Source organism: Streptosporangium sp. NPDC020072, from assembly GCF_040631445.1.
GTDB lineage: Bacteria > Actinomycetota > Actinomycetes > Streptosporangiales > Streptosporangiaceae > Streptosporangium.
The window spans coordinates 1-112,912 of the sequence record NZ_JBEYAB010000014.1; the positions used below are offsets into that span (position 1 = coordinate 1).

Below are 112,912 nucleotides of genomic sequence, written 5' to 3' on the forward strand. Positions count from 1 at the left end.
TTTCGTGTCAAACCGATCCGACCGGATCGCATTTTCTTCGATAAAGCCTGTCCGAGGAATTTCAGACCGCCCCGTCTCCGGAGCAACCCTTCCAATTTACTCTGACATCCGGAACGTGTCGAACCGAAGCGACCGGGACACACGTGTCTCGGTCGAGAGTGAGTCAGAAGGGGTTCCCGGGGTCTCACCGACATCGTCGGCGCCCTCGGGCCTGGTGACTCTATGTCCCCCGAGGGACGTCGTCAAATCAGGGCCGGTCACGCAGCCGGGACGACGCTGAACTCCGATAATCTGCCCGTCGTCAGGAGGTGGCAGATGGCTGAAGCGGGCGCCTTTTCAGTACCCGGCTACGACATATCCGGCGTACTCGGCCAAGGCGGTTTCGGGATCGTCTACCGGGCCCGGCAGCTGGCGGTCGACCGGGAGGTCGCGCTCAAGGTCGACAACCGCGTTCTGCTCTCCGAGCGTGACCGGCGGCGCTTCATGCGGGAGGTCACCTCGGCGGGAGCCCTGTCGGGGCATCCGCACGTGGCCCATGTCTATGACGCCGGAGTGCTGGCCGACGGCAGGCCGTACATGGTGCTGGAGCTGTGTCCTGGAGGGTCACTGCTCGACCGGTTGCGTGCGGAGGGGCCGCTGGCTCCCGCCGAGGTCGCCGACATCGGCGTCCGGATCGCCGACGCGCTGGCCGCCGCCCACTCCGCGGGGGTGCTGCACCGGGACATCAAGCCGGCCAACATCCTGATCAACCGGTACGGCAACGTGGTGCTGTCCGACTTCGGGCTGGCGACCATGCCCTCCGCGGGGGGCGAGGCCTCGGTGACCAGAGAGTCGCTCACCCCCGCCTACGCGCCGCCCGAGGCGTTCGACCTGACGGAGCCCTCCGCGGCGGGAGACGTCTACTCCCTCTCCGCCACTCTCTACGCGTTGCTGTCCGGGCGTCCTCCCCGGTTTCCGGAGAGCGGGGTGGCCAACATCGCGGTCATCATGGCCCTGCACCGGCTGCCGATCCCGGAGATCCCCGGTGTGCCGCCGGAGCTGACCGCCGTGCTCCGTCAGGCCATGGACAGCGATCCCGCGCGACGCACCCCCTCGGTCGCGGCCCTGCGGGACGCCCTCACCGATCTGCACCTGGAACGGGGAGCCCGGGACGGCAGGCCGATGCCGCCGCGTCCCGCTCCCGTTCCACCGCCGTCCGTCCCGGTACCGCCTCCGTACGCCTCCGGGCCCCGTCCCACTCCTCAGACCGGGGGGCACGCGTCGTACGGCGTGCCGGGGGCGCGGCCGGGGCCGGGGAGAGAGGTGATGCGCGCGCACCTGACCTCACCCGGTCTTCAGGAGCTCGGCGTGACCCAGTCACCGGCCAAGGACGCGGCGGCGCCCACCGCCGGCGCCTCGAACACCCGGGTGTTCGTCGCGGTCGCGGCCGCCTTCGTGATCCTGCTGTTGGCCGGGGTCGGACTGATGATCATGGAGAACTTCGGTCAGGGCGCCTCCGTCGGCGGCCTCGCGGACACCTCCGAGGCCGGGGGCGCCGGTACGGGGGCTCAGGGGACGAACGCCGAGGTCGCCACGTTCACCCTGGACTGTCCCGCGGCGGCCGTGCCCGGTGGCCATGCCTCGTGCGTGCAGAAGGCCGAGTGCTGGGGCGGACTCGTCGTGATCGCGGGGGACGCGTCGGCGCGGCCCGTCAAGTGTGAGGAGCCGCACGCGTGGGAGACGTTCGCGATCGCCACGCTGCCGGGCGGCCTCACCTACGACGCGGGGGCCGCCGAGCGCGATCCGATGGTGCGCAAGGTGTGCGCGTCGTCGGTCATGCTCAGTTCCCGGCGCGGCGCCGCCGTCAAGGTCATTCCCTCGGACTGGCAGATCGCGGTGTTGCCGCCCTCGAAGGAGCGGTTCGCCTCGGGGGTGCGGACCTACCGCTGTCTCGGGAGCGTTGTCGGCGGCGACCGGGCGGGGTCGTCCTTCGGCCCTGAGGCCCGGCCCTGAGACCCGGCCCTGAGCCGGCTCCGGGCGTCGGCGCGGCTCGGCGCGCGCTGTGGGGAGCGATCGGTGCAGACTGGGCATCCTTGAACGTAATAGGGGGTGTCACAACATGACTCAGGCGCAGATAGGTGTGACCGGCCTGGCGGTGATGGGGGCGAATCTGGCCCGCAACCTCGCCAGGCACGGGCATGTGGTCGCGGTGCACAACAGGTCTCTGTCACGGACCACGAAGCTGGTCGAGGAGCACGGGGACGAGGGAACCTTCGTCGCCTGTGAGACTCCGGAGGAGTTCGTCGCGGCGCTCGAACGTCCCCGCCGTGTCCTCATCATGGTCAAGGCCGGGGCGCCGACGGACGCGGTGATCGAGGAGTTCGCCCCGTTGCTCGAACCGGGCGACATGCTCGTCGACGGCGGCAACGCGCACTTCCTCGACACCCGCAGGCGTGAGGCGGCGCTTCGGGAACGGGGCATCCACTTCGTCGGCGCCGGGGTCTCGGGCGGCGAGGAGGGCGCGTTGCTCGGGCCGAGCATCATGCCCGGCGGTTCGAAGGAGTCGTACGCGGCGCTCGGGCCGTTGTTCGAGGACATCGCGGCGAAGGTGGACGGGGTGCCGTGCTGTACGCACATCGGTCCCGACGGGGCCGGTCACTTCGTCAAGATGGTGCACAACGGCATCGAGTACGCCGACATGCAGCTCATCGCCGAGGCCTACGACCTGCTCAGGCAGGGGGCCGGGCTGGAGCCCTCGCGGCTCGCCGACGTCTTCGACGAGTGGAACCGGGGTGAGCTGTCCTCCTACCTGATCGAGATCACCGCCGAGGTGCTCAGGCAGGTGGACGCCTCGACCGCCGGGCCGCTGGTCGACGTGATCGCCGACCGGGCCGAGCAGAAGGGCACCGGGCGCTGGACGGTGCAGATCGCACTCGACCTGGGTGTGCCGGTGAGCGGTATCGCCGAGGCCGTCTTCGCCCGTTCGGTCTCCGGTCACGCCGACCTGCGGGAGGCCGCCCGCGGGCTCCCCGGCCCCACGCCCGTGCCCGATCGGACGCTCGGTGACGACTTCGTCGAGGACGTACGGCGGGCGCTGTACGCGTCGAAGATCATCGCCTACGCGCAGGGGTTCGACCAGATCAGGGCGGGGAGCGCCGAGTACGGCTGGGACGTCGATCCGGGCGCGCTGGCCACGATCTGGCGGGGTGGCTGCATCATCAGGGCGGTCTTCCTGGACCGGATCCGCGAGGCCTACGAGGAGAGCACGCCGCCGGTGACGCTGCTGACCGCGCCGATCTTCGTCGAGGCGCTCGGTCTGGCGCAGGACTCGTGGCGGCGGGTGGTGGCGAAGGCGGCCGAGCTGGGCATTCCGGTGCCCGGTTTCTCCACGGCGCTCGCCTACTACGACTCGCTGCGCGCCGAGCGGCTGCCCGCCGCCCTGATCCAGGGGCAGCGCGACTTCTTCGGCGCGCACACCTACCAGCGGACGGACCGGGAGGGCGCCTTCCACACCCTGTGGTCCGGTGACCGCTCCGAGGTGGGCGCCTGAGCCCGGCCTCCGGTGTCGCGGGGTGTCGTCCCTTCGGGGGCGGCACCCCGTTCCTGTGCGCGGCCGTTCCGGTCAGCCCGGCTGGGGCAACAGACCGAACGCGTGGTCGGCGGCGGCGACCGCCGACGGGTAGACCTCGTCGGCGGTCTCCCCCCGGGTGAGCCTGGCCCAGTTCTCCCTGGCCAGCACCCGCTGTACGGCCAGCGTCTGCGCGGCCACGAGCCGGGCGGTGAGCTCGTCCGTGACCTCCCTGAGCGCTTCGGCCAGGGCCTCCTCGTCCTTGGTCGTGTGGTGCACGAGTCTGGCGGCCAGGCCGGGGGTCGAGAAGATCATCCGGTGGTAGGCGAGCACCGTCGGGTGGTCGTTGAGCCCCGTCACGGGGTCGCGCCTGCGGAGTCCTTCGAGGAAGTGACGGTGGAGGGCGGCCAGGGGGCTCTCGCCCCGGCCGCGGTGCCGTACGACTCGTGCCGACTCCTCGTGGTGGTCGGAGATGCGGTGGAGGACGAGGTCCTCCTTCGAGGCGAAGTACTTGAACAGCGTCGGTTTGGAGACCCCCGCGGCGGCGGCGACCTCGGCGACGGACACCTCGTCGAAGCCCCGGTCGAGGAACAGGGTGATGGCCGCCGTGGAGATCGCGTCGTGGACCTGCTGTTTCTTGAGCTGCCGGAGTCCTGTCACCCGTCCAACCTAACAGGTGGTTAACCGGGTTAATATATTGACTCGGTTAAGCTTTGAGGGGTGATGCTGGTGACCGGCACCGGACTCGACGAGGAGCGGTCCTACCTGGAGGAATGCAGGGCGGCGCTGCGGGGGATGCTCGACGGCGCACGGTTCAACGTCGTCGTCGGCGAGCACGTGGCGGGCGACCGCTACAGTGCCGAACGGCTGGGGCGCCATCTCAAGAGCCTCGCCAAGGAACTGGCCGAGGAGCCCGAGGGGCCCGTGTTCTTCGGCCGTCTCGACTTCGGCGCGGGGGCGGACGCGGGCGACCACCGGGGGCGGCGTTACTACATCGGGCGGCGGCACATCTCCGGCGGGACCGGCCGTCAGCCGCTGGTGCTCGACTGGCGGGCACCCGTCTCGACGGTGTTCTACCAGGCCGACGTCCGCGACTCCCGCGGTGTCACGACGCGCCGCCGGTTCGGATGGTCGGGGTGGCCTCCCGCCCTGACCGGCTTCGAGGACGAACGGCTCGGCGAGGGCGGCGCGCCGGGTACGGCGAGCCGGATCCTGGCCGAGGAGATCGAACGGCCCCGTGTCGGCCCGATGCGTGACATCGTCGCCACCATCCAGCCCGAGCAGGACGAGCTGGTGCGGACCGGGCTTGAGACGTCGATCTGCGTCCAGGGCGCGCCCGGCACGGGGAAGACCGCGGTCGGCCTGCACCGCGCCGCCTACCTGCTCTACACCTACCGGCGCAGGCTCGTCGGCAGCGGTGTGCTGATCCTCGGTCCCAACCAGGCCTTCCTCGGCTACATCTCGGCCGTGCTGCCCGCCCTCGGCGAGATGGACGTCGAGCAGACGACCCTGGGGCGGCTGCTGGCGCCGGAGCCGTCCAAGGGTCCGCCGAAGGGTTCCGACGACGAGGCCGCGGCGGTGGTCAAACACGACGCGCGGATGGCCGAGGTGCTGCGCAGGGCGCTGTACGGGCGGGTCAGACGGCCCGGCGGCCCGTTGACCGTGCCCGACGGGGCCTACCGCTGGCGGGTCTCCGAGGAGGAGCTGCGGCGCGTCGTCGACGACGTCCTGCGGGAGGCGCCGCCGTACGGGGTCGGGCGTGAGCGGGTGCTCTCGCGGCTGGTCTCCCTCCTGCGGGCGCGGGCCGAGGCTCGGGGACAGACGACCGGCACGGCGTGGACGAGGAGGACCGGCAGGGCCGTCAGGGAGTTCCTGGACACGGTGTGGCCCGTGGCGCGGCCCCGGGAGGTCGTGGCGGAGCTGCTCACCGATCCGAACGTGCTGGCCGGGGCCGCCGAGGGGATCCTCACCCCTGCCGAGCAGTCGGCGATCCTGTGGTCACGTCCGCCGCGCTCGTTCAAGAGCGCCAGGTGGTCGGAGGCCGACGCCGTGCTCCTCGACGAGGTGGCGGGCCTGATCGAGCGTCCCAGGGGATACGGTCACGTCATCGTGGACGAGGCCCAGGACCTGTCACCGATGCAGTGCCGGGCCGTCGCGCGCAGGAGTGAGCACGGTTCGATCACCGTGCTGGGCGACCTGGCGCAGGGCACCACGCCCTGGGCGGCGCGGAGCTGGCCGGAGCAGCTCGCCGCGCTGGGCAAGCCGGGAGCGGCACCGGTCACCCTGACGACCGGGTTCCGGGTTCCCGGGGCGGTCGTCAGGCTGGCCAACCGCCTGCTCGACGAGCTGGCGGTCGACGTGCCGAGGACGCGTTCGTTCCGCGGTGACGGGTTGCTGCGGTTCCACCGGACGTCCGATCTTCCCGGTACGGCGGCGCGGGTGGTGCGCGAGGCGCTGGGGCACGAGGGCTCGATCGCGCTCGTGGCCGCGGACGACGCGCTCGACGGCCTGGCCGAGGCGGTCCGGGCCGAGGGTGTCGCGATCGCCGCCCTCGGCGAGGGGTCCGACGGCGTCCGGGTCACCGCCGTGCCCGCCACGCTCGCCAAGGGACTGGAGTACGACCACGTGGTCGTGGCCGAGCCCGCGGCCGTCGTCGAGGCGGAGCCCAGGGGGGCGAACCGGCTCTACGTCGTACTGACCCGTGCCGTCTCGCGGCTGGAGGTGGTGCACACCCGCCCGCTGCCCGCCGGAATCACCCCAGCCGTTTAGCTATAAATATCCCTTTTATCCGCATATATCCACTCAATGAAACGCCACGAAATGCTGGAAATCGCTGGAATACACGGGAGGCTGGTGGAACTCCTGTTACGCTCCGTGCCGTGAGTGAATCACTGGACGCGCTGGAGCTGCGGATAACCGAGCTCCGCGCCCAGGTACGGCGCGCGGTCAAGGCGCGGGACAACACGCTGGCGCGGTCCCTGCGGGGAGACCTGCGCCGGGCCGAACAGGCCTGGGACCGCGCGGTCGGCACAGATGAGTCCACCGGGGAGTCCACCGGGGAGACCGAGCCGCCGCTGCTGCCGGTCAGGGAACAGGTCCACCAGGCGCTGGCGCTGCTGGGGGTGCCCTCCGCGGCCAGGATGATCGTCGCGGTGAACGAGGCGTTCTTCTCCGGCGCGCTGCGCGGCGCCCAGCTCACCAGCCTGCGCAGGGACGAGGAACGTTCCTTCCGCGGGGACCCCTACGCCCGCCCCTACTACCTGTGCGCCGCGCTCACCGACCGCCTCTCCCCCGCCAGGGGGCTGCTCGCCGACAGCACCTGGGAGCCGGAGCGGAGGGTGCTCGGGCCGCTGAGCCCACGTGTCGACTTCCTCGTCTCGGCCATGCGCGTCGCCGACAGGATCATCCGCATGACCGATCCGCCGCAGGGCGCCCGACGGTTGCTGCGGCGGATGGCGCAGAACGTCCCGGGAGCCGTCGAGGGCCTCGCCCCCGCGGACCCGGAGGTCACGATCCGCGCGGCACGCGCCGAACTCGACGTGCACCACGCCGGAGACGCGGCGCAGCGAGCCGAGGTCGCGGCGCGGGCGGGCAGGCAGCTTTCCGACATCGAGCGGCTGTTCGGCGCCGCCGCCCTGAGCACCCTGAGGGGAGCGAGTTGAACGGCAGGCTGGACAGGCTGCGCGGCCCCGTGCCGTCACACCCGCACGACGCCCGCGCCATCGCGGCGCTGGCCGCCAACCCCGGCTGCGCACGCCGTGCGCTGCTGGACGCCGCGGGAGTCGACAAGGACCGTACGGCAAGGCACCTGGGCTTTCCCGCGCCCTTCGGCCAGTCCCAGTTCGCGATCACCCGTGGGAACTCCTTCGAGATCGTGGTGAAGGAGAACGGCTGCGCCGAGTTGCTCCGGCTGCTGCGCGAACTGCTCGGACTGCCCGTCGCGGAGGTCGGCTACCAGGACGTGGAGAGCGTCGGCGCCCATCTGCGCCACTCCCACACCAGGGCCCTGGTCGACAGAGCCGCACGGCAGGAGGAGGCCGCTGTCTTCTACGACCACCCGCTGCTCAGCCTGGAGATCGCCGGGCACGTCTGTTACCTGGAGCCGGACGTGGTCGCCTTCCAGCTCGGCGGGCGCTTCCACATCGTGGAGATCAAGTCGTTCAGCGTGATCGACGGGCAGGCCGAGCCGCGGAAGGTCGCCGCCGCGGCCAGGCAGGCCGCGGTCTACGTGCTGGCGCTGCGCGCGCTGCTGGCCGACCTGGGACACGACCCGGAACGGGTCTCCCACGAGGTGGTCCTGGTCTGCCCGGAGAACTTCGCCAACCGGCCCGTGGCGTGCCTGGTCGACGTACGCAGGCAGCTGGCGGTGCTCAAGCGGCAGCTCACCCGGCTGACCCGGGTCGAGACCCTGCTCGACGAGCTTCCCGAGGAGCTCACCTTCGACCTGGCCCCCGGTCAGGACGGCGTGCCGACCCGGCCCGCGGGGGAGGTGGCCCAGGCCCTGTCCCGGGTGCCCGCCCGCTACGCGCCCGACTGCCTGTCCACCTGTGACATGTGCATGTTCTGCCGGGACGAGGCCAGGGGGAACGGCTCGACCGACCTGCTCGGCCGCCAGGTCCGCGACGAACTCGGAGGGGTCTCGACCGTGGCGGAGGCGCTCGGGCTCGCCGAGGGCACCCTGGAGCCCGCCGAGGGCCAGGAGGAGATCGCCCGGCTGCTGCGGCTGGCGGACCGGCTGCGCGAGGAGTGCCTGCGATGAGCGCGCTGACGGCGCTGGCGCGGCTGCGCGCCATCAGGGACGGGAGCGCGCAGCCGGTCACCACGGTCAGGCACTGTCACCTGGCCCCGCAGCCGCTGGTGTTCGTCCCGCTCGGCCTCTCCGGTGAGGCCGCGGCCCCGCTCGCCGCCATGGTCGGCAGCGATCCCGGCCATCCCCGGCTGCTCGTGGTGCCCCAGCCGCGTAACCGGGACCTCCGTTTCGCCTTCGCCGCCGAACTGGCCGAGGTCGTCCTGCCGTACGTGGAGGGGTTCTGCAAGGGCACCGAGACGGTCGAGCGGCGGGGCGGCGAGCCGTACGAGCGGTGCCTGGACGCCCCGCAGATCCTGGTGCCGAACCGGCAGGGGGTCGCCTTCCTCGGGCTGCTCGGCCGGTCCACCCGTTTCCGCAGGGTCGACGGACCCTATCCGGTGCATCCCTCGGTGCCGCTGCTCGGCCGGTGGCTGACCTACTTCGCCGACCGGTCGCAGCAGCCGGGATCCTGCCTGCTGATGGCGGCGACCGAGGCGCTCGGCGCACACTGGGCGAGCGGGCAGAGCGGCCTTGAGGACGCCAACCTGGCCGCGCTGCTCGGCTGGATCGACCCTCCCGCCGGGATGACCGGATCCCAGGCCGCGCTTGAGGCGGAGGATCCGCTGCTGTGGCCTCCCGCGGGGCCCTCGACGGACCCGGGCTTCGACAACGAGGTGCTCGCCCCGGCCATGCGCGCCTACGAGGAGGCGCCGACCGAGCGGTCGGTGGAACGTGTCACCCAGGCGCTGCGCACCCAGCTCGATCCGACGTGGCGGCTGATGTGGCGGGCGGTCGACCTGCTGCGCGCGCTGCCCGAGGGGTCACGGGTACGGGACCGCTGGGAGACCGACCGGGGGTCGTTCACCCGCTTCACCGAACGGCTCGCGGAGGGTGGCCCGCCGCAGGCGCGCAGGGACGGCGCGGTCGGCGCCGCGGCCCGGCTGGCCGGTCTCGAACGCGCCAGGGCGAGCTACGACGTGCAGCGCGCCTACGACGACCCGCTGATCATGGCCGAGTACCGCCTGACCGGTGAGGCGTTCACCGGGACGGTCACCGCCGCCGACCCCGAGCACACCGAGGGCGAAGGTCGTTCGCGCAAGCTCAGGCCGCTGGTCACGGTCACCACCGCCGACCCGGTACGGCTGGCGCCGGGCGTGGTCGTCGGCAGCCCGGAACGGCGCGGGCACGCCGCCGAGATCGTCGAGGTCTCCGGCGACGAGATCACCCTGAAGGTCGTCAAGGGGATGGGCCGGGGCAGGACACCCGCTCCGGGGGCGGTGCCCGGACCCGGTGAGCGGATCACCTACACCTCGTTGCTCGACGACTTCCAGTCCTCGGCCTCGCTGCCCGATCCGGAGCTGACGCCGTGGACCCACGGCGGGCCTCCGCAGGAGTACGTGCCCGGTGACGACGACGCCCAGGAGGAGTGGTCATGAAGGTACGGCCCACGGAGGACATGACGCCGCAGCAGGCCGCCGCGGCCGTCGTCGGCGAGGTCCTGGCCGACCTGCCCCGCAACCGGGGCGTGGTCGTCGACTCCCCGCCCGGAGCGGGCAAGTCCACGCTGGTGGTCAAGGCCGCCGCGCACATCGCCGAGACGGGCGAGCCACTGATGATCGTGGCGCAGACCAACGAACAGGTGGACGACCTGGTCGAGCGGCTGGCCACCGATCACCCCGATCTCACCGTCGGACGGCTTTCCGCGAGCGGCTACGTCACGCCGCCTCGCGTTCTTGCCCACCCCAACGTCTCGGTCGCGGGCAAGCTGCCCGACCTGGGCGACCCGGCGGTGGTGATCGCCACCGCGGACAAGTGGGCCTGGGTCGGCGACCGGACCTGGCCGTGGGCGATCGTGGACGAGGCCTACCAGATGCGTTCGGACAAACTGCTGCGCATCGCCTCGCTGTTCGAGCGCTCGCTGTTCGTCGGCGACCCCGGCCAGCTCGACCCGTTCTCGATCGTGGACGGCGACCGCTGGGCGGGCCTGTCCTGGGACCCGGTGCAGAGCGCGGTCTCGGTGCTGCTGCGCCACAACCCCGATCTTCCCGTGCACCGGCTGCCGGTCTCCTGGCGGCTGCCCGCCTCGGCGGCGCCGGTGGTCTCCGAGGCGTTCTACCCGTTCACCGGGTTCAGGGCGGGGACCGAGCACCATGACCGCTCGCTCGAACTGACCGTGAACGGCATGCGCACCTCCTACGACCGGGCGCTGGAGGAGGCCGCCGCCTCCGGGTGGGCGCTGTACGAGCTGCCCAGCCGTCACACCGTGCGCACGGACGCCGAGGCGGTGCAGGCGGTCGCGCTGCTGGCCGTACGGCTGCTGCAGCGGGCGCCGGTCGCGCACTCCGAGCGGGGCAGCCACCGGGTGACGGCGGACCGGATCGCCATCGGCGCCGCGCACCGCGACCAGGTGACCGCGATCCGCGCCGCCGGGGTGCCCGAGGAGATCACGGTCGACACCGCCAACCGGCTCCAGGGCCGGGAGTACGACGTGACGATCGTGCTCCACCCGCTGTCCGGGCGCCGGGACGCCACCGCCTTCCATCTGGAGTCGGGACGGCTGTGCGTGCTGGCCTCACGGCACCGGCACGCCTGCGTCGTGGTCGCCAGGGCGGGCATCCCCGAACTGCTCGACGCCCACCCGTCCGCGGAGCCGGTCCAGCTCGGGGTGCCGGTGAAGTTCCCCGACGGCTGGGAGGCCAACCAGGCGGTGCTGGCCCACCTGGCCAAGCACCGGGTCGCCGCGCACTGACTCAGTAGTAGCCCTCCACCGGGACGCGGGCCTCGTCGTACAGGGTGGGGCCCTGCTGCGGCACCTCAGGGAAGTCACCACCCGGTTTGAGGGCGTTGAGCTGCTCGCCGGAGAGGGCGAACACGACACGGCCGAGTCCGGAGCGCCGGATCGCCCCCTCGCACATGGGGCAGGGCTGGCAGCTGGTGTACATGGTCGTGGCGGCCGCGGTCTCCGGGCCGAGTTCGCGGGCCGCCCAGCGGGCCAGTTTCAACTCCGGGTGCGCGGTTATGTCGGCGTCGGTGAGGGTGGTGTTGCGCTCCTCGGCGATCACCCGGCCGTTCCCGTCCGCCAGCAGCGACCCGAAGGGCGGGTTGCCGCCCGCCCGAGCCTGCGCGGCGAGTTCGATCGCGCGGCGCAGGAGTCGTTCCTCGTCGTGTGTCGTGGCTTGGTGTGTCATGGTCGCTCCGTTCGCGGGTGAAGGTCCCAGCCGACGGCGGGCATCCGCTGTTTCGCCGCCGGGTCGAGGGCCTCGCCGGGGCCGCCGTCGAACGGGGCGCGACGCCGGGTTCGCACCCGTTCAGGCTATCGGGGTCGGTGGACGTGCTCGGCGACCGGGGACACCTCGGGGTTCGCGCTGATCCAGGCGATGCGTTCGCGGCTCTCCTCGTCGACCGGGGTGTAGACGACCATCCGCGCCTCCGCGGGCGCCGACAGGCTCAGGCTCGTGGAGACCGTGCGGACCAGCCCCGCCTGGCAGTGCCGGAACATCTTCATCCTGCTGCCGGGCCTGGCCACGTCGTGGGCCGCCCACATCCGCGCGAACTCGGGGCTCTCGGCCGACAGCACGCGGACGAAGTCGTCCCAGGCGGGCTCGCCGAGGTGCCTCCCGAAGCCCGCCCGCAGGGTCGCCACCATCTGGGGCAGCTCGGCCTCGCGGTTGGTCATCGGGAGGCAGCAGGAACGGGTGACGAAGATCTGCCAGAGCGCGTTGCGGGTGGCCGGCGGGGCCTTGACGACCTTCGGGAACAGCGCTCCGTACGCCCGGTTCCAGGCGAGCACGTCGTAGCGGCCGTTGTAGACGACGGCGGGCATCGGGTCGAGCTGGTCCAGGATGAGCTGGACCTCCGGTTCGAGACCGCCGCCGCCGGGTGACTGGGGCACGCTCGGCAGGTCGGCGAGCCGGTACAGGTGTTCGCGCTCGGCCTCGTCGAGACGGAGCGTCCTGGAGATCGCGTCGAGCACCTGGACGCTGACGTTGATCGGACGTCCCTGTTCGAGCCAGGTGTACCAGGTGACGCCGACCCCGGCGAGCATGGCCACCTCCTCACGCCGCAGGCCCGGCGTACGGCGCCGCGACCCGGGGGGCAGTCCGACGGCCTCGGGGGTGATGCGGTCGCGGCGGCTGCGCAGGAACGAGGCCAGCTCCGCCCGTCGGGCACGCCGGCTGGTCATGGTCATCCCCCCATGCTGGCCGATGGGGAAAGCCGTTGCCAGGTGGTGTCGGTACCAGGATCAGCAGGCTCTCGTTACCGGTATCCGCCCGCCCTCACAGTCTTCTCCATGACCGCGCCACCGATCTTGGAGGCCCCGGCCGCTCTCCCGGCCTCCTCCCGTAACCGCCGGCTGCTCACGGTGATCCTGACCGGGCAGTTCATGGCGATCCTGGACGTCTCCATCGTCAACGTCGCCTCCCCGGTGATCCGCTCGGACCTGGGCACCTCGGGCTCCGGACTCCAGTTGATCATCTCCGGATACACCATCGCCTACGCGATGCTGCTGATCACCGGTGCCCGGCTCGGCGGCCGGTACGGCGGACGCCCGCTGTTCCTGACCGGCCTGACCGTCTTCACCGTCGCCTCCCTGGCCTGCGGCCTGGCCGCCTCCGCCGGGCAGCTCATCGCCTTCCGGCTCCTGCAGGGCGCGGGAGCCGCCCTGATGGTGCCCCAGGTGCTGATCATGATCCAGACGAACTTCGAGGGGGCCGCGCGGGCCCGCGCGCTCAGCCTGTACGCCACGGTGATCTCGGGGGCCGCCGTGATCGGGCAGGTGCTGGGTGGCACGCTGGTCTCCGCCGACCTGTTCGGCACCGCGTGGCGCCCGGTGTTCCTGGTGAACGTGCCGATCGGACTGGCCCTGCTCGTCACGGGCGTACGGCTGCTGCCCTCGGGCGGACCGCGTCTGCACCGCCCGCTGGACCTGCCGGGCCTGGTCACGCTCTCTCTCGCGGTGAGTCTGCTGGTGGTGCCGCTGGTGCTGGGCCACGAGCAGGACTGGCCGCTGTGGGGGTGGGTCTCGCTGGGGGTGAGCGTGGCCTTCGCGGGGATCTTCGCGCTGGTCGAGCGGCGTTCGGCCGCTCCGCTCGTGCCCGCGCGGGTGCTCATGGCCAAGGGAGTGATCCCCTCGGTGCTGACCGTCTTCGGGCTGATGACGTGCTACGGCGGATACCTGTTCGGCCTCGCCCTGCACCTGCAGGGCACCTTGGGCGACAGCCCGCTGCGGGCCGGCCTGACCTTCGTCCCCACCGCGGTCGCGTTCACCGTCTCCAGCCTCAACTGGCGGCGGGTCCCCGAGCGGTTCAGGCGGCCCATGGTCGTCTCCGGGCTCGTCGTGGCGGCGCTCGGCTACCTGGGTCTGGCCCTCGCGCTGAGCGGTGGCGACCACGGCCAGCCGCTGCTGTGGATCACGCAGGCCGTCGCCGGGTTCGGCATGGGCGCGGTCTTCAGCCCGGTGCTCGCGATCGCGCTCACCCATGTGGCGCCCGAGCACGCCTCGGACGCCAGCGGGCTGTTCGTCATGGTGACCCAGCTCGGCCAGGTCGTCGGGGTGGCCACCTTCGGCACGCTGTACCTGGGCGGGGCGTCGATGACGACCGTCGGGGTGGTCCTGGCCGCGGCGACGCTGGTCACCGCGGCCTGCGCGCTGCCGCTGCTGCGGCGCTGAGGTCCCGTCCCGCGGGCCGGGCCGTACGGCCCGCGGGGAGGCCGGGTCAGACGGTCCTGCGCCAGACGTCGATGGCCAGCACCTGCCGCATGCCGACCGAGAGGTACAGGTCCAGGGCGGGGGTGCTGTTGTTGGCGTCCACGTGCAGGTAGGTGCCGACCCGGCCGCGCGCGGCGTCCGCGGCGAACGCCCGGCGCAGCATGAACCGGCCCAGGCCGCGTCCCCGGAAGCGGGGCAGTACCGCGAGCTGGCGGACGTAGCCCGAGTTCTCGTCCCCGGCGAAGGCGTCGGTGCCCAGCAGCATCGCGGCGGGCTCGCCGTCCACCCTGGCGACCATGAGCTGCGCCCAGTCGGTGCTGGCCGAGGAGTCCAGGTCTGCGAACCACTCGTCGTAGTCCTTGGGCGTGAACCCGAAGTGCTCGGCGAAGCCCTCCTGCTGTACGGCGTGGCCCTGACGCCGTACCTCCTCGCTCGTCCCGTGGTGGACCGTCACCCCGGCCGGGGCGGCGGGCTCGGGGACCGAGGCGCCGTGGTCGGTCAGGAGGCGGATGAAGCTCGTCGCGGCGACGAAGCCCCGGGCGGCGGCCAGGGCCCGCTTACCGCTGTCCTCCCGGTACAGGGCGATGTCCACCACGGCCCTGTCGTGGCCGAGTTCGGCGGCGATCTCGGCCGCCCGTTCGGTGACCGCGTCCCACAGGGCGCCGGTGAGCTCGGCGGCGTCGGGGTGCACGACCACGTCGACGTCCATGTTGTCGCCCGTGCCCTTGCGGCAGACCCAGGCCCAGGCGACCAGGCGGCCCGACGTGTCGTGGACGACCCAGCCGTCCTTCTCCCCGTCGAAGTCGGGCTCGTTCAGCTGGTCGGTGACGTCGTCGAGGGTCATGTCGGCCTTGCCGATCACCTGCGTGTCGCACAGGGAGATCAGCCGGTGGATCTCGACCGCGTCGCCGGTCCCCGGCCGCCGGGTGGTGTACCCGGCGGCGGTGACGATTGTCGTCGTTGTGTTCATGCCACCCAGTCTGGGAGGAGGGACTTGGCGATCACTGGGTGAGAACTTGCTCGCCGCCGTCCAAGTCTTGCTCGCCGCCGTCCAAGTCTCGCCCCGCCGTTCAGTCGAGCGCCGCGACCGGGGTCGACTCGTCCGCGCCCTGGTCGGAGCCGCCGCGCAGCGGGATCTCCTTGATGAAGGCCGCCGCCAGCGGCACCAGGACGGCGAAGAGGATCGCCCAGGTGAACACCGAGCCGATCGACGACGCCAGGGACTCAAGGAATCCGGTGCGCACGCCGGCCGGCAGCTCGTGCAGGGCCGCGGGGTTGAACTGGCCTCCGCTCGACGCGAGCTTCCCGCCCGCCTCCCCCAGCTTGCTCGTCAGGTTGGCGGTGAGCTGGTGGGTGAAGATGGCGCCGAACAGGGAGACGCCGAACGAGCCGCCGATGGACCTGAAGAAGGTCGAGGCGCTGCTGGCCACGCCCAGGTCCTTCTGCTCGACGCTGTTCTGCGCGATCAGCATGGTGGTCTGCATCAGGAAGCCCATGCCCAGGCCCAGCACCGCGATGTAGACGCCGGTACGCCAGGAGGGGGTGTCGACCGTCTGCGTGGACAGCAGCCACATGGCGACCGCCATGATCACGCCGCCGAGGACCGGGTAGATCTTGTACTTGCCCGTCTTGGTGATGGCCCGGCCGACGAACAGCGAGACCACCATGGCCGCGCCCATCATCGGCAGCAGGAGCAGGCCGGAGTTGGTCGCCGAGGCGCCCTGGACGGTCTGCTGGAACAGCGGCAGGAAGTTGATGGCGCCGAACATGGCGAAGCCGAGCAGGAAGCCGACCACGGAGATCAGGCTGAAGTTGCGGTCGCGGAACACGTTGAGCGGCATGATCGGCTCGACGACCCTGCGCTCGACCACGATGAAGAGGGCCAGGCTGACCACGGCGCCCGCGGCGAGGCCGATGATCTGCGGCGAGTTCCAGTCGTAGTCGTTGCCGCCCCAGGTGGTGATGAGGACCAGGGCGGTGATGCCGACCGAGAGCAGGACCGCGCCGACCCAGTCGATGCGGTGCTCGGTGCGGTATCTCGGCAGCTTGAGCGTGACGGCCAGCAGCGCGAGCGCGACGAACCCGACGGGCAGGTTCACGTAGAAGGCCCAGCGCCAGTTGAGGTTGTCGGTGATGAAGCCGCCCACGAGCGGTCCCGCGATCATCGCGAGCGCCATCACACCGGCCATGATGCCCTGGTACTGGCCGCGCTCACGGGGCGGGACGAGGTCGCCGATGATGGCCATGGCGTTGACCATCAGGCCGCCCGCGCCCAGCCCCTGGAGCGCGCGGAAGCCGATGAGCTGGTTCATGCCGTCCGCGGTGCCGCCCAGCATCTCCGAACCGGCCATGCCACAGAGCGCCGAACCGATCATGAAGATCACGATGGAGGCGAGGAAGATGTTCTTCCTGCCGTACAGGTCCCCGATCTTGCCCCAGATGGGGGTCGACACGGTGGTGCCGAGCACGTAGGCGGTGACCACCCAGGACAGGTGGGTCAGGCCGCCGAGCTCCCCCACGATGCGTGGCATCGCCGTACCGACGATCATGTTGTCGAGCATGGCCAGGACCATCGCCAGCATGAGGCCCGGCAGCACCACCATGACCTCACGTTGCCGCGCCGGCGCGGTCGCGGTCTCCTTCACTTTCGTTGCCCCCTAGTGGATCTTGCTTACTTGCCGACCGGCTAGTGTCGGATATGATGGGAAATGTAGGGCGCCTACTTACCGGCCGTCAAGTTAATTCCACCGCAAAGGGAACCATGAGCGAAAACGCCGACACCCGGACTCGCATCCAGGAAACGGCCCTGAAACTGTTCATCGAACAGGGCTACGAGGCGACCTCACTCCGCGAGATCGCCGAGGCGCTCGGCGTGACCAAGGCCGCCCTCTACTACCACTTCAAGAGCAAGGACGAGATCATCACCAGTCTCGTCGAGGCCCGGCAGTACGCCTTCGACGAGCTGATCGAGTGGGCCAAGTCCCAGCCGCGCACCGAGGAGACCAGACGCGAACTGGTACGCCGCTACGCCGAGGACCTGCGCCGGGGCAGGCACCACGAGATCATGCGTCTCATAGAGCGCAACCAGGCCTCGTTCAAGGGCCACCCGACGATGGAGCGGGTCCGCCACCAGATGTTCGAGATGCTCACCATCCTCGTCGAGCCCGGCGATCCCACGGCGACCCGGCTGAGGAACTCGATGTCGCTGTTCGCCCTGCACGCCTCCTGGTTCCTCCTCAGGGACGAGGAGATCAGCGACGACGAGCGCAGGGACGCCGCCCTTGAGGTCGCGCTCGAACTGCTGCGCCGGTGAGCGTCCTCATCGACCCGCCCGCCTGGCCGGGTCCCCGCGGCCTGCTCTGGTCCCACCTGGTCAGCGACAGTTCCACCGAGGAGCTGCACGCCTTCGCCGAACGGCTCGGCGTGCCCGCCAGGGCCTTCGACCGCGACCACTACGACGTCCCGGAGACCGTCTACGAGCGCGCCGTCTCCCTCGGGGCGCAGCCGGTCTCCTCCCGGGAGCTCCTCACCCGGCTGGTCGCCTCCGGTCTGCGCAGGCGCAAGACCAGGCGTTCCGGGACGGGCGATTCAGGAGATGCCGTTCGTCCCGGTTAGGACGGGCGGGCTGGGGCAGGGCTCTCAGCGGGCAACCGTGAAGGAGGGACCGTGGAGGCCACAATCACGCTCCGCCTGCCGCGTGACGCGGCTAGCGTTCCGGTCATCAGGCAACTGCTCGACGCGGCGCTCCGCGCCCTGGGGGTCGAGCCACAGGTGCGCGAGGACATCCTGCTCATGCTCTCGGAGGCGTGTTCCAACGTGATCCAGCACGCCATCCCGAGCGACGACTACATGGTGAGCACCGAGCTCTTCAGTGACCGCTGCGTCATCAAGGTGATCGACACGGGCGAGGGGTTCGACTTCTCCGGGACGCGGGCTCCCTCGCCGACCTCGGAGCACGGCCGCGGCCTGCTCATCATGAGGGCGCTGGCCGACGACATCCGCTTCACCAGCCGCCCCGAGCGGGGATCCGTCGTCTGCCTGGAGAAGAACCTGCGCTTCGTCCAGGACGCCCCGGGGCTGTCGCTGCTGCTCGACGAGGAGCACGTGCGGCACGACGGGGTGGACCGTTCCCGGCCGGGAGACGCCCGGCGAGAGCAGGAGCACGCCAGGGCAAGGTGAACCGGGGCCCTCAGCCCCGGCGTCGTGCCGGCCCGCCGCGTCCGCGCAGGGTGGAGGCGGCCAGCGTCACCATCGCGACGAGGACGACCACGGAGACGAGAAGCGCCGCCAGGCCGATAAGGCCGACAACGACCAGAACGCTGACAAGCTCACTGATCAACTGCCGCACCTGCACAGCTTTGCCCGGTTTATCCGGCCGCTACACCGCGTTCCAGCGGGCCAGCTTCAACGCGAGGTGGAGTTCCAGCCTGTCGGCTCCGTCCTTCAGGCTGCGTCCGGTGATCTCCTCGATCCGTGTCAGCCGGTAGTACAGGCTCGTGCGGTGCAGGTGGAGCAGTCTGGCGGTCTCCTGCGCGTCCCCTCCGCTGTCCAGATAGGTCTCCAGGGTGGCGGCCAGGGCCGGATGCTCGTGGAGCGGTCCGGGGGAGATCCGCCCCGGCTCGGCGAGCAGCCGGTAGACGCCCAGGTCCGGCCAGCTCGCCACCGGCCCGAGCGCGGGCTCCGCGACCGCCGCCCTGGCCGCGGCGACCGCCTCCCGGTGGGCGCGCCTGACGGTCCCGAGCCCGGCGTGCACCGCGCTGAGCCCCGCCGCGCCCCCGGTACGGGCCACCAGCCGTCCGGCCAGCGCGGTCGCGTCCTGCCCGCCGTTCAGCAGCAGTACGGCGTGCCGGTCGAGGACCGTGAAGGCGGGAGGGCGCCGCGTCCCGGCCAGTTCCTCCTCGACCGCCCGGCCCGGCTCCCCCCGCTCGCCGCGCAGGGCCAGCAGGCGCAGAGGCCCCTCGCCGAGTACCGCGGCGGCCCGCGCCGCGGGTATCCCGCCGGTCAGCAACCCCCGCAGCGTGCCCGACCCTCCTCCGCCGTCGAGGAGGGCGGCGATGGCGGCGGCGTCCCGTACGGCCCCGGCCTCCTCCTCCTGGCTCAGCGGCGTCCTTCCCTCGATGATCCACAGCAGGCCGACACGCCTGCCCTGGTGGAGCAGGGGAACGCAGAGCCTGGCCGCCATGCCCAGCGCCGGGTTCGCGGGCACCCTGACCGGAACGCGGGCCGTGGCCACGCCGTGGGCCTCCTGCCAGGCGCTGACCTCGGCGGGGACGGAACGGGACAGGATCGCCTGGGCGCGGACCTGGTCGACCTCGCCGTGGTGGACGCTGTGCGCGACGACCTGGCCCTCGGGATCGTCCACCGCGACGCCCCGTCCCACGGTCGCGGCCAGGGAATCGAGGAGATCCTGGACTTCATCGCCGATCACCGTCGAATCCTACAGATGTATGAAAGGTCTCCGCTGGCAGGACGATGACTGGCCGGGGCGCGGGCCGTACCGTCGCTTGCACGTTCAGTGAGAGGGTCTCGTGAAGGGAGACCGCCGTGCAGGAGCGCAGCCGCATCGCCCCGTGGGCCTCGCCCAGGGCGCAACGACGTCTGGCGGAGCTTGAGGCCGCGGCCGAGGGCCTGGGGCTCGACGAGGTCGTGCGGACGGTCGGCGCGGCGCTCGCCGGACACCGCAGCAGGCTCGACGAGGACGGCGTCGTGCTCTACGCGGGCACCAACACGATGAGCGAGCGCGCCAGGGCGGCTCACGAGCTGTCGGCGGCCTGCCGTCCCTCCATGGGCTGGCCCGGGGAGAAGTTCCAGACCGGCCTCGACGAGCTGGACGTGCTGGAGGTGCTCGCCCCGCTGGGGGTCGCCTCCCTGATGGGAGGCGAGTTCGCCGAGGTCAGGCTGCAGAGCGCGACCTTGGCCAACCTGGCCTGCTACACCGCCTTCGCCGTCCCCGGCGACACGATCGCGGTCCTGCCCGAGGCGGCGGGCGGGCACGCCAGCCACCACGTCCAGGGCGCCGCCGGAATCCGGGGCCTGCGGGTCGTCGACCTGCCCTACGACGCGGCCGGGTTCGGCATCGACCACGACGCCCTGCCGGGTTTCCTGCGCGAGCACCGGCCCGTCCTGGTGGTGATCGGGGCCAGCCTGATGCTGTTCCCGCACGACGTCGCACGGGTGCGGGCGGCGTGCGACGAGGTGGAGGCGGTGCTGCTCTACGACGCCTCGCACGTGGCCGGGCTGATCGCGGGCGGTCGTTTCCAGCGCCCTCTGCTGGAGGGCGCCCACCTGCTGACCATGTCCACCTACAAGTCCTTCGGCGGCCCTCCCGGGGCGGCCGTCGTGACGCGTGAGGAGGACCTCGCCCGCCGGGTCTCCGCCGCCGCCTACCCCGGGCTGACCGCCAACTACGACGCCTCCCGGCTGGCCCCGCTGGCCGTGACGGCGGCCGAGCACGCCGCCGAGGGCCCGCGTTACGCCGACGCCTGTATCGCGAACGCGCACGCCCTGGCCGCCGCGCTGACCGAGGAGGGCTTCTCCGTGGCGGCGGCCGACCTGGGCTGGACGGTCTCCCACCACGTCGCGGTCGACGCCGCGGCGTTCGGCGGCGGGGACGAGGCGGCCCGGCGGCTGGCCGAGGGCGGCGTCTACCTCAGCGGCATCGGCCTGCCCGACCAGGCTCCCGGCGAGCCGATGCGGGGTCTGCGCATCGGCACCCAGGAGGTCACCCGCCGAGGGTTCACCCCCGGCACGATGCGGCCTGTCGCGGCGCTGATGCGCAGGCTGCTGATCGACGGCCACGACCCGGCCGAGGTCCTGCGGGACACGGTCGGGCTGCGCCGTTCCATCCCCTGATCCCGGACCGGCCCGCGACCCCCTGGGGCCGCGCGCCCCTGGCGGGCCGGTCCGCGCGCCTTTCCCCTCAGCCGATCCAGACCGTCTTGAGGTTGCAGAACTCCCGGATGCCGTGGGCGGACAGCTCCCTGCCGTACCCGGAGTTCCTTATGCCGCCGAAGGGCAGCTGCGGGTAGGAGACCACCATGCCGTTGACGGCGACCATCCCGGCCTCCAGCTCGGTGATGAGGCGCTCCTGCTCGCGCTCGTCGGTGGTCCAGGCGTTCGCGCCGAGCCCGAAGGAGGTGGCGTTGGCGAGCGCGACGGCCTCCTCGACGTCCTCCACCCGGTACAGCGAGGCCACCGGGCCGAACGACTCCTCCAGGAACAGCTTCATCTCCCGGGTGACACCGCTCAGCACGGTCGGCTCGTAGAACCAGCCGGGCCGGTCGGGGCTCACCCCGCCGCACAGCACCCGCGCGCCGCGTCCCGCCGCGTCGGCGACCAGCCTCTCCAGGTCGTCGAGGCCCTGCTCGGTCGCCAGCGGCCCGACGTCGGTCTCCTCGTCCATGGGGTCGCCGACCCGCAGCGACTCCATGCGTTCGACGAAGCGGCCCTCGAACTCGTCGTAGACGTCGGCGTGCACGATGAAGCGCTTGGCCGCGATGCAGGACTGGCCGTTGTTCTGCACCCTGGCGGTGACGGCGGTCGAGACGGCGGCCTCGACGTCCGCCGACGGCATCACCACGTAGGGGTCGGAACCGCCCAGCTCAAGGACGGTCTTCTTGACCTCGGAACCCGCGATCGACGCGACGGAGCGGCCCGCGGGCTCCGAGCCGGTCAGGGTCGCCGCGACCACCCGTCTGTCCCTCAGCACCCGTTCGACCTGTGACGAACCGATGAGCAGGGTCTGGAAGCAGCCCGCGGGGAAACCCGCCCTGGTGAAGAGCTCCCCCAGGTAGAGCGCGGTCTGGGGGACGTTCGAGGCGTGCTTGAGCAGCCCCACGTTGCCCGCCATGAGCGCCGGCGCGGCGAAGCGGATCACCTGCCAGAGCGGGAAGTTCCACGGCATCACCGCGAGCACGGGCCCCAGCGGCTGGTAGCGCGCGTAGGCGCGCCGCGCCCCCACGGCCCGCGCGTCCCCCGGCTCGTCGGCCAGGAGCGCCTCGGCGTTGTCGGCGTAGTAGCGCATCCCCGTCACGCACTTGGCCGCCTCCGCGCGGGCCGAGACCAGCGTCTTGCCCATCTCGGTCGTCATGAGACGGGCCGTCTCCTCAAGCTCGCCTTCGAGCAGGTCGGCCGCAGCGCGCATCCAGGCCGCCCGCTGCCCGAAACCGGTCGTCCGGTGGGTCAGGAAGTCGGCCGCGGCGCGCGCGAGCCGTTCCTCGACCTCCCGCTCGTCCAGCGGCTCGAAGGTCTTCAGGGTCTCACCGGTGGCCGGGTTGACCGTCGCGATCGCCATCACTGCCTCCTCGACGGCCGCCGCCCCCGGACGGCGGCCGGAATCGGGACCTGCCGGACAGGGGCGGGTACGGCGGGCGTCCTGCCCCTACCTTCCCCAGATATCCGTTCAGACCCGGAGGAAACAGAGCTCAGGCGCCGACCTCGATGACGACCTTGCCGACGGCTCCTTCCTCGACCGCCGCGTGGGCGTCGGCGGCGCGCTCCAGGGGGAAGCGGATGATCGGCAGCCCGGCCTCCTCCCCCACGCGCAGCGCGCCCGCGGCGACGGCGGCCGAGACGTCCTCGACGGCGGCCAGCTTGGCGGTCTCGGGCACCGTGTAGACCAGGACGCCCTGGTAGCGGAGGTTGCCCGCCGCGACCGGCCCCAGCGGCAGGAGAAGCTCGGCGGGACCGCCGTCCACGGCGTAGACCGCGACGGTTCCCGCGGGGGCCAGGACCGCGAGGTCGAGGGTGAGGTTCACCACGGGGGCCACCTCGACGACGACGTCGACGCCTCCCGGGGCGACCCGCCTGATCTCGGCGGCGGCGTCCCCCTCGCGGTAGTTCACGACATGGTGGGCCCCGGCCGCGGTCGCGAGCGCGGCCTTCTCCGGCCCGCTGACCGTGGTGACGACCGTGGCGCCCGCCCATCTGGCGAGCTGGATCGCGGCGTTGCCGACCGCGCCCGCCCCACCCGCGACCAGCACGGTGCGGCCCGCGAGGGCACCCGGCGCCAGCCGTCCCGCGCCACCGCCCGCCGCCGTGCCGTCGGCCACGGTGAGGCAACGGTGCGCGGTCAGCGCCGGGATCCCGAGCGCCGCGCCCACCTCGAAGGAGGCCTCCCCGGGAAGCCGTACGGCCTGCCGGGCGGGCAGCACCACGAACTCCTGGGCGGTGCCGTCCGGGCGTTGCCAGGCGGCCTCCCAGATCCAGACACGATCGCCCTGCCGCAGCCCGTCGACCCCCTCGCCGACCGCGTCCACGACTCCGGAGCCGTCCTGGTTCGGCACCACCTCGGGGAAGGTGGGGCCTGAGTCGTCCGCGCGGAACTTCCAGTCGCTGGGGTTGACGGCGGACAGGACCACGCGGACCCTGACCTCACCCGGTCCCGGCTCGGGAACGGGCCGTTCGACCAGGCGCAGGACCTCGGGGCCGCCGGTCTCGGTGTAGATGATCGCTCTCATACCGGAGGAAATCTCCGTTTAGAGCGGCTTATTCCCGTGCCCTCCTTGCCCCCGCGGAACCGCCGTGAGGAGAACGGCTCCGCGGGCCTGGCCCCGTCAGCCTCTGAGGCTGGAGGAGCGGAAGAGCTTGACCACGAAACCGGCGGCCACGGCGATCAGACCGAGGATCAGGGCCCACTTGATGAGGCCGACGACGAAGCCCAGAAGCGAGCCGAGCAGGAAGAAGGCGAGCACCACGGCCGCCACAATCAACAGAATCCGTCCCATGTCTCCACGCTACGACCCGGCACGGACCAGCGGCAGAGCCAGAACCCGAAGTCAGGGACAAGCCAGGGTGTTCCCCCATGCTGTTTCCGGGAGGCCCCGGCCCAGGCCTCCTCGGCGTCCCTTCCCTTCGCGTACCGCGTCTTCCCGGCCTGATTCAGCTGCCGTTCCGGCTCCGTGCGCCGGGAGCCTCAGGCGTCCTCACAGCGGATCGGCCGCCTTGACGCGGTGGAGGTGAACCACGATGTCGTACGCCTGGCCCAGGGCCAGTGGTGCCTTGAGCATGTCGGGCAGGTAGGTGGCCGGCACGGTGAACGTCGGGCGGGCGGTGTCGAGCCACTTCCGCGTGGCCGGGTCGCGCTCCGCCTGGCGCAGGCTCACGTAGTAGTCGCGATGGCGCACCTTGTCGAGGATGTGCTCGTTGCTGTCCGGCCCCGCGGCCCCCGTGTCGAAGTTCTCCGCCTTGCCGTTGTCGGGATTGATGGCCCGGAATCCGCCGCTGTGGATGGAGGTGCCGATGGCGACGTAGGAGCGCCCGGCCATGGCACGTAGCCGGGCCCCCTGGGTGACGGGGTAGTGCTGCGGGAAGGGGGAGAGGTAGGTCACGTGCCCGTTGTGCGCGGCGGCCACGATCTTCAGACCGGTTTGCCGCTTCCACCACATGGTGTTCTCCGCCATGAACCGGTCGCGGTTCAGGTGCAGTTCGGACCCCTCCGAGGCGTACACCTTGGTCATCTGGTGGATGACGCGGGCTTCCTGGAGCACGTAGGGGTTGACCTTGGCGGCCTTCTCGACCAGGTGGTAGGCGGCTTCGGCGTCCTCGGCCACGGCCTTGAGCCGCTCCGGGGGAAGAGCCGTCAGCGCGTCGACCCGTTCCTTCGCACCACCGGGAAGGGCGAGCAGCTTCGCGTAGCGGCGGCGCAGTTCGGGCAGGATCGAGGGCTCGTGCTCCTCGGCCCAGTCGAGGATCCGCCGGTACTGCTGCGGGTGGACGTCACTGAGGTCGAAGCCCATCACCCGGAGCTTGGTGCGGGCGGTGCGGTTGTAGTCGCGCATCCAGGAGTACAGGTCCAGCCACTCCTCGGTGCTCCACACGCCGCCGGTGGTCTCGCCCTCCTCCTTGAGGATCGTGCGCAGGTCGCCCTTGCCGGTGCGCACATACTCGTCCAGGCGGACACCGGCCGACCAGGGCGCCTCCAGGGCGAGGGTGGTGAAGCCCTGTGTGGTCGCCAGGTGCCGGAACAGCCGGTGGCGCAGGGTGAACAGCTCCTTGGAACCGTGGGTGGCCTCACCGATTCCCACGATCTCCGCGTCACGGACCAGCGCCGACAGCGCCTTCAGATCATGTCCCGGCGTGTCCGGTCGGGTGCCGCGCAGTGGGTGGGCGTGACGCTCAAGGCCCGCGACGACCCGCTCCTCCGATGTCTCCAACGCCGGTTTGGGAGCGGCCAGGGCGGGAGCGGCCAGCGCGGGGGCCGCCACGGCGCCCAGGGCGACCGCCACCAGCAGGCCGCGACGCAGGGGAGTCTTCCTCATGGATGTTCCTTCGGTCGGTGTCACCGGACGCTCATCAAACTAGGGATCGGCGCCGGGCCTTTCGATCCGGCGGGCCGGTCCATCGTGGTGGCGCTGACCCCACCCCCCGTCGGGGGGACGACACGCCGGACGAGGCTGTTCGCGCCTTGGCCGCCCCAGGTACCCGGGACACGCCATCAGCACGAACGGCCCCGGCACAACGACCGGGGGACGTCCCCGATCTCCTGCGCCGTAGGGGACAAAAGCCCGGAAAGGCCGCGTGCGACGGGGTGTCGGGGTGCCGTTGGGAGCGGGGCTTCTGCCAGACTTCCGGGATGATTCCGTCGCGTTCCGTGACATCCGGCCCCTGGCCACACCCCCTGGGACGTGCCGCACGGCCCCGGGGCGAGGCCCTGTCATGACGGTCGTCAGCTTCACCGGGCGCCTGTCCGGAAGGATCACCCAGGCGTGGGCACGGGCCCGCCGCCGCCACGGATGGCTCGACCATCTGGCGCGCGCCGCCGTGCGCTACGACCAGGTGGACGGCGGGCGCCTGTCCGCGGCGCTCACCTACTACTCCTTCTTCGCCGTCTTCGCGCTCGGCCTGCTCGGTTTCGCGATCATCGGGCACGTCCTGGACACGCCGGAGGTCGTGCGGGCCGTACAGGACTATCTGAGTGAGAACTTCCCGCGCCTGGACGTGGCGGCGTTGCGTGAGGCGCAGAGCACGGCCGGGATGATCGCCCTCGTCGGCCTTCCGCTGACCGGCCTGTTCTGGATGGACACGCTGCGCTCGGCGATCAGGGCCATCTGGCGCCTGGAGCAGTATCCGGGCGTGCTCCTTCTGCGCCAGCTCATCGACCTGGGGGTGCTGGCCGGGCTGGGACTGCTGCTCTCCCTGACGCTCACCCTGGCGTTCGTCACCGGGGAGATGCTGAGCTGGCTGGTCGCGCACACCGTGGGCACCGACGACGCCCCGGCCAAGTGGCTGCTGTCGGCCGCCGCCTTCCTGATCGGGCTCGGGGTGAACACGCTGCTGGCGTTCGCCCTGCTGAGCGGGCCGCCGAGGCTGCGGCTGCCCCCGCGCAGGGCGATCGGCCCGGCCCTGCTCATCACCGTCGGGCTGGAGATCCTCAAGTCCCTCGGCCAGCTCTACATCGGCATGACCGCGGCCAACCCGGCCTACCAGGTCGTGGCGGGCGCCGCCGCGATGCTCGTCTTCCTCAAGCTCCTCAACCAGCTCGTCCTGTTCGCCGCGGCGCTCACCGCGACCGGCGGGAACGGCCGCGTCATCGACCTGACGACCGGCAGGGCCGTACCGCCCGCCGTTCCTCAGGGGCGGGACGGCGACGCGCCGTGAGCGGGGCCAGGTGCGCGGATGTTCCACATCCGTGGGTGGAGGTTCCACATCTCGGGGTGTAATCATCTCCACCGACGAGTGATTGATGGAACACGTATCGTTATCTACGCTCGCGGCATGACGATCCCCACCGAACCGATCGGCAGCATCCCCCGGCCTCCGGAACTGCTCGCCGCGCTGGCCGGACACGCCGACGGCCGGATCGGCGACGAGGAACTGGCCGCACGGCAGGCCGAGGCCGTCGCGGAGACGATCACACGCCTGGAGGGGACCGGATCTCCCGTCCTCGTCGACGGCGAGCAGTCCAAGCCGAGCTTCGCCACCTATCCGATCGTCGGCCTGGCGGGGCTGCGCCCCGACGGCGCCGTCATCCCCTTCGCCGACGGCCACACCCGGCAGCTGCCGTGCCTGACCTCGGGCCCGTTCCGCTACGCGGTGCACGCGGAGAAGTACCTCAGGCAGGCCAGGAGTCACACGGGCCTGCCGGTCAAGCAGGCGGTCATCGCCCCGTCCGCGCTGAGCCTGCTCTACCCGGCCGACGGCATCGACGACTATCCGCGCAAGGCCTTCCTCGACGACCTGGTCGATGAGGCGGAGGCGGACATCCGAGGCTGCCTGGAGGCGGGCGCGCACGCCGTGCAACTCGACTTCACCGAGGGGCGGCTCTCGCTCAAGCTCGACCCGAGCGGCGGGCTGCTCGGGGACTTCGTCGAGCTCAACAACCGGGTCCTCGAACGCTTCAGCCAGGAGGAGCGGGCCAGGATCGGCGTGCACACCTGCCCCGGCGGCGACCTGGACTCCACCCACAGCCTCGACGTCGACTACGCGGACCTGCTGCCGACGCTCTTCCGGCTGCAGGCGGGCAACTTCTACGTCCAGCTGGCCGGTGAGCCGGACCAGGAACGGGTGCTGAGCCTCATCGGCGGCGCCCTGCGCCCCGGCGTCAGGGTCTTCGTCGGCGTCATCGACCCGATCGACCCCCTGGTCGAGACGGCCGAGCAGGTGCGTGACCGGGTGCTGGCCGCCGCCCGCCACATCCCCGCCGACCAGCTCGGCACCTGCGACGACTGCGGGTTCTCCCCCTTCGCCGACGACACCTCGACCTCCCGCGACACCGCGTTCGCCAAGATCACCGCGCGGGTGCGGGGGACCGCGCTGGCCGCCCGGGCCCTCGGCCTGTGACGTCCCGCCGGTGAAGGCCGGGGCGTTCCGCGGCCCCTCCCCGCGGCGGGGACCGCGGAACGCCTCCCGGTACGGTGAGGCCCATGACCGCATATGTGATCGCGAAGGTGAAGGCGACCGGCGACGAGGAGGAACTGGCCGAGTACCGCGCCCAGGTCCAGGCGACCCTCGAACCGTACGGCGGCCGCTATCTCGTGCGGGGCGGAGCCGTCGAGGTCCTCGAAGGCGACCCCGAGCCCGGCCGGATCGTCGTCCTTGAGTTCCCCGACGCCGAGACCGCCCGCGCGTGGAACGACTCCCCCGAATACCAGCGGATCGCCCCCCTGCGGATCCGCAACACCGACAGCGACCGCCTGATCGTCACCGGGCTGTGATCTCGGGCGATCTCGGGCGATCTCGGGCGGCCTCAGGCCCCGTGGACGACCTCGTGCTCCCACTCCTGACGCGGCTGGGTGTGCAGCCGCCAGTAGTGCTCGGCGATGTCGTCCGGGTCGTAGTCCGTCCCCGGGGCGACCACGCCCCCGACGGTCACACTGGCCACGTGGACGCCCGAGGTTCCGTAACGCCCGTCGAGCAGCGCGACCAGCGTGCGCACCCCCGCCTTGCTCAGCGAGAGGCTCACGTAGTCGGGCTTGGGCTCGGGCATCCCTCCGGTGACGATGAACGAGCCGCCGCCGCGCCGGGCCATCCCGGGCGCGACGTGCGCGGCGGCGGTGAGCGCCCCGATGACGTTCACCGACCAGATGTCCAGATGCTCCCGTACGGACAGCTCACCGGGCTCGTCCGGGCGGACGATCGCCGCGTTGTAGACCACGGCATCCGGCGGGCCGATCTCGGCCGCCGCCGTGTCGAGGGCCTCCCGCAGCGCCGTCTCGTCGGCGCTGTCCGCCGTCAGGGCGACCACCCGGACCCCTGCCGGGGCGATCGCCTCGGCCACCGCCTTCACGGTCCTGTCCGTACGGGCCACCAGGGCGACCGGCAACCCCTCCCGCGCGAACCGCGCCGCCACCGAGCGCCCGATCCCCGGCCCCGCGCCGATGACCACCACGCCTCCCGGCTCCGCCTTCGCCGGCGCGGGTTCGGACGCCCCGTGCCGGCGCCTTCCCTCGTCGCTCATCCGTTTCGCTCCCCTCACGTCTCAGTCCAGGCGTCGGCGTGCCCGGTTGATCGTTGACCATGGTGCGCCGCCGACCGCGAGAGGAGGGTAAAACCTTCACATTGATGTGAAGGTCAAGGGTTTGCGCCCTCCGGCAGGGCCGGAGGGCGCGTTCCGTCAGCCGAGGGCGCCGCGGCCCCCGACGAGGGGAAGGGTGACCGAGCCCGCACCCGGTTCGACCGAGACCCTGGTCCCCGCCGGGAAGCGCAGGGTGAAGTCGCGGTCGGTCGAGATGAGCACGACGCCGATCCGGTGGCCGGGCTTGACCACGTAGTCACTGGGCTGCAGGTCGAAGTCGAAGTCGTAGAACCTGCCTTCCTTCAGCAGTTCGGTCCTGGCCGCGGAGTGGCGGTTGCGCACGTCGAGCCAGCCCCTTGTGATGATCTTGTAGGAGGCTGTCTCCGTGACGTGCCTGGCCAGGTAGGAGCAGCCGGTGTCCCCCGGCACGCCCTGTCCGTAGCAGACCGGCTCCTGGCCGAAGACCACGCCGCCGGTGGCACGGGTGTCGGTGCCGTAGTCGACGAGCAACGCGGTCAGGTACGGCGAGCGTCCCGCCGCGAAGGCCGCCTTGACCCGCACCTTCGGCGTGCCGGACAGGCGCACCTGCCCGCTCACCGGCTCCGACAGGTAGGCCAGCCGGTTCGGATCGGTCGTGGCGACGTCCTGGGCGAGCTGACCGGCGGTGCGGCCGCCCTGGTCGGTGAAGGACTCGACGGCGCGGCCGTGCGAGCGCCGCGGGCTCAGTGTGCCGTTGCGGCCGCCCGTCCCCGCGCCGAGGTTCAGCCGGACGTCGCGGGTGCCGGGAAGCGGCCAGGTGGCGTACTGGGCCCACTGGTCCGGCCCCGACTCGACGTCGGCCCTCGGCTCGTCCAGGATGCCGTTGCGCAGGCCGTACAGGTAGAAGTCGAACCAGTGGTGCAGCTGGCGCAGCCACTCGGCGTTGCGGGCGGCGAAGGAGAAGGGGTTGAAGTGGGGGCCCTGGTGCAGCCAGATCTTGCGCTGCACCCCCTGGGCGGCGAGGGCGTTCCACCACTGGACGGTCTGCTTGGTCTTGACGTTCCAGTCGTTGAGCCCGGCGACCGCGAAGACGGAGGCGCGGACCCCGCGCACGTGGTTGAGGTAGTCGCGCCGGGCCCAGAACGGGGAGTAGTCCCCCGTCACCCGGTCCTGGTCACGTTCGATCGAGTCGACCAGAGCGCCGCAGGCCTGCTCGGCGTTCTGCCTGGTCAGGACGTAACGGGCCAGGATGTCGGTGTCCTCGCCCTGGTAGCCCTCGGGGGCGACCACGCCACCGTTGGCGCGGTAGTAGTCGTACCAGGAGGAGATCGCCGCGATCGGCACGATGGTCTTGAGACCCTTCACCCCGGTCGCGGCGACGGCGTTGGCGAGCGTGCCGTTGTAGGAGACGCCGATCATGCCGACATTGCCCGTCGACCAGTCGGCGCGGACCTGGCCGCCCGAGGCGTCGAAGGCCCGGGCTCTGCCGTTGAGCCAGTCGATCACCGCCTTGGGCCCGGCCGTCTCGTTCTCCAGGCCGGAGGTCGGGCACCCGGTGGCCCGCCCGGAACCGAGGTTCTCCACCAGCACGACGGCGTAGCCGCGCGGGACGAAGTAGTTGTCGTAGTAGCCACGGAAGGGCGGCGCGACCGCCCTGGAGGTCGGGGGACGCTCCTCGGAGCCGAAGATCGCCTCGCCCATGCCGTCGAGCTTGTTGCGCCGGTAGTCCATGCCCGAGGGGTCGGAGGCGTCGAGGTCCACCGTGTGGTTGACCACGGTGTTGGTGCCCGCGTAGTAGGGACTGGACTCCATGATGACCGGGACCTTCAGCCCGGACGCGGTCTCCCTTGGCCGCATGATGTCGACGGCGACCCGGTCGGGGCTGCCGTCACGGTCGCTGTCCACTCCGGCGACCTCGACGAACACGGTCTCCGTCAGGGCGTCGGCGCGTGAGTAGACCGGCTGGGTCTCCTCGTTCACGACCGGGGCGGACATCGGGGCGGCCGCGGTTCGCGCGGCCGCCGCGGGCATGACGCCGGAGGGTACGGCGACCGCCATGGCGATGAGGACTGTCTTCCATCTGTTCATCGAGGGGGACTCCCGAAGGCCGATGAAGATTGACAACAGTTGTCAATGTCCAGCAGTCGGAACTTCACCGACAAGATCCGGGAGGTAACGAATTCACTGACTACTTGGCGTTACGAGCCAACTCCAGCGCGTAGTCATGGAACCACGTTCCGGGCGCGGGCTCGCCCCGGTGGCACTCGCCGTCCGACTCACCGGGTCGTTTGACCCACAGGAAGGCGTCCACCCGCTCGCGGCCCGTCCGGGTGGTCGGCGCCGTGCCCAGGGCCCGGCCCGCCGGGTTGCACCAGGCGTCGTCACCCTGCGCGCCCTGTGGCGACCCGTTGCCGTTGCGCGAGGTGTCGATCACGTACGGCGCCCCGCCGAGCGCGTCGGAGAGCCGTCCCGCGACGGCGACGCTCTCCTCGACGGTGAAGAAGTTGCTGACGTTGAAGGCGAACCCGTCGGCCGTGGCGACCCCGGCGCGCCGCATCGGATCGACCCAGGCCCCGGGGTCCCTGATCCAGCCCGCGTTGCCCGCGTCGAGGTAGACCCTGGTTCTCGGCTGCTTCTTGAGCGTCTCGACGGCGTCCCTGAGCAGGTCGAGCCGTTCATCCGCCTTGCCGCCCTTGGTGCAGTTGTCGAGGATGTGGGCGAGCGCGTCCGGTTCGAGGATGACCCAGGCGGGCCGGTCGGCGACGCCCTCGGCGAAGCGGCGGATCCAGGAGCGGTACTCGCCGGGGTTCGCGGCGCCGCCCGCGGAGAACTGGCCGCAGTCGCGGTCGGGGATGTGGTAGGCCACCAGGACCGGCACCTGGCCCGCCTTGGCCGCCTTCTCCGTGACGGCCGCGACCCGGGATGAGGGGTCGGCGTCGCCGATCCAGACGGCGTTCGGCCGTTCGGCGATCCTGCCGATCAGCTCCGCCTCCTGGGTCTTGCCCTCCTCGCGCAGCCTCCTGGCCTCCCTGGCGGCCGCTCCCTCGTCGTCCACGTAGAAGCGGACGTCCTCCCCCGCGGCTCCCGCGCCGCTTCCGGTGGAGGCGGGCGGTCGTACGGCTGACGGCTCCGGGGCCGCCGTACAGGCCGTCGCCAGGGCGAGGGCGAGCGCGGCGGCGGCGCGGCCGTAGCTGTTCATCGGGCTCCTCAGGCTCGACCGTCCAGGACGTGGACCCAGCGGGCCTGGGACGGTGTTCCCTTTTGCGTGACTCCGAACATCATGTACCAGCCTGGCGGCATCAGTGCGGGGTTGGAGGGGAGCGTGACGATTATGCCGCTCGACACCCGGGTGAAGTCGATCTTGATGGAGCGCTGCTCGACGTCCGTGACGTGGGTGACCGCGCTGGGCCGCATGAAGCGCACCTCGGTGATGCGCTCGGCGTCGGGGGTCTTGAAGCCCGCCTTTCCGCCCAGCTTCACCTGCTGCCTGCCGTCGGTGAACACCGGACGCGACTCGCCGTTGTGCAGGTAGGGAGGGGTGTACACCTCGACCCGCTGCTCGAAGCTGCCGGGGACCGAGCCCTCCCCGTTGCCGAAGAGCGGATCCGAGCCCATGCTGAGCACCCGGCCGTCGGGAAGCAGCAGGCCCTCGGCGTGGTAGTTGCGGCCGACGGCGGGTGCGGCGGCCTGCCGGAAGGCGTTGACCCGCGGATCGTAGAACTCCGCCCGCAGGATGTTGCTGTCCCCTCTGCCCCGGTAGTCGCTCGAACCGTTGAAGGTGAACACGGTGTCGTCCGGCAGCAGTACCGCCGAGGAGTAGCGAACGGGGTGGGAGAGGTCGGGACCGCGGACGTAACGGGGCGCGGGCTGCTCGAAGTCGATGATGGCGGTCCGGTCGGTCGCGTTCTTCTGGCCGGGCTGGCGCTCCCCGACCGGCCCTCCGCCCAGCACCATGATCTTCTGGTCCTGCGCGGGAGGCAGCAGCACCGAGGCTCCGGTCTCGTTGAGCTCGGGTTCGGGCAGGCCGGGCACCGGGGTGAAGGCCTCCATCTCGTCCGGCGCGAGGCCGCCGGGCGCCCCGGGGGTCGACACCAGACGGTCGGTGTCGTGGCGGTAGTCCCACACGCCGGGGGGACGCATCGACAGCTGGCCGGGGCCGTACCCCGCGCTCATCCCGGAGAAGAAGAGTGTGTCGTCGTCGAGCAGGAACAGCGCGGGGTAGGTCGGGAAGAAGCGCCGGGGGCCGGGGCTCCACTTCTTCGTGGCCGGGTCGTAGATCTCGTTGTCCCTGGTGACCTTCCCGACGGTGTCGAGCCCGGAGACCGTCATCACCCTGCCGTCCGGCAGGGCCGTCAGCGTCGGGTACCAGCGGCCCTCGGCCATGTCCGGGACCCTGGTGTACCGCTCGGTCACGGGGTCGAACTCGAAGGCGTCCTTGATGCCCTGGAAGTCCTGCTTGTCGAGCGTCATACCGCCGCCCATGGCGTACAGGTTGCGCTTCTCCCTGTCGGTGGTCAGTCCCTGGATCTCGTACTTGACGGAGCCGTCGGCCGCGTTGATCACCCCGATGGCGCCCTCGGCCACGGACTCGGCGAACACCTTGGTCTCACTGGGCGTGACCCGCGCCTTGCCGCGCACCCCGGTCTCGGTCTTCGTCGCGGGCGGCACCATGATCATGGAGGTGGTCCGGTAGAGCCGCCCGTCGGGGGAGGCGACCAGTGTGCCCGCGGGCAGGTGCTTGGTGATGTGCGGGTTCTCGTTCTTCACCACCAGCGGTCCGGCCGCCCGTTTGACCTTGTCCTTGAGCACCTCGAAGCGCAGCGTGCCGCCCGCGATGAGCAGCTTGCCGTCGGGCAGCATGACGTGCCCGGAGCAGAAGAGGTCGACGGGGGTGTCGACCAGCTTGAACTCGCCCGGCTGTCCTGGTTTGGCCGGATCCCAGAGCAGGGTTTTGAAGGTGCCCTTGTCGAAGTTGACGATGTTGTTGCCGGAGCCCGCGACGATGAGCACCTTGCCGGTGTGCAGCAGCGCCGCGTGGATGGCGTTCACCTTGAACCGCTCGGGGATGTTCAGGAAGCTCCAGTGACCGTGGCTCGCCTTGTAGTCGTCCCGGTTGATCCGGTAGTCGTGCCACTCCCGGTAGGCGAACCCCGCGACGGCCGGCAGGTTGACCCCCACGACGACGGTCACGATCGCGGCAACGACCAGGTTCTTGCGCAGCCTGCTCATCGGCCTCTCCTAGAGGTCCACGCCCAGGCGGCCATGGGCCCCAGGCAGATCACGAGGGCGAGAACCCCCCAGAGGGTCATGGCCACGTGCAGGTGGCCGGTCCAGAAGACGTTGAGCAGCAGGCCCCCGCCGAACACCGCCGCCCACCACAGGTGGATGCGGAAGGTCGCGACCTGGTCCGGACTGGCCGAGTCGCCCTTCGGGGTGACCACGAACCGGCTGGGGCGCCGCAGCGCGGCCCCGGCGAGCGAGGCCACGTAGACGGGCGCGGACAGGGCCGACATCACCATCCCGGCGACGCCGGAGGAGCCCTCGGGCTCGTGCGGGCTGACGTTGTGCCTGCGGTTCCAGGTGTAGAGCATGATCTGCAGCAGCGCGGCGTCGCCGTACAGCATGAGCCACATGTCCATCGGCACGGTCACGCCCGAGCCGCCGACCGCCATGAACAGCACGGCGCTCAGCCCGGCCAGCAGCCAGTTGAGCGCGGACATGGGGTAGAACGTCACCATCAGCGTGTAGTTGAACAGCCTGCCGGGCGACAGACGCGGGACGGCCCGCCAGAACTGGGTCAGCAACGTCTCGTAGGTACCCCGGCTCCAGCGCAGCTGCTGGCTGAAGAAGTCGGTCCACGACGTCGGCCCCTCTCCGACGGCCAGTACGTCGGGGGTGTAGACCGACGTCCAGCGCCGTCCCGTCTCCGGGTCGCGGGCGCGGTGGAACTCGATGCCGGTCGCCATGTCCTCGGTGATCGAGTCGTACAGTCCGCCGATCTGCTTGAGCGCCCTGATCCGCACGGCGTTGTTGGTGCCGACGAACATCGGCGCGCCGTACCGGTTGCCCGCGCGCTGGATCAGGGAGTGGAAGAGGAACTGCTGGCTCTCGGCCGCCTTGGTGACGCCGAGGGTGTAGTTGCCGTAGACCTGGGGGCCGACGACGAAGGCGACCGTGGGGTCGCGGAAGTAGCCGAGCATGCGTTCGCAGAACTCCGGCAACGGCACGTGGTCGGTGTCCACCGAGACGAAGAAGTCGTAGTCGTCGCCGTGGGCGGCCAGCCAGCTGTTGTAGTTGCCGTGCTTGGTCCTCGCCCTGAAGGGCCCCCTCGGCTGGTTCCACTCGGGCACGCCCTTGCGGGTGAAGTGGTGCGCGCCCAGCCAGTCACACAGCTCGTGGATCTCCGGGTCGTCGCCCTCGTCCAGCAGCCACACGTCGAACACGCCCTGGTGACGGATCTTCAGCGCCGCGGTCAGGGTACGCCTGACCATCTCCAGCGGCTCCTTGCCCGGCACGCAGGTGGTGATGAAGGCGACCCTGCCGCCGGGCTCCGGCCTCACCGGTACCGGGTCCCTGGCCGCGAGCATGGCGTGGACGTTGGAGACCACGCTGACCAGCCGGAACAGTTCGATGAGGGCGATCGCCACGAGCATGACCCGGTCTGCGACCGGCAGGTACCACGGGAGCCCGCCGTAGGGGTCCGGACGCTCCGTCCAGTGAGCGGGCAGCAGCAGCCAGACCATCAGGGTGAACTCGACCAGCAGCGCGGCGACCATCAGCAGCACCGCGCGCACCCGGTGCGGTTCGCCCGCCAGCAGTGAGCGGTAGCGAACCCGGTACGGCTCGCCGGGGTCGGGCTCGGTCATCGGCCCGGCCAGCCTGCTGAACCGCTCGTAGTCGTAGAGGGCGCGCCTCGCGGGTCCGGTGCCGACGCTCATCGCATCGGTGACCTCACCACGCGCATGCGGAACACCGGCACTGTCCCCCCAGGCAGATCACATGGGCCACCCTGCCTGAAGGCACGGCCGTCACCGGCCCATAGAACGATAAAGGATGACCCATCATATTCTCAGCGGTAAGCCAGGCATCACCTGTCACATGAGGTTCTGCACCGTTCCAGAAGACTCTCAGATTCTTCATGGAACGGTCCGGAAACGACCAAATCCACACCCCGGCCGGTTGGCCGGGGTAAAGGTCACCCGCCCAGCAGCTCCCACCAGCCGTCCGGGGCGGGAGCGTCGCCGACGTCGATCCGCTCGCCGGGACGCGGGACGACCACGCGGACGTCCCTGGCCTTGGCCTCGCGCCACAGACGGTCGGCGGGCTCCGCCCACGGATGGAAGGCCAGGGTGAAACTCGCCCAGTGCACGGGCAGGAGCAGCTCGCCGCCCAGGTCGAGGTGGGCCCGCACCGCCTCCTCCGGGTTCATGTGAATGTCCGGCCAGTTCGGGCTGTAGGCCCCGACGGGCATGAGCGTCAGGTCGAAGGGACCGTGCGCGGCGCCGATCCCCGCGTAGCCGTCGAAGTATCCGGAGTCTCCGGCGTAGAAGACCCGGTGCCGCTCCCCCGCGACCACCCACGACCCCCACAGCGTCGTGTCACGCCTCAGGGTGCGCCCGGAGAAGTGCCTGGCGGCGGTCGCGACGAAGCGCAGGCCCGCCACCCGCGTCTCCTCCTCCCAGTCGAGCTCGACGATCCGCTCCCCGGGCACACCCCAGCGCTCCAGGTGCGCGCCGATGCCCAGCGGGACCAGGAAGGGGGCCCGCTGCAGGGCGGTGAGCGCGCGGACCGTCGCCATGTCGAGGTGGTCGTAGTGGTCGTGCGAGATCACCACCGCGTCCAGGGCGGGCAGGCCGACCAGCGACGCGGGCATCGGGTGCAGCCGTCTGGGACCCCCGACCGGCGCCGGGGAGCACCGCTCGCTCCACACCGGGTCGAACAGCACCCGCCGGCCCTCGATCTCGACCAGCGTCGTGGCGTGGCCGTACCACAGGGCACTGAGACCGTCCTCGGACGGCGGGACCAGGGGGGAGCCCACCACCGGGACACGCCCCGGAGGACGGCGCCCGTCACGGTCGCGAAGCAGTTCGCCCAGGAGCTTCACCAGGTCGCCCCTCGGCATCGCCGTACCCGGGACGGAGTTGTGGAAGGCGCCGTCACGGAACCTCGGTGAGCGGCGCATCCGCTCCAGCCGCTCGCCCGCCGCCCCGCCGCCGAGCGCGGCCGGGACGTCCCGCAGCGCCCACCCCACGGCCGCCAGCGCCAGCCCGCCCGCGACCAGACGCCCGGCCCGCCCGTTTCCCGCCATTCGCCCACACCCTCACAACACTCCAGAAACGACTCCGATCCCCTAACTCGCGAAGCCCCGGCCGGTGTTCCCGGTACGGCCGCGGAGACCTTCGGCCTTTCGGCGTCCTTTTCGGAGGTGAAGGTCCTTGCGGGGGGGAGCGTGGCCTCATTCCAGCTGATACGCTCCGCCTCGGCAGCGGATCGCTCTGCTCCGCCCCGGCGATCCGCCGGCCTTCTCCACCGGACAGTGCGGTCCGGATTATCCAGGAACACGTTCACTCGTCAGAAATGACGGGATTCACGACCACCTCATCTGTGCACAAACCAGCGCAACAAGGATGGGCGATGAAATCGAACGATGTACGGACCGATGCGAGCGGCCGCGCTCGCCGCCCCGCGCTGATGCTCGCGGTCGCCACGACGGGGTTCACGGTGAACTTCTGGGCATGGGCGCTGCTCAGCCCGCTCGGCCCGCAGTTCAAGCGGACGCTCTCCCTGTCGGCCTCCCAGCAGGCGCTGCTGGTGGCGGTTCCGGTGGTCATCGGCTCCCTCGGCCGGATTCCCGTCGGAGCCCTCACCGACCGGCTCGGCGGCAGGGTGACCTTCCCGCTCGTCTCGGCCGCCGCCGTACCGCCGGTCCTGTTCGTCGGCCTGGCCGGGCAGCGGTCACTGGCGGCGCTGCTGGCCGGCGGGCTCTGCCTCGGCGTCGCCGGGACGATCTTCGCCGTCGGCGTGCCCTTCGTCGCCTCCTGGTTCCCGCCAGAGCGCCGTGGCCTGGCCGTCGGCGTCTTCGGGATCGGCATGGGCGGCACGGCGATCAGCGCCCTGACCACGGTCGGGCTGACCCAGGCGGGCGGTCCCGCGGCGCCCTTCCTGCTCACGGCGGGCGTGCTGACCTGTTACGCCGTCGTCGCCTGTCTCGTCCTGCGGCACCCTCCCGGGCACACGGCCCGCACCCCGATGAGGGCACGGCCCTCTTCTGCGCCCTTGAGGTCGTCGGGCATGGCCGCCGCGCTGCGGCTGCCGATCACCTGGCAGGCGTCCGTCCTGTACGCGGTGGCCTTCGGCGGATACGTCGCGTTCTCGGTCTACCTGCCGGTCTACCTGCAGACGGCCTACGGCCTCGAACAGGCGGACGCCGCCCGCAGGATGGCCGGGTTCGTGCTCGTCGCGGTTCTGGCGCGTCCCCTGGGCGGCTGGCTGTCCGACCGTTCGGGACCGCTTCCCGTCCTGGTCACGGTCTTCGCCGTGCTCGCCGTCTGCGCCACGACGCAGGCGTTCACCCCGTCCCTCGCCCTCACCGGCACGGTCGCCTTCCTGACCATGGCCGCGGCCTTCGGCACGGGCAGCGGGGCCACCTTCGCCCTGGTCACCCTGGTCGCCCCGGCCGATCTGGTCGGCTCGATCACCGGCCTGGTCGGCGCGGCGGGCGGCCTGGGCGGGTTCGTCCCGCCACTGGTGATGGGACTCGACTACGGCAGGCTCGGCTCCTACGGCCTGAGCCTGGCCCTGCTCGCGGTGGCCTCGCTGGTGACCCTGCTGCTGACGGTGACCACGGTCCGCTCGACGGTCCGGCGCCACTCCTCCCCCGCGGGGTGTCAGGCGAGATAGTCCTCGACGGTGGCGACCTTGGCGTCGAGACCGCCGTCCCGGCCCCGGCGGATGTCGGCCTTGAGCACGAGGCTGACCCGTCCGCACCGGGCCTCGACCGCGGCGACCGCGTCCCGCACCACGGCCATGACCTCCTCCCAGTTCGCCCCCTCGACGGTGGTGAACATCGCGTCCGTCCGGTTCGGCAGTCCCGAGGCGCGTACGACCCGTACGGCCTCGGCGACGAGCTCCCCGACGTCCTCCCCGGTGCCGATCGGAGTCACGCTGAACGCCACAAGAACTGACATGTCACTCTCCCTCGCGTCCTGGGATGTCCCGCCCTGGAGTACGGCGTCACGCGTCAAAAATAGCGATCATGTGTATATGAAGGCACGAACGCCCCGCACCATCGCCGAAGCCGAGGCGATCCAGGACGAGCTGCGGCCACTGGTCGACCTGACGGGTCCCGGCCCGCTGCGGCCCGCCAGGGTCGCCGGGGTGGACGTGGCCTACGAGGGGGAACGGCTCTCGGCGGCCGTGGCCGTACTGGACGGGACGACGCTGGAGGTCGTCGAGCAGGTCGTCGTCGGCGGCCGGGTGGCCTTCGACTACGTGCCGGGGCTGCTCGCCTTCCGGGAGATGCCCGCGCTCGTCGAGGCACTCGGACGGCTGAGCGCTCCGCCCGACCTCGTCGTCTGCGACGGGTACGGCCTGGCCCATCCCCGCAGGTTCGGCCTGGCCTGTCACCTGGGGGTGCTGACCGGCCTGCCCACGATCGGCGTCGGGAAGACCGCCTTCGTCGGCTCGTACTCGGCTCCGGGCACCACACGGGGATCGTGGAGCGACCTGGTCCTGGACGGCGAGGTGGTCGGACGCGTGCTGCGCACCCGGGACGGCGTCAAACCGGTCTTCGTCTCGGTCGGCCACCGCGTGGACCTCGAAACCGCCTGTCACAACGTTCTCGCCCTGACCCCCCGGCACCGCCTGCCGGAGACGACTCGGATCTCTGACCGGTTGTCACGTATGGGTTTGATCGAAAATGTCGCCTTCGAGTGATTTGATCCTGTCATCGCGAAGAGATGGGGTGACAGTGGGCGACATCGAGTGGAGTGAGATCACCGGCGCGTGGAGCGACACGAACCTGAAGGAGATCCGCGAACGGCTGGCCGAGGGTTTCGACCCCGGGCAACGGCTTCCCTGGCTGGACTCGACGCCCCTGCACCAGGCCGCCCAGGAGGGCGCGGTCCGGGTGATCGGGCTGCTGCTGGCCGCGGGGGCGCGGGTCGACGCGACCGACGGCGACGGGGTGACCCCCCTCTGGGAGGCCGTACGGCACGGCCAGGACGAGGCGGTCAGGCTGCTTCTGGCGGCGGGCGCCGACCCGTGGAGGCCGTGCATCGCCGGACGTTCCCCCGGCCTCCAGGCGCTCTTCACCGAACTGGCCGACCTCTTCGCCCACCTGCCCGGCGCTCCCCGGATCGGCCCGAACCTGCGGGAGATCCAGGAGACCGTGGACGAGATGATGTTCTCCTACGAGGACTACCACGAGGAGTTCTGCATCGCGTTCGTCGGCGGCGTCACCGAGGAGGAGGTGGTCCGCCGCCTGGGGGCGGTGCCCGAGTGGTGCCCGCCGATCAGGGGCGGGGAGCTACGGCTGGCCGAGCGCGAGTCCCCCCTTGAGACCGTGCGGATCGCGAGCCCTCCCGGCGGTGGCGTCGTGCTCTTCCAGGCCGAGGGCATACTGCCGGTGCACGACGCCGTCGCCCGCCGCGTCACCTCGGGCGGCGGAGTCCTCGCCGGGGGCTTTCCGCTGACCAGCGGCTCGATCGACATATGGCGGGACGGCGTCAGCGTGGCCAGGCCGTCGGTGCACGAACAGCTCGGCGACGACAGTCCGGTCGAGCTGTGGATGTGCCGGTTCGGCGACTGCGGGGCGCACCCGTCCACCTCGACGGAGCGGGCCCTGGCCCTGATGACGCTGCTGACCGCGACCTACATCACCGAGGAATGGCTGTGGAACACGCCCACGCGGGTGGTCCCCGTTGAACTGCGTCAGACGAGCTGAGGTGGATAGAGTCACAAAATCATGAAAAAACACACCATGACCACGCTGTGGGACGAGATTCCGGACGACGCCGACGATCTCCTCGTGGTTCGTGGCGGGTTCAGACGCTACCTGTGCCTGTGCGGCAAACACCTGGCCGACCGCGACGCCGCCGAACTGCACGCCATGGAAACCAACCAGTGCACCACCTGCCTGGGCACCACGACCGAGCAGATCACCCCGAACTTCTCCCAGCCCTGCACCTCGTGCGCGGGAACCGGCAAACGCAAGGCACAGCTCAGCTGGGAACTCGCCTACGCCGAGGCCGAAGCCGTGATCACCGTGGAGCTCGTCCGCAAGCTGATCACCCCGCTGACCGAGCCCTTCCGGCTCTCCCAGGTCGCGGACGCCGTACGCGCGACCCTCGAACTGCCCGTCGGCCGGCTGCCGGTCGGCCCCCGCGTCCGCGACGTCCTGCGCGGGCTTGAGGCCAACGGCGAACTCGTCCTGGTCTCCGCCCCCGACGAACTCCTGCGCGGCACCACCGTCGTCCTCTACCGCGACCCCTACTGGCAGCACGCCACGGAGTGAGCGGTCACGGGCGCGCGACCAGCGACTCCAGGTAGCCGCACAGCGCCCGTTTCAGTTCCCCGGTCAGCGGGGGACGCTCGGCCGGGTCCGCCGAGGTGATCAGCGGGATCACCCCCTGCACGATGTGCACGCAGGTCAGCGCGGCACGGGCGCGCTCGGTGCCGTCCCGGTGCGGCGCCAGCTCCCCGATGATCTGCTCGACGCGTGCCCGCAACGCCGTCTGGAGCGGCGCGAGTGCGGCGGCCAGTTCGGGCGGCATGTCGGGGCGCGCGAACAGCGCCTTGAAGCCGGGGTGGGCGAGGTTGAAGGCCACGATCGGATCGACGGCCCGGTCGACCAGCTCCACGAGGCCGAGTCCCGCGGGGTCGGCGAGGTCGAGCGCGCCACGGTGAGCCCGTCCCAGCTCCAGGAGGTAGTCCTGGACGAGGGCCCGCGCGATGGCCTCCTTGTTGGTGAAGAACTGGTACAGCGAGCCCGGTGAGATCCCGGCCTCCGCCGCGATCTTGTTGGTGGTCGCGGCCTCGTACCCCAGCCGGGCGAACACCGTGGCCGCCGCGGCGAGGATCTCCGCCATGCGCCGTTCCCCGCGTGCCTGCCGTCTGCGCGGCCGTGGATCCTCCGTCGTCTCGGCCATCGGCCTCCTTTCTCTCGAACCCCGCTTGAAAAACACGAGCAATCACTCGTAATCTTCGCTTGATGCGAGCGACTACTCGTAAAAATACTTCAACGGGGGAATCCATGCTCAGCAGACTCGCCGGTCTCGTGACCAGGCGCCCGGCATGGCTGGTCGCGGCCGGGGTGATCGCCGCCGTCGTGGCGGCCCTCCTGGCCTCGGGGACCATGACGCGGCTGTCCCTCAACCGGTTCGAGGCACCCGGTTCGGAGTCGACGCGAGCCCGCGACGTCCTGGCCGAGCGCTTCGGAACCGGGGTGCCGAACGTCACGCTCCTGGTGACCGCCCGCGAGGGCACCGTTGACGACCCCCGCGTCGCCGCGGCCGGCCGCGACCTCACTCGAAGGCTCGCCGCCCACCCCGGCGCCGGTGACGTCTGGTCGTACTGGACCACGGGCCAGGACACCCTGCGCAGCCGCGACGCCCGTGGCGCGCTCGTCCTCGCCTGGGTGCCCGGCAGCGCCGACCACGTGCGTCGTGACGTCCTGCCCGGCCTGGCGCGGGCCTTCACCGGCCCGTCCGGCCCGGTCAGGGTCGAGGTCGGCGGCGGCGACGAGGTGTTCCGCCAGGTGATGGAGGAGTCGCGGAGCGACTTCACCCGTGCCGAGCTGATCATCGTGCCGATGGTGCTGCTGGCGCTGTGGTGGGTCTACCGGCGCCTGGCCGCCGCGCTGCTCACCCTCGGCGCCGGGCTGCTCGCCGTGGCCGGATCGCTGGCGCTGCTGCGCGGGGTGCTCGGCTTCGCCGAGGTCTCCACCTTCGCCGCCAACGTCTGCCTGGTCATGGGCATGGGCCTGGGCGTCGACTACGGCCTGTTCATGATCTTCCGGTTCCGGGAGGAGCGGCTCGGCGGCGCGCCGGTCCGCGCCGCCGTCGCCACGACCGTGCGCACCGCGGGCCGTACGGTGCTGTTCAGCGGCCTGACCGTCGCGGCCTCCCTGGCGGTGCTGCTGGTCTTCCCCTTTCCCTTCCTCGCCTCCTTCGGCTACGCCGGGATCGCGGTCGTCCTCGCCGCCGTGACCGCCGCGCTGGTCGTGCTGCCCGCCGCGCTCGTCCTGCTCGGCTCCCGCGTCGAGCGCCGCCGACCGGCCCCCTCTTCCTCCTCCCTCTGGTACGGCGCCGCGCTGGCGGTGACCCGGCGCCCCCTGATCTCCGGCGGCGCCGCGCTGCTCGTCCTCGGCCTGCTCGGCGCGCCGTTCCTCGGCCTGCGCTTCGGAGCGCCCGACGACCGGGTGCTGCCCGCCTCGGCCCCGGCGCGCCTGCTGTACGACCAGGTCCGCACGGGGTTCACCGCCGAGGACGCCGACGCCCTGCGGGTCGTCGCCCCCACCGGCGACGCCGCGGCGGCCGGGCCGTACGCCGCGGCCCTGTCCCGGCTTGAGGGCGTGGTGCGCGTCGACTCGGCCGCCGGGACCTTCGGCGGCGGGCGCAGGACCGGTGACCCCGCCCCGGCGCGGTTCACCGCGCACGACGGCCGTGGCGGAACCTGGCTTTCCGTCGTGGCCTCCTCCGCGCGGCTGGAGTCCGGCGCGGGCGACCTGATTCGGGCCGTACGCGCGGTGCCCGCGCCCTTCGAGGTGCTCGTCGGCGGCTCACCCGCCGAGATGACCGACTACCACGACGGCGTCGCGGGCCGTCTCCCGCTGGTCGCGGCGCTGATCGTGCTGGTGACCCTCGTCGTGCTCTTCCTGATGACCGGCAGCGTCGTCGCCCCGCTGAAGACCTCGCTGCTCAACCTGGTGAGCCTGTCGGTGATGTTCGGCGCACTGGTGTGGGTCTTCCAGGACGGCCACCTGGCGGGCCCGCTCGCCTTCACCCCGACCGGTTCGATCGAGCCGAGCATCCCCATCCTGATGTTCTGCGTCGCCTACGGCCTGTCGATGGACTACGAGATCCTCCTGCTGGCCCGGATCAAGGAGGAGTACGAGCGCACCGGCGACCCGCGCGGCTCGGTCGTGGCCGGTGTCTCCCGCGGCGCCCCGCTGGTGACCGCGGCCGCGGTGATCCTCGCGCTGTCGTTCGCCACCTACGCGACGAGCGGGGTCGTCTTCCTCAAGGAGCTCGGCATCGGCATGGCGCTGACCGTCGCGGTCGACGCCACGGTGATCCGCGCGGTTCTGGTGCCCGCCCTGATGCGGCTGACGGGAAGAGCCAACTGGTGGGCGCCCGCGCCTCTTCGCCGCCTGCACCGTAGGATCGGCCTCACCGAGACGCCCGTCCCCCATCCGGTCCCATCCGTCCCCGGGGCGGGGTCCAACGCCGTTCACCAGCCTGACAGGCTGTGAAAATGTCCCTTTTGTTCCTTACAGGGACTCCATATCGAGCCGTCATATGCGATTTGGTATGCGGCCCCTCGACGCCACACGCTGCACAGACGCCGATATACGGCCCACGAAAACGGCGCGCAACAAAGTTGGGCCTTACCGGAAAGGTTCTTTACTATTAACCTTCCGGTGTGGACCTAGAAGTGCGTCATTTACGGGCGATCTGTGCGATCGCCGACTCGGGCAGCATTTCCAAGGCGGCGGCAGCCCTCAAGATGTCGCAGCCTGCGCTCGCCACACAGCTGCGACGCATCGAACGCATGTTCGGTGGACCGCTGTTCGAGCGGGGCCGGGAAGGAGCACGGCCCACACAGCTCGGCATGTGGGTGCTGGTCCGTTCACGCTCCCTGCTGCCGGCCTTCGACGAGCTCCGGCGTGACGGCATGCGCTACGCCGAACAGGCCGCGGAGAAGCTCAAAATCCGAGTGGGCTGTATGTCCAGCCATCTCGCGATAAACGTCATCAAGTGCCTCCATGAACTGCTGGCCGGAGCGGACATCACCGTCCGCACCGAGGAGGCCATGGACCTGCTGCCCGGGCTGCTGGAGTCCGAGCGGCTCGAACTCGCCACGCTCGGGGACTATCCGGGGCACGAGCTCACCCCGCCCCCCGGAGTGGTGTACGCGGGTGTCGCCGTCGAGCCGATCTTCGTCGGCCTGGCCGCCACCCACCCGCTCGCCCAGCGGGAGGAGGTGGAGTTGCGCGATCTGGCCTGCGAGGACTGGACCCTGCACGCGCTGGCCGAATCCGGTCACAGGGAGCACTTCTGGGCGGCCTGCGCCCGGCAGGGCTTCGCACCGAAGATCGCCTACTCCGCCGACCTCAGCCTCGCCATCGACCTGATCGCCGCGGGACGCTGTGTGGGCATGTTCCAGGCGACCAGCAAGGGCTATCCGGGTATCGTCATCCGGCCGCTCGCCGGAACCCCGCTGCGGTTCCGGCACATGATCGGCTGGACCGAACACGGCCCCATCGCCAGGCACGGGCCCGACCTGGTTCAGGCGGTGACCAAGACCTACTGGTCCGAGGTACGGCGCGCACCGGTCTATGCCTCCTGGCTGAGGCGCCACGTGCCGCTTTCTCCGCCGGTCTAGACGACCATATCCCTTTCCTGCCAGGTTTGGCCGACCATATCTCCAAGTTATCCACATTCGTGGGGTACTCCACCCGGTCCCCGGAGTGTGAGCTTTGGTCCAGCCCAAACCGTCAGGGCTCCTTGCATCCCTCAAACCCCCCAAGGGACACCGAGAGGAGTCACCCCGCGTGAATCCCAAGGTCAAGTTAGGCGCGGTCGCCGTACTGGCCGCCGTCGCCATGGCCGCATCGTCCGTGGCGAGCGCCACAACCGCCGTCGCGGCCCCCGCGGCGGGCAACAGCGCCGCACTCGCGGCACCTGATCTGTCCGTGAGCAACATCCAGGCGCACCTGCAGCAGTTCCAGTCGATCGCCAACAGCAACGGCGGAAACCGCTCGTCCGGTTCCTCCGGCTACACGGCGTCGCTGAACTACGTGAAGAACAAGCTGGAGGCGGTGGGTTACACCACGCAGACCCAGAGCTTCAGCTACAACGGCCGGACCCACTACAACCTGATCGCCAACTGGCCGTCCGGTCCCGCCAGCCCCACCCTCATGCTGGGCAGCCACCTGGACAGCGTGACGGCCGGACCCGGCATCAACGACAACGGCTCCGGTTCGGCCACCCTGCTTGAGCTGGCCCTGAACGTGGCCAGCCTCAAGCCCAACCTCAACAAGCACCTGCGCCTGGCGTGGTGGGGTGCCGAGGAGCTCGGCCTGGTCGGCTCCAGGTACTACGTGCAGAACGGCGGCGCGAACGGGGTAGACACCTACCTCAACTTCGACATGACCGCCTCGCCCAACCCGGGCTACTTCGTCTACGACGACGTTCCGGCGATCCAGAAGGTCTTCAACGACTTCTACGCCAGCAAGAACATCCCGACCGAGATCGAGACCGAGGGCGACGGCCGCAGCGACCACACCGCCTTCAAGAACGCGGGCGTGAAGGTCGGCGGCATCTTCACCGGTGCCGAGACCCGCAAGTCCTCGGCACAGGCGGCCAAGTGGGGCGGCCAGGCGGGCCAGGCCTTCGACCGCTGCTACCACTCCTCCTGCGACACCACCAGCAACATCAACGTGACCGCGCTGGACGTCAACGCCGACGCGATCGCGAACGCCGTATGGAAGCTGGGCGTCAGCGACGCTCCCTCCAACGACTACTCGCTGTCGGTCAGCCCCTCCTCGGCCACCGTGCAGGCGGGTTCCTCGACCACGGCGACGCTGAGCACCCAGCTCGTCTCCGGCAGCTCGCAGTCGGTCTCGCTGAGCGCCTCCGGCGCCCCCGCGGGCACCACCGTGTCCTTCAGCCCGTCCACGGTCTCCGTCCCCGGTAACTCGACGGTCACCATCTCCACCTCCCCCTCGACCCCGTCGGGTACCTACACCATCACCCTGAACGGCAACGCGGCCAGCGGCGCCAAGTCGGCCACCTTCAGGCTCACGGTCGGCGGCCAGCCTCCGACGGACGACTACTCGATCTCGGTCAACCCGAGCTCGCTGACCGTCCAGCCCGGCGCCTCGGCCTCGACGACGCTGAACACCCAGCTCGTCTCCGGCAGCTCGCAGTCGGTCTCGCTGAGCGCCTCCGGCGCCCCCGCGGGCACCACCGTGTCCTTCAGCCCGTCCACGGTCTCCGTGCCCGGCAGCTCGACGGTCAACGTGGCCACCTCGTCCACGACCCCGACCGGCACCTACACCATCACGATCACCGGCAGCGGAAACGTGACCCACACGGCCACCATCTCCCTGACCGTGAACGGCGGCCAGAGTGGCACCGAGTGGGCGGCCTGGAAGACCTACGCGACCGGTGACGTCGTCACCTACGGCGGCTCCAGCTACCGCTGCATCCAGGGACACACGGCCTACCCCGGCTGGGAGCCGCCGAACGTCCCCGCTCTCTGGCAGAAGATCTGAGCAGAGGATCCGAACCGGCTGAACGGTTCTGATCGATCCACCGGAACCAACCAGGAAACCGGGTGACAGTACGGCGGGCGGCCACAACCGCCCGCCGTATCTGTGTCCGGATATGCCCTGAAAAATGAGCTGATAGATCGTTAATTACGCTGTTACGCTTCCAGCGCCGGCCGTGGGACTCCGGCGCGACTTCCGGAACCCGCATTTGAAGCGATGATTCGCAGTTCGCGCCCTCATTCCCCGGCCGGCTCGGCATCGGACCCGGAGGCGACGATCGACACCCACGTCGAAACCAGCGCGGACCTGATCGCCGCCGACGACGTCCTGCTGTTCGTGAACGCGGCGATCACCTCGACCGGCCAGCGTGAGTTCCACTCCGGCGCGGAGGAACAGAGCCTCTCGCTCGACTTCCTGCACCGTTACCTGCTGGGCAACTACCGCGATCTGTACACCGCCACCCTCGCCCTGGACGTCAACGACCGCAACGCCGTGATGATCGCAAAGAACCTGCTGACCACGGCGGCGGAGGCGGATCCGGAACAGCGCCGCGCAGAGGGACGGCTGATCGCCCGGCGGCTGGCCCTGCTGCCGCCGCCCCGGGTCTACGGGCTGTTCCGCGCGCTGCGCCGCGCCAAGGTCAACAACCGGCGTACCAGGGCGATCATGCGGGACTGGCTGGCCGCCCGCCCCGACCTCGCGTTCGACGCGGTGAAGTACCGCGGCGCCGTCAAGGACGTGGTCCGGCACGCCCACCTGCGGCCGGAGGGGGAGCTGGGGCCGTTCCTGTTCACCCCGCACAGGAGGGCCGCCTACGCGACGCCGATCCTGGAGACGTGGCGCAGGGCCCACTACGAGCAGGCCGCGCTGTACGGGCTGCCCTACACGGTGGCGGAGGGGTTCGCGGCGAAGCACCGCATCCCGCGTGCCGCCTTCCTTGAGCGCATCGCGCCCCGGCTCACCCGGCTGGAGCGCCTGCGGCTTCAGGAGTCGGCACGCGGCCTGGGAGCCGAGGCGGTGCGGGCCGACCTGGCCACGATGCCGCTGACCCGGCTGGCGTCGTACGTGCTCTCCCTCTCCCTGGACGAGCGCGCGCGCCGCCGTACCGAGCTGACCGGGGCACTGCGCGCGGCGGCCCGCCGGACCGCGGGCGGGCAGGCCGGGAGCTGGGGGACGGTGGCCGCCGTCCTCGACGACAGCTTCTCCACCTACGGGTCGGGTCACAAGCGCCGGCGTCCGCTCGCCGTCGCGCTCGCCTGTCACTTCCTGCTGGAGGCGCTGGCCCGCGAGTACACACCCCTGTGGCTCTCCGGCCGCCAGGACGCGCTGCTCGTCCATCCGCACGGGGCCACGCCCCTCGGCGAGCGCGTCCTCGACGGCCTCGAACTCCGGCCGGAACGCCTCATCGTCGTCTCCGACGGATGGGACAACTCACCGCCGGGACTCGCGGAGGAGGTGCTGCGGATCTGGCGCACCCGGCTCGACCCGCATCACACCTGCGCCGTCACGCATCTCAACCCGGTCTACGACGCCGCCGACTTCGATGTGCGGCGGCTGGCGCCGACCGTCCCGACCGCCGGGATCCGCGACGCCGAGAACCTTCTCGCCCTGGTGGAGCTGGCCCAGTTCGCGGACGGACGCACCGGGCTCCCCGAGCTGCGCGCCCACCTGGCACGCCGTGTCGAAGGCTTCCTCCTGGGGGACACATGACGGCTCTCACCCTCACCGGGTTGTCCACCCGCCCCGCGCAGGTCTGGGGCGGCGTACGGCTCGTCCCGCTGGTCCGTCAGGAGCCGATCGAGGACCTGCGGCTGTCCGCCCAGATACACGAGGAGGAGTTCGGCCTCGTCGAGGTGGCCCCGCGGGCCGCGTACCTCTCCTACATCCCGCACGGGTTCGTGGCGGACTGGACGCGCGACGGCTCCCCCGCCGCAGCGTACGGCACCCAGCTGCGGGGACCGGCGGAGCGCGACCACGTGCCCAGCGGGATGCCGCTGCACTTCCACCGCCGCATGGCCCGCAGGACCGGCAGGAACCGGCTGCGCTTCCTGCCCCTGCACCTGGCCCTTGAGGGCTACCTGTCGCTGCACTTCGGCGGGCCGGAGATCGCGTGGGAGGAGTGGTCGCGCCGCGCGATCGACCAGGGGCTCTCCCCACGCGTCGAGGAGAGCTACTCCGGCGCCGAGGTCAGGGGCCTGCGGGACGCCCTGCGCATCTTCGAGATCCATCCCGGCCAGTGCGGCGTCCTGGTCTACGTCGCCGACGCCCTCGCCTCCGCGTTCGTGGTGCCGCACCCCGACGACTACCGCGCCCTGCACACCACCCTCCTGCACGACCTGTACGGCGAGCTGATCCACCACTACGCGATGTACAGCGTGGCGGTGCCCGACTTCCGCGCCCGCATCGTGGACGCGCAGGTCGGCTCCCTCGCCGACCTGCGGGCGCGGGCCCGTGAGCGGCAGGAGGAGTGGGCGTCCTTCCACGACGGGGTCATGGCGAACGGGCTGCTGCGGACGGACCACACCTACCAGCGCGTCTACGAGATGGACGGCTACCGCCTGTCCCGCTTCCTGCCGTCCTTCGAGCGGCGGCAGGAGAACCACATCGGAGAGCTCATCACCGACGGCGCGGGCCGGCTCGCCTACCTCAAGACGTTCCGCCTGTCGGAGAACCAGGTCCGGCGCGGTCATCTGCTGACCCGGCTGGCCGCCTGCGGCTGGAACCTGGCCGAGACCTCGGCCGCGCTCGGCATGACCGAGCACGAACTCGCCCTGCGCATCGAGGGCGCGGGTTTCGGCCATCTCCTCCGCCAGGACATCCTCGACCGTTACCGGGCCCAGGCACGCCGGGCGCGGTAGCGGGTTGGCCCACCCGAAAAGGGTAGGTATGTCGCACTAAGTGGGGAAAGTCCATCACGGTAGGCCAAGAACCAAGGCGGTCATGATGCTCCGCAGCAGAACTCCCGCGCCGGGCCGGGACAGGGGCGTATGAGCGCCAAGGCCCGGTCCGGCGGAACACCGGCCACCCGGTGGCGGGAGGAGGAGGCCGACCCGCGCCGCTGGAAGGCGCTGACCGTCTGCCTGGTCTCCGGGTTCATGACCCTGCTCGACGTCAGCATCGTCAACGTCGCGCTGCCCGCGATCCGCACGGGCCTCGGCGCGCCGCAGAGCGACCTGCAGTGGGTGGTCTCCGGGTACGCGCTCACCTTCGGCCTGGTGCTGGTGCCCGCGGGGCGATTCGGCGACATGCGCGGCAGGCGCAACGTCTTCGTCTTCGGCGTCGCCCTGTTCACCCTGGCCAGCGCGGCGGCCGGCATCGCCAGGACCTCGACCTGGCTGGTCCTGGCCAGACTCGTGCAGGGGGTGGCGGGCGGCATCGTCAACCCGCAGGTCAGCGGGCTGATCCAGCAGCTGTTCAGAGGAGCCGAGCGGGGCAGGGCGTTCGGCATGCTCGGCGCGACCATCGGCATCTCGACCGCGGTCGGCCCGCTGCTGGGCGGGTTGCTCATCCGCCTGGGCGGCGAACACGACGGCTGGCGCCTCGTCTTCTACGTCAATGTGCCGATCGGCCTGCTCGCCATCGCCCTGGCCTACCGCTACATCCCGCGCCGCCCGCCGGAGAGACGTTCGCGCAAGAGCATGGACCCCGTCGGGGTGCTGCTGCTGGCCGCCGGGCTCGTGCTCATCCTGCTGCCGCTCGTGGAGGGCCAGCAGTGGCGGGGCGCGGGCAGGTGGCTGCTGCCCGTGGCCGGACTGGCGACGATCGGGCTCTTCGCCCTCTGGGAGCGCCGGTACGGGCGGAGCCGCGAACCGATGGTCAACCTGTCGCTGTTCGGCAGACGGTCCTACACCTTCGGCGCCCTGATCGCGGCGCTCTACTTCGCCGGGTTCACCTCGATCTTCTTCATCCTCACCATCTACCTGCAGAACGGGCTCGGGTACTCCCCGCTTGAGGCGGGCCTGGCCAGCACCTCGTTCGCCGCGGGCTCGGCGGTCGCCTCCATGCTGGGGGGACGGGTCACCGTCAGGTTCGGCAGGCCGCTGGTGGTCGCGGGGCTGGTGATGGTGGTGATCGGGCTGGCCGTCACCGAGCTGGCCGTACGGCTGAACGCCGGGCCCGGGGTCGCATGGGCGATCGCGGCGCCGCTGCTGCTGGCGGGGCTGGGCAGCGGGCTGGTGATCTCACCGAACCAGACGCTCACCCTGGCCCAGGTCCCGGTCGCCGAGGCGGGCACCGCGGGCGGGGTGCTGCAGACCGGTCAGCGGATCGGCACGGCCCTGGGCATCGCGGCGATCGGTTCGGTGTTCTTCGCCGTGACCGCCTCCTCACACGGCGACCACGCCACGGCGTTCAGGACGGCGCTGCTGGTCACCATCGGCTTCGTGCTGGCCGCGCTGGTGGTCGCGGTCGCCGACGTGCTCGCCGACCGCAGGTCACGCCCTCCGGGGCGGCCGTCACCGCGGGCCTCGTCGCGGGGCCGGCAGGGGGCGCGCTCCGGGACACGGCGGACACGGCCCTCCGCGAGCCGCCCACGGCGGTGAGGCCGAGTGCCGTGAGGCGGGGTGTCACAGGGCGGGGACGCGGGCGCGGCGGGCCGGGGCCGCCGTCAGGTCGTCCAGGGCCGGGCGCAGCCGGGGAAGCACCCCCTCGCCGAACCAGTAGGCCTCCTCCAGGTGCGGATAGCCGGACAGCACGAACTCCTCGACGCCCAGCGCCGCGTACTCCTCGATCCGTTCGGCCACCTGGGCGTGGCTGCCGACCAGTGCCGTCCCCGCGCCTCCCCTGACCAGGCCGACCCCGGCCCACAGGTTGGGATGGATCTCCAGGTCGCGGGCCGTACCTCCGGCGAAGCCCTCGTGCAGGGCGAGCATCCGCTGCTGGCCGACCGACTCGCTGCGGCCGAGCGCCCGCCTGGCGGCCCTGATGTCCTCCGGGTCGAGCGCGGCCAGCAGCCGCTCGGCCTCCGCCCAGGCCTCCCGCTCGGTGTCCCTGGTGATCACGTGCAGCCGTACGCCGAACCTGAGCGTGCGCCCCCGCTCCTCGGCGAGCCCGCGGATCCACTCGATCTTCCCCGCCACCTGGTCCGGCGGCTCGCCCCAGGTCAGGTAGACGTCCACGTGCCCGGCCGCGACGGGCCCCGCCGCGGCCGACGAACCGCCGAAGTAGATCTCCGGGACCGGGTCGGGCACCTCGGCGACGGTCGCCCCCTCGACCTGATAGTGCCTGCCCGCGAAGTCGTACGGCGTGCCGCTCCATGCCCCGCGCACGACCGAGAGGAACTCGCCGGTGCGCTCGTAGCGCTCGTCCTTCGGCAGGTGGTCGCCGAACCTGACCTGTTCCGCCGACTCTCCCCCGGTCACCACGTTGAGCAGCAGCCTGCCACGGGAAAGGCGCTGGTAGGTCGCGGCCATCTGCGCGGCCAGTGTGGGCGACAGCAGGCCGGGACGGAAGGCGACCAGGAACTTCAGCCGTTCGGTCTCCCGGGTCAGCGCGGCCGTGACCAGCCAGGCGTCCTCGCACCAGGAACCGGTCGGGGTCAGTACGGCCTCGAACCCGAGCTGTTCCGCCGAGCGGGCGATCTGGGCGAGGTACTCGATGTCCGGCGGGCGGAAGGCCGCGCTCTCCGGGCGGCCGTGGCCTCTGCCGAGACCGTGCCCGCCGCCGGTGAGGACCCGGCTGTCGCCCGCGGTCGGCAGGAACCAGTGGAACTTCACGGGGTCTCCTCCACGGTCACGCGGGCGGGGTTTCGCCCATCGTCGGCCATATAACCCACAAAGTCAATCGGTAATAGGGGTTATGCGTGGAACCGGAGCCGATGTCGTTCGTTGATAGGTTCAGGATTTCGTCGATTTACGCGAAAGTGGAGGAAGGGCACAGTGGACGTCGAACAGACGGCGCTGCCGGGGATAGGGCTACGGCACGAGTTCACCACACGGGCAGGCCGGCGCATCGGAGTCGTCTCCCACCGCACGGGCCGCCGCGACCTGGTGATCTACGACCCCGCCGATCCGGACCGGGCCTGCGAGACCGTGAAGCTGAACGACGAGGAGGCCGACGCGCTGGTCGAGTTGCTCGGCGCCCCGCGCATCGTGCAGCGCCTCAACGCCCTGCACCGGGAGGTCGAGGGCCTGGTCAGCCTGCAGCTGCCGATCTCGCCGGGCACGCCGTACGCGGGAAGGCCGATGGGCGACGCCCGGGTCCGCACCCGCACCGGCGCCTCCATCGTCGCCGTGGTCCGCGCGGGCCAGGTGTTCGCCAGCCCCGGCCCCGACTTCACGCTCGACGGCGGGGACGTGGTGGTCGTGGTCGGCAGCCCGGAGAGCACGTCCGCGGTCTCCGAGATCCTGGCCCACGGTTAGGGCAGCGGGTGCACACAGCGATCCTTCTGCTTGAGCTCGGCGCCGTCCTGCTCGGACTGGGCGTCCTGGGCGCGCTGGCACTGCGTGTCGGCATCTCCCCCATCCCCCTGTACCTGCTGGCCGGTCTCGCCTTCGGCACCGGCGGCATCATCCCCCTGGCGACCAGCGAGGAGTTCATCTCCGTCGGCGCGGAGCTGGGCGTCATCCTCCTGTTGCTCACCCTCGGCCTGGAGTACAACGCCGACGAACTCGTGACCAGCCTGAAGGGCAACGCGCGCGCCGGGTTCGTCGACCTGGCGCTCAACGCGGCGCCCGGCGCGATCGCGGCGCTGCTGCTCGGCTGGGGCCCGGTCGCCGCCGTGGCGATGGCCGGGGTCACCTACGCCACCTCCTCGGGCATCACCGCCAAGGTCCTTTCCGACCTGGGATGGATCGGCAACAGGGAGACGCCGGTGGTGCTCTCCCTGCTGGTGTTCGAGGACCTGACCATGGCGATCTACCTGCCGGTCCTCACCGCGCTGCTGGCCGGGCTGAGCTTCATCGGCGGCGCGGTCACCGTGGCGATCGCGCTCGGCACGGTGAGCGTCGTACTGCTGATCGCGCTGCGCTTCGGCCGGTTCATCGAGAGCTTCGTGGCCAGCCCCAACTCGGAGGTGCTGCTGCTGAAGGTGGTCGGGCTGGCACTGCTGGTCGCCGGGGTCGCCCAGCAACTGCAGGTCTCCGCCGCCGTCGGAGCCTTCCTGGTCGGCATCGCGCTGTCCGGGAAGCTGGCCGAGGACACCCACGCGCTGCTGACACCGCTGCGCGACCTGTTCGCCGCGGTGTTCTTCGTCTTCTTCGGCCTGCAGACCGACCCGACCAAGATCGCCCCGGTCGCCGGGCTGGCCGCGCTGCTCGCCCTGGTCAGCATGGTCACCAAGCTGCTCACCGGCGCGTACGCCGCCCGCAGGGCCGGGATCGCCAAGGCGGGCCAGGCCAGGGCGGGCATCGCGCTCATCCCGAGAGGCGAGTTCAACATCGTGATCGCCGGACTCGCCGTCGCGGCCGGGGTGCACCCCGACCTCGGCCCGCTGGCCGCCGCCTACGTCCTCATCCTCGCCGCGTTCGGCCCGCTGGCCGCTCGCCTGGTCCAGCCCCTCATCACCGCCGTCGCCAGCCGCACCTGACCCTGGAACCCTGGAACCCTGAAACAGGGTACGGCGACGCCACACGGCGCGGCCGTACCCTGTTTCATTCGTCACGAAATTCCACCCGGCACCCCTGTTATCAGGGTTTAAGGATAAATGGCAGCATTTATCCGGGTATCGCCCTTAAATGGGTAGGACAATACCCCGGATTAGGGGGTGTTCTTCTCGGCCGAATACGAGATGATCTGCCCAAGCGTTCAGCGGAACCGAAAGGTCCGCCTGAATCGGGGATTCATCGAACGGCCGAGGAGAGGATTTCCCGAGGTGTCGCTAGGAAGACGCAACGCGATGGCGCTGGGTGCCGGGGCGATCGCACTGGCCGCGACGGGCGGCGCCGTACCCCCGGCGTCCGCGGCGGAGACCGGGCAGGCTGAGCGGGGACCGGCGGTCCCCTCGGACGCGGAGCTGGCGCGTTCCCTGCCCGGCGGCTTCACCAGCCGGCACGCCGAGGTGAACGGCGTCCGGCTGCACTACGTGTCCGGAGGCAGCGGGGAACCGCTGGTCCTGCTGCCCGGCTGGCCGCAGACCTGGTGGGAGTACCGCAAGGTCATGCCCGCGCTCGCCGCCCGCTACCGGGTCATCGTCGTGGACCTGCGCGGCATGGGGGGCTCCGGCAAACCCGCCTCCGGATACGACAAGAAGACCATGGCGCGGGACGTGCGCGAGCTGGTGCGCGCGCTCGGCCACGACAGGGTGAACATCGCCGGGCACGACGTCGGCGCCATGATCGCCTTCAGCTTCGCCGTGAACCACCCCGAGGCGACCCGGAGACTGGCGCTGCTCGACGTCACCCACCCCGACGACTCCTACTACGAGTTCCGCATGCTGCCCCAGCCGGGGCAGGCCTTCTTTCCCTGGTGGTTCGCGTTCAACCAGGTTCAGGGACTGCCCGAGCAACTCGTCTCCGGCAGGTCCCGATATCTCGTCGACTGGATATTCGACCACCTCCTGGTGGACAAGTCGGCGATCGGCGACCGTGACCGCGCCGTGTACGCCAAGGCCTATTCCTCTCCCGACGCCGTTCGCGGCGGAAACAGCTGGTATCAGGCGTTCGGCCAGGACATCGAGGACCACCGGACGTACGGGAAGGTGACGGCGCCGACGCTCGGGCTGGCGCACAGCGCCTTCCACCCCCACATGAACCAGGTGCTGCCCACCCAGGCGACCGACGTCCGCGTCACCGAGCTGACCGGGACGGGCCACTACTTCGTCGAGGAACGGCCCGCCGCGGTCATCGGACACCTGACGGGCTTCTTCGGCTGAGGCCGGGCGGCGGGCGCCCCGCCGGTTCCCTCGCGGACCCGGCGGGGTCGCACCGTCAGCCGCCGGACGCCGCCCACTCCTCGGCCAGGAGCTCGTAGGAACGCACCCGGTCGGCGTGGTCGTGGGTGATGGTGGTCACGAGCAGTTCGTCGGCGCCGGTGACGTCGCGCAGGACACGCAGCCGCTCGGCGACGGTCCGCGGCGAGCCGACGAACTGCGTCGTGACCCGGTCCGCGACCAGGGCACGGTCCTCCTGCGTCCACTCGTGGGCCGCGGCCTGCTCGGGCGTCGGGAACGGGATCGCCCCGTCGCCCCTGCGGATGCCGCGCACCCACAGCCCGTACGGCGAGGCCAGCTCACGGGCCGTCTCGTCGTCCTCGGCGACGACCACGTCCGCGGAGACGACCAGACGCGGCGCGGGCAGGGCACGGGACGGTTTGAACGCCTCCCGGTAGGCCTGCACCGCCTCCAGCACGTTGGACGGGCTGACGTGGTAGTTGGCCGCGAACGGCAGACCCCTTTCCCCGGCGACCTGGGCGCTCTGGCCGCCGCTGCTGCCCAGGATCCACAGCTCGACCCCCGCCCCCTCCCCCGGTACGGCGTGCGCGGCCAGGCCGTCCTCCGAGCGGTAGGTCCCGGCGATGAGGGCCGCGATGTCGTCCACCTGGTCGGCGAAGTCCGGGCTCCGCGCCCCCGGCTGCTGCAGCAGCGAGGACTGCAACGCGAAGACCGGGGAGGTGGCCAGGGCCGCGAAGGAGAACGGTTCCGGGATGAGCAGCCCGTCCACGAGGCGGGCAGGCCGCGACGGGGCGGGCGGCCTGCCCGCCTCGGCCAGGAGTTCTGTCCTGCGCTGCCCGGAACGGCCGAGTCCGAGGTCGATCCGGCCCGGGTACAGCGCGTCGATCAGGCCGAACTGCTCGACCACGGCCAGCGCCGTCTGGTGACCGAGCTGCACGGCCCCTGAGCCGACCCTGATCGTGCTGGTCGCCGCGGCCACCAGGGCGATGAGCACGGCGGGCGCCGCGCTTGCCACTCCCGGGGCGAAGTGGTGCTCGGCCAGCCAGTAACGCCGGTAGCCGAACTCCTCGGCGCGCCTGGCCAGGTCCACGGTGTTGCGGAGGGCGTCGGCGACCGTGCCTCCTGAGGTGACGGGGGACAGGTCGAGGATGGACAGCGAGGTCATGACTGCCTTTCGTGCCGGCTCTCGTGCTGGTTCTCGTGCCCGGGGAAGGGCCTGCTGGGGATCTCCCTGCGCAGCACGGGGGCCACGTCGCTCTGGAAGAGCTCAAGGCTGGCCCGGTGCTGTTCGTCCGTCAGACCGTCGGCGTCGGCGGACAGGTGCATGACCTCGTGCCCGAGCCGTTCGTGGTAGCGGTGGACCTTGTCGATGATCTGCTGGGGGCTGCCGACCAGGATGGAACTGCGCTCCACGGCGTCCTCGATCGTGCGGAAGACCGGGTCGACCCCGGCCTTCTCGAACAGGGCCAGCCTGGCGTCGAAGATCGGCCGGTAGGTCTCGACCGCCTCCTGGGAGTTCTTCGCCACGTAGAGACCCGCGCTGCCCGCCCCGACGAGGGCGTCGGCGGGGTCGTGGCCGTGGAACTCCCACCGCTCCCGGTAGTGGCGGACCAGTTCGGCGTACGGTTCGACGGGGTTGGTGACGTTGGCGGAGAAGAGCGGGTCACCGTACAGAGCGGCCAGCTCGACCGACTCCTTGCTGGTCGCGCTGCCGTGCCAGACGCGGATGGGCCGTTGCAGCGGGCGCGGCCACGTCTCGGCCTCCTCCAGCGGAGGCCGGAAGGTGCCCGACCAGGTCACCTTGTCCTCCCGCCACAGGCGGCGGAACAGCTCGTAGCCCTCGCGGTTGCGTTCCCACTGGTCCTCGGGGGTGACGTGGAAGAGCTTGGCCTGCGCGGCGCCGTTCCCCTTGCCGATGATCAGTTCGAGGCGCCCGTCCGACAGGTGGTCGAGCGTCGAGTAGTCCTCGAAGGCCCTGACCGGGTCGAGCAGGCTCAGCGTGGTGACCGCGGTGAACAGCCTGATCCTGGACGTCCGCGCGGCGATGTGGCTCAGCACGACCGGCGGGGAGGAGGAGATGAACGGGCGCTCGTGCCGTTCGCCGACGCCGAAGCCGTCGAAACCGAGTTCCTCGGCCAGGACGGCGTTGTCCACGACCTCACGCAGGCGCGCGTTGGTCGGCTTCAGCTCACCGGTGACCGGGTGGGGGCCGTGGACGATCAGCGTGATGGCGAGGAACCTCACGCTCCGCCCTCCAGCCCGAGGTGCCCGCGCAGGGTGGTCGTGCGGTACTCGGTACGCAGCACGCCGCGTTCCTGCAGCAACGGGACGACCTCGTCGACGAAGCCGTCCAGCCCGGTCGGCGTGAGGTGCGGCACCAGGATGAAGCCGTCGGCGGCGTCCTGCTGCACGAACGCGTTGATCTGCTCGGCGACCGTGGCGGGCGAGCCGATGAAGGACTGCCTGCCGGTGACCTCGATGATCAGGTCGCGGATGCCGAGCCGTTTCTCCTCGGCCAGTGCCCGCCACCGCGCGGCCGTCTCCAGCGGGTCCCTGGTCAGCCGGGTGCGGCCCCTGCTGATGGTCTCCTCGGAGACGAGCGGGTCGATCTCCGGCAGCGGCCCCTCCGGGTCGTACGACGACAGGTCGCGGTTCCAGACCTGTTCCAGCAGCAGGATCGCGGTCTGCGGGCTGACCTGCTGGCGCCGGATGTGGTCGGCGTTCTCCTGGGCCTCGGCGTCGGTGTCGCCGAGCGCGAACGTGACCCCCGGCAGGACCTTCAGCGAGTCGGGCGACCTGCCGTTGGCGACGACCCTGGCCTTGACGTCGCGGTAGAAGGCCTTGCCGTCCTCAAGGGTGCCGTGCCTGGAGAAGATGGCGTCGGCGTGGGCTGCGGCGAACTCCCTGCCTTCGCCGGAGTCCCCCGCCTGGATGGTCAGCGGGTGCCCCTGCGGGGCGCGCGGCACGTTGAACCGGCCCTCGATGTCGAAGAACTCGCCGTGGTGGGCGAACTCGCCCGCGTTCGCCGAGGAGAAGAACCCGGTCGCGGGGTCGGCGACGAGGTCCTCGGCCGTCCAGGAGTCCCACAGCTCGCGCACGGTCCGCACGAACTCCGCGGCCCGCGCGTAGCGCTCGGAGTGGTCCAGGTAACCGCCCCTGCGGAAGTTCTCCCCCGTGAAGGCGTCGGAGGAGGTGACCACGTTCCACGCGGCCCTTCCGCCGGACAGGTGGTCGAGGGTGGCGAGCTTGCGGGCGAGTTCGTAGGGCTCGTTGAAGGTGGCGTTGATCGTCCCGGCCAGGCCCAGGTGGTCGGTGACCGCGGCCAGACCGGCGAGCACGGTGAGCGAGTCGGGACGGCCGACCACGTCGAGGTCGTGGATCCTGCCGCGCTGCTCGCGCAGCCGCTGGCCGTCGGCGAGGAAGAAGAAGTCGAACCGGCCGCGCTCGGCGGTGCGCGCGAGATGGACGAAGGAGGAGAAGTCGATCTGACTGCCCGCCGCTGGATCGCTCCAGACCGTCTGGTTGTTCACCCCCGGGAAGTGGGCGGCGAGGATGACCTGCTTCATCGGCTGCTCCCTGCGTAGCGGCTGGCGGGACGGTCGAGCCCGAGGTGACCGCGGAGCGTGGCCGCCTCGTACCCGTCGCGGAACGCGCCGCGGCGGCGCAGTTCCGGCACCAGGGCGCGGGTGATCGCGTTCAGGTCCGTCGGCAGTACGGCGGGGCGCAGCCGGTAGCCCTCAAGGCCGGCCTCGCGCCAGTCGAGCAGGAGGTCGGCGAGTTGCTCCGGGGTTCCGGCGAAGATCGCGGCGTCCGAGACGTACGTGGAGCCGTCGAGCTCGTCCAGCCTGGCCCTGCGGTCCTTGGCCGCCTGGGGGGTCTCGCCCAGGAAGACGACCAGGTCGGCGAAGACCTTCGGCTGGACGCCGCCGATCTCGCGGATCTCCGCCACGATGGCGCGCGCCTGGTCGCCGTCGTGCGGCGTGATGTACTCGACGTCCACCCCGCGCGCGGCGAACTCGTACGGCAGCCGCGAGTGGGCCAGCGCGGTGACCGGCGGCTGTCCCTGCGGCGGTCGCGGGACGATCGAGGGTCCCCTGACGCTGAAGTGGGGCCCCTCGTAGTCGACGTAGTGGAGCTTGTCGCGGTCGACGAAGCGGCCGGTCCCGACGTCGCGGATCACCGCGTCGTCCTCCCAGCTGTCCCAGAGGCGGCGCACGACCTCCACGACGTCCCCGGCCTCGCCGAACAGCTCGTGGTAGATGGCGTGGTCCTCAAGCGCGACGGCCTGCGCGGGCCCGAGCTCCGGGACGTCGCGGCGGCCGAAGTGGGCGGCCTCGGTGCGCCTGCCCGACAGCTGCACCCGCCATCCGGCCCTGCCGCCGCTGACGTAATCGAGGGTGGCCAGGGAACTGGCGACGTGGAAGGGCTCGGTGTGGGTGGTCGTGGCCGTGGGCACCAGCCCGATGCTCCGGCTCAGCGGGGCGATCCGCGACGCCAGCAGGACGGCGTCGAAACGGCCCCGCACCTGGTCGGTACGGCCGTCGGGGCCGTCGAGGCGGGTGGTCTGCAGGGCGAGGGTGTCCTCGATGGTGACGAAGTCGAGTAGTCCTCGTTCGGCTTCGGCCACGAGCCCGGCCCAGTAGGCGGCGGTGAACAGTTCTTTCGGAGAGGCGGCCGGATCGCGCCAGGCCGCCGGATGCCATCCCGCGCCGTCCAGCGCGACGGCGAGATGGAGATGATCTGCCGACATGTCATGACGATAACACCAAAACCAGTAATTCCTACAGGTTTAGTTGCATTTAGGGTGGGAGATAACCCCCAGGCCGACGAGGTCTCCCGAGACCGCCCGGGAAGAGCGGTGATCTGGTAGGCATGTGCGGGTGAGACGCCCCCTGACGATCGTCGCGACCGCCCTGCTCCTGCTGAGCCTCGCCTCCCCCGCCTCGGCGGCACCCGCCCAGCCGGACGTGCCGGCCGGGGTGCGCGCCGGCTACGTCGTCCTCGACCGGAAGACAGGCCGCGTCACCGTCCAGCACGACGCGCACCGGAGGTTCCGCTCCGCGTCGGTGGTGAAGATCCTGATCGCGATCGACTATCTGGAGTCGCACCGCGACGTCCCCCGGCGCGACCTCGCGCTGCTGGGCAGGATGCTGCGGGTCAGCGACGACGCCGCGGCCACCTCCTTCTGGACCAGGGGCGGCCGGGGCCGGATCGTCGAGCGGACGGCGCGCAGGCTCGGGCTGACCGACACCGCTCCCCCGCCCGCCGACAAGCCGGGGTTCTGGGGCTACACCTCGCTCAGCGCGATGGACGTCGTCCGCGCCTACCGCTATCTCCTCGACCGCGCCGCCCCGAGGGTCCGAGACATCGTCCTCGGGCACCTGCGCGCCGCCGAGCAGTGCGGCTCCGACGGCTTCGACCAGTACTTCGGCATCCCCCGCGCGGTGCCCCGGCCCTGGGCGGTCAAGCAGGGCTGGTCGGGGTACGGCTCGACGCCCCCGGTCCGGTGCGCCAAGACCGCCCCCGCCTCGGGCGGTGCCGTACCCGCCACCTGGAGGACCGCCTCGCTCCCTGCCCGTCCCGCGGCCGTCACGGTCCCCGACCTGGGGCATCCGGTGCTGCACACCACCGGTCTCGTCGGCCCGGAGGAACGCTGGATCATGGTGCTGCTCACCGCCCACCCCTCGACGGCCACCTGGAGCCGCTCGACCGCGCAGACCACCACCCTGGCCAGGCGGATCTACCTCGCCGGGGCCAGGACCGGAGCCAAGTGAGGCCGCGGGCCGGATGAGACGGCGGGGCCACGGTGCGGCCGTGCCCTGCCGGGCGGGTCAGGGCAGTGAGGCGGGCAGTCCGAACCTCCCGAGGTGGCCTGGGCCGACGAAGGAGGTGATCTCCTCGATCCGGTCGTCACGCAGGGTCAGCACGTCGATCGACCAGCCGAGGTGTGCCCCAGCCTCCTCGTCCCACAGGTAACCGGCCACACCGAGCTGGCCGTTCGCCCCGACCGGCAGATGCCGCCAGCTTCCGCACGAGGTCAGTGGCAGCCGCACGGCGAAGTCCATGACGGCCTCGACGCCTCGGTACCAGTGCGCCATGGGCGGCATCGACCAGGTGACGTCCTCGGTGAGCAACGCGACCAGGGCGTCGGCGTCACCGCGTTCCAGCGCGGCGGAGTATCCCGCGACGATCTCCCGCACCCGGGCGTCGCCGATCCGGCGCAGCGTCCGCTGCTGGGTGACGGCGGGGACCCGCTCCGCGACGACCCGGCGGGCCCGCGCCAGGGCGGAGTTCACCGAGGCGGCGGAGGTGTTCATCGTCTCGGCGATCTCGGCGGCGGAGAATCCGAGCACCTCGAACAGCAGCAGCGCCGCCCGCTGGTTGCCCGGCAGGTGCTGCAGGGCGGCGACGAAGGCGAGTTCGACGGCCTCGCGCCGCTCGTAACGCCCGGCGGGCCCCTCGGGGAGGTCCGCGTCGGGGTAGGGGCCGAGCCAGGCGATGTCGGTGCGCGGGACGTCCCCGGTGACGGCCCGATCGCTCGACGGGCCGAGGTCGACGGGCAGGGCCCGCCTGCCACGGGCCTCGACGATGTCCAGGCAGGTCCGGGTGGCCACGGTGTAGAGCCAGGAGCGCAGCGAACCACGTCCCTCGAAGCGCGCCAGCCCCCGCCAGGCGCGCAGCAGGGCGTCCTGGAGCGCGTCGTCGGCGTCGTGGGAGGAACCGAGCATCCGGTAGCAGTGCGCGTGCAGCTCACCGCGCAACGGCCGTACGAGGCGGGTGAACGCGGCGTCGTCTCCACCGCGCGCCCGCGCCAGGTCGGGGTCGCTGGCGGATGTCTCCTTTTGTCCGGAAAAAACTTCCCTCACAGACGACGATTCTGCCCCACCGCCGGAGTCTCCTTCTTCGACCGAAAACCTCAGGCCCGCATCACGGGAGATCCGATGAACCGCACGACGACCGTCACCACCGGGACCCTCAGGGTCTCCGACGCCACGCTGCACTACGAGGTACGGGGCGAGGGGCCCCTGGTGGCGCTTGTCGGCGCCCCGATGGACGCCACGTTCTTCGCGCCGCTGGCGGACCTGCTCGCCGCCGACCACACCGTGCTCACCACCGACCCCCGGGGGCTCAACCGCAGTGTCCTGGACACCCCCGAGCAGGACTCGACCCCCGGGCTGCGCGCCGACGACCTCTCCCTGCTCCTGGAGCACCTCGGCCGGGGCCCGGCCGCGGTCTTCGGTTCGAGCGGCGGCGCCGTCACCGCGCTGGCGCTCGCCGTCGCCCACCCCGAGCGGGCGCACACCGTGATCGCGCACGAGGCCCCGCTGAACCACGTGCTCGACGACCCCGCCGGGCGGGACGCCGCGGTCGAGGACATCATCGCCACCTACGCCTCGGGCGACGTCGGGGGAGCCTGGGTCAAGTTCCTGGTCAACGCCAACATCCCGCCGGCCCCTGATGAGGAGTCCGGCGCGCCCGCCGAGCGCGACCCGCGGCAGGTGGCCGACGAGCGTTTCTGGTTCCTGCACGAGATGCGGGAGACCACCCGCTGGCAGCCCGACATCGCGGCCCTGCGCGACGGGCCGGTCCGCGTCGTGGTCGGCGTCGGGCAGGACTCGGCGGGTCAGTTCTGCGACCTCACCTCGGCCGCGCTCGCCACGGCGCTCGGCACGGAGCCGACGGTCTTCCCCGGTGGCCACATCGCCTTCGTCGACGACCCGGCGGGGTTCGCCCCCCGGCTGCGTGAGGTCCTGAACGGAGGCTGAGACGGGAGCGCGGCGGTTTCCCGGGAACGCGGGCCCCGGGAAACCGCCGGTCGGCTCAGAGGGTCGTCAGCGGGTTCTCCGACGGTTCCGCCGGGCGCGCGTCCCCACGGTCCCTGACCCGGGTGCGGGCCGAGACGGTTTCGAGCGCCCACGCCCCCGGCCCCACGATCGCGATCAGCAGGAACGCCCACGCGTAGAGGGCCGACAGCTCACCGCCGTTCTGGATCGGCCACAGGGCCTGCGGCTGGTGGACGACGAAGTACGCGTAGGCCATCTCTCCCGAACAGATCAACGCCGCGATCCGGGTGCCGAGCCCGGCCATGACGAGAACCCCTCCGACGAGTTCGACGACACCCGCGTACCACCCGGGCCATGAGCCGAAGGGCAGCGCCCCACCGCCGAGAACCCCGAAGAGCTTGGCGGCCCCGTTGCAGGTGAAGAGCAGTCCGACGACAAGACGGAACAGGGCGAAGACGTACGGCCTGGCCGATTCGATGAACTTCACGGCCCCTCCTCTTCTTCCACCCCGCGCCGGGGCACGGGGCGGAACGGAAACGACGACACCGATGGGCGCCGGAGGGTACGCCCGGACCGGCCGTCCTCTCCCCACGGTTCTCCCAGGCCGGTACGGCAGGCGGGACAGGACGGTCCGGCAGGTCTTCTGCTCATGATCCCCGACCCATGCCATAAAAACACCCCATTTCGGACATATCACCTATAAAGGACGTGGGGTGGATGGTGAATTGTCCGTGTGGGATCAGCCCACTCTGTCGTCGCGCTCCAGCGCCTCGTGCCCCGTGGACACATCCTCCGGCCGGGCGGGGGCCCGATCACCGGCCTCGTCGAACGGCGCACCCCCGGACAGCACCAGCGCGGCGCGCGCCCTGTCGAATCCTCCGGTCCACGCCCCCACCAGGACGGCGGCCACCGCGTTGCCCGTGAAGTTGGTCAGCGCGCGGGCCTCCGACATGAAACGGTCGACGCCGACGAGCAGCCCGACCCCGTCGGCCAGGTCGGGACGGTGCGCCCGCAGCCCGCCCGCGAGGGTCGCCAGGCCCGCCCCGGTGACCCCGGCCGCCCCCTTGGAGGCCACGAGCATGAACACCAGCAGCGACACCTGCTCTCCCGCAGGAAGGGAGACGCCGGTGGCGCCCGCGACGAACAGGGTGGCCATCGTCAGATAGACGGCCGTGCCGTCCAGGTTGAACGAGTAACCGGTCGGCACCGTGACCCCGGCCACGGCGCGGCTCACCCCGAGGTGCTCCAGCTTGGCGATCAGGCGGGGCAGCGCGGTCTCCGAGGAGGAGGTGGACAGCACCAGCAGCAGTTCCCCGCCGAGATAGCGCAGCAGCGACAGCAGGCCGATCCTGGTGACCAGCCACAGCAGCGGCCCCAGTACGGCCAGCACGAAAAGCAGGCAGGTCGCGTAGAAGCAGGCGACCACGGCGGCGAGACTCCCGAGCGCGGCCACGCCGGTCGCGCCGACGACGGCGGCCGTCGCGCCGAGGGCCCCGGCGGGGGCGGCCCACATGATCATGGAGAGGACGCGCAGCACGAGCGCGTGCAGGTGCCCGGCGGCGGCCAGCGGTACCGCCCCGCGCTCTCCCATGGCCTGCAGGGCGAAACCGGTGAGCAGCGCGACCAGCAGGACCTGCAGCACCCGCCCCTCGGTGAACGCGGAGACCGGGGTGTCCGGGATGATCCCGAGCAGGAAGGTCGTCAGGTCCTCCGCCTCCGTCGCGGGCGCGGCGACCGGGTGCGCTCCTCCGGCCAGGCGCAGGCCCCGGCCCGGGTTGACCAGGTTGCCCGCGGCCAGCCCGAAGGCCAGCGCGACAACCGACATGACGAGGAAGTAGGCGAGCGCCAGGCCGCCGATCCGGCCGACCCTGGCGGTACCCGCGACCGACCCCACACCGAGCACGACGCCGAGGAACACGACGGGGCCGATCATCATCTTGACCAGCGCGACGAAGGCGGTGCCCAGCGGGGCGAGCGCCCTGGCCGTCTCCGGGGCCACCAGCCCCACGACGGCGCCGGCGGCCGTCGCCAGGAGAACGGCGGCGTAAAGGTGACGGGTCCGATCGCGCGACATGGGCGCCCTGCCTCCGGTTACCTCGGCGGAAACTCCAGCCGGGTAACCATGAGAGCGCATCCGGTGACCGTCGGTCACCGTTACGCGTTTTCCCACCCGTCTCGCGTCCCGCCGCACGGCCGTACGGAGAGGTCGTGGGACGCCGGGTCCGAGCCCTCCCCTTCCGCCGAGAACGCTCCGCGGAGGGGGTGAACCGGTGTCTCGATCAGCTGTGGTTGTCCTGGGACACCCGAGGGGCGTCGATGATCACGTCGGAGAAGATGTCGACCACCAGGGCGATCACGCCGCCGACCGCGATGATCCCGGCGCCCACCCAGAACAGGGTCCAGTTGGGGCCCAGGCACAGGGCCACACCGCCGACGGTGAACCCGATCAGAATGACGATCACCGCAAGCCAAGACTTGGGGCTTCCTCCGTGGCTTCCAGCCATGAGCCTTTCTCCTGTTCCTCTCCGTGGATCAGTGAGGCGCGTCGTTCGCGGCGGCGATCACACGGGTCAGCGACCGGTGGAGCTCCTGCAGCTCCTCCAGGGGCATACCCAGGCGTTCGACCACGGACGACGGGATCCTCTCAGCTTCGCTCCTCAGTTCCCGGCCCCTCCGGCTGAGTGTGACCAGCAGGACGCGCTCGTCCTGGCTGTCCCGCTGCCGCCGGACGTAACCGATCGCCTCAAGACGCTTGAGGAGCGGTGACAGCGTACCGGGGTCGAGTCTCAGTAGCTTGCTCAGCTCCTTCACCGACAGCGGCGCGTGCTCCCACAGGGCCAGCATCACCAGATACTGGGGGTGGGTCAGCCCCATCGGCTGCAGCAGCGGCCGGTACACACCGTTGACGGCACGCGAGGCCACGGCGAGGGCGAAGCACACCTGCCGGTCCAGGCTTAGGACATCGGTCACATCGGTCACGACACCTCCCGACCCTCACAGTACGATAGTTGGTGCACAAATCATTGTTGTGCCAACCGCCGGTGGGCGACGAGAGGAAGTCCCATGTTTCACGGCAAGACGATCGAGGAACGCATCGCCGAGCGTCAGGCCGGGCGCCCCGCCCTCCGGGAGGGTAAGCACTTCGAGCACGGGCCCGCGAGGTTCGTCTTCCTCTTCGTCATCGTGTTCGTCGTGGTCGGTCATCTCCTGGGCCTGCTGGTGCTGATGGCCATGGGGGTGCACTGAGCCGGGACGGCCGCCGTGAGAGGATGATGATCCCGCTCGGCCAGATCCAGGAGGTCCGTATGTCCGACGTCACGCCGGGTCCCGAGGGGTCCGAAAGCGCCGACGACGAGCTCAGGCGCAGGTTCCGCGAGGCCCTGGAGCGCAAGAAGTCCGCCCAGGGGGACGCGGCCTCGGGCGGCAGGGGCAAGGGGGCGTCGAAGATCCACGGCGCCCACGGCCCCGTCTCGGGGAAGCGTTCCTTCCGCCGCAAGAGCGGCTGAACCGGTTCGTCAGATCAGGCCGTGATCGCGTGCGTGGAGAGCGGCCTGGGTCCGGTCGCGCAGACCGAGCCTGCCGAGGATTCGTGAGATGTGGTTCTTGACCGTTCCCTCGCTCAGGAACAGGCGGGAGGCGATCTCCCTGTTGGTCGCGCCGACCGCGACGAGACGCAGCACCTCGACCTCACGGCCGGTCAGCGCGGCCGCCTCCCCACCCGCCCCCGTCTTCACCGCTGTGGGCACCTCCCTCGCGCACGCCAGCGTGGACGCCAACCGTCTGGCGACGGAGGAGTCGAGCTGGGTGACGCCGGCGCCGGCCAGCCGGACGGCACCGGCGAGGTCGGCGGCGGGCAGATCCTTCAGGAGATAGCCCGCCGCGCCCGCCGCGAGCGCCCGCACAACGTACTCCTCGTCGTCGAAGGTGGTCAGCATGACGACGCGGCAGCGGGGCATCCGCTGACGCAGGACCGCCACCGCCTCGACGCCGTCGGCCCCGGGCATCCTGACGTCCATCAGGACCACGTCCGGCGCGAGCTCCAGGGCTCGGCGGACCGCCTCCTGACCGTCTCTCGCGGTCCCGACCACGGTCAGGCCGGGTTGGATGCCGAGCAGGGAGGCGATCCCCTCACGGACCAGTTCCTGGTCGTCGACCACGAGCACCCGTACGGTTCCACCGGCTTCCCCGTTCCCCAGGTCGTCGTGACTCATCCGACGGTCTCCACGCGCCGGGGAATCGTCACGGTGACCACCGTTCCCGTTCCCTGGCCGCTCCTGACGTCGAACGCCCCGCCGAGGAGGCGGGCACGCTCCCGCATGCCGAGCAGGCCGAACCCGTCCCGCCCCGCCGACGGGGAGAAACCCTCTCCGTCGTCGGTGACGACAAGCCGTGCCGACGACTCGCCGAACGTCACCGAGATCGACACGCGGTCCGCGTCGCCGTGCCTGCGGGCGTTGGTCAGACACTCCTGTGCGGCCCGGTAGAGGGCGGCGAGCTCCGCGGCGCCGTAGCCGTCCTCCTGGCCGGTGAGTTCGAGGGTGACCGCCGGACGCCCGCCGTCGTCGTAGCCCGCCAACTCGGCGAGAGCCTCCGACAGCGAGAAGTGCCGCGTCTGCGCGCGTGCCGCCCGCACCGCCCCGCGCACCTCCTCAAGGGCGCGTCTGGCCGCCCGGCGGGCGTCGGCGAGGGCCCGGTCGGCGGCGGCGCCGTCCAGGTCGCGGAAGGCGGACGCCTTCTCCAACTGGATGGAGATCACGGTCAGGTGGTGGCCGAGGCTGTCGTGGATGTCCCTGGCCAGCCGGGTCCGTTCCATCGCGGTGGACAACTCGGCGACCTGACCGGCGTAGGCCGTGAGCAGACGGTGGGACTCCTCAAGCTCCCTCAAGGTGAGCTCAAGCCGTGCCCTTCCTGCCCGTTCGCCCACGGCGACCTCGGCCGTCGAGACGACGAGGACCAGTCCGAGGGCGAACATGAGCAGGTCCGAGATGTACTCCGCCCGCGTGTACCAGCCAGGGGCGGTCAACGTGAACGCCGTGACCAGCACCCCGAGGCACGCCAGCCCCAGCGTGACACCCGCTCTGCGCCCGAAGGCGAAGTACGCCGTGAACGGCACCAGCAGGAACAGGGCGCGGGAGAGCCCGGAGCCGTCGAAGAGCGTGACCAGGGCGAACAGTCCCAGGCGTACGGCGAGCAGCGCGAGCGCCGACCTGGCGGGCTGCCTGGCGTCGAGGCGGTGCCGTCCGGTGACGTCGAGAACGAGCAGCGCGACGAGACCGCCGGCGAAGACGGCCGTCCGCGCCGGCTCGCCCTGTCCCGCCCCGGCCACGTCGTAGTAGACGCCGCCGGCGAGCACCGAGACGTAGAGCGTGGACGACACCCATGGCACAGGCCAGGCGAACCCGCTCCCCCGCCGTCCCGCGCGGACATGCCCGCCCGTCACAGGCGCGGCCCGCGAAGGAGCCATCACGCACCTCCGAACGATCACGATGCGGCCGGACAGGGGCCGTCTCCGGCAGCGTACGCCGCCACCGGGCATCCGTCCCCCGGCCGTCCTCGCATTGGCCGTCCGGCACGTGCCGGACGGCACCGGTGCGTCCGCGAACCATGACCTCCGGACGCGTTCACCGGTACCCACGGCACTTCCGCGCCGGATCGCGCCGTTCCTACGGTCGTCTCGTCCGCAGGCGGCGCCTTCGGCCGCAGAGCCGTCCCGTACATCGTCCGGGCGTCGTCGGTCCACGCGGAAAACCCGTCGGCTCACCCGAAAAGGAGCTCTTCACATGTCCATCTCCTGGTTGCTGCGCTTCGGCGCGATCTGCGGGATGCTGACCGGCCTCTCCCTCGGCATACCGGGGGCGATCGAGCCCTTCACCGGCGAGACACCCGCGACGAGCTTCGTCGCGGGGATCGGAGCCGCCTTCGCCGCCCCGGCGGTCACTGCGTTCCACCTGCGGCAGTGTGCCGTGGCCGGGCGGCTGGGGGCGATCGCGTACGCGGTGAACGTCGTGGGTCTCGGGCTGTTCGCCGGCGTCGCGTTCTCGCTGAACCTGGTGGTCTTCTTCCTTGACGGGAGCACGGCCGCCCTGGTGCTGGAGGGGCCGGCCAGGCCGGCGTTGCTCGGCTCCATCGTCGTGTTCGTCACCGGGGTCGCCCTGTTCGGCCTCTCGATGCTCAGAGCCCGGGTGCTGCCCTGGCCCGCCGCCGCGGGCTACGGGTTCTTCCTGCCGCTGCTCGCCGTACTGGCGCCGCTGCCCGACACACCGCTTACCGGCGTGGTCCACCTGCTGGGCTGCGCGTCACTGACGTGGCTGTCGGCGGCGACGTGGGCGGGTGCCGCGAGGACCGAGTGACGGCCTCTCCGGGGCCTCGGCGGCTTCCGCCTTCCGAGGTGATCGGGACGCCGATGGGTAATATGGTTTACGGCCTATGTCGAGGAACATCAGGCTTAGCGAGCGTAAGCCCTTTTTGTGGGCTCTTGCCGTCGGCATCTCGGCCACGCTCGCGATCGGGAGCGGCGCCGTGCTGACCGGTCACCCCGTCCCGGACCGCGACGAGCCCGCCCCTCCCCTGGCGGACGGAGCGGCGGCCCCGGAGGCGACCCCTGTCCCGTCCCCGACCCCCACGCCTCCCCCCACGCCGACCGAGTCCGCGCGCCGTACGGATCCCGAGCGGACGTTCCTGCTGGCCAACGGACGCCGCCAGCCCGCGCGGGTCTCCGTGCCCGCCTCGGCCGGGGGCCTCTACCGCGTCGTCGCGAGTGAGGCCGCCCCGCCCCCGCCGCCCCGAGGACGCCGGGCGGGCAAGGTGATCCGGTACGTCGTCGAGGTCGAGCGCGGGCTGCCCTTCGACGGACAGGAGTTCGCCGACGAGGTGCACCGCGTTCTCAACGACCGCAGGAGCTGGGGGTTCCGGTTCCAGCGGGTACGGCGCGGCCCGGCACGGATCAGGGTCTCGCTGTCCAGCCCCGCGATGACCGACCGCATGTGCAGGCCGTTGATCACCTTCGGCGCGCTGTCGTGCTGGAACCACGGGCGCGCGGTCATCAACGCCAGGCGCTGGAACGCGGGCGCGCGGGGCTACGGCCGTGACGTCGCCTCCTACCGCGAGTACGTCGTCAACCACGAGGTCGGACACGGGCTCGGCCACGGCCACGCGCGCTGCCCGGGGCCGGGCAGGCGGGCCCCGGTGATGCTCCAGCAGACCAAGTCCCTGTACGGCTGCCGCCCCAACGCCTGGCCCTCCCCGGGGCGCTGAGGCTCAGCCCACCGCGGCGAACCGTTCCGCGCAGTGGGCCCGCAACTCGCCGACCAGGTCGCGGACGACGGCGGAGCCGAGCATCTCCGAGGTGGAGACGTAGCCGACGTGCCGCATCGGCGGGTCCTCGCCGAGCTTCTCCATCGCGACCTTCGGCGGCGCGTCCACGAGGGTCAGCCTCGGCACGATGGCGGCGCCGAGGCCGTAGCCCACCATGGAGACCACGACGCCGTCGTCCTCGACCTGGATGTCACCCGGCGGGATCCAGGCCTGCCTGGCCAGCCACAGCCTGGTCTCGGCCGAGCAGTTCTCGTGCCAGTCGATCATCGGCAGGCTGCGCGGGCAGGGGTGCCCGGCGGGATAGGCCAGCACGTACGGCTCGGCGAACAGGTCACGGCCGACCAGCCCGTCGACCCGGGAGGGAAGCGTGGCGATGCCGAGATCGGCCCGGCCGTCCAGCACCTCCCCGGCGATGCCCCTGCCGAGCTCCGGCACGATGCGGACGTCGACCGTGACCTTCGGGTAGCGCCTGGCGAAGCGCGCGAGCACGATGGGCAGCAGGTGGAAGGCCGCGCTGCGGAAGGCCGCGACCCTGATGGTCCCCGTCGTCTCCCCCGCGGAGGCCGCGTGCGTCTCGGCCTTCATGACGTCCATGAGCCGCAGGATGCGCCGGGCGTGCCCGACGGCCGCCGCCCCCGCCGCCGTCGGCCGTGCTCCGTTGCGCCCGCGCCGGAACAGCACCGTTCCCATCTTGCGTTCGGCGGCCCTGACGGCATGGGAGACCGCGGACTGGGTGAGACCGAGCTCGACCGCGGCCGCGGAGAAACCGTGCCGGCTCTCGACGGCGACCAGAACGCGCAGTTCACTTGGCGTCAGATCCTCGTTGGTCACGTCGCAGACGTTATATGAAGGCCTCTCATGGAAAAAACGATCTCATGAACCCGGGCCCCTGGTTCCCGTTCGTGGCGCTTCCTACGCTGACCGGCACAACCAACCGACGAACCAGAGGACATTCATGCGCGCCATCCAGATCACCCGGCTCGGCGGTCCCGAGACGCTGGTCGAGTCCGAGGTGCCCGACCCGGTTCCCGGCCCGGACGAGATCCTGGTGGACGTCGAGGCCGCGGGGGTGAACTACGCCGACGCCGAGCGGATCGCCGGGACCTACCTCTCCCCTGACCTGCCGTTCATCCCCGGCAGCGAGGTCGTGGGACGGACCTCGGACGGCCGCCGTGTCATGGGCCTGGCCAGGCAGGCCTACGCGAGCAAGGCCCTGATCAAGCTGGATGACGTCGTCGACCTGCCCGAGGAGGCCGTCGCGGGCGAGGCCCTCGCGCTGCTGGTGCAGGGCCTGACCGCCTGGCACCTGCTGGGCACGGCGGCGCGGGTCCGCAAGGGCGAGAGCGTCGTGGTGAACTCGGCCGCCGGCGGCGTCGGCCACCTCGCGGTCCAGCTCGCCAGGGAACTGGGCGCGGGCAGGGTGATCGCGGCCGCCTCAACCCCGGAGAAGCGCGAACTGGCGCTGAGCCTGGGCGCGGACGCGGCCGTCGACGGTTCCGCCGAGGGTTACGCGGAGCGGGTGATCGAGGCCAACCTGGGTGAGCGCGCCGACGTGATCCTGGACGCGGTCGGCGGTGAGGTCTTCGACGCCGCGCTCGGCGCGGTCGCCGAGTTCGGCCGCCTGATCAGCTACGGCACCGCCTCGCACCGGGACCCGAGCCCGGTCGACGTCGGCCGCCTGCTGGAGGCCAACATCTCGGTCGCGGGCTTCTGGATCCGGCCGGTGCTCGCCAGGCCGGGGGGCTACCAGGCGCAGCTCAGCGAACTGCTCGAACTCACCGGGACCCGCCGCATCCGGCCGATCGCGGGCGGCGAGTACGCGCTCTCCGACGCCAGGACGGCGATCGAGGACCTTCTGGCCCGCCGTACGACGGGGAAGATCGTCCTGCGCCCCTGAGGGCCCCGGGCGTGACCGCCGCCCACGGAGCGGGTGGCGGTCGCGTACCCAGGGAGGCCGATTCGGACGCTCCGGACACCTCCCCCTAAGGTGGGGCGCAGGAATGCGCCTACGAAGGGCAGGGGACAAATCTGATGCTGCACGAACGACTGTCGTCGATCTACGAGAACGTGCTCCGGCGTAACCCGGGCGAGATCGAGTTCCACCAGGCCGTCCGTGAGGTCCTGGAGAGCATCGGCCCGGTGCTCGGCAAGCACCCCGAGTACGCCGAGTCGAAGATCATCGAGCGGATCTGCGAGCCGGAGCGGCAGATCATCTTCCGGGTCCCGTGGGAGGACGACCGGGGCGAGGTCCACATCAACCGGGGCTTCCGGGTCGAGTTCAACAGCGCCCTCGGCCCCTACAAGGGCGGGCTGCGCTTCCACCCGTCCGTCTACCTCGGCATCGTCAAGTTCCTCGGCTTCGAGCAGATCTTCAAGAACAGCCTGACCGGCCTGCCGATCGGCGGCGGCAAGGGCGGCTCCGACTTCGACCCCAAGGGCCGCTCCGAGCGCGAGATCATGCGCTTCTGCCAGAGCTTCATGACGGAGCTGTACCGCCACATCGGTGAGTACACCGACGTGCCCGCCGGTGACATCGGCGTCGGCGGACGCGAGGTCGGCTACCTGTTCGGCCAGTACAAGCGCATCACCAACCGCTACGAGTCCGGCGTCATCACCGGCAAGGGACTCAGCTACGGCGGCGCGCAGGTGCGCACCGAGGCCACCGGGTACGGCTGCGCCTTCTTCGTCGACGAGATGCTGAAGGCCCGTGGCACGTCGTTCGACGGCAAGCGCGTCGTGGTCTCCGGGTCCGGCAACGTCGCCGTCTACACGATCGAGAAGATCCGGCAGCTCGGCGGCGTCGTGGTCGCCTGCTCCGACTCCTCCGGCTACGTCGTCGACGAGAAGGGCATCGACCTCGACCTGCTCAAGCAGGTCAAGCAGGTCGAGCGCCAGCGGATGAACGTCTACGCCGAGCGCAGGGGTTCCCAGGCCGTCTTCGTCTCCGGCAGGAGCATCTGGGAGGTGCCCTGCGAGGTGGCGATGCCCTCGGCGACCCAGAACGAGATCACCGGCCGCGACGCCGGGCTGCTCGTCGGCAACGGCTGCGTCGCCGTCGGCGAGGGCGCCAACATGCCCACCACGCCGGAGGGCATCCGCATCTTCCAGGAGGCGGGCGTCGCCTTCGGCCCGGGCAAGGCCGCCAACGCGGGCGGGGTCGCGACCAGCGCCCTCGAAATGCAGCAGAACGCCAGCCGCGACTCGTGGACCTTCGAGTTCTCCGAGAACCGCCTGCAGCAGATCATGCGGGACATCCACTCCCGCTGCCTGAACACCGCCGCCGAGTACGGCATGCCGGGCGACTACGTGGCCGGCGCCAACATCGACGGGTTCAAGAGGGTCGCGGACGCGATGCTCTCCCTCGGCCTGATCTGACGATCCCCCACCTGGCCGATCCACCTGGCCGCCTTGACCGGCTGTTCTGACAACGGCGTCCGACAGCCTGGTCGGTGCCAACGAGACCCGCCCCTCACATCCGGTCCAGCGTTCGACCCCGCGAGGAGACGGCATGGCACCCAGATCCACCCTGATCGTGATCTACACCCCCGCCCTGGAGGCCTGTCGCGCCTTCTACGCCTCCCTCGGACTCGAACTCCGGGGTGAACGGCACGGGACGGGGCCGGCGCACTACGCCGCGGTGCTCGACGACGGGACCGTCTTCGAGATCTATCCGTCGTCACCGCGTCGCACGACCGGCGCGCTGCGCCTCGGGTTCACCGTCGATCCCGGCCTGACCCTGGACGGCACCGCGCTCACCCCCGGCCGTCACCTGTTCCACGACCCGGACGGCAGGACGGTCGAGGTGCGCGTCCCCCCGGTCTGAACGCCGCCTAACGCGTGCGGGCGCGCCATCCGGGCCTGCGCAGCAGGTCACGACGCTCCAGGAGATAGGTGAGCTTCGTGGCGGCCGTGCGCACCGCCTCCTCGTGACGGTGCCGCCGCTCCGGGACGACCTCGCTCCAGCGTTCGAGCGCGCGGGCCATCTCGTCGGCGACCTCGCCGATCACCCGGTGGCGGGTGCCGAAGGCGTACAGGTCGCCGTGGACCTCCTCGACCGTGTCCTCCTCGACCCCGCGGACCAGCGGCCTGATCCTCCTGAGGATGTCGGCGTCCATGGCCGTGGTGACCGGCGCGCGTCTGGCGTCTCCCTCGGGGACCATGACGAGCGCCCTGATCCTCGCCACCGCCAGGGCCCGCTCCGGCTCCGGGGTCGAGGGGTGCCCGGCGAGGTCGAGCAGGCGCCTGAGGGTCTCCTGTGTCTTGTCGTCGAACATGGAAGACCCGTTCCGTCCTTCTCGTCCTGGTGGCCCGCCGTTCAGGCGCGGTCACATGCTATTCGACGGGGCGCCGGCCCGGCGTACGGCAAAGAACGCCCAGATCTCCTCCTTTCCGGCGAGTCTCGTGAAAGAGGCGGGTAGGGACCCGGACATGGTGGAGATCGGTTACACGATGATGTGCGAGCAGACTCCCCCCGGGCAGCTCGTCGACGACGTCGCCGAGGCCGAACGGGCGGGGTTCGACTACGCGGTCATCTCCGACCACTACTTCCCGTGGCTTGAGGAGATGGGGCACTCGCCGTACGCCTGGTCCGTGCTCGGCGCGGCGGCGCGCGCCACCGAACGGCTGCCGCTGATGACGTACGTGACCTGCCCGATCATGCGTTACCACCCCGCGGTCGTGGCGCAGAAGGCCGCCACGATGGGGGCGCTGACCGGGGGGCGTTTCACGCTCGGCCTGGGCGCGGGCGAGAACCTCAACGAACACGTGATCGGCGAGGGGTGGCCGCCCGCCGACACCCGGCACGAGATGTTCCGCGAGGCCGTGGAGATCATCAAGGCGCTGTTCGAGGGGCGTTACACGACCTATCACGGCGAGTACTTCGACGTCGACTCGGCCAGGTTGTTCGACCTGCCCGGCGATCCCGTGCCGATCGCGATCGCCGCCTCGGGCGGCCGCTCGGGGGAGATCGCCGCCGAGTACGGCGACGCGCTCGTCGCGGTCGACCCCGACGCGGAGCTGGTCGGCCTTTTCTCCGCCGCCGGAGGGCGGGGCAAGCCGGTCTACGGCCAGCTCGCCCTCTCCTACGACCGGGACGCCGAGGCGGCCAAGGAGCGGGCCCACCGGCTGTGGCGCTGGTCGGTCGCGGGCTGGAAGGTGATGGCCGAGCTGCCCGCCCCGGTCAACTTCGCCGCCGCCGCGCAGACCGTTCGTCCCGAGGACGTGGCCGGGAAGGTGCCGTGCGGCCCGGACGTGGACGCGGTCGTCGAGGCGGTGCGCCGCTACACCGAGGCGGGCTTCACCCACGTCGCGCTGGTCCAGATCGGTCACGAGCACCAGCGGGAGTTCCTCGACTGGTCGGCCAGGGAGCTGCTGCCCGCACTGCGGCGGCTGTAGGCGACTTTGACCGGCTGACCGGTCAGCCGGCCTTGCGGTGCGGGTAGACGTGCCCTAGCTCGTGGTCGACGGGCAGGACGCACCGGCGTCCCGACTCGGTCTGCGGGCAGCGGGGCGCTTCGAGACGCCGCGGGAGCGGCGACTCCTCTTCCAGCCCGATTTCGCCGTCCTCGGCAGGCTGGTGGGTCATCGCGCGCATCCTCCTGTGACCGCCGGACGGAACGCCCTGGACCGTGCCGGGCGCGGAGTCCGTGGAATCCGTGAGTCAAGCAATCTATCCCGGGGGTTCCGCCTGGCCCAGGACCGGCGGTTTGACGCTCCCCCACGTGATCGTTGTCAGGAATCATCACCCATCGGGGGATATAGCCCTGTTTTCCGCCCGAGGCTCGTCCGGGAATCGCCCCGCGCGGGAACAACCGGCGGCGATCACACGTTCGCCGTTTCGGTCGCCTCACCCCGCGGAGAGACGTTCGCGGACTCCTCGCGGACGGTGGGAGGAGGACAACGGCGAGACGGGCAGCCCTCGGGGGGACGGCTCGTCCCGTCAGACCCGGGCCGGTCCCGGCGAGCCTTACCTCGCCGGGGCCGCGCCGTCCGCACCAGGCCGCCGATCGGGCCCAGAAGGCACGCGGATGGCGCTGCCTGCCCCCGCTGAGCAGGGGTCATAACGCGGTGACGTCATACCACTGCGGTAGGGAGTTTTTGCCACATTGCTCAGTCATGCCCTGACAAATACTTTGACAGCACCCCTCACAAGGAGTGCATATGTTGAGTAAGCGTTCTCTCCTGTCCGGCGCCGCCGTCGCCGCCCTCTGTGTGGTGGCCACCGTCTCCCCCGCCACCGCCCAACCGGCCGCGCAGCCCGCCCCCTCGATGATCGAGGCACTCCAGCGCGACCTCGGCCTCACCGCGGAACAGGCCGTCACCCGGCTGGCCAACGAGGCCCGCGCGGCGAGCACCGAGGCCCTCCTGAGCACGACCCTCGGCGACGGATACGCCGGCGCCTGGCTCAACGCCGACGCCACCCAGCTCCTCGTCGCCACCAGCGACGCGACCGCGGTCTCCGCCATCAGGGCCAAGGGCGCCCAGCCCGTGGTCGTCGGCCGTTCCCTGGCCCAGCTCGACGCGCTCAAGGCACGCCTGGACCAGGCGCCCGCCCAGGCCCGGGCGGGCGCCTCCCTGTGGTACGTGGACCTGCCGACCAACAGCGTCGTCGTGGTCGCCGGCCAGCGGGAGGCGGGCGAGGCCCTGCTGTCGGCCGCCGGGGTAGGCGGCGACGCCGTACGGGTCCAGGTCTCCGCGGAGCAGCCGCAGACCTACGCCAACATCAGGGGAGGTGACCCGTACTACATCGGCAGCGGCAGCCGGTGCAGCATCGGATTCACCGTCACCAAGGGAAGCACCCCCGGCTTCGTCACCGCGGGCCACTGCGGCAGGAAGGGCCAGACCACCAGCAGTCCGTCGGGCACCTTCCAGGGCTCCTCGTTCCCCGGCAACGACTACGCCTGGGTCTCCACCCCCGGCTCCACGCCCCAGCCGTGGGTGAGGTCGGGCGGCACCAACGTCATCGTCAAGGGCTCGACCCAGGCCACGGTCGGCGCCTCCGTCTGCCGCTCCGGCTCGACCACCGGCTGGCACTGCGGGACCATCCAGCAGCACAACACCTCCGTCACCTACTCCCAGGGCACGGTCTACCAGGTGACCCGCACCAACGTCTGCGCCGAACCCGGCGACTCGGGCGGCTCGTTCATCTCGGGCAGCCAGGCGCAGGGCGTCACCTCCGGCGGCTCGGGCAACTGCAGCTCGGGCGGCACGACCTACTTCCAGCCCGTCAACGAGATCCTGCAGACCTACGGGCTGACCCTCAAGGTCGGCTGACCGTTCTCCTCCCCTCCCCGGCTCGTCCCCACGAGCCACCCCCCAGACAGAGGAGATCAGCGAAGTGCTGAGAATCATGCGCCTGGCCGTCGGCTTCGTCCTCGGGCTCGCCTTCCTCGCGACCGTCTCCCCCGCGCAGGCGGGGACGGCGCAGGCGACTCCCGGTGAGGCGGTGGCCGTACGGGTGCTCAGGTACGACGCCAGCCGGGCCGCGGAGTTCCGCTCCGCGATCGACCAGGCGGCACAGGTGTGGAACTCCAGCGTCACCGGCGTGCGGCTGGTCGCAGGCAGCCCGGCCGACTTCGTCGTGTACGCGGACTACGGCTGGCCCCGGGCCCAGCCGACCAGCCTCGGCCGCGGCACGGTCTGGATAGGCAGGCAGGCCACCTCCGAGGGCCACAACCCGCTGCGCATCGCCACCCACGAGATCGGTCACATCCTGGGGCTGCCCGACCGGCGCACCGGCCTGTGCTCGGACCTGATGTCCGGCGCGAGCGCGGGCACCGGCTGCACCAACCCCTACCCGAACGCGACCGAGAAGGCCCAGGTCGAGCGTAACTTCGGGGGCTTCACCCCGCTCGTCGACTTCGGCAGGGTCTACGTCAACAGCCCGGAGGCCCTGGCGCGGTAACGGGCCCCCGGGTGAACCCGCGGGCGGGACCCCCACCGGGTCCCGCCCGCCGGGACACGAACGTCACACGGCCGGTACGGCGGAGCGCTCCGCCGTACCGGCCGCCGCCGTGACCGGGCCTCACCCGAGGCCCGGCTGAGGTCCGGCTGAGGCTCAGCGCAGGAGCTTCTCGAAGCAGTGGGAACCGGCGAGCCGCTCGTAGGGCGCGTAGAGCGGGATGGCGGTGTACCCCTCCCGCTCGTACAGCCGCACGGCGTCCGGCTGGCGGTCACCGGTCTGCAGGATGATCCTCGGCGCGCCGAGCGCGCGGGCGGCCTCCTCGGCGGCGGCGATCAGCGCGCGGGCCACGCCCGTCCCCCGGTGGGAGGGCGCGACGAACATCCGCTTGAGCTCCAGGTCGTCGCCGAGCCTGCGCAGCGCGACGTGGCCGACGGCGAGGTCGGCCCCGGCGTAGGCGACCCCTGTGTAGACCACGGTTTCCGCCTCGACGTTCATGCCGCGGGGCAGGTAGTCGGGGTTGCCGGCCACCCGGTCGGCGTATCTCGCCCCCATCTCCTCCGTCATCGCCCCGCGCAACGCGACGGCCGCGGCGTCGTCCCAGCCGACCGCCCTGACCTCGACGACATCGGTTCCGTCCGCGTATGCGGTCATGGTGGCCTTGCCTGCCTCTCGTTCACGGGGCCTGTCGCTCACGGGACTCTCACCGGTCGAGGGTATTCCGCCCCCCGTCCCGGACCCCTGGCGGCCCCGCCCCCTCAGCCCAGGATCCTGGCGGCCCCGAAGCCCGCCGCCAGCCCGGTCCCGCTCGCGAACCTGGACGGCGCGAAGGCCGCGAGCCGGGGGTCGGCCTCGCCGAGGACGAGCCTGGCCACGTGCTCCCCCCAGGCGGGGGCGAGCTTGAACCCGTGACCGCTGGTCCCGGCGTCGACGTAGACGTGTTCCGTGACCCGCCCCGTCACCGGCTGCCAGTCGGGGCTGACGTCGTACAGCGAGGCCCACCCCCCGGCGGGCAGGGCCCTGCGACGGGCGGGGGAGCGCCTGGCCGCGGCGGCGGCGAGCCCGGCCCTCTCCTCGGGGGCCGCCGTGCGATCGAAGTCGTCGGGGTCGGCCGGAGAGGCGGCCACCACGCCGCCGACGAGGTACTGCGTGCGGGGCTGCGGGGTCGAGTAGTGGCCTCCGGCGACGTCGATCAGCACGTACGGCACGAGCTCCGCCGTGTCGGCGGGGTCGTGCTCCATGATCGCGACGACGTGCCGTTCCACGGTCAGCGGAAGATCGACGCCGAGGGGCCGCAGCAGCGGCGCCGTCCACGGCCCCGCGGCCACCAGCAGCGCGCCCAGGTGGTGCGTGCCGCCGTCGGCCGTCGTGACGGTCACCCCTCGCGCGCCCTCCTCGACGGCGACCACGGGCCGGTTGAGGTGGAGCTCCGCCCCGTGTCCACGCGCCGCCTCGGCCAGGCCGAGCGTGGTGGCGAAGGGGTCGGCGTAACCGGCCTCCGGCTCCCACACGGCGACGGCGACTCCCTCGGTGTCCAGGTGGGGCAGGGCCTCGGGGCCGACGACCTCCGCACCGGGCCCCAGCCGCGCCGCCGCCTGGCGCGCCGCCGGGACGTCGCCGGGCCCGTGCAGGTAGAACGCCCCGGTACGGCGGAAGCCCGACTGTCCCCCGCCCGTCCGCTCGCCGAAGTCCGCAAGGAACGCGATGCCCTCACGGGCGACCTCGGCGAGGAAGGCGTCGGTGTAGTAGGCCCGGCAGATGCCCCCCGAACGCCCCGTCGGCCCCGAGGCCGGGGTGCTCCGGTCGAACACGGCGGTCGAGAGGCCCCTGCACGCGAGGTGGAAGGCCGCGCTGACCCCGTGGACTCCGGCTCCGATGATCCCGACGTCGTACGACACACCACCACATCCTCAAACCAGGTTTTGTCCCCAAAAATACCCATCTAAGCGATAGGAAAACCGGGTTTTCGGACATCTCCCAACTGGGACACGGTAAACGGAGGCCGTACGGGATCAGCCCGTGACGTCCGCCTTCTCGGTCTGTGCGGCGATCAGGGCGGCGTAGCGTCCGCCCCTGGCCACCAGGCCCTCATGGGTGCCCCGCTCCACGATCCCGCCCTGGTCGACCACCAGGATGAGATCGGCGTCCTTCACGGTGCTCAGCCGGTGGGCGATCACGATGCGCGTCTGGGTGAGCCAGCCGAGGTTGGCCTCGATCCGCGCCTCCGTCGTGCTGTCGAGATTGCTGGTCGCCTCGTCGAGCAGCAGGATCCTCGGCCGGGAGAGCAGCGCGCGGGCGAGCGCGAGCCGCTGCCGCTGACCGCCCGACAGGCCGCCTCCCTCCATGAGGACCGTCTCGTACCCCATGGGCATCGCGCAGATCTCCTCGTGCAGGCAGGCCAGCTCGGCGGCCTGCACGATCCGCTCCATCGGCGCGTCCGGGGCGTTGAGCGCGATGTTCTCCCTGATCGACCCGGTGAACAGCGACGGCTCCTGGGTGACCACGCCGAACTGGCGCCGCAGCGAACGGAGGTTGAGCTCCGACAGCGGCACCCCGTCGTAGCTGACCCGCCCCTCCGAGGGGGTGTGCAGGGCGAGCAGCAACCTGGCCAGGGTGCTCTTGCCCGCCCCCGAGGGACCGACCAGGGCGACCTTCTGCCCCGGGCTGATCGAGACCGAGATGCCGCGCAGCGTCCACGGCCCCCGGGGATCGTGCCGGAAGCCCACCCCGTGCAGCTCGATCGACCCGCGCAGCCTGAGCACCTCGATGCCCGCGGCCTGCTCGGGCTCCGAGGCGAGGATGTCGGACAGCCGGTCGAAGTGCGCCCCCGCCTGCTGGAGGCCCTGCAGGCTCGCCATCAGCGAGCCGAGAGGGGTCAGGGCGGCGCCCGCCAGGGCGTTGAGCGCGAGCAGCGCGCCCAGGGTCAGCTCTCCGTCGAGCACCCGCCACGCCCCGATCCACAGCAGCGCGAGCGGGGCCAGCAGGCGCAGGGTGCCGAGCGCGGCCTCCAGGAGCCCCTGGGCCAGGCCGCCCCGCATGTCGGCGTTGAGCTGGGTGGTGAAGTGCCTCGACCACTGCTCGACCGCCCGGTGCTCGGCCCCCGACGCCTTCAGCGTCTCGATGCCGCCGATGGCCTGGATGAGCTGGCTCTGCGTCGCGGAGAAGGCGTTGAGCTCCTCCTGGGTGAGGCGGCTGACCTTACGCGCCGTAACCAGCAGCAACAGCACCTGCGCCGCGGCGAAGCCGAGCAGGCACAGCCCCATGACCGCGTCCCAGCCGAAGACGAGGACCATGTAGCCCAGGGCGAGCGGCCCGTCGAGCAGCGCCGACAGGACCTGCCCGGTGAGCATGTCACGCAGTACCGCCACGCTGCCCGCGCGCGTCATCAGGTCGCCCTTGCCGCGCAACGCGAAATAGCGGTACGGCAGGGCGACCAGATGGGAGACCACCCCGCCGGTCAGTTCGGCGTCCGCGCTCGCCCTGATCGCCACCAGCAGGACCGAGCGGAGATAGCCGACCGCGAGCTGGGTCGCGGCGGCCAGCACCAGCCCGGCACCGATCAGCGGGAGCAGGTCACGCGCCCCGGAGGGCAGCACCCGGTCGACCAGCGCCTCGGAGAAGAACGGCAGCGCGAGGCCGAGGAGCTGCAGCAGCAGGGAGGCCAGGACCACCTGGGCGAGCAGGCCCTTCCTGCGGGCCAGCAGCGCCCGGACGAACCGGCGGCGCCAGGCGGCACCCGCGCTCGACCGGCCTTTCTCGAAACCGGGTCCCGGTTCGAAGGCCAGCAGCACGCCGGTGAAGCCCTCGTCGAACTCCTCGGCGGTGAGCCTGCGGCGGCCCAGCCCGGGATCGACGACGTCGACCCGGTCCGGCGCCCAGCGCTCGACGACCACGAAGTGCTTGAACTCCCAGTGCACGATCGCGGGCATCGGTACCCGTGCCAGGTCGGCCGGGGCCAGCGAGAAGGCCCGCGACTTCAGGCCGCACTCCACGGCCCCCTCCCGCAGCGCCTTGGCGCTGAGGCCGTCCCTGCCGATCTGGAGCCGGTCGCTGATCTCCTGCAGGGAGACGCGCCTGCCGTGGTAGGACAGGACCATCGCCAGGCAGGCGGCCCCGCACTCGGTCGCGGTGTTCTGCAGTACGACGGGCACGCGTCTCACGTCCCGCCCCCCATCCGCTCCGACAGCATCAGGGCGAACACGCCCGCCGTGACCAGCAGCAGCACGACGACCGCCCAGAGCGCGACCAGCCTGCCCGTTCCCACCGTCAGCGGGACGTCCTCACGCCTGGCCCTGCTCCGGTAGCGGCGCAGGGACTCCTCCCGGTAGATGCCGTCGCTCACGACCAGTGCCATTCGACCGTGGCCTGGGCGCGGCGCCCGGCCAGCCATTCCGAGAACGCGACCCGTCCCGCGACGGCCAGTGTCCGCTCGTCCGCACGGGCCTCCTGCCGGGCCAGCACCGTCCCGGCCAGCCAGGCCCCGCCGTACGGCACGGGCCCGGCCGTCGCCCCCGGCGCCACGTCACGCAGCGGCTCGGGGAGCTCGACGGCCGGGCGTTCCGCGATCGTCGTCTCGACGTCCCCGGCCGCCGCGAGGGCGGCGAGCCCCCCGTCGTGGACGCGCGCGAGGTCCCCCGCGCGGGCCGCGACGGCGTTCTCCTGCCCGGTGACCCAGACCACGCGCACCAGGTCGAACGCCCGGGGATCGGCCGCGAGACGGGCGGCGCCCAGCTCGGCCTCCTTGCGGCGCCGGAAGGCCCTGCGCCTGGCGATGCCGCCGATGTAGGTCTCGAACTGCTCGGGCGTCATGCCCATCTCGGTCAGCCAGGCCAGCGTCGTGGCCCGGTCGTACAGTCCCCGGCCCCTGCGGAACTCGTCGGCCGCGGCCTGCAGGTCCTCCGTGGCGACCGGCTCCGTCTCCTTGCCGACCTCGTTGAGGATCAGGCACTGGTCGACGATCTCGTCGTGCGGCGTCGCGTCACGACGGGACAGTGACTTGATCATGGTCAGCGCCTGGGCGACCGACAGGTGGACGTCGTCGACGCTGACGAGCTGGCCCGCCGCCCAGTGCGTCGAGTGGTCGACCAGCCAGGGCACGCCGTCCTCGGCCTGGACGGTGAGGGCCACCGTACCGCCCTGCGGGTCCTCGACCAGGAGGTCGAAGTCGACCACGGGGGTGCCGGGCCGTTCGTCGACGACGAGCTGGGCCCGAAGGTCCGGGTGTTCCAGCGCCCATCCGGCCACCGTCCGCCTGGCCTCCTCGACGTGGGCGCGACGGCGGGGCAGGCCGCGCAGCAGCCGCACTCCGGATTCGAGCGCGGCCGCGAAGTCGGTGCTCATCGCCCGGCCCCCGTCTCCACCACCGTCCCCGCCGCCTCGGCGGCGGCGAGCCAGTCGGCGATCGCGTCGGCGACGGGCAGCCCGGTGCGCTGCTCGACGAACCCCCAGGCGCCGTTGGGATTGATCTCAAGGAACACGTACTCCCCCTCCGGGGTGAGGATGAGGTCGATCGCGCCGTAGGACAGGCCGAGCGAGGCGACCAGGTCCGCGCACCTGCGCTCCGTCTCGCCGGGAAGCCGGTGCTCGGCGTAGCGCACCCGGTCGTCGTCGTAGTGCCGCCAGTCGTCCCTCGCCGTGCGCGAGGCCTGTGAGTCGATCTCGGCGGCGAAGACCCGCTCGCCGACCACGATCACCCGCAGCTCGACCGCCTTGGGGACGTACGGCTGGAGGATGACCGGCTCGTGCCCGAGGCGGTGGCGTGAGGTGAGGTGGCGCCGGGTCAGGACGGTGGTGTAGGCGCGGTGGTCGGCCCCGTCGAGGCTGAACTCCCCCGAGTCGATCTGTTTGGCGACGAGACGACCGCCGGCCCGCTCGTAGGCGGGGACCAGCTCGAACGGGTCGTTGGTGTAGACGGTCTCCGGCACCTGGAAGCCGAGGGCCGTCGCGCGCGCCATGTGCACGATCTTGTTGTGCGCCCTGCGCTCGGTCTCCCCGCGCGCGGGCATCCACCGGGCGGGCGTGAGCTCCCACGCGCCGTCGAGCAGGAACCGCGCCTGGCCGACCGCGTGACGGCGGTGGGAGGGATCGGTGACGGTCGCCGCCGGCGTGGGCGGGTTGGGGCGCCGCCGCCACACCGCGCGCACCTCGGCCAGGTCAAGGGGAGCCTCACCCGTCCCGGGGTCGAGCACGACGCGATGTCCCCGCCCGCCGGATGTCCCGTCGAACGCCCCGTCGAACGCCACGGTGAGGCGGCCACGCGCCGGGAAGTCGCCCGGGTCCCACCAGGTGACCGGCGCCCCACGCCGCCTCAGCCCGGCGAGCACCATCTCGACCGCCTCGTCCTCGCGGTCGCTCAGAATCAGGATCACGTCGCCCTCGTCATGGGACTCGTCACAGAAAGATCGGGACTCGTAACGCGAAACCGCCGGCCGGGCGAGAGCCCGGCCGGCGGTTCAGGTCAGCGCGGCGGAACGGGTGTGCCCGCCCCGCCGCCTATCAGACCTCCCACTCGGCGGGCTTGCCCTTGGTGTACCAGGTCACGTGCCAGCGTCCACCGGACACCTCACCCAGCTCGGCCTCCGACAGCTCCGCGCCTTCGAGCGCGAGGTCCTCAAGGCTGATCTTGCCCTTCATCAGCCCCCCCTTTCTTGCCGTGCCGGGCTTGTCGTCCCGGCCTGTCGTGCTTACGGAGAGAACGCTATGAACCTCCGCTTGTGATCACCTGGCGGATGACTTGTGAACGACTGGAGCCGCCGGTCGGCACGGCAGAACCGGCCGTGGAAACCCTCGCGCGGGCCCTTTTCGTGTCCCGGGGAAGGGCCCCGGGACACAAAAAGGGCCCGCCCCGCGATCTGGTTCGCGGGGCGGGCCTGCCGTCTGTGGAGGAGCGGCCTCAGTGCTCGGTGAGGCCGCGCCGGCCCTCACGTGGACCCGGCGCGCCGGGCTCCTCACGGATGACCTCGCCGTGGATGACGGGGCCGGAGCCCGGTGCCCGGGCCTCTCCGAAGGGGAAGCCCGGGACGTCGCCGAACGGCGAGCCCGCGCCGGGGACCGTCCTGGCGAGCGCGTCGACCCTGCGGGCCAGGAACCGGGCGCCGAACCTGCGCACCAGCGGCCTGGTGAAGGGCAGGAGGAACAGCAGGGCCGCCACGTCGGTGACGAGGCCGGGGAAGAGCAAGAGCCCGCCACCCGCGACGATCATGGCGCCGTCGGCCAGCTCACGCTCGGGCATCCGGCCGCTCTGCAGCGCGCCCTGCAGGTTCCGCCAGGCCCTGCGGCCCTCCCTGCGGACGATCCAGGCGCCCAGCAGGCTGCCCGCGAGCAGGAGAAGGACCGTGGGCCAGCCGCCGATGACCTGGCCGACCTGGATGAGCACCCAGACCTCCAGGACCGGGACCGCCAGGAAGAACAGGAGCAGCACAGAGCGCATCATTTCCTCGACTCACGCGACAAGCCGTACGACAGGGACAACGTCCGGAGGCCGCGGCGCGTTCCGCGCCCGCCCCACCGCCCTGTTCGCTCAGCGTGTACGGCGCAGCCGCCGGGGAAGCCCGGTCAGGCCCCACACGGTGATCCGCCACAGCGCCTCGACGAAGACGCTGCGGCTCATCTTGCTGGCCCCGGCGGTGCGTTCGACGAAGGTGATGGGCACCTCGGCGACACGCAGGCCGTTGCGGATGGTCCGCAGGGTCATGTCGACCTGGAAGCAGTAGCCCTGCGACTGGACGTTGTCCAGCCCGATCTTCTCCAGGGTCGAGGCGCGGTAGGCGCGAAAGCCCGCCGTGGCGTCGCGGACCGGCATGCCGAGCATCACCCGGGTGTAGAGGTTCGCGCCCCGGGACAGCAGTTCCCTGGGGATGGGCCAGTTGACGACCCTGCCGCCGGGCACCCACCGGGAGCCGATCGTCAGGTCGGCCCCGCGGGTCAGCCGCTTGAGCAGCTTGGGCAGTTCCTCCGGCTGGTGGGAGCCGTCGGCGTCTATCTCGACGAGGACGTCGTAGCCCTCCTTGAGCCCCCAGCGGAAGCTCGCGATGTAGGCCGCGCCGAGTCCCTGCTTGCCGGGACGGTGCAGTACGTGGACGTGGTCGTCCTCGGCCGCCAGGCCGTCGGCGACCTCTCCGGTGCCGTCGGGGCTGTTGTCGTCGGCGACCAGCAGGTGCGCCTCGGGCACCGCGGCGCGCAGCCTGCCGACGATCATCGGCAGATTCTCCCGCTCGTTGTACGTCGGGACGATGATGAGCACCCGGCCGAGCATCTGCTCCATCATGCTTCTCCCACCTGCTCCGCCGGGCCCTCGGTCGGGGCCGGGATGCGCTTTCTCTGCAGCCGGGAGGCGGCGAGCGCGCCCGCACCGACAAGAATCAGGAGCCACTGCGGCAGTGAGCCGACACGGGTGGCGACGGTCTGGGCGGTCCGCACCGGGACGGTGAGGACGCCCGAGGCGGGAACCAGTTCACCGGTACGCCAGGCGATTTTTCCTTGGGGGGTCACGTAGGCGGATATACCCGTGATCGCGGAGGTGATCACCGCCCGGTTGTGTTCGACCGCGCGCAGCTGGGACATGGCCAGTTGCTGGGCCGGCAGGTTCGTCAACGCGTAGGTGGCGTTGTTGGTCTGTACCACCAGGGGGCTGGCGCCGGTCCGCGTGGTGTCGCCGACGACCTCGTCGAAGGCCACCTCGTAGCAGTTGATCGCGCCGACGGTCACCGGGCCGAGCCTCAGGTCTCCGTCGCGGGTGCCGGGCACCGACTGCTTGCCGACCAGGGAGGCCCGCTCGAACAGGGCCAGCACGACGTCCTTGAACGGGGTGTACTCCCCGAAGGGGACCAGCTTCTGCTTGTCGTAGTAGGCGCCGGGCCCGGTGACCGGGTCCCATACCAGGCTGCGGGTGGCGCGGTTGTTCTCGCCGACCCCGACCACGGCGCCGACCAGGACCGGGACCCCGATGTCCTTGACCGCCGCGTCGATCTGCGCTCTGGCGAAGTCGCTGCGGTAGGGGTCGATGTCGGTCGAGTTCTCCGGCAGCACGACGAGGTCGGGCTTCTTGACCGTGCCCTGCCGTACGGCCTGTGCCATCTCGTGGAGCATGCGGACGTGGTTGCCCAGGACCACCGCGGGTTCGTCGCCCAGGGGGTGCATGCCCCTTCCCGGGACGTTGCCCTGGATGACCCCGACGGTGACGGTCCTGCCCTCGTCGCCGGGCCTGGGCACGGCGAACGCGGCGGCCGGTACGGCCAGCGCCCCCACCAGCGGCAGCACGACCGGCACGGCGCCTCGCGTGGCCCTCCTGGAGATCCTGAGGGCCGCGAGCGCGAGCAGTCCGCCGCACAGCACGACCGCGAAGCTCACCAGCGGCGCGCCGCCGAGGGCCGCGTAGGGGGTGAAGGGCGTCTCACCCTGGCTGAAGGCGACCCGCGCCCAGGGGAAGCCGCCGACCGGGAACGTCCCCCTGGCCCACTCCATCGCCACCCACAGCGCGGCGCCCCACAAGGGCCACAGCGGCAGCCGGGAGGTCAGGGTGGCACCCACCGCCCAGGCGCCGTAGAAGAGGCTCTCAAGCGCGACCAGGCCCAGCCAGGCGTCGTCTCCGATGGGGCTGACCCAGTGCAGGGCGGGCAGCAGGAAGGCCAGGCCGCCGAGAAGGCCGAGCCACAGCGCGCGACGGGCGCGGACGCCGTGCACCGCGAGGGTGAGCAGCGCGACACCGGGCAGCGCGAGGAACCACAGGCCGATCGGAGGGAAGGCGAGGTAGAGCAGCGCCCCGCCCGCCACGGCGCCCATGGCCCGCATGGCCAGACGCCCGCGCGTGGCGGGCGTGCCCGGTCCCGTGCCCGGCGGAGCGCCCGGCGGGACCGCCCCCGGCGCGGGGCCGGCCGTCTTCTCCTGCACCACGGGCGGGGCTCCTCGATGACGTCTGGACGGGTTGACATCCGATCCTGACCCGTCTTTCTAGCCCGAACGGTACCGCCCCACCGCCGCTCTCCCAAAGCGTCTGCGGCCCCTGTTCCAAAGCGCGAGTTCAGAGGCCTGCCGGGCGTGGGTTCGACGGCCCGCGAACGGCAACGGGGCGGCTCCCGGCTGGGAACCGCCCCGACGCTTGCGCGCTCGCACGGGAGCGGGAAGAGGGCCCGGACGACCCTTCGGACCGGTTCCGTCCCGTCGGCGGCGAGCGCGGATTGCCGTTGTCTACTGGGTGTCCAGGCCCCTCCTGGGTCCAACCCCCCGCCCGGATGGAGTGCCCCGCCTCGACGAAGCGCCCGCCCTGCGCCTGGCTGTACGGACGGGGTGACCCCCCGTCACGGGCGCAGGAACCGGCGATGCCGAAAGACGGCCAACCGGCCAGTCCCGTGCTGGACTGGGCAGCAAACTACCGACCCCAGCGCAGATGTCAACCGTGTCACCAACAGCGGAAACACCAAGTTTCCGCAGCTGGGGCATGATCGACGAGAGCCGTCAATGCTCTCATGTGATCCGATGTCGCTCAAGTCGAGCGAGCGCTTCGGGCAGCGGCCCGGTGTGCACGACGCCAAGACGCTGGGTCGCCCTGGTCATCGCGACGTAAAGGTCACTCGCGCCGCGCGGCGACTCGCTCAGGATCAGCTCCGGTTCGACCACGATGACCACATCGAACTCCAGACCCTTGGCCTCGGCGACGGTCATCACGGAGACCGGGGCGTCCAGCGCGGCGCTGCCGCGTCCCCGGACGGCACCCTCGACGGACCCGGCGAGCGCCGCGCCGGTCTCCTCCGCCGACGACTCCGGCACGATCACGACCGTCCGCCCGCCCTCGACGGCCTCCCTCCTGACCAGCTCGGACAGGCGGTCCGCCGGGGAGGCGACCCACGGGCTCGTCCCGGTCTCCCTGACCGAGGTCGGCGCGCTCAGGCCGGGACCGACCAGGCTGAGCACGTCGGCCGCCACGGCCATCAGCTCACTCGGGGTGCGGTAGTTGACGGTGAGCTCCTCCTGCCGCCAGCGCCCGGCCACGTACGGGTCCAGCATCCTGCCCCAGGAGCGCACGCCCGCCGAGGAGCCGGTCTGCGCGAGGTCGCCGACGATCGTCATCGAACGGCTCGGGCAGCGCCGCATCACCATCCGCCAGTCCATCGGCGAGAGCTCCTGCGCCTCGTCCACGATGACGTGCCCGAAGGCCCAGGTGCGGTCGCCCGCGGCGCGCTCGGCGGTTGTGAGGTATATCTCGTCGTCCATGTGCCTGGCGGCGAACCGCTCCGCGTCCATGATCTCGGAGAGGCCGGTCAGTTCGAGCACCTCCCTGGCGTAGTCGAGCCGGTGGCGCTGTTCCTCCTCGGCCGCGACACGCGCGGCGGCCTGCTCCTCCTCCGCCATCCACGCCCCGGCCCGCAGCACCGCAGGGTCGATGTCGCCGAGCAGTTCGGCGGCCTCGTCGAGCAGCGGCACGTCGGAGGGGGCCCACCAGCTCTCCCCCTTGCGGGGCGGTTCGCGCAGCAGCAGCCCGCGCTCGGCCTCGCCCAGTTCGGCGGCGGCGTAGTCGAGCCGCTCCCTGGAGGTGAACAGCCCGATGAGGAGCTGCTGCGGGGTGGTGTAGGGCCACAACCTGTTCAGCGCGGCCTTGACGGGCTGTTCGGTGCGCAGTTCCTCCCGCAGGTCGGCCAGCTCGTCGTCGTCGATCGCGCCCTTGCCGATCAGCCGGGCGGCCTGCCTGGCGAGGGCGTTGAGCAGGTGGCGGACGAACACGGCGCGGGCCTCGTTGTGCGCCCTCCTCGACCGGGCCGCCCGGTTGCGCGCGGCGTCGAGCAGGCGGGCGTCGAGGGTGAGGGTGTAACGGTCGAGGCGGATCTCGACCGGTTTGCGCGGCACCCGCTGCCGCTCCCGTACGGCCCTGGCCACGACCTGGGCCATCCGCTCGTCGCCCTTGATCGCGGCGACCTCGGGGCGTTCCCTGACCGTGGCGGTGATCCCGGGGTAGAGCTCGGCGACGGTGGAAAGCAGCACGTCGGTCTCGCCGAGGGAGGGCAGCACCTGCTCGATGTAGCGCAGGAAGGTCAGGTTGGGCCCGAGGATGAGCACTCCCCTGCGGGCGAGTCTTTCCCGATGGGTGTAGAGCAGGTAGGCGGCCCGGTGCAGGGCGACCACGGTCTTGCCGGTGCCCGGCCCGCCCTGCACGACCAGCACGCCGTCGAGGCCGGAGCGGATGATCCGGTCCTGCTCGGTCTGGATCGTGGCCACGATGTCGCGCATCCGCCCGGTCCGCCTGGCGTCGATGGAGGCCAGCAGCGCGGCCTCACCGTTGAGGGTGCTGACGTCCTCCTCTGCGAGGTTGTCCAGGTCGAGCAGGTCGTCGTCGATCCCGATCACCGTGCGGGCCTTGGTCTGCAGGTGCCTTCGCCGGACCACGCCCATCGAGGACGCCGGGGTCGCGGCGTAGAACGGCCTGGCGACCGGGGCCCGCCAGTCGATCAGCAGCCGCCGCTGGTCGTCGTCGGCCAGGCCGATGCGGCCGACGTAGAGGGTGGTCTGGTCGGCGCCGTCGAGCCGCCCGAAGCACAGGCCGTTCTCCACCGCCCACAGCCGGCCCAGCCGCTGGGCGTACATCCCGGCGAAACTGTCGCGCTCGGAGCGGTTCTGGTGCGTACCGCCGCCCCCGCCCTGGGCCAGCACGTCGTCAAGCTGACGCTGGGTGCGTTCGCGCAGCAGGTCGAGCCGCTCGTAGAGCCCGGAGACGTACTCCTGCTCCCGATCGAGCTCGATTTGACGGGTTGCCTTCGCTCCATTATGGTTGATACTAATGGGATACTCCGGGCCATTGTGCTAATTGTTGTGACAAACCACCACTTTAGCAGGTCCGTTGAGACACCCGGCCATTCTCCGGCCATCACAGGTTCATTGCGGCGTCCCCACGACGCTTGACGCGGCTGAGCAGGGTTCCTTAAGTTTATTTAAGGTTAGGAAACTTTCCTAACTCCGCCCTGCGGGTGACCGTACGAACATGCCCGGACACGGAGGACCTGTGACCCAGCCCACCCCGGGCACTCCCAGCCTGCTGCGGGCGATCAACGATCGGGCGGCCCTGCAGGCGCTTCTGGAGCGCGGGCCGCTGACCCGCCCGGAGATCGGCGCCCTCACAGGCCTGTCCAAGCCCACAGCATCCCAGTTGCTCGCCCGGTTGCAAGAGGCGGGGCTGGTCGTGCTCAACGGCATCCGTGAGGGACTGCCCGGCCGCACCGCGGAGGTCTACCGCCTCAACCCCGAGGCCGCGCACGTCGCCGCGCTCGACGTCACCCACACCCACATCGACGCCAGGGTCGCCGACATCACCGGGACCGTGATCGGCATCCACCGCCTGGTGACCCCCGACCCCTCCGACGACCTGGTCGGACGGGTCCGGGCCGCGCTCGACGGCGCGGGCGCCCCCGTGGACCTGAGGCGCGTCGTCATCGGCGTGCAGGGCGCGCTCGACCCGGGCACCGGCAGGATCGGCTACGCCACCAGCAGGGACCTGCCCGGCTGGCACATCCCCCGCCTCGTCGAGACCCTCGGCGAAGGACTCGGCGTCCCGGTATCGGTCGAGAACAACGTCAACCTCGTCGCCCAGGCGGAGCAGGCGCACGGCGCCGCGCGCGGGCACCGGGACTTCGTGCTGCTGTGGGCCGACGAGGGCCTCGGCTCCGCGCTGGTGCTCGGCGGCAGACTGCACCGGGGCGCGACCGGCGGCGCGGGCGAGGTCGGCTACATGCCCGCGCCCGGGGCGCCCACCGCCCGCGAGAGCGGCCGCTACGCCAACCACGGCTACCAGGCCCTCACCGGCGGCCCCGCCGTGCTCAGGATCCTCAGATCGTACGGCGTGCCGGGCGCGACCTTCAGGCTGGCCGTGAGCAACGCCGTCCTGGCCGCCGAGGGCGGCGGGGCACGGGCGGGCGACGCCCGCGCCGGGCTGCGCGAGGTCGCCTCCCGGCTGGCGGTCGGCCTGGCCTCGATCACCTCCGTCGTCGACCCCGAGCTGATCGTGCTGACCGGCGGGACCTTCATGGCCGGCGGCGAGACCCTGCGGGGACTCGTCGAACGCGAGCTGCACACGCTGACCATCCCCCGTCCCCCGCTGCTGCTGTCGGCCGTCGAGGGCAACCCCGTCCTCACGGGCGCGCTCGACCTCGCCCTCGCCGCCACCCGCGAGGAGGTCTTCAGCTCGACCGTGCCGACCTGAGCCGCCTTCACCCCCTCCCCCACCAGCAAGGAGCAGCCGTCGTGCGCCGACGTCCCCCCGCCCGCGTCCCGGCACCGCCGGGGTGAGTCCCCTTCCGGCCGCCGCGGCCCAACCGCACGGTGACGGCCCGTCCTCGGGCACGGCACCGGTGATCACCGTTTTCCCCTACGCCCGGAGAGTTCCCGTCCAGGGCGTGACGTTGACAGGAGTAGACAGATGAAGCTCGCCGTAGTCGGGGGCGGCTCGACGTACACACCGGAGCTGATCGACGGATTCGCCCGGCTGCGGGACGAGCTGCCGATAACCGAGATCGCGCTGGTCGATCCCGACCCCACCCGGCTCGGGCTGGTCTCGGGGATGGCCCGCCGCATGCTGGAGCACGCCGGCCACCCGGCCAGGGTCGTGGCGACCGCCTCGGTCGAGGAGGGCGTCTCCGGAGCCGACGCCGTACTGCTCCAGCTGCGGATCGGCGGCCAGGCCGCGCGCAACGTGGACGAGACGCTGCCCCTCGAATGCGGATGCGTCGGCCAGGAGACCACCGGCGCGGGCGGCCTGGCCAAGGCCCTGCGCACCGTCCCCGTGGTGCTGGACATCGCCGAGAAGATCCGCACGCACGCGCCCGACGCCTGGATCGTCGACTTCACCAACCCGGTCGGCATCGTCACCAGGGCGCTGCTCGAGGCCGGGCACCGGGCCATCGGCCTGTGCAACGTGGCCATCGGCCTGCAGCGCCGCTTCGCGGCGGGGCTCGGGGTCGCCCCCGAACGGATCTCCCTCGGCCACTTCGGCCTGAACCACCTGACCTGGGTGCGCTCGGTCAGCCTCGACGGCGTCGACGTGCTGCCGCGAACGCTGCGGGAGCCCCTCGGCGAGGAGGTCGCCGAGGCGATCGGCCTTCCGCTGTCCCTGATGCGCCACCTCGGCGTGGTTCCCTCCTACTACCTGCGTTACTACTACGAGCACGACGCCGTGGTGGCCGAGCAGCGCAGCAAGCCCTCACGGGCCGCGGAGGTCGCGGCGATGGAGGCCAGCCTCCTGGAGATGTACGCCGACCCGTCGGTGAACACCAAGCCCGAACTGCTGGAGAAGCGGGGCGGCGCGTTCTACTCGGAGGCGGCGGTCGCGCTGATCGCCTCACTGCTCGGCGACCGGGGCGACGCCCAGGTGGTCAACCTGCGCAACGACGGCACCCTGCCCTTCCTGCCCGACGAGGCGGTCATCGAGGTCCCGGCCACGATCACCGCGGCCGGGGCGCGCGCGCTGCCCGTGGCCCCGGTCGAGCCGCTCTACGCGGGGCTCATCGCGCACGTCACGGCCTACGAGACCCTGGCCCTCGACGCCGCGCTGCACGGCGGCCTCCGGCGGGTCTCCGACGCGCTGCTCGCCCACCCGCTGATCGGCCAGGCCTCACTGTCCGACGACCTCGCCCGGCGCCTCATCGAGGCCAACCGCGCCCACCTGCCCTGGGCGACGGAGTGAGGACCGTACTGGCGGTCGACGGCGGCAACAGCAAGACCGACGTCGCGCTGGTCGCCGAGGACGGCTCCGTCCTCGGCACCGGCCGTGGCGGCCCCTTCCAGCCGCAGATCTCGGGGGTCGGCACCGCCGTCGACGCGATCGCCGAGGCCGTGAGGGCGATGCTCGGCCCGGACGCCGCTCCCCCGTTCGCCGGCCACGTGGCCGCCTACGTGGCCGGCGCCGACCTGCCCGCGGAGGAGGAGATCCTGCGTGCGGAGATCCTCGCCAGGGGATACGGCGAGGACGTGGTCGTCGGCAACGACACCTTCGCGCTGCTGCGCGCCGGAGCCTCGGGGCCCGCCGGGGTCGCCGTGGTCTGCGGGGCGGGCGTCAACGCCGCGGCGGTCTCCCCGACCGGCGAGGTGGCGAGGTATCCGGCCCTGGGCAAGCTCACCGGCGACTGGGGCGGCGGCTTCGGCCTCGGCGAGGAGGCGCTGTGGTCCGCCATCCGCGCCGAGGACGGCAGGGGCCCGGAGACCGCGCTGCGGGAGGCGGTGCGCGAGCACTTCGGCACCCGCACGGTTGAGGAGGCCTGCCTCGACATCCACTTCGGCCGCACCCCGATCGACAGGCTGCACGAACTGGTGCCGGTGCTGATGACCGTGGCGTCCTCGGGGGACGAGATCGCCCGGTCCCTGGTGACGCGGATGGCCGAGGAGGTCACCGTGCTCGCGGTGGTCGCGCTGCGCCGTCTCGGCCTGCTGGAGACCCCGATGGAGGTCGTCCTCGGCGGTGGCGTGCTGACGGCCCGCGACCCGCTGCTGAACGGCCTGATCGAGGAGCGCTTCGCCGAGCGGGCCCCCCAGGCCAAGCTGATCGTGGCGGACGCTCCGCCGATCATGGGCGCCGCCCTGCTTGGCCTGGACGCCTTCGGCGCGACCGAGGAGGCCAAGGCCGCGCTGCGCGCCCACTTCCACGCGGCGGTGTAAGGGAAGTCGCCCCGTACGGCCCGCGACGGCCGTACGGGGCACTCAGGCCTGTTCCACGGCCTTCTCGTCGGGTTTGTCGTCGGTCTTACCCGCCTGCCCGCCGATCAGCTCGGGCGCCCGGTGTTCGTACGGCGTGCTGAGCACGACCGTCGTCCTGGTCGAGACGTTGGCCGAGGTGCGGATCTGGTTGAGCAGCTCCTCCAGCGCCAGCGGCGAGGCGACCCTGACCTTGAGGATGTAGCTCTCGTCCCCGGCCACGCTGTGACAGGCCTCGATGGCGCCCAGGTGGGCCAGCCGTTCCGGGGCGTCGTCGGCGGCGGCCGGGTCGATGGGCTTGATGGAGACGAACGCGGTGAGCGGCAGCCCGATCGCGTCGTAGTCCACGAGCGCCGCGTATCCCCTGACGACCCCGCGTTTCTCCAGCCTGCGCACCCGCTGGTGCACCGCGGAGACCGAAAGCCCGGTCTCCCTCGCGAGGTCGGTGAAACTCATCCGGCCGTCTCTGGCCAGTAACGTCACGATCCGACGGTCGATCTCCTCCATCCGGACAACGGTAACGGGCCGTGGGACGGCGCGCGCAGCCGCATGGTCACGGCATGGTCCCAACCGCCCCACGTGTGCCGGCCGGTCGGCGGCGGCCGTACATTCTCGGCATGAGCAACCTGGAACGCGAGCCCCGGGAGACGGAGTGCGGCGGCCCGACCGGCCGCGCCGGCGCCGCGGCGGGCCCGGCCGGTGAGCTTCTCACCGGCCGTGAGGTGGTGCTGGGCGGCCCACGGGGCATGAGGGTGACCCGGACCCTGCCCGGCCGCGACGTGCGCATGGTCGGGGCGTGGTGCTTCCTCGACCACTACGGCCCCGAACGGACGGCCATGCGGGTGCCCGCGCACCCGCACACCGGCCTGCAGACGGTCAGCTGGCTCGTCGAGGGCGAGGTGCTGCACCGCGACTGCCTGGGCAGCGAGCAGGTGATCCGGCCCGGCAGTCTCAACCTCATGACGGCGGGCCGCGGCATCTCGCACTCCGAGGAGTCCCCCGCCGGGCGTGACCTGCACGGCGTGCAGCTGTGGGTCGCGCTCCCCGCCGCGCACCGGGGGACGGAACCCTCCTTCGAGCACCACCCGGTGCTGCCGAAGCTCACCGGGCCCGGCTTCACGGCGAAGGTCCTGATGGGCGAGCTGGGCGGCGTCGTCTCCCCGGCCCGCGTCCACAGCCCGCTGACCGGCGCCGAGATCACCCTGGAGGAGGGCGCACAGGTCACGGTCCCGCTCAGACCGGACTTCGAGCACGCCGTGCTGAGCCTGTCCGGCGCGGTGCGCGCCTGCGGAACGGACCTGGCTCCGGGGCCGCTGCTCTACCTGGGCACGGGCCGCTCGGAGCTCACCCTGAGCGCCGGGGCGCCCGCGCGCCTCATGCTGCTCGGCGGCGAGCCGTTCGAGGAGCGGATCGTGATGTGGTGGAACTTCGTCGGCCGCGACCACGACGAGATCGTCCGGTTCCGGCAGGAGTGGATGACGGGCGAGGCGTTCGGCGTCGTCCCCGGCGCGCCGGGGACCCGACTGCCCGCGCCTGACCTGCCCGGGACCCCGTTGAAACCACGGGGCCGGCACCGCTGACGCCGACGCGGGCGGCGCCTCTGACAAGCTGGACGTGGAGTTTCCGAAGTCCTGGGAGGCAGTCGTGGCCGATGAGTTCGACGTGGTCGTTGTGGGCGCCGGGCCCGCCGGGGAGAACGTCGCCGGACGTGTGGCCCGGGGCGGGCTGAGCGTCGCGGTGGTCGAGGAGGAGCTGGCCGGCGGTGAGTGCTCCTACTGGGCGTGCATCCCCAGCAAGGCTCTGCTGCGCCCGGTCGAGCTGGCCGCCGAGGTCGGGCGGGTCCCGGGTCTCGGGACGACGCCGATCGACACGGCCGCCGTGCTCGCCCGGCGCGACGAGGCGGTCTCGCACCTGGACGACGGCGGCCAGGTCGGCTGGGTCGAGGGCCTGCCCGCCGAGTTCGTGCGGGGCAGGGGACGGCTGGCCGGCCCCAAAGTGGTCGAGGTGACCGGGCCCGACGGTTCCGTCCGGACGTTGCGCGCCCGGCACGCGGTCGCGCTGGCCACCGGGAGCCGCCCGGCCTTCCCGCCGGTCGCCGGGCTGGCCGGGGCCTCTCCGTGGACGAGCCGCGAGGCCACCTCGGTGCGGGAGGTCCCCGGGCGGCTGGCCGTGCTCGGCGGAGGCGTGGTCGCCTGTGAGATGGCGCAGGCCCTGCACGGGCTCGGCGCGCGGGAGGTGACGCTCCTGGTGCGCGGCGGTTCGCTGCTCGGCAGGGTCGAGCCGTTCGCCGGGGAGCTGGTCGCGGAGTCGATGGCGGCCAGGGGGATCGAGGTGCGCACCCGGGCCGAGGTGACCCGGGTCGAACGGCCGGCTCCCGGCGGCCCGGTGACCGTCCACCTGGCCTCCGGGCCGCCCGTGGAGGCCGACGAGCTGCTGGTCGCCACCGGACGCTCGCCCGCGACGGGGGACGTGGGCCTGGCCTCCGTCGGGCTGCCCGAGCGGGGCCCGGTCGAGGTCGACGACAGCATGCGCGCCGTCGGCGTCGGGGACGGCTGGCTGTACGCCGTCGGCGACGTCAACGGCCGCGCCCTGCTCACCCACATGGGCAAGTACCAGGCGCGGGTGTGCGGCGACGTGATCGTGGCCAGGGCCAGGGGGGAGCGCGACGACCTGCCCGCGCTGCGCGCCGTCGCCGACGGGTACGGCGCGCCGCAGGTGGTCTTCACCGACCCCCAGGTCTGCGCGGTCGGCCGTACCGAGGCCGCGGCCAGGGCCGAGGGCTTCGACGTGCGCGCGGTCGAGTACGACCTCGGCTCGGTCTCCGGTGCCTACCTGCTGGGGGACGGCTATCGGGGCAGGGCAAAGGCGGTCGTCGACGAGCGGCGGCGGGTCCTGCTCGGGGTGACCTTCGCCGGTCCCGGGGTGGCCGAGCTGCTGCACGCGGCGACGGTCGCCGTCACCGCCGAGGTGCCGCTCGAACGGCTCTGGCACGCCGTACCGGCCTTCCCCACGGTCAGCGAGGTGTGGTTGCGGCTGCTTGAGGAGTACGGCCTCTGAGGGACACGCCCGGGCGAGGGGGCGGGGGACGGTCATGGAAGATCTTCCCGGTCCCCTCCCCGGTGCTCCTTCCGCGTGCCCACCGGGGATCGCGGCTTTTGTCCCATAACCTCTCCACCTGCCGAGGTTCATGTTTTGGCCAGCGAAAAAAATGGTTTTTTGACTGGTTTGTCATATTTTAGAAACAGGCGGGAACCAATGGAAAGGATACGGTTTCGGCAGGTACATGGAGCGGACCAGGGCGTGCAAGGGGGGCGAAATGGCAGCCATGGAGAAGGGCATGCACAGCAACCAGCACGAAACTCCCTGGCAGGTCGACTTTCAGGCGCTGGACAGACGTGAACGCCTGATCATCAAACGAATGCTCGCCGGACTCGCGCTGGGCATGGTGCTGGCCGTGGCCGGCGAGTCACTCGCCGAGGTGCTTCCCCCGTCGGTCACCATGGCCTACGACCCGTACGTCTACGGGCTACTGGTGCTCGTCATGACCCGCGGTTCGACCAACGCCTGGTGGGCCGCGCTCAACGGGCTGCTGGCCACCGCCGGCCTGACCGCGGGCCACGTGGTCGCCCACGCCCTCAACCACGACGAGACCCTGCTCGCCCAGGCCAACGAGAGCTGGCAGATCGCCCTGAGCGTCACGATGGTCGGCTTCGGCGTCGCGGGCTATCTCAGCCGCAGGAACGGCCTGAGCGGCGACGTGGCGGTCGGGGCGTTCACCGCCCTGGTGTGCACCGAGGGGCGGGAGATGCAGCAGGCCGCCCTGGTTCCGCACGGCGGCCCGGCACCGGCCGGTCCGTGGCCGCTGGTGGCCCTGGTGCTCCTCGGAGTGTGCCTTCCCCTCCTGCTCCGCCCGACCGCCCCGTCACGGCTGCGCACCCTGATGATCACCGTCGGCTGCGCAGCCGTCCTGGTCGGACTGTCCATGCTGTGACGAGGCCCCCGGCGCCGCTCAGGCCTTCTTGGCCAGGGCCCTGCCGATGACCAGCCGCTGGATCTGGTTGGTGCCCTCGACGATCTGCAGCACCTTCGCCTCCCGCATGTAACGCTCCACCGGGAAGTCCTCGACGTAGCCGTAGCCGCCGAAGACCTGGACGGCGTCGGTGGTGACCTTCATGCACACGTCGGTGGCGAACAACTTGGCCATCGCCGCCTGGGTGCCGTACGGGCGGCCCGCGTCGCGCAGCCTGGCGGCGTCCAGGTAGAGCGCCCGCGCCGCGGCGACCTGGGTGGCCATGTCGGCGAGCATGAACCCGATCCCCTGGAAGTCGATGACGCGCGAGCCGAACTGCCTGCGCTCCCCCGCGTACGCGATCGCCGCGTCAAGCGCCGCCTGGGCCAGGCCGACCGCGCAGGCCGCGATGCCGAGCCTGCCCCCGTCCAGGGCGGCGAGGGCCACCCGGAAACCCTCCCCCTCCTGGCCGACCAGGGCGTCCCCGGCGAGCCGTACGCCGTCGAAGCGGACCTGGGCCGTCGGCGAGGAGCGCAGGCCCATCTTGCGCTCGGGCGCTCCGAACGACACCCCCTCGGTGCCCGCGGGGACGTGGAAGCAGGAGATGCCACGGCTGCCGTCGTCGGAGGTCCTGGCCATCAGGGTGTAGAAGTCGGCCTGCCCGCCGTGGGTGATCCAGGCCTTGACCCCGTCGACGAGATAGCCGTCGGCGTCACGCACCGCGCGGGTGCTCAGGGCCGCGGCGTCGGAGCCGGACTGGGGCTCCGACAGGCAGTAGGCGCCGAGCAGCTCACCCCCGAGCAGCTCCGGCAGCAGTTCGGCGCGCTGGGCGGCGGAGCCGTACGCGGCGACCGGGAAGCTGGCCAGGGTGTGCACGGACAGCCCCAGCCCGACCGCCAGCCAGCCCGCGGCCAGCTCCTCGATGACCTGGAGGTACACCTCGTACGGCTGCGCGCCGCCGCCGTGCTCCTCGGGATAGGGGAGGCCGAGCAGGCCGGACCTGCCCAGGACGGTGAAGACCTCGCGGGGGAAGCGCTTGGCGGACTCGTCGGCCGACGCCCTGGGCGCGACCTCCTTGGCGATCAGGTCGCGGACGAGATCCAGCAGGTCGTGGGCCTCGGCGGTTGGCAGCGTACGCTCAACGGTCATATCCGCTTACTCCAGGTCAGGGGCTAAGCAAAAAGGGCGGCCGGGATCGCCGGCCACCCGATTGTTACACCTGTCACACTATGACGAGCTCCCGAGGGCGGTGGTTGAGCCGCTCGCCGCCCTCCTCGGTGCAGATGAGGATGTCCTCGATGCGGGCGCCGTGCTCACCCGGCAGGTAGATGCCCGGCTCGACGGAGAAGGCGTGCCCCGGTTCGAGCGGCTCGGTGTTGCCGGCGACGATGTAGGGCTCCTCGTGGGTCTCCAGGCCGATGCCGTGCCCGGTGCGGTGGATGAAGTAGTCTCCGTAGCCCTCCTCGGCGATCACCTCGCGCGCCGCCGCGTCGACCGACTCGCACGAGGCCCCGGGCCTGACGGCCGCGCAGGCGGCCTCCTGGGCCCGCTGGAGCACCTCGTAGTATCGCGTGAACTCCTTGGGCGGCTCTCCGACGCAGTAGACCCTGGTCGAGTCGGAGCAGTAGCCACTGGGCATCTGGCCGCCGATGTCGACGACCACGGGCTCGCCCTCCTGGATGATCCGGTCGGAGAGGTCGTGGTGCGGGCTGGCCCCGTTGTGGCCGGAGGCGACGATGACGAAGTCGACGGTCGAGTGCCCCGCCGCGATGATCGCATCCGCGATGTCCCGTCCGACCTCCCGCTCGGTACGGCCCGCCCGCAGGAAGTCCGGCACCTGCGCGTGCACGGCGTCGATCGCGGCCCCCGCCTCGCGGAGCGCGGCCGCCTCGGCCTCGCTCTTGCGCATGCGCAGGCCGCGCAGCACCGACCCGGCGAGCACCTGCTCCGTGCCGGGCAACGCGTCGCGGAAACGCAGCGACTGCATGGCCCACATCCGGTCGGCCAGCCCGACCCTGCCGACCTTCCCCGCGCCGCCCAGCCGCGCGGCGACGAGCGCGTAGGGGTCGTCGGTCTCGTCCCAGGGCACGAACTCGACACCCAGCCGCGCCGCCGGGGACTGCTCCGCGGCGGGCAGCTCCAGACGGGGCACCACCAGGAAGGCGGGGCCCTCGGCGGGCAACGCCAGGCAGGTGAGCCGTTCGAGCGGCAACGCCTCGTAGCCGGTCACGTAGCGCAGGTCGGGGCCCGGGGTGAGCAGCAGCGCGCCGAGGCCGGCGGCGGCCGTAGCCTCCTGCGCTGCGGCGAGACGGGTCACGGGATACAGGTCAGAGGACTCCTTTGTCACACCGACCAATGTAATCGTGAACAGATCGGCACCACACCTGTGGCCACACCCTTGATCGTCGCGACCGGGGAAAGTCCGGGGAAAGGACGTCGTTCGGGTGACAGTGCCACTACAATCCGTTGAAGGACGATCACATTTTGTGGATAGGATGTCCCTAGGTCCCCACATTCGAGAGCGAGCTAAATGGTCGGCGTAGTGGGCGGCCACCAGCCACCCCTCCACCCACGAAACGACCACGTGACCGGTTCCGCCCCGCTGACCGCGGCAGAGATGGTGCAGCCGTTGCGCGGAGAGCTGGACGAGCACATGGCCGTCGAAAGACAACTTCTCAGCACGCGGCTGGCCCATGCCGAACGGCTGGGCGATCTGGGCTGGGCCGAGTGGCACCTGCACAGCGGCGAGTCCACCTGGTCCGACCACGCCTACGCCATCTTCGGCCGCGATCCCGTCGAGGGCCCCATCGGCCTGCGTGACCTGGTCGGCCACGTCGAGCCGCAGGACCGGGCCCTCGTCGACGGGCTGCTCAGGTCGGTGGTCGATCTGGCCAAGCCCGGGCAGGCCGAGTTCCGCATCCGCCGCCGCGGGGAGGTCCGCAACCTCCGCGCGGCCCTGGACCCCGTCGTGAGCGGAGGACACGCCTCCGTGCACGGAGTGATCCAGGACGTCACCGGCCGCCGCAGAGCCGAGCAGATCGCCTCCGAGTCGCGCAGGCAACTGCTGGAGGTCCGTGAGCGGGCCGCCCAGCAGCAGGGCGTGAGCACGGCCCTGCGCGAGGCGATCATGCCGCGCCTCGGGGCGTCCGTCGACCTCCCCGGTGCCCGGATGGAGGTCCGCTACGTCCCCGCCGGGCAGAAGGACGGCCTCGGCGGCGACTGGTACGACGCCACGACCATGCCCGACGGACGGGTGCTGCTGACCATCGGCGACGTGTCCGGCCACGGCCTGCCCGCGGTCACCCAGATGAGCAGGCTCAGGCACGCGCTGGGCGGCCTCGCGATGACGGGCGAGCCTCCCGACCGGCTGCTGACCTGGCTCAACCACCTGGTGATGCACCGCTTCGAGGAGACCACCGCGACCGCGGTCGTCGGCCACCTCGACCCGCTGAGCCGCGTGTTCACCTGGAGCCAGGCGGGGCACCCGGCGCCGATCCTGGTCCGCGACGGGACCGCCGTCCAGCTTGAGCCGCCCTCGGGGGTGCTGCTCGGCGCGACCCTGTCCGAACGGTACGAACGCTCGGCCGTACGTCTGTGCGACGGTGACGCGCTGCTGCTGTTCACCGACGGGCTCGTCGAGCGGCGCGACCGCGACATCGACGAGGGGTTCGCCCTGACCCTCAGGGCCGCCTCCGCCCTGCGGCGGCAGGACGGGGAGGCCGCCCTGGACCGTCTGATCCAGGAGGTCGGCGGCCCCAACCCCGAGGACGACACCTGTGTTCTGATGATCGTCCTGCCCGGGTGAACGACTTGGTTAAATGGTCGCCATGCCCGGGCTGATGCTTCTCGACACCCCTTCGCTGTACTACCGCGCCTTCTACGGAATCCCGGAGTCGGTGACCGCCCCCGACGGGACGCCCGTCAACGCCGTGCGCGGCCTCATCGACATGATCGCCATGCTGGTCAGGCAGCACTCCCCCGGCGAGCTCGTCGCGTGCATGGACGCCGACTGGCGTCCCGCCTTCCGGGTCGCGGCGATTCCGTCCTACAAGACGCACCGCCTCGCCCCCCGAGGCGGCGAGGAGACCCCCGACACACTCGTCCCGCAGGTCCCGGTGATCGAGCAGGTCCTCGACGCCGCGGGCATCGCCCGCCTCGGCGTGCCGGGCTACGAGGCCGACGACGTGATGGGCACGCTCGCGCTGCGTCCCCGGGGCGAGACCGGCGGCGGAGTCGACATCGTCACCGGTGACCGGGACCTGTTCCAGCTCGTCGACGACGGCGTGCCGATCCGGGTCCTCTACACCGCCAGGGGCGTCAAGAACCTCCAGCTCGTCGACGAGGCCGCGGTCACCGCCAAATACGGCGTGCCGGGCCGTTCCTACGCCGACTTCGCCGTCCTGCGCGGCGACCCCAGTGACGGCCTGCCCGGGGTGCCCGGGGTCGGCGAGAAGACCGCCGCCGCCCTGATCACCCGGTTCGGCTCGCTCGACGCGCTGCTCAAGGCCCTCGACGGGGACGGCGACCTCACCGGGGCGCAGCGGAACAGGCTGGAGGCCGCCCGTGACTACCTGCGGGTGGCACCCGAGGTGGTCCGGGTCGCCCACGACGTGCCCGTGCCCGACGTCGGCCTGACCCTGCCCGCGCAGCCGCGCGACCCGCGGGCGCTCACCGACCTGGCCGGGCGTCATGGGCTCGGCGGTCCTCTCGGCCGCCTCGCCGATGCGTTGTCCTGGACCTGGCGGCCCTGAGCCCCGCCCTGGCCGAGCTCGGGCACCGCGGAGAGCGGTAGGTTGGCCCCCGTGCCCCACAAAAGCATCCGGGTGCCCGAAGACCCCCATCCGCGGCTGAGCGACGGATTCGAGCGGATCAGGCGTGAGTTGAGGCTGCCCGGGGAGTTCCCTCCGGCCGTGCGCGCCGAGGCGGAGCAGGTCACCAGGACACCCACGCTGCCCACGCTCGACCGCACCGACCTTCCCCTGGTCACGGTCGATCCGCCGGGGGCCATGGACCTGGACCAGGCCATGCACCTGGAGGAGCGTCGCGGCGGCTACCGCGTCTGGTACGCCGTCGCCGACGTCGCCGCCTTCGTACGGCCCGGCGGGGCGATCGACGCCGAGGCCCGTACCCGGGGCGAGACCGTCTACATGCCGGACGCCCGGGTGCCGTTGCATCCCGCCGTACTCTCCGAGGGCGCCGCCAGCCTGCTGCCCGGCGCGACCAGGCCCGCCGCGCTGTGGTGCGTCGACCTGGACGCCGAGGGCAGGGTCGTCGGCGCCGACGTGACCAGGGCGCTGGTGCGCAGCCGGGAACGCCTCGACTACGACTACGTGCAGACCGCGGTCGACACCGGGACCGCGGACGGCACGCTGCGGCTGCTGGCCGAGATCGGCAGGCTCAGGCTGGCACTCGAACGGGACAGGGGCGGCGTCACGCTGCCGACCCCGGAGCAGGAGGTCGTCCCGGACGGGGACGGCTACCGGGTCGAGCTGCGCGCCCCGATGGAGGCCGAGGCCTGGAACGCGCAGATCTCGTTGCTGACCGGCATGGCCGCGGCCTCGATGATGCTTGACGCCGAGATCGGCCTGCTGAGGGTGTTGCCGCCCGCCCCCGCCGAGAAGATCGCCCAGGTTCGCCGGGTCGCCACCGCGCTGGGCGTGCCGTGGCCGGACGGGGCTGGCTACGGGGAGGTCGTCCACGGCCTCGACCCGAAGATCCCCGGGCAGGCCGCCTTTCTTGAGGAGTCGACGGTCCTGCTGCGCGGGGCCGGATACGTGGCCTTCAACGGCGCGCCGCCAGCCCAGGCGGGCCACGCGGCGGTCGCCGCGCCGTACGCGCACGTGACCGCTCCGCTGCGCAGGCTCATCGACCGCTACGCCACCGAGGTCTGCCTGTCGGTCGCGGCGGGCGAGCCGGTGCCCGAGGAGGTCCAGCGGGTCATGGGCGAGCTGCCCGGCGTCATGCGGGTGACGGGACGGCGCGCGGGCGCGGCCGAGCGGGCGTGCGTCGACCTGGTCGAGGCGTTCGTGCTGCGTGAGCGGGTCGGCCAGACGTTCGACGCGGTGGTGATCGACGTGGACGAGGGCCGGTCCGGGGGGCTGGTGCAGGTCACCGACCCCGCCGTGGTGGCCCGCTGCGACGGGGAACGGCTCCCGCTCGGCGAGGCCGTCCGGGTACGGCTGACGCGCGCCGACCCGGCGACCCGGGAGGTCCGTTTCAGCCTGACCTGACGGCGGGCTTCCCGCGTTCTCCGCCGGGCCGCCCGCCTCCGGTCTCCTGCTGGGCCTCTTACCTCTTGAGCGTCCAGCCGGCGCCGACGCCCAGCAGGTGCAGGGCGACGAGGGCCAGTCCGGCGAGGACGAGCGTGGTGACGGTCACGACGGAACCGACGGCCACACCGGCGATCTGGAAGATCAGCGCGAGAACGAACAGCAGCGCGGCGACGAGGGCGAGCATTCCTACCTCCCTGGGCGGGGGTCCAACATGGTTCCGCTTTGGGAATTTCCTAGGCGATATCCCGGAAAACAGCCCTGAAGGTGACGTTCCGCCCACCCGCCGTCACGCGGTATTGACCGGACGGTCAGTCGGCCCGTGCCCTCCCCCGGATCCGCTCAGCTCAGGGACGAGTAGGCCACGACGCCGCGTCTGAGCGCGTCCATCGCCTTGCCCGCGTTCTGCCTCACCTTGCTGCCGGACGGGGCCGCGTCGGCGATCTGGCCGAGCAGGTCGAGCAGCTGCTTGATCCAGCGCACGAAGTCTCCCGCGGCCAGCTCGGCACCGTTGACCCCGTCGCCGAGCACCGCGTCCAGGTTGTGCCCCCTGGCCCAGCGGAAGGCCGCCCAGGCGAACCCGAAGTCGGGCTCCCTGATGAACGACAGGCCGTGGTCGCTCTCGACGGCCTCCAGGTCGCCCCACAGACGCATCATGTCGCCCAGCGCCTTCTGCACCCCGCCCGCGGGAATCCTCGGTTGACGCGCCTCGTCCGCCTGCCGGGACTCGAAGACCAGCGAGGAGACGGTGGCCGCCAGCTCCGCCGGGTCCAGGCCCTCCCAGAGCCCGGCGCGCAGGCACTCGGCGGTGAGCAGGTCCAGCTCGGTGTAGAGCTGGGCCAGCCTGCGACCCTCCGCGGTGACGTTCTCACCGTCGAGGTATCCCAGCTGGTCGAGCACCCCGCACACCTTGTCGAAGGTGCGGGCGATGACGTGGGAGCGGCCCTCGACCCTGCGGCGCAGGCCCTCGGTCTCCCTGAGCAGCTTGTAGTAGCGCTCCGCCCAGCGGGCGTGGTCCTCCCGCTCGTCACAGCCGTGGCAGGGATGCTGCCTGAGGTCCCTGCGCAGGCGCAGGATCTCCTCGTCCTCCGCGGCGTGGTCACGCGCCCTGGGAGGCTTGCCGAGGTCACGCTCACCGAGCTTGGCGTGCATGGAGGAGACCAGGTCGGCCCGCTCCCTCGGCGACCGGGCGTTGAAGTTCTTCGGGATGCGCAGATGCTCGACCGGCTCGACAGGGACGGGGAAGTCGGCGGGTGAGAGCTTCTTGACCTGCTTGCCCGCGGTCAGCACCAGCGGGGCCGGCCCCTCACCGCGGGAGTTGAGCCCGGGGTCCAGGACGACCGCGACCCCGGCCCTGCGCCCGCCGGGCACACGGATGATGTCTCCCGGCCTGAGCGCCTCAAGGGAGCGCAGCGCCTGGCCCCTGCGGGCCGCGCCACGCTGACGCGCCAGCTCGGCCTCCCGGTCGGACAGCGCCCTGCGCATCCCGGCGTACTCCTCGAAGTCGCCCAGATGACAGGTCATCGAGTCGCGGTAGCCCCGCAGCGCCTCCTCATGACGGCGCAGCTGCTTGGCGATGCCGACGACCGCCCGGTCGGCCTGGAACTGCGCGAAGGAGGACTCAAGGAGCGACCTGGCACGTTCCCTGCCCACCTGGCCGACCAGGTTGACCGCCATGTTGTAGGAGGGGCGGAAGCTGGAACGCAGGGGGTAAGTGCGGGTGCTGGCCAGGCCCGCGACCTGCAACGGGTCCATGCCCGGCTGCCAGTGGACGACCGCGTGGCCCTCGACGTCGATGCCGCGCCGCCCCGCCCTTCCGGTGAGCTGGGTGTACTCACCCGGGGTGAGGTCGGCGTGGGTCTCGCCGTTCCACTTGTCGAGCTTCTCGATCACCACGGAGCGGGCGGGCATGTTGATGCCCAGGGCGAGGGTCTCCGTGGCGAACACGGCCTTGACCAGGTTGCGGGTGAACAGTTCCTCGACGACCTCCTTGAAGGCCGGAAGCATGCCCGCGTGGTGGGCCGCCAGGCCGCGTTCCAGGGCGTCGCGCCACTCCAGGTAGCCGAGCACCGCGAGGTCCTCGTCCGGAAGGTGGGCGGTGCGCTCGTCGACGATCTGCCGGATCTCGTGACGCTCGGCGTCCGTGGTGAGCCGGATCCCGGCGTACAGGCACTGCATGACGGCCGCGTCGCAACCGGCCCTGGAGAAGATGAAGGTGATCGCGGGCAGCAGGCCCGCGGCGTCGAGACGCTCGATGGCCTGGGAACGGTCCGGCGGGCCGCCCCTGCGCGGGCGGGAGTAGCCCCTGCGGCCTCTGCCGTACGCCTGTCGCTCCTCGTCTCTGGCCAGGCGCAGCAGGTTGGGGTTGACCAGCGGCCTGCGGCCGTCCTCCTCACCGACGAAGAGGTCGTACAGGCGGTGACCGACGAGCATGTGCTGCCAGAGCGGGACGGGCCGGTGCTCGTCGACGATGACGCTGGTGTCGCCGCGGACCTCCCCCAGCCACTCACCGAACTCCTCGGCGTTACTGACCGTGGCCGACAGGGCGACCAGCCGTACCGACTCGGGAAGGTGGATGATCACCTCTTCCCAGACCGCGCCGCGGAACCGGTCGGCCAGGTAGTGGACCTCGTCCATGACGACGAAGCCGAGTCCCGCGAGGGTCCCCGACCCGGCGTAGAGCATGTTGCGCAGCACCTCGGTCGTCATGACGACGATCGGGGCCTCGCCGTTGACGCTGTTGTCACCGGTGAGCAGGCCGACCTTGGCGGCGCCGTAGCGTTTGACCAGGTCGTTGTACTTCTGGTTGGAGAGCGCCTTGATGGGGGTCGTGTAGAAGCACTTACGGCCCTCCTCCAGGGCCAGGTGCACCGCGAACTCCCCCACCACGGTCTTGCCCGAGCCGGTGGGGGCCGCCACGAGCACCCCGTCACCCGCCTCAAGAGCCCGGCAGGCGTCCAGCTGGAAGTCGTCCAGCTGGAAGCTGTAAAGACCGCGGAACGAGGTCAGCGCCGGTCCGCTGTCGGCCTGGCTCTGACGGAAGGCAGCGTAACGTTCCGCTGGGGTCGTCATGTCTCCAAGCCTACCGATATCAGGATTCCGGTCCGCCCCACGAACCCCAGAAGATCGCCCGCCTCCCCCTCCACCCGGGTTGAGGAGGATCCCGACGCCATGCGTAAGAAGTTCGGTTTGCACTTTCCCAGTGCCGTGTGTGAGGGGTTTTCGGCTTGGACGCGTCGGTGCTTGGACTGAGGAACGCAGGAACGCAGGAGCGCAGCGACGCAGTGTCGAGGGAAAGCACCGACTCAGGGCGCCCAGGCCCCCGCGACGCCGAAGGCGGAGCAAAGAGACAGAGCCCCTGGGACGACCTCACAGTTGAGAGGGAGCGGGCCCAGGCGCTCGCCGTCGGCGTAGGCGACCACGTCCGGTGCCTCCAGCGTGATCCCGCGCACGCGCCTGGTCGTGACGAAGGGGTGGGTGATGTGGGAGCCCCGGTAGACCCGGGGAAAGGCGCGCAGGAAACGCCCGACGGGCACCGCGTCGATGATCGTCACGTCCAGCAGGCCGTCGTCGGGGACTGCGCCGGGGCACACGCGCATCCCGGCGCCGTAGGAGGAGGTGTTGCCGACGGCGACCAGCATGGCCCGCCGTTCGATCGTCTCGGTCCCCGAGGGGCCGTCCAGGGTGATCCGGAACGGGATCGGCCGGTAGGAGCCCAGTTCCGTAGCCAGTGCGAGCAGGTATCTGGCCATGCCCGGTGGCCCGCTGATCCGGTTGGCCCGCTCGTTGACGCGGGAGTCGAAGCCGCAGGCGAGCACCCCTGCGAACCACTCGCCGCTCCCGGTCCGCACGGCGTCCACCGTACGGCTGCCGCCCCGGAGTACGGCGTCGGCCACCTCCAGAGGTCTGCCCCGCGGGACGCCGAGGGCGGTGGCGATGTCGTTTCCTGTGCCCGCGGGGATGATCCCCAGCGGGACTCCGGTCTCCGCGACCGCCTGCACGGCCAGGTGCACCAGCCCGTCACCGCCGAAGGCCACCAGCGCGCTCGCGCCGGCGGCCACGGCCGTACGGGCTCTGGCCAGGGCGTCGGCGGCGGAGTCACCGACGAGCACGGAGACCTTCCTGTCGCCTCGGCGCAGCCGGTGCAGCACCGGGCCGAGCATCCCGCGTGAGCGCCCGCCCCGGGCGGCGGGGTTGACGAGGACGGCGATCTCTCCGGGCATGGGGCCGGAATCTACCGCCTATTTCGGCGGATCGGTATCCGTCTCCAGGTCGAGCGGGGAGGCCTCGTCGTCGGACAGGTTGGAGAAGTCCTCGCCCTTGGGAGCTCTCTTCTCCCTGAGGTACATGAAGCCCTCGGCGAGGGCGAACAGCACGACCATCGGGATCGCCAGAGCGACCATCGAGAACGGGTCGGTGCTCGGGGTCGCGAGGGCGGCGAAGACGAACATGATGAAGATCACCGTGCGCCGGTGCTTGGCCACCGTGGCGCGCGGCAGAACGCCGATCACGTTGAGGAAGACCATGAGCAACGGCAGCTCGAAGGAGACACCGAAGATGACCAGCATCACCAGCGCGTAGGTGAGGTAGTCGTCCATCTCCAGCAGCGGGATCGCGTTGTTGGGCGCGAAGCTGAGCAGGATCGCCAGACCGGTGTCCATGATGAGGTAGGCCAGACCGGCACCCGCCAGGAACAGCGGGATCGCAAGGCCGAGGAACGACAGCGAGTAGCGCTTCTCGTTGCGGTACAGGCCAGGGGTGACGAAGGCCCAGATCTGATACAGCCAGACCGGTGAGGAGACGACCATCGCGAACATCACCGCGACCTTCAGGTTGACGAAGAAGGCCTCGAAGACACCGCGGATGGCGAAGGTGCACTCTCCGGCTCGCAGGGTCTGCGACGCGGGAAGGCTGCAGTAGGGCTCGGTGATGAAAGTCCAGATCGGCTGGAAGAACAGGAAGCCGACAACGATGCCGACGACCAGCGCGAGCAGGGAGATCAGGATGCGGTTGCGCAGCTCACGGAGGTGTTCCATGAGCGGCATGCGCCCCTCGGAGGAGTCCGTGGGCGATCCCGGTCTGTTCGAGCCCGGCTTGGGCCATTTCAGCAGCGCCATTCACGAATCCCGGTCTGACGAGTGAGGTGGTGGGGAGCCGGCCACAGACCTGGCTGCGGCCTCTGCGGTACGGCCCCTACTGCGGCTTGGCCGCACCGGCCTGGGCGCGCAGCTTCGCGGCCTGCTCCTCAAGGGCACGCGCCTGCTCCTCGGCCGTCTGGGCGGTGGGAGCCGTGGGGAGCGGCTGGGGAGCCGGGGCGGGCTGCTGCGCCTGGACGACGGTGGCCGTATGGGTGGCCGTGTGGGTGTCCGTCTCGTCGTCGTCGCGAAGCTTGGCCGTCTCCGACTTGAAGATCCGCAGCGACCGGCCCAGGCCGCGAGCCGCGTCCGGCAGTTTCTTCGCACCGAACAGCAGGATCAGGATCACGCCGATGATGATCAGCTCGGTGGGTCCCAGGTTAGGCATGACACATCCTTAGGCCGAACGACACGCACTCTCCTGCCCGATCGTACGCTCCCCCGGGCACAGACTCATCCCTTCCGGGATGGGATTGTCCGGACCTGCTCGTTCAAGGCGCTGTGTGCGGGGGTGATCGTCCGGCGAATCCCGTCGACCTCCCTGCCCAGTTCCCTGGTGGCCAGCAGCACGCGAACCCCGAGAAAACCCAGCACCAGCAGGCCTGCGAAGGCGAGACCGACCGCGGCGAAGATCCAGCTCATGACAGCTGATCATAACGGCGCACGTCAGGAGACCGACTCGTAACGATTCAGCGCCGAGGTCGCCGCCCGCCTGACGCTCTCGGCCAGTGAGGCGGGTGAGAGCACCCGGCCCGTGTCGCCGAGACGCAGCGCGAGCCGTACCAGCCAGCCCTGGTCGCGAGCCCGCAGCGCCACCTTCAGGCGCCCCTCGCCCAGCTCGGTGACCTCCTCGCACGCGTAGTACTCGGCGACCCAGCGGCCCGCGGGGGTCAGTTCGAGCTCGACCAGCTCGTCGGTCGGCGAAGGACGGAACACCCCGGGTGTCACCTCGTCGGGCACCGCGTCCGCGGGCGGGTCGGCGGCCGTTTCGAGGATCTCGACGGTGAGCATCCGGTCGAGACGGAACAGCCGGACCGCCTCGGCCCGGTAGCACCAGCCCGACAGGTAGGAACGGCCGTCCACCACGACCAGGCGCATCGGGTCGACCTCGCGCGGGGTGATCTCGTCACGGCCGGGCACGTGGTAGCGCAGCGACAGCCGCCGGCCGCGGCGCAACGCCTCGTTGACGGTCGGCAGGGCGTCCGGGGTCGCGCCGACCTCGACGGCGACCTGGCTGCTGACCGCCGCCGCGCCCTCTCCCGCGGCCTGCTCGAACTTGGCGATGACCCGCGCCAGCGCGTCACGGTCGCCGAACTCCGGCAGCTCGGCGAGCATCCGCAGGGCCACCAGCAGCGCGCTCGCCTCGTCGATGCCCAGCCGCAGCGGGCGGGCGATGGTCTCGGCGTTGTCGATGAGGATCTCACCGCCGTCCCAGGAGACGTCGATCAGGTCTCCCGGGGTGTGGCCGGGCAACCCGCACATCCACACCAGTTGCAGGTCGTCGATGAGCTGTTTCTCGCTCAGTCCGAAGACCT

General features: G+C 71.5%; 104 protein-coding genes (1 of these 104 cut by a window edge). 49 read left to right on the forward strand and 55 right to left on the reverse strand.

The annotated features are described in order from the left end of the window. Positions 1-315: 315 nt before the first annotated feature. The gene (locus ABZ470_RS30250) at positions 316-1,992 is read left to right on the forward strand and encodes a serine/threonine-protein kinase (RefSeq protein WP_362915718.1); all 1,677 of its coding nucleotides are present in this window, start codon (positions 316-318) and stop codon (positions 1,990-1,992) included. Positions 1,993-2,098: 106 nt separating this feature from the next. Further along, positions 2,099-3,529 (forward strand): NADP-dependent phosphogluconate dehydrogenase, encoded by a 1,431-nt coding sequence (gndA, locus tag ABZ470_RS30255; RefSeq protein WP_362915720.1) that lies wholly within the window; start codon positions 2,099-2,101, stop codon positions 3,527-3,529. A 72-nt stretch (positions 3,530-3,601) separates the two neighbouring features. Here gndA and ABZ470_RS30260 read toward each other — a convergent pair whose 3' ends face one another. Then, positions 3,602-4,207, reverse strand: coding sequence for a TetR family transcriptional regulator (locus ABZ470_RS30260; RefSeq protein ID WP_362915722.1), 606 nt, complete (start codon positions 4,205-4,207; stop codon positions 3,602-3,604). A 63-nt stretch (positions 4,208-4,270) separates the two neighbouring features. Between ABZ470_RS30260 and ABZ470_RS30265 the strand changes: the two genes are divergently transcribed. The 5 genes from ABZ470_RS30265 to ABZ470_RS30285 all read left to right on the forward strand — a co-directional run bounded on the left by ABZ470_RS30265 (position 4,271) and on the right by ABZ470_RS30285 (position 11,085). Beyond that, positions 4,271-6,316 (forward strand): AAA family ATPase, encoded by a 2,046-nt coding sequence (locus ABZ470_RS30265; RefSeq protein ID WP_362915976.1) that lies wholly within the window; start codon positions 4,271-4,273, stop codon positions 6,314-6,316. 110 nt (positions 6,317-6,426) lie between these two features. Continuing rightward, entirely contained in the window at positions 6,427-7,209 is a 783-nt protein-coding gene (locus ABZ470_RS30270; protein WP_362777660.1) for a hypothetical protein, read from the forward strand. Beyond that, positions 7,206-8,306 (forward strand): hypothetical protein, encoded by a 1,101-nt coding sequence (locus ABZ470_RS30275; protein ID WP_362915724.1) that lies wholly within the window; start codon positions 7,206-7,208, stop codon positions 8,304-8,306. The genes ABZ470_RS30270 and ABZ470_RS30275 overlap by 4 nt, the downstream gene beginning before the upstream one ends. After that, positions 8,303-9,772, forward strand: coding sequence for a hypothetical protein (locus ABZ470_RS30280; protein ID WP_362777658.1), 1,470 nt, complete (start codon positions 8,303-8,305; stop codon positions 9,770-9,772). Before ABZ470_RS30275 ends, ABZ470_RS30280 begins: the two co-directional genes overlap by 4 nt. Next, positions 9,769-11,085 carry an AAA family ATPase gene (locus tag ABZ470_RS30285; protein WP_362915726.1) on the forward strand — a complete coding sequence of 439 codons (1,317 nt, stop codon included), beginning with the start codon at positions 9,769-9,771 and terminating at the stop codon, positions 11,083-11,085. The genes ABZ470_RS30280 and ABZ470_RS30285 overlap by 4 nt, the downstream gene beginning before the upstream one ends. Position 11,086: 1 nt before the next feature. Here ABZ470_RS30285 and ABZ470_RS30290 read toward each other — a convergent pair whose 3' ends face one another. After that, positions 11,087-11,524: a nucleoside deaminase gene (locus ABZ470_RS30290; RefSeq protein ID WP_362915728.1), complete on the reverse strand. Its 438-nt coding sequence runs from the start codon at positions 11,522-11,524 to the stop codon at positions 11,087-11,089. Between the two features lie 125 nt (positions 11,525-11,649). After that, complete coding sequence (locus tag ABZ470_RS30295) at positions 11,650-12,525, reverse strand: helix-turn-helix transcriptional regulator (RefSeq protein ID WP_362915730.1); 876 nt, start codon at positions 12,523-12,525, stop codon at positions 11,650-11,652. A gap of 102 nt (positions 12,526-12,627) precedes the next feature. Here ABZ470_RS30295 and ABZ470_RS30300 point away from each other — a divergent pair, with 102 nt between their 5' ends. Next, positions 12,628-14,007: an MFS transporter gene (locus ABZ470_RS30300; protein ID WP_362915732.1), complete on the forward strand. Its 1,380-nt coding sequence runs from the start codon at positions 12,628-12,630 to the stop codon at positions 14,005-14,007. Between the two features lie 46 nt (positions 14,008-14,053). Here ABZ470_RS30300 and ABZ470_RS30305 read toward each other — a convergent pair whose 3' ends face one another. Further along, the gene (locus tag ABZ470_RS30305; RefSeq protein ID WP_352012985.1) at positions 14,054-15,016 is read right to left on the reverse strand and encodes a GNAT family N-acetyltransferase; all 963 of its coding nucleotides are present in this window, start codon (positions 15,014-15,016) and stop codon (positions 14,054-14,056) included. A 100-nt stretch (positions 15,017-15,116) separates the two neighbouring features. After that, complete coding sequence (locus ABZ470_RS30310) at positions 15,117-16,691, reverse strand: MDR family MFS transporter (protein ID WP_352012986.1); 1,575 nt, start codon at positions 16,689-16,691, stop codon at positions 15,117-15,119. Between the two features lie 116 nt (positions 16,692-16,807). On the opposite strand from ABZ470_RS30310, the gene ABZ470_RS30315 reads away from it, so the two are divergent. From ABZ470_RS30315 to ABZ470_RS30325, 3 genes are read left to right on the forward strand one after another with little or no spacing between them, the layout of a single operon-like run. Beyond that, positions 16,808-17,359, forward strand: a complete 552-nt coding sequence (locus tag ABZ470_RS30315; protein WP_352012987.1) for a helix-turn-helix domain-containing protein — start codon at positions 16,808-16,810, stop codon at positions 17,357-17,359. Further along, positions 17,356-17,661 (forward strand): DUF4031 domain-containing protein, encoded by a 306-nt coding sequence (locus ABZ470_RS30320; protein WP_352012988.1) that lies wholly within the window; start codon positions 17,356-17,358, stop codon positions 17,659-17,661. Before ABZ470_RS30315 ends, ABZ470_RS30320 begins: the two co-directional genes overlap by 4 nt. 51 nt (positions 17,662-17,712) lie before the next feature. Beyond that, a complete protein-coding gene (locus ABZ470_RS30325) occupies positions 17,713-18,225 on the forward strand; it encodes an ATP-binding protein (protein WP_352012989.1) in 513 nt (170 codons plus the stop codon). Positions 18,226-18,235: 10 nt separating this feature from the next. On the opposite strand, the gene ABZ470_RS30330 is transcribed toward ABZ470_RS30325, so the two are convergent. Together ABZ470_RS30330 and ABZ470_RS30335 are read right to left on the reverse strand one after the other, a co-directional pair. Beyond that, complete coding sequence (locus ABZ470_RS30330) at positions 18,236-18,385, reverse strand: hypothetical protein (protein ID WP_352012990.1); 150 nt, start codon at positions 18,383-18,385, stop codon at positions 18,236-18,238. Between the two features lie 39 nt (positions 18,386-18,424). Next, positions 18,425-19,474 (reverse strand): helix-turn-helix domain-containing protein, encoded by a 1,050-nt coding sequence (locus ABZ470_RS30335; protein ID WP_352012991.1) that lies wholly within the window; start codon positions 19,472-19,474, stop codon positions 18,425-18,427. Positions 19,475-19,590: 116 nt separating this feature from the next. Between ABZ470_RS30335 and ABZ470_RS30340 the strand changes: the two genes are divergently transcribed. Next, positions 19,591-20,898, forward strand: a complete 1,308-nt coding sequence (locus ABZ470_RS30340; RefSeq protein WP_362915735.1) for a glycine hydroxymethyltransferase — start codon at positions 19,591-19,593, stop codon at positions 20,896-20,898. 67 nt (positions 20,899-20,965) lie between these two features. On the opposite strand, the gene ABZ470_RS30345 is transcribed toward ABZ470_RS30340, so the two are convergent. The 4 genes from ABZ470_RS30345 to ABZ470_RS30360 all read right to left on the reverse strand — a co-directional run bounded on the left by ABZ470_RS30345 (position 20,966) and on the right by ABZ470_RS30360 (position 25,304). Next, positions 20,966-22,339, reverse strand: coding sequence for an NADP-dependent succinic semialdehyde dehydrogenase (locus tag ABZ470_RS30345; RefSeq protein ID WP_352012993.1), 1,374 nt, complete (start codon positions 22,337-22,339; stop codon positions 20,966-20,968). 130 nt (positions 22,340-22,469) lie between these two features. Beyond that, positions 22,470-23,504, reverse strand: coding sequence for an NADPH:quinone reductase (locus ABZ470_RS30350; protein ID WP_352012994.1), 1,035 nt, complete (start codon positions 23,502-23,504; stop codon positions 22,470-22,472). A 96-nt stretch (positions 23,505-23,600) separates the two neighbouring features. Continuing rightward, positions 23,601-23,771, reverse strand: coding sequence for a hypothetical protein (locus tag ABZ470_RS30355; RefSeq protein ID WP_352012995.1), 171 nt, complete (start codon positions 23,769-23,771; stop codon positions 23,601-23,603). Between the two features lie 198 nt (positions 23,772-23,969). Continuing rightward, the gene (locus ABZ470_RS30360; RefSeq protein WP_362915738.1) at positions 23,970-25,304 is read right to left on the reverse strand and encodes an erythromycin esterase family protein; all 1,335 of its coding nucleotides are present in this window, start codon (positions 25,302-25,304) and stop codon (positions 23,970-23,972) included. A gap of 397 nt (positions 25,305-25,701) precedes the next feature. On the opposite strand from ABZ470_RS30360, the gene ABZ470_RS30365 reads away from it, so the two are divergent. From ABZ470_RS30365 to ABZ470_RS30375, 3 genes are all read left to right on the forward strand, one after another. Then, entirely contained in the window at positions 25,702-26,643 is a 942-nt protein-coding gene (locus tag ABZ470_RS30365) for a YihY/virulence factor BrkB family protein (RefSeq protein WP_352012997.1), read from the forward strand. 117 nt (positions 26,644-26,760) lie between these two features. Next, the gene (locus ABZ470_RS30370) at positions 26,761-27,825 is read left to right on the forward strand and encodes a cobalamin-independent methionine synthase II family protein (protein WP_362915740.1); all 1,065 of its coding nucleotides are present in this window, start codon (positions 26,761-26,763) and stop codon (positions 27,823-27,825) included. Positions 27,826-27,908: 83 nt separating this feature from the next. Further along, positions 27,909-28,199 carry a DUF1330 domain-containing protein gene (locus ABZ470_RS30375; protein WP_352012999.1) on the forward strand — a complete coding sequence of 97 codons (291 nt, stop codon included), beginning with the start codon at positions 27,909-27,911 and terminating at the stop codon, positions 28,197-28,199. Between the two features lie 32 nt (positions 28,200-28,231). Here the strand turns inward: ABZ470_RS30375 and ABZ470_RS30380 are convergent, their stop codons facing one another. The 6 genes from ABZ470_RS30380 to ABZ470_RS30405 all read right to left on the reverse strand — a co-directional run bounded on the left by ABZ470_RS30380 (position 28,232) and on the right by ABZ470_RS30405 (position 37,286). Next, complete coding sequence (locus tag ABZ470_RS30380; protein ID WP_362915742.1) at positions 28,232-28,942, reverse strand: SDR family NAD(P)-dependent oxidoreductase; 711 nt, start codon at positions 28,940-28,942, stop codon at positions 28,232-28,234. A 156-nt stretch (positions 28,943-29,098) separates the two neighbouring features. Continuing rightward, entirely contained in the window at positions 29,099-31,066 is a 1,968-nt protein-coding gene (locus ABZ470_RS30385; RefSeq protein WP_362915744.1) for a Xaa-Pro dipeptidyl-peptidase, read from the reverse strand. A gap of 100 nt (positions 31,067-31,166) precedes the next feature. Next, positions 31,167-32,177, reverse strand: coding sequence for a glycoside hydrolase family 6 protein (locus ABZ470_RS30390; RefSeq protein ID WP_362915746.1), 1,011 nt, complete (start codon positions 32,175-32,177; stop codon positions 31,167-31,169). Between the two features lie 8 nt (positions 32,178-32,185). Next, the gene (locus ABZ470_RS30395; protein WP_352013003.1) at positions 32,186-34,207 is read right to left on the reverse strand and encodes a galactose oxidase-like domain-containing protein; all 2,022 of its coding nucleotides are present in this window, start codon (positions 34,205-34,207) and stop codon (positions 32,186-32,188) included. Further along, positions 34,204-35,916, reverse strand: coding sequence for a cellulose synthase catalytic subunit (locus tag ABZ470_RS30400; RefSeq protein WP_362915748.1), 1,713 nt, complete (start codon positions 35,914-35,916; stop codon positions 34,204-34,206). Before ABZ470_RS30400 ends, ABZ470_RS30395 begins: the two co-directional genes overlap by 4 nt. Before the next feature lie 257 nt (positions 35,917-36,173). Further along, positions 36,174-37,286 (reverse strand): MBL fold metallo-hydrolase, encoded by a 1,113-nt coding sequence (locus tag ABZ470_RS30405; protein ID WP_362777556.1) that lies wholly within the window; start codon positions 37,284-37,286, stop codon positions 36,174-36,176. A 326-nt stretch (positions 37,287-37,612) separates the two neighbouring features. Between ABZ470_RS30405 and ABZ470_RS30410 the strand changes: the two genes are divergently transcribed. Next, on the forward strand, positions 37,613-38,878 hold the full coding sequence (locus ABZ470_RS30410; RefSeq protein WP_362915750.1) for an MFS transporter: 1,266 nt from the start codon (positions 37,613-37,615) through the stop codon (positions 38,876-38,878). Here the strand turns inward: ABZ470_RS30410 and ABZ470_RS30415 are convergent. After that, positions 38,866-39,165, reverse strand: coding sequence for an MTH1187 family thiamine-binding protein (locus ABZ470_RS30415; protein WP_362777551.1), 300 nt, complete (start codon positions 39,163-39,165; stop codon positions 38,866-38,868). The two genes, ABZ470_RS30410 and ABZ470_RS30415, sit on opposite strands and share 13 nt — an antisense overlap. Before the next feature lie 76 nt (positions 39,166-39,241). Here ABZ470_RS30415 and ABZ470_RS30420 point away from each other — a divergent pair, with 76 nt between their 5' ends. Genes ABZ470_RS30420 through ABZ470_RS30430 form a run of 3 tightly spaced genes read left to right on the forward strand, consistent with a single transcriptional unit; the run spans position 39,242 to position 41,492 of the window. Then, positions 39,242-39,913: an endonuclease V gene (locus ABZ470_RS30420; RefSeq protein ID WP_362915752.1), complete on the forward strand. Its 672-nt coding sequence runs from the start codon at positions 39,242-39,244 to the stop codon at positions 39,911-39,913. A gap of 28 nt (positions 39,914-39,941) precedes the next feature. Further along, positions 39,942-40,922 (forward strand): ankyrin repeat domain-containing protein, encoded by a 981-nt coding sequence (locus tag ABZ470_RS30425; RefSeq protein ID WP_352013009.1) that lies wholly within the window; start codon positions 39,942-39,944, stop codon positions 40,920-40,922. 21 nt (positions 40,923-40,943) lie between these two features. Further along, complete coding sequence (locus ABZ470_RS30430) at positions 40,944-41,492, forward strand: hypothetical protein (RefSeq protein WP_352013010.1); 549 nt, start codon at positions 40,944-40,946, stop codon at positions 41,490-41,492. 4 nt (positions 41,493-41,496) lie between these two features. Here the strand turns inward: ABZ470_RS30430 and ABZ470_RS30435 are convergent, their stop codons facing one another. Next, positions 41,497-42,126 carry a TetR/AcrR family transcriptional regulator gene (locus ABZ470_RS30435; RefSeq protein ID WP_362915754.1) on the reverse strand — a complete coding sequence of 210 codons (630 nt, stop codon included), beginning with the start codon at positions 42,124-42,126 and terminating at the stop codon, positions 41,497-41,499. A gap of 104 nt (positions 42,127-42,230) precedes the next feature. Between ABZ470_RS30435 and ABZ470_RS30440 the strand changes: the two genes are divergently transcribed. The 6 genes from ABZ470_RS30440 to ABZ470_RS30465 all read left to right on the forward strand — a co-directional run bounded on the left by ABZ470_RS30440 (position 42,231) and on the right by ABZ470_RS30465 (position 52,015). Next, positions 42,231-44,450, forward strand: coding sequence for an MMPL family transporter (locus ABZ470_RS30440; RefSeq protein ID WP_362915756.1), 2,220 nt, complete (start codon positions 42,231-42,233; stop codon positions 44,448-44,450). A gap of 170 nt (positions 44,451-44,620) precedes the next feature. Further along, positions 44,621-45,583 (forward strand): LysR family transcriptional regulator, encoded by a 963-nt coding sequence (locus ABZ470_RS30445; protein WP_352013013.1) that lies wholly within the window; start codon positions 44,621-44,623, stop codon positions 45,581-45,583. 169 nt (positions 45,584-45,752) lie between these two features. After that, complete coding sequence (locus tag ABZ470_RS30450; protein WP_362915758.1) at positions 45,753-47,477, forward strand: M28 family peptidase; 1,725 nt, start codon at positions 45,753-45,755, stop codon at positions 47,475-47,477. Between the two features lie 213 nt (positions 47,478-47,690). Continuing rightward, the gene (locus ABZ470_RS30455; RefSeq protein ID WP_362915760.1) at positions 47,691-49,184 is read left to right on the forward strand and encodes a hypothetical protein; all 1,494 of its coding nucleotides are present in this window, start codon (positions 47,691-47,693) and stop codon (positions 49,182-49,184) included. Next, complete coding sequence (locus ABZ470_RS30460) at positions 49,181-50,332, forward strand: hypothetical protein (RefSeq protein ID WP_362915762.1); 1,152 nt, start codon at positions 49,181-49,183, stop codon at positions 50,330-50,332. Before ABZ470_RS30455 ends, ABZ470_RS30460 begins: the two co-directional genes overlap by 4 nt. A 129-nt stretch (positions 50,333-50,461) precedes the next feature. Further along, a complete protein-coding gene (locus ABZ470_RS30465; RefSeq protein ID WP_362777533.1) occupies positions 50,462-52,015 on the forward strand; it encodes a DHA2 family efflux MFS transporter permease subunit in 1,554 nt (517 codons plus the stop codon). 24 nt (positions 52,016-52,039) lie between these two features. Here ABZ470_RS30465 and ABZ470_RS30470 read toward each other — a convergent pair whose 3' ends face one another. Next, complete coding sequence (locus ABZ470_RS30470) at positions 52,040-53,188, reverse strand: LLM class flavin-dependent oxidoreductase (RefSeq protein ID WP_352013018.1); 1,149 nt, start codon at positions 53,186-53,188, stop codon at positions 52,040-52,042. Positions 53,189-53,350: 162 nt separating this feature from the next. Between ABZ470_RS30470 and ABZ470_RS30475 the strand changes: the two genes are divergently transcribed. The 3 genes from ABZ470_RS30475 to ABZ470_RS30485 all read left to right on the forward strand — a co-directional run bounded on the left by ABZ470_RS30475 (position 53,351) and on the right by ABZ470_RS30485 (position 56,283). Beyond that, positions 53,351-53,833 carry a cation:proton antiporter regulatory subunit gene (locus ABZ470_RS30475; protein WP_352013019.1) on the forward strand — a complete coding sequence of 161 codons (483 nt, stop codon included), beginning with the start codon at positions 53,351-53,353 and terminating at the stop codon, positions 53,831-53,833. 8 nt (positions 53,834-53,841) lie between these two features. Further along, entirely contained in the window at positions 53,842-54,999 is a 1,158-nt protein-coding gene (locus tag ABZ470_RS30480; RefSeq protein ID WP_352013020.1) for a cation:proton antiporter, read from the forward strand. A gap of 285 nt (positions 55,000-55,284) precedes the next feature. Continuing rightward, complete coding sequence (locus ABZ470_RS30485; protein ID WP_362915765.1) at positions 55,285-56,283, forward strand: alpha/beta hydrolase; 999 nt, start codon at positions 55,285-55,287, stop codon at positions 56,281-56,283. Positions 56,284-56,338: 55 nt separating this feature from the next. Here ABZ470_RS30485 and ABZ470_RS30490 read toward each other — a convergent pair whose 3' ends face one another. Genes ABZ470_RS30490 through ABZ470_RS30505 form a run of 4 tightly spaced genes read right to left on the reverse strand, consistent with a single transcriptional unit; the run spans position 56,339 to position 61,051 of the window. Continuing rightward, positions 56,339-57,466 carry an LLM class flavin-dependent oxidoreductase gene (locus ABZ470_RS30490; protein WP_362915767.1) on the reverse strand — a complete coding sequence of 376 codons (1,128 nt, stop codon included), beginning with the start codon at positions 57,464-57,466 and terminating at the stop codon, positions 56,339-56,341. After that, positions 57,463-58,545 (reverse strand): LLM class flavin-dependent oxidoreductase, encoded by a 1,083-nt coding sequence (locus tag ABZ470_RS30495; RefSeq protein ID WP_362777525.1) that lies wholly within the window; start codon positions 58,543-58,545, stop codon positions 57,463-57,465. Before ABZ470_RS30495 ends, ABZ470_RS30490 begins: the two co-directional genes overlap by 4 nt. After that, positions 58,542-59,867: an NtaA/DmoA family FMN-dependent monooxygenase gene (locus ABZ470_RS30500; protein ID WP_362915769.1), complete on the reverse strand. Its 1,326-nt coding sequence runs from the start codon at positions 59,865-59,867 to the stop codon at positions 58,542-58,544. Before ABZ470_RS30500 ends, ABZ470_RS30495 begins: the two co-directional genes overlap by 4 nt. Further along, entirely contained in the window at positions 59,864-61,051 is a 1,188-nt protein-coding gene (locus ABZ470_RS30505) for an LLM class flavin-dependent oxidoreductase (protein ID WP_362915771.1), read from the reverse strand. Before ABZ470_RS30505 ends, ABZ470_RS30500 begins: the two co-directional genes overlap by 4 nt. Positions 61,052-61,181: 130 nt before the next feature. Between ABZ470_RS30505 and ABZ470_RS30510 the strand changes: the two genes are divergently transcribed. After that, a complete protein-coding gene (locus tag ABZ470_RS30510) occupies positions 61,182-62,075 on the forward strand; it encodes a hypothetical protein (protein WP_362915773.1) in 894 nt (297 codons plus the stop codon). A 57-nt stretch (positions 62,076-62,132) separates the two neighbouring features. On the opposite strand, the gene ABZ470_RS30515 is transcribed toward ABZ470_RS30510, so the two are convergent. Then, on the reverse strand, positions 62,133-63,167 hold the full coding sequence (locus tag ABZ470_RS30515) for a sigma-70 family RNA polymerase sigma factor (protein WP_362915775.1): 1,035 nt from the start codon (positions 63,165-63,167) through the stop codon (positions 62,133-62,135). Between the two features lie 75 nt (positions 63,168-63,242). On the opposite strand from ABZ470_RS30515, the gene ABZ470_RS30520 reads away from it, so the two are divergent. After that, a complete protein-coding gene (locus tag ABZ470_RS30520) occupies positions 63,243-64,067 on the forward strand; it encodes an alpha/beta hydrolase (RefSeq protein ID WP_362915777.1) in 825 nt (274 codons plus the stop codon). A 55-nt stretch (positions 64,068-64,122) separates the two neighbouring features. Here the strand turns inward: ABZ470_RS30520 and ABZ470_RS30525 are convergent, their stop codons facing one another. The 4 genes from ABZ470_RS30525 to ABZ470_RS30540 form a co-directional block, all read right to left on the reverse strand. After that, positions 64,123-64,572: a DoxX family protein gene (locus tag ABZ470_RS30525; RefSeq protein WP_352013029.1), complete on the reverse strand. Its 450-nt coding sequence runs from the start codon at positions 64,570-64,572 to the stop codon at positions 64,123-64,125. 252 nt (positions 64,573-64,824) lie between these two features. Then, positions 64,825-66,159: a cation:dicarboxylase symporter family transporter gene (locus tag ABZ470_RS30530; protein ID WP_362915780.1), complete on the reverse strand. Its 1,335-nt coding sequence runs from the start codon at positions 66,157-66,159 to the stop codon at positions 64,825-64,827. A gap of 205 nt (positions 66,160-66,364) precedes the next feature. Beyond that, positions 66,365-66,589, reverse strand: coding sequence for an HGxxPAAW family protein (locus ABZ470_RS30535; protein ID WP_352013031.1), 225 nt, complete (start codon positions 66,587-66,589; stop codon positions 66,365-66,367). 28 nt (positions 66,590-66,617) lie between these two features. Further along, a complete protein-coding gene (locus ABZ470_RS30540) occupies positions 66,618-67,064 on the reverse strand; it encodes a MarR family transcriptional regulator (RefSeq protein WP_352013032.1) in 447 nt (148 codons plus the stop codon). 84 nt (positions 67,065-67,148) lie between these two features. Between ABZ470_RS30540 and ABZ470_RS30545 the strand changes: the two genes are divergently transcribed. Further along, on the forward strand, positions 67,149-67,331 hold the full coding sequence (locus tag ABZ470_RS30545) for a hypothetical protein (protein WP_352013033.1): 183 nt from the start codon (positions 67,149-67,151) through the stop codon (positions 67,329-67,331). A gap of 59 nt (positions 67,332-67,390) precedes the next feature. Next, positions 67,391-67,591: a DUF5302 domain-containing protein gene (locus ABZ470_RS30550; RefSeq protein ID WP_352013034.1), complete on the forward strand. Its 201-nt coding sequence runs from the start codon at positions 67,391-67,393 to the stop codon at positions 67,589-67,591. A gap of 9 nt (positions 67,592-67,600) precedes the next feature. Here ABZ470_RS30550 and ABZ470_RS30555 read toward each other — a convergent pair whose 3' ends face one another. Both ABZ470_RS30555 and ABZ470_RS30560 read right to left on the reverse strand, forming a co-directional pair. Then, the gene (locus ABZ470_RS30555; RefSeq protein ID WP_362915782.1) at positions 67,601-68,296 is read right to left on the reverse strand and encodes a response regulator transcription factor; all 696 of its coding nucleotides are present in this window, start codon (positions 68,294-68,296) and stop codon (positions 67,601-67,603) included. Next, the gene (locus ABZ470_RS30560) at positions 68,293-69,462 is read right to left on the reverse strand and encodes a sensor histidine kinase (RefSeq protein WP_362915785.1); all 1,170 of its coding nucleotides are present in this window, start codon (positions 69,460-69,462) and stop codon (positions 68,293-68,295) included. The genes ABZ470_RS30555 and ABZ470_RS30560 overlap by 4 nt, the downstream gene beginning before the upstream one ends. A 403-nt stretch (positions 69,463-69,865) precedes the next feature. Between ABZ470_RS30560 and ABZ470_RS30565 the strand changes: the two genes are divergently transcribed. Together ABZ470_RS30565 and ABZ470_RS30570 are read left to right on the forward strand one after the other, a co-directional pair. Continuing rightward, entirely contained in the window at positions 69,866-70,435 is a 570-nt protein-coding gene (locus tag ABZ470_RS30565) for a hypothetical protein (protein WP_362915787.1), read from the forward strand. Between the two features lie 115 nt (positions 70,436-70,550). Continuing rightward, complete coding sequence (locus tag ABZ470_RS30570; protein WP_362915789.1) at positions 70,551-71,339, forward strand: DUF3152 domain-containing protein; 789 nt, start codon at positions 70,551-70,553, stop codon at positions 71,337-71,339. Between the two features lie 3 nt (positions 71,340-71,342). Here the strand turns inward: ABZ470_RS30570 and ABZ470_RS30575 are convergent, their stop codons facing one another. Continuing rightward, positions 71,343-72,230, reverse strand: coding sequence for a LysR family transcriptional regulator (locus ABZ470_RS30575; protein ID WP_362915791.1), 888 nt, complete (start codon positions 72,228-72,230; stop codon positions 71,343-71,345). Between the two features lie 124 nt (positions 72,231-72,354). On the opposite strand from ABZ470_RS30575, the gene ABZ470_RS30580 reads away from it, so the two are divergent. The 3 genes from ABZ470_RS30580 (at position 72,355) to ABZ470_RS30590 (ending at position 75,222) form a co-directional block, all read left to right on the forward strand. Further along, on the forward strand, positions 72,355-73,296 hold the full coding sequence (locus ABZ470_RS30580) for an NADPH:quinone oxidoreductase family protein (RefSeq protein ID WP_362915793.1): 942 nt from the start codon (positions 72,355-72,357) through the stop codon (positions 73,294-73,296). A 134-nt stretch (positions 73,297-73,430) separates the two neighbouring features. Continuing rightward, on the forward strand, positions 73,431-74,774 hold the full coding sequence (gdhA, locus tag ABZ470_RS30585; RefSeq protein ID WP_352013041.1) for an NADP-specific glutamate dehydrogenase: 1,344 nt from the start codon (positions 73,431-73,433) through the stop codon (positions 74,772-74,774). Positions 74,775-74,907: 133 nt separating this feature from the next. After that, positions 74,908-75,222, forward strand: coding sequence for a glyoxalase/bleomycin resistance/dioxygenase family protein (locus ABZ470_RS30590; protein ID WP_362915795.1), 315 nt, complete (start codon positions 74,908-74,910; stop codon positions 75,220-75,222). Between the two features lie 7 nt (positions 75,223-75,229). Here the strand turns inward: ABZ470_RS30590 and ABZ470_RS30595 are convergent, their stop codons facing one another. Further along, positions 75,230-75,673: a hypothetical protein gene (locus ABZ470_RS30595; RefSeq protein WP_352013043.1), complete on the reverse strand. Its 444-nt coding sequence runs from the start codon at positions 75,671-75,673 to the stop codon at positions 75,230-75,232. A 154-nt stretch (positions 75,674-75,827) separates the two neighbouring features. Between ABZ470_RS30595 and ABZ470_RS30600 the strand changes: the two genes are divergently transcribed. Next, positions 75,828-76,793 (forward strand): TIGR03557 family F420-dependent LLM class oxidoreductase, encoded by a 966-nt coding sequence (locus tag ABZ470_RS30600; protein ID WP_362915797.1) that lies wholly within the window; start codon positions 75,828-75,830, stop codon positions 76,791-76,793. Positions 76,794-76,815: 22 nt separating this feature from the next. Here ABZ470_RS30600 and ABZ470_RS30605 read toward each other — a convergent pair whose 3' ends face one another. After that, positions 76,816-76,983, reverse strand: coding sequence for a hypothetical protein (locus ABZ470_RS30605; RefSeq protein ID WP_362777501.1), 168 nt, complete (start codon positions 76,981-76,983; stop codon positions 76,816-76,818). A gap of 575 nt (positions 76,984-77,558) precedes the next feature. On the opposite strand from ABZ470_RS30605, the gene ABZ470_RS30610 reads away from it, so the two are divergent. Next, positions 77,559-78,671 (forward strand): S1 family peptidase, encoded by a 1,113-nt coding sequence (locus ABZ470_RS30610; RefSeq protein WP_362915799.1) that lies wholly within the window; start codon positions 77,559-77,561, stop codon positions 78,669-78,671. Positions 78,672-78,735: 64 nt separating this feature from the next. Continuing rightward, positions 78,736-79,302: a snapalysin family zinc-dependent metalloprotease gene (locus tag ABZ470_RS30615; RefSeq protein WP_362915801.1), complete on the forward strand. Its 567-nt coding sequence runs from the start codon at positions 78,736-78,738 to the stop codon at positions 79,300-79,302. Between the two features lie 153 nt (positions 79,303-79,455). Here ABZ470_RS30615 and ABZ470_RS30620 read toward each other — a convergent pair whose 3' ends face one another. From ABZ470_RS30620 to ABZ470_RS30670, 11 genes are all read right to left on the reverse strand, one after another. Continuing rightward, complete coding sequence (locus tag ABZ470_RS30620; RefSeq protein WP_362915803.1) at positions 79,456-79,953, reverse strand: GNAT family N-acetyltransferase; 498 nt, start codon at positions 79,951-79,953, stop codon at positions 79,456-79,458. A 104-nt stretch (positions 79,954-80,057) separates the two neighbouring features. Continuing rightward, positions 80,058-81,197, reverse strand: a complete 1,140-nt coding sequence (locus ABZ470_RS30625; RefSeq protein ID WP_362915805.1) for an FAD-dependent oxidoreductase — start codon at positions 81,195-81,197, stop codon at positions 80,058-80,060. A gap of 114 nt (positions 81,198-81,311) precedes the next feature. Then, positions 81,312-83,459: a peptidase domain-containing ABC transporter gene (locus ABZ470_RS30630; protein WP_362915807.1), complete on the reverse strand. Its 2,148-nt coding sequence runs from the start codon at positions 83,457-83,459 to the stop codon at positions 81,312-81,314. After that, on the reverse strand, positions 83,456-83,653 hold the full coding sequence (locus ABZ470_RS30635) for a hypothetical protein (RefSeq protein ID WP_352013051.1): 198 nt from the start codon (positions 83,651-83,653) through the stop codon (positions 83,456-83,458). Before ABZ470_RS30635 ends, ABZ470_RS30630 begins: the two co-directional genes overlap by 4 nt. Further along, positions 83,638-84,639 (reverse strand): TIGR04500 family putative peptide maturation system protein, encoded by a 1,002-nt coding sequence (locus ABZ470_RS30640; protein ID WP_362915809.1) that lies wholly within the window; start codon positions 84,637-84,639, stop codon positions 83,638-83,640. The genes ABZ470_RS30635 and ABZ470_RS30640 overlap by 16 nt, the downstream gene beginning before the upstream one ends. Beyond that, positions 84,636-85,667, reverse strand: a complete 1,032-nt coding sequence (locus ABZ470_RS30645; RefSeq protein WP_362915811.1) for an MvdC/MvdD family ATP grasp protein — start codon at positions 85,665-85,667, stop codon at positions 84,636-84,638. Before ABZ470_RS30645 ends, ABZ470_RS30640 begins: the two co-directional genes overlap by 4 nt. A 127-nt stretch (positions 85,668-85,794) precedes the next feature. Beyond that, entirely contained in the window at positions 85,795-85,932 is a 138-nt protein-coding gene (locus ABZ470_RS30650) for a putative ATP-grasp target RiPP (protein WP_352013054.1), read from the reverse strand. A gap of 259 nt (positions 85,933-86,191) precedes the next feature. Then, positions 86,192-86,731 carry an FxsA family protein gene (locus ABZ470_RS30655; RefSeq protein WP_352013055.1) on the reverse strand — a complete coding sequence of 180 codons (540 nt, stop codon included), beginning with the start codon at positions 86,729-86,731 and terminating at the stop codon, positions 86,192-86,194. 87 nt (positions 86,732-86,818) lie between these two features. Continuing rightward, positions 86,819-87,562 carry a polyprenol monophosphomannose synthase gene (locus ABZ470_RS30660; protein ID WP_352013231.1) on the reverse strand — a complete coding sequence of 248 codons (744 nt, stop codon included), beginning with the start codon at positions 87,560-87,562 and terminating at the stop codon, positions 86,819-86,821. Continuing rightward, positions 87,562-89,190: an apolipoprotein N-acyltransferase gene (gene lnt / locus ABZ470_RS30665; RefSeq protein WP_362915813.1), complete on the reverse strand. Its 1,629-nt coding sequence runs from the start codon at positions 89,188-89,190 to the stop codon at positions 87,562-87,564. Before lnt ends, ABZ470_RS30660 begins: the two co-directional genes overlap by 1 nt. A gap of 570 nt (positions 89,191-89,760) precedes the next feature. Continuing rightward, positions 89,761-91,938, reverse strand: coding sequence for an ATP-binding domain-containing protein (locus ABZ470_RS30670; protein ID WP_362915815.1), 2,178 nt, complete (start codon positions 91,936-91,938; stop codon positions 89,761-89,763). A 349-nt stretch (positions 91,939-92,287) separates the two neighbouring features. Here ABZ470_RS30670 and ABZ470_RS30675 point away from each other — a divergent pair, with 349 nt between their 5' ends. The 3 genes from ABZ470_RS30675 (at position 92,288) to ABZ470_RS30685 (ending at position 95,928) form a co-directional block, all read left to right on the forward strand. Continuing rightward, positions 92,288-93,481 (forward strand): ROK family transcriptional regulator, encoded by a 1,194-nt coding sequence (locus ABZ470_RS30675; RefSeq protein ID WP_362915817.1) that lies wholly within the window; start codon positions 92,288-92,290, stop codon positions 93,479-93,481. Positions 93,482-93,697: 216 nt separating this feature from the next. Further along, positions 93,698-94,960, forward strand: coding sequence for a 6-phospho-beta-glucosidase (locus tag ABZ470_RS30680; protein WP_352013059.1), 1,263 nt, complete (start codon positions 93,698-93,700; stop codon positions 94,958-94,960). Then, a complete protein-coding gene (locus tag ABZ470_RS30685) occupies positions 94,957-95,928 on the forward strand; it encodes a BadF/BadG/BcrA/BcrD ATPase family protein (protein ID WP_352013060.1) in 972 nt (323 codons plus the stop codon). The genes ABZ470_RS30680 and ABZ470_RS30685 overlap by 4 nt, the downstream gene beginning before the upstream one ends. A gap of 42 nt (positions 95,929-95,970) precedes the next feature. On the opposite strand, the gene ABZ470_RS30690 is transcribed toward ABZ470_RS30685, so the two are convergent. Continuing rightward, complete coding sequence (locus ABZ470_RS30690; protein WP_352013061.1) at positions 95,971-96,471, reverse strand: Lrp/AsnC family transcriptional regulator; 501 nt, start codon at positions 96,469-96,471, stop codon at positions 95,971-95,973. A 110-nt stretch (positions 96,472-96,581) separates the two neighbouring features. Between ABZ470_RS30690 and ABZ470_RS30695 the strand changes: the two genes are divergently transcribed. The 3 genes from ABZ470_RS30695 (at position 96,582) to ABZ470_RS30705 (ending at position 99,955) form a co-directional block, all read left to right on the forward strand. Beyond that, a complete protein-coding gene (locus ABZ470_RS30695) occupies positions 96,582-97,544 on the forward strand; it encodes a pirin family protein (RefSeq protein WP_362915819.1) in 963 nt (320 codons plus the stop codon). Between the two features lie 64 nt (positions 97,545-97,608). After that, positions 97,609-99,021, forward strand: a complete 1,413-nt coding sequence (locus ABZ470_RS30700) for an NAD(P)/FAD-dependent oxidoreductase (RefSeq protein ID WP_362777481.1) — start codon at positions 97,609-97,611, stop codon at positions 99,019-99,021. Between the two features lie 259 nt (positions 99,022-99,280). Continuing rightward, positions 99,281-99,955 carry a hypothetical protein gene (locus ABZ470_RS30705; protein WP_352013064.1) on the forward strand — a complete coding sequence of 225 codons (675 nt, stop codon included), beginning with the start codon at positions 99,281-99,283 and terminating at the stop codon, positions 99,953-99,955. Between the two features lie 18 nt (positions 99,956-99,973). Here the strand turns inward: ABZ470_RS30705 and ABZ470_RS30710 are convergent, their stop codons facing one another. Both ABZ470_RS30710 and ABZ470_RS30715 read right to left on the reverse strand, forming a co-directional pair. Then, the gene (locus ABZ470_RS30710) at positions 99,974-101,122 is read right to left on the reverse strand and encodes an acyl-CoA dehydrogenase family protein (protein ID WP_352013065.1); all 1,149 of its coding nucleotides are present in this window, start codon (positions 101,120-101,122) and stop codon (positions 99,974-99,976) included. A 73-nt stretch (positions 101,123-101,195) separates the two neighbouring features. Further along, positions 101,196-102,320 carry an aminopeptidase P family protein gene (locus tag ABZ470_RS30715; RefSeq protein WP_352013066.1) on the reverse strand — a complete coding sequence of 375 codons (1,125 nt, stop codon included), beginning with the start codon at positions 102,318-102,320 and terminating at the stop codon, positions 101,196-101,198. A 237-nt stretch (positions 102,321-102,557) separates the two neighbouring features. Between ABZ470_RS30715 and ABZ470_RS30720 the strand changes: the two genes are divergently transcribed. The 3 genes from ABZ470_RS30720 to ABZ470_RS30730 are packed head-to-tail and all read left to right on the forward strand — an operon-like array spanning position 102,558 to position 106,203. Beyond that, a complete protein-coding gene (locus tag ABZ470_RS30720) occupies positions 102,558-103,778 on the forward strand; it encodes a SpoIIE family protein phosphatase (RefSeq protein WP_362915821.1) in 1,221 nt (406 codons plus the stop codon). Between the two features lie 22 nt (positions 103,779-103,800). Continuing rightward, positions 103,801-104,724, forward strand: a complete 924-nt coding sequence (locus ABZ470_RS30725; protein ID WP_362915823.1) for a 5'-3' exonuclease — start codon at positions 103,801-103,803, stop codon at positions 104,722-104,724. A 51-nt stretch (positions 104,725-104,775) separates the two neighbouring features. Further along, the gene (locus ABZ470_RS30730; protein ID WP_362915825.1) at positions 104,776-106,203 is read left to right on the forward strand and encodes an RNB domain-containing ribonuclease; all 1,428 of its coding nucleotides are present in this window, start codon (positions 104,776-104,778) and stop codon (positions 106,201-106,203) included. A 58-nt stretch (positions 106,204-106,261) separates the two neighbouring features. Here the strand turns inward: ABZ470_RS30730 and ABZ470_RS30735 are convergent, their stop codons facing one another. The 7 genes from ABZ470_RS30735 to ABZ470_RS30765 form a co-directional block, all read right to left on the reverse strand. After that, on the reverse strand, positions 106,262-106,429 hold the full coding sequence (locus tag ABZ470_RS30735) for a hypothetical protein (protein ID WP_352013070.1): 168 nt from the start codon (positions 106,427-106,429) through the stop codon (positions 106,262-106,264). 155 nt (positions 106,430-106,584) lie between these two features. After that, positions 106,585-109,314, reverse strand: coding sequence for a DEAD/DEAH box helicase (locus ABZ470_RS30740; RefSeq protein ID WP_362915827.1), 2,730 nt, complete (start codon positions 109,312-109,314; stop codon positions 106,585-106,587). A 233-nt stretch (positions 109,315-109,547) separates the two neighbouring features. Then, the gene (locus tag ABZ470_RS30745; protein WP_362915829.1) at positions 109,548-110,465 is read right to left on the reverse strand and encodes a diacylglycerol kinase family protein; all 918 of its coding nucleotides are present in this window, start codon (positions 110,463-110,465) and stop codon (positions 109,548-109,550) included. Positions 110,466-110,483: 18 nt separating this feature from the next. Next, positions 110,484-111,278: a twin-arginine translocase subunit TatC gene (tatC, locus tag ABZ470_RS30750; RefSeq protein WP_362777467.1), complete on the reverse strand. Its 795-nt coding sequence runs from the start codon at positions 111,276-111,278 to the stop codon at positions 110,484-110,486. Between the two features lie 157 nt (positions 111,279-111,435). Then, positions 111,436-111,765, reverse strand: a complete 330-nt coding sequence (gene tatA, locus ABZ470_RS30755; RefSeq protein ID WP_352013074.1) for a Sec-independent protein translocase subunit TatA — start codon at positions 111,763-111,765, stop codon at positions 111,436-111,438. Between the two features lie 65 nt (positions 111,766-111,830). Then, the gene (locus ABZ470_RS30760) at positions 111,831-112,019 is read right to left on the reverse strand and encodes a hypothetical protein (RefSeq protein WP_362915831.1); all 189 of its coding nucleotides are present in this window, start codon (positions 112,017-112,019) and stop codon (positions 111,831-111,833) included. Between the two features lie 24 nt (positions 112,020-112,043). After that, positions 112,044-112,912: the 3' portion of a WYL domain-containing protein gene (locus ABZ470_RS30765; RefSeq protein WP_352013076.1), read on the reverse strand. Its footprint extends 88 nt past the window's final position; 869 of the gene's 957 nt are visible here — the last part of the coding sequence; its start codon lies beyond the right edge, outside the window; its stop codon occupies positions 112,044-112,046.

Excerpts from the sequence above, each read along its gene's own strand:
- ABZ470_RS30250 (WP_362915718.1), top strand. The coding sequence starts at position 316 with ATGGCTGAAGCGGGCGCCTTTTCAGTACCCGGCTACGACATATCCGGC.
- gndA (WP_362915720.1), top strand. The coding sequence starts at position 2,099 with ATGACTCAGGCGCAGATAGGTGTGACCGGCCTGGCGGTGATGGGGGCG.
- ABZ470_RS30265 (WP_362915976.1), top strand. The coding sequence starts at position 4,271 with ATGCTGGTGACCGGCACCGGACTCGACGAGGAGCGGTCCTACCTGGAG.
- ABZ470_RS30280 (WP_362777658.1), top strand. The coding sequence starts at position 8,303 with ATGAGCGCGCTGACGGCGCTGGCGCGGCTGCGCGCCATCAGGGACGGG.
- ABZ470_RS30285 (WP_362915726.1), top strand. The coding sequence starts at position 9,769 with ATGAAGGTACGGCCCACGGAGGACATGACGCCGCAGCAGGCCGCCGCG.
- ABZ470_RS30290 (WP_362915728.1), bottom strand. The coding sequence starts at position 11,524 with ATGACACACCAAGCCACGACACACGACGAGGAACGACTCCTGCGCCGC.
- ABZ470_RS30295 (WP_362915730.1), bottom strand. The coding sequence starts at position 12,525 with ATGACCATGACCAGCCGGCGTGCCCGACGGGCGGAGCTGGCCTCGTTC.
- ABZ470_RS30300 (WP_362915732.1), top strand. The coding sequence starts at position 12,628 with ATGACCGCGCCACCGATCTTGGAGGCCCCGGCCGCTCTCCCGGCCTCC.
- ABZ470_RS30305 (WP_352012985.1), bottom strand. The coding sequence starts at position 15,016 with ATGAACACAACGACGACAATCGTCACCGCCGCCGGGTACACCACCCGG.
- ABZ470_RS30315 (WP_352012987.1), top strand. The coding sequence starts at position 16,808 with ATGAGCGAAAACGCCGACACCCGGACTCGCATCCAGGAAACGGCCCTG.
- ABZ470_RS30345 (WP_352012993.1), bottom strand. The coding sequence starts at position 22,339 with ATGGCGATCGCGACGGTCAACCCGGCCACCGGTGAGACCCTGAAGACC.
- ABZ470_RS30350 (WP_352012994.1), bottom strand. The coding sequence starts at position 23,504 with ATGAGAGCGATCATCTACACCGAGACCGGCGGCCCCGAGGTCCTGCGC.
- ABZ470_RS30355 (WP_352012995.1), bottom strand. The coding sequence starts at position 23,771 with ATGGGACGGATTCTGTTGATTGTGGCGGCCGTGGTGCTCGCCTTCTTC.
- ABZ470_RS30360 (WP_362915738.1), bottom strand. The coding sequence starts at position 25,304 with ATGAGGAAGACTCCCCTGCGTCGCGGCCTGCTGGTGGCGGTCGCCCTG.
- ABZ470_RS30365 (WP_352012997.1), top strand. The coding sequence starts at position 25,702 with ATGACGGTCGTCAGCTTCACCGGGCGCCTGTCCGGAAGGATCACCCAG.
- ABZ470_RS30370 (WP_362915740.1), top strand. The coding sequence starts at position 26,761 with ATGACGATCCCCACCGAACCGATCGGCAGCATCCCCCGGCCTCCGGAA.
- ABZ470_RS30375 (WP_352012999.1), top strand. The coding sequence starts at position 27,909 with ATGACCGCATATGTGATCGCGAAGGTGAAGGCGACCGGCGACGAGGAG.
- ABZ470_RS30380 (WP_362915742.1), bottom strand. The coding sequence starts at position 28,942 with ATGAGCGACGAGGGAAGGCGCCGGCACGGGGCGTCCGAACCCGCGCCG.
- ABZ470_RS30385 (WP_362915744.1), bottom strand. The coding sequence starts at position 31,066 with ATGAACAGATGGAAGACAGTCCTCATCGCCATGGCGGTCGCCGTACCC.
- ABZ470_RS30390 (WP_362915746.1), bottom strand. The coding sequence starts at position 32,177 with ATGAACAGCTACGGCCGCGCCGCCGCCGCGCTCGCCCTCGCCCTGGCG.
- ABZ470_RS30395 (WP_352013003.1), bottom strand. The coding sequence starts at position 34,207 with ATGAGCAGGCTGCGCAAGAACCTGGTCGTTGCCGCGATCGTGACCGTC.
- ABZ470_RS30400 (WP_362915748.1), bottom strand. The coding sequence starts at position 35,916 with ATGAGCGTCGGCACCGGACCCGCGAGGCGCGCCCTCTACGACTACGAG.
- ABZ470_RS30405 (WP_362777556.1), bottom strand. The coding sequence starts at position 37,286 with ATGGCGGGAAACGGGCGGGCCGGGCGTCTGGTCGCGGGCGGGCTGGCG.
- ABZ470_RS30410 (WP_362915750.1), top strand. The coding sequence starts at position 37,613 with ATGAAATCGAACGATGTACGGACCGATGCGAGCGGCCGCGCTCGCCGC.
- ABZ470_RS30415 (WP_362777551.1), bottom strand. The coding sequence starts at position 39,165 with ATGTCAGTTCTTGTGGCGTTCAGCGTGACTCCGATCGGCACCGGGGAG.
- ABZ470_RS30420 (WP_362915752.1), top strand. The coding sequence starts at position 39,242 with ATGAAGGCACGAACGCCCCGCACCATCGCCGAAGCCGAGGCGATCCAG.
- ABZ470_RS30430 (WP_352013010.1), top strand. The coding sequence starts at position 40,944 with ATGAAAAAACACACCATGACCACGCTGTGGGACGAGATTCCGGACGAC.
- ABZ470_RS30435 (WP_362915754.1), bottom strand. The coding sequence starts at position 42,126 with ATGGCCGAGACGACGGAGGATCCACGGCCGCGCAGACGGCAGGCACGC.
- ABZ470_RS30440 (WP_362915756.1), top strand. The coding sequence starts at position 42,231 with ATGCTCAGCAGACTCGCCGGTCTCGTGACCAGGCGCCCGGCATGGCTG.
- ABZ470_RS30455 (WP_362915760.1), top strand. The coding sequence starts at position 47,691 with ATGATTCGCAGTTCGCGCCCTCATTCCCCGGCCGGCTCGGCATCGGAC.
- ABZ470_RS30460 (WP_362915762.1), top strand. The coding sequence starts at position 49,181 with ATGACGGCTCTCACCCTCACCGGGTTGTCCACCCGCCCCGCGCAGGTC.
- ABZ470_RS30465 (WP_362777533.1), top strand. The coding sequence starts at position 50,462 with ATGAGCGCCAAGGCCCGGTCCGGCGGAACACCGGCCACCCGGTGGCGG.
- ABZ470_RS30490 (WP_362915767.1), bottom strand. The coding sequence starts at position 57,466 with ATGACCTCGCTGTCCATCCTCGACCTGTCCCCCGTCACCTCAGGAGGC.
- ABZ470_RS30500 (WP_362915769.1), bottom strand. The coding sequence starts at position 59,867 with ATGAAGCAGGTCATCCTCGCCGCCCACTTCCCGGGGGTGAACAACCAG.
- ABZ470_RS30505 (WP_362915771.1), bottom strand. The coding sequence starts at position 61,051 with ATGTCGGCAGATCATCTCCATCTCGCCGTCGCGCTGGACGGCGCGGGA.
- ABZ470_RS30520 (WP_362915777.1), top strand. The coding sequence starts at position 63,243 with ATGAACCGCACGACGACCGTCACCACCGGGACCCTCAGGGTCTCCGAC.
- ABZ470_RS30530 (WP_362915780.1), bottom strand. The coding sequence starts at position 66,159 with ATGTCGCGCGATCGGACCCGTCACCTTTACGCCGCCGTTCTCCTGGCG.
- ABZ470_RS30535 (WP_352013031.1), bottom strand. The coding sequence starts at position 66,589 with ATGGCTGGAAGCCACGGAGGAAGCCCCAAGTCTTGGCTTGCGGTGATC.
- ABZ470_RS30545 (WP_352013033.1), top strand. The coding sequence starts at position 67,149 with ATGTTTCACGGCAAGACGATCGAGGAACGCATCGCCGAGCGTCAGGCC.
- ABZ470_RS30550 (WP_352013034.1), top strand. The coding sequence starts at position 67,391 with ATGTCCGACGTCACGCCGGGTCCCGAGGGGTCCGAAAGCGCCGACGAC.
- ABZ470_RS30555 (WP_362915782.1), bottom strand. The coding sequence starts at position 68,296 with ATGAGTCACGACGACCTGGGGAACGGGGAAGCCGGTGGAACCGTACGG.
- ABZ470_RS30565 (WP_362915787.1), top strand. The coding sequence starts at position 69,866 with ATGTCCATCTCCTGGTTGCTGCGCTTCGGCGCGATCTGCGGGATGCTG.
- ABZ470_RS30580 (WP_362915793.1), top strand. The coding sequence starts at position 72,355 with ATGCGCGCCATCCAGATCACCCGGCTCGGCGGTCCCGAGACGCTGGTC.
- gdhA (WP_352013041.1), top strand. The coding sequence starts at position 73,431 with ATGCTGCACGAACGACTGTCGTCGATCTACGAGAACGTGCTCCGGCGT.
- ABZ470_RS30590 (WP_362915795.1), top strand. The coding sequence starts at position 74,908 with ATGGCACCCAGATCCACCCTGATCGTGATCTACACCCCCGCCCTGGAG.
- ABZ470_RS30595 (WP_352013043.1), bottom strand. The coding sequence starts at position 75,673 with ATGTTCGACGACAAGACACAGGAGACCCTCAGGCGCCTGCTCGACCTC.
- ABZ470_RS30600 (WP_362915797.1), top strand. The coding sequence starts at position 75,828 with ATGGTGGAGATCGGTTACACGATGATGTGCGAGCAGACTCCCCCCGGG.
- ABZ470_RS30605 (WP_362777501.1), bottom strand. The coding sequence starts at position 76,983 with ATGACCCACCAGCCTGCCGAGGACGGCGAAATCGGGCTGGAAGAGGAG.
- ABZ470_RS30610 (WP_362915799.1), top strand. The coding sequence starts at position 77,559 with ATGTTGAGTAAGCGTTCTCTCCTGTCCGGCGCCGCCGTCGCCGCCCTC.
- ABZ470_RS30620 (WP_362915803.1), bottom strand. The coding sequence starts at position 79,953 with ATGACCGCATACGCGGACGGAACCGATGTCGTCGAGGTCAGGGCGGTC.
- ABZ470_RS30635 (WP_352013051.1), bottom strand. The coding sequence starts at position 83,653 with ATGGCACTGGTCGTGAGCGACGGCATCTACCGGGAGGAGTCCCTGCGC.
- ABZ470_RS30640 (WP_362915809.1), bottom strand. The coding sequence starts at position 84,639 with ATGAGCACCGACTTCGCGGCCGCGCTCGAATCCGGAGTGCGGCTGCTG.
- ABZ470_RS30650 (WP_352013054.1), bottom strand. The coding sequence starts at position 85,932 with ATGAAGGGCAAGATCAGCCTTGAGGACCTCGCGCTCGAAGGCGCGGAG.
- ABZ470_RS30655 (WP_352013055.1), bottom strand. The coding sequence starts at position 86,731 with ATGATGCGCTCTGTGCTGCTCCTGTTCTTCCTGGCGGTCCCGGTCCTG.
- ABZ470_RS30660 (WP_352013231.1), bottom strand. The coding sequence starts at position 87,562 with ATGGAGCAGATGCTCGGCCGGGTGCTCATCATCGTCCCGACGTACAAC.
- ABZ470_RS30680 (WP_352013059.1), top strand. The coding sequence starts at position 93,698 with ATGAAGCTCGCCGTAGTCGGGGGCGGCTCGACGTACACACCGGAGCTG.
- ABZ470_RS30690 (WP_352013061.1), bottom strand. The coding sequence starts at position 96,471 with ATGGAGGAGATCGACCGTCGGATCGTGACGTTACTGGCCAGAGACGGC.
- ABZ470_RS30695 (WP_362915819.1), top strand. The coding sequence starts at position 96,582 with ATGAGCAACCTGGAACGCGAGCCCCGGGAGACGGAGTGCGGCGGCCCG.
- ABZ470_RS30705 (WP_352013064.1), top strand. The coding sequence starts at position 99,281 with ATGGCAGCCATGGAGAAGGGCATGCACAGCAACCAGCACGAAACTCCC.
- ABZ470_RS30710 (WP_352013065.1), bottom strand. The coding sequence starts at position 101,122 with ATGACCGTTGAGCGTACGCTGCCAACCGCCGAGGCCCACGACCTGCTG.
- ABZ470_RS30725 (WP_362915823.1), top strand. The coding sequence starts at position 103,801 with ATGCCCGGGCTGATGCTTCTCGACACCCCTTCGCTGTACTACCGCGCC.
- ABZ470_RS30735 (WP_352013070.1), bottom strand. The coding sequence starts at position 106,429 with ATGCTCGCCCTCGTCGCCGCGCTGCTGTTCGTTCTCGCGCTGATCTTC.
- ABZ470_RS30740 (WP_362915827.1), bottom strand. The coding sequence starts at position 109,314 with ATGACGACCCCAGCGGAACGTTACGCTGCCTTCCGTCAGAGCCAGGCC.
- ABZ470_RS30745 (WP_362915829.1), bottom strand. The coding sequence starts at position 110,465 with ATGCCCGGAGAGATCGCCGTCCTCGTCAACCCCGCCGCCCGGGGCGGG.
- tatC (WP_362777467.1), bottom strand. The coding sequence starts at position 111,278 with ATGGAACACCTCCGTGAGCTGCGCAACCGCATCCTGATCTCCCTGCTC.
- tatA (WP_352013074.1), bottom strand. The coding sequence starts at position 111,765 with ATGCCTAACCTGGGACCCACCGAGCTGATCATCATCGGCGTGATCCTG.
- ABZ470_RS30760 (WP_362915831.1), bottom strand. The coding sequence starts at position 112,019 with ATGAGCTGGATCTTCGCCGCGGTCGGTCTCGCCTTCGCAGGCCTGCTG.